Raw genomic sequence first — 99023 nt, forward strand, 5'->3', positions numbered from 1 at the left:
ATGCGGTATTAGCGTAACTTTCGCTACGTTATCCCCCACTCTTGGGTACGTTCCGATATATTACTCACCCGTTCGCCACTCGTCAGCGGAGCAAGCTCCCTGTTACCGTTCGACTTGCATGTGTAAAGCATGCCGCCAGCGTTCAATCTGAGCCAGGATCAAACTCTTCAGTTTAATCTCTGTTTAAAGTCCTTGCGGACTTGGTCGCTCATTCAAATAACTGACGAAACTTTCTTTCGAAAATTGCGTTTTATTACTGTATGAGCGTTTGATGCTATATTTTGAGTTATCGAGACCGAAGCCCCGGGCACTCCATCAAACGCCCACACTTATCGACTGTTGATTGTTAAAGAATTCTGCGCCTTTCAGCGGCTCTGCATTCCGGTCAACCCGGCGACGAAGCGTTGTGTTCGTCAGCAGCAGAGGAGCGAGATTATCTAGTGTTTCGTGATTCTCGTCAACCCCTCTTTTCTTCCACATCAACACGCTTGTTTCACTTTCGTGACAGCGCGTTGCTGCGAGGGACAGAACTATATCAAAGCCCCTCGAACTTTGGCAAGCGCTTTTCGAGGAAAGCGTGCATCCCCTCGCGCTGGGCCGGCGTACCGAACGCGGCATGGAACAAACGGCGCTCGTAACGCACCCCTTCCGTGAGCGGTACCTCGAAAGCATGGTTCACCGCCTCCTTGATCTGCATGGCCACGGACAGCGGCATCGATGCGATCGCCGTGGCTGCCGCCAGCGCTTCGTCGATCAGCTTGTCCGCCGGGACCACGCGCGCCACCAGCCCCGTGCGTTCCGCTTCGGCGGCATCGATCGTGCGCGCCGTCAGCAGCAGGTCCATCGCCTTGGCCTTGCCGATCGCACGTGGCAGGCGCTGCGTGGCGCCCGCGCCCGGCGTGACGCCGATCTTGATTTCAGGCTGGCCGAACTTGGCCGTGTCCGCCGCGATCACGAAATCGCACATCATCGCCAGCTCCGAGCCGCCGCCCAGCGCATAGCCGGCCACGGCGCCGATCACCGGCTTGCGTACCTTCAGGATGTGTTCCCAGTTGCGGGTGATGTAGTCGTCGCGGTAGGTGTCCTGGTAGGTGTAGTCGATCATCGCGGGAATGTCGGCACCGGCAGCAAAGGCTTTCTCGCTGCCCGTCAGGACGATGCAGCCGATCTGCGGATCCTTGTCGAAGATGGCGAACGCTTCGCCCAGCTCGTTCATCATGCGGTCGTTCAGCGCGTTCAGCGCCTTGGGACGGTTCAGGCGGATCAGCGCCACCCGGCCATGGACTTCGACGATCAGGTCTTCATATTGCATAGCGGCCTCCAGGGCAAACGGTCATAAGTAATCCGGAAAGCGATTGTAGCGTCATCGAAATGCCGCTGCTATCATCGTTGGCCCATGCCGTCCTCCCCGCGCGCCTCCTTCATTACCTCCATCGCCGAACGCTGGCGCAGCGATCCGCTGCTGGCCAGCCCCGACTTCCGCCGCTACTGGACCAGCATGGTACTCACCAGTTTCGGCTCGCAGATCGGCGCGCTCGCCCTGCCCCTGTGCGCGGTACTCATGCTGCATGCGACCGCGGCGCAGATGGGCATTCTCACTGCCGCAGCCGCCATTCCCTACGCATTCTTCGCCCTGCCGGCCGGCGTGTGGCTGGACCGCAGCCGCAAGCTGCCGATCCTATTGGGCAGCAAGATCGCGCAGGGCCTGTCGCTCGCCTCGATCCCCGTCGCGTGGTGGCTGGACCTGCTCGGCATGCCGTGGCTGTATACCGTGGCGGCGATCCAGGGCACCTGCTCCGTCATCGGCGGCGGCGCGGAGCAGATCTTCCTCACCCTGCTGGTGGGACGGGAACGCATGGTCGAGGCGCAATCGCGCTTTGCCACCACCGATTCCATCTCGCGGTTGCTGGCGCCCGGCCTGGCCGGCCTCCTGATCCAGTGGCTCACGGCGCCCGTCGCCATCGTCGTCAACGCGGCAACCTTCTTCATCTCGGTCTGGAACATGTGCCGCGTGAAGCTGCAGGAGGCGGTCCCGGCGCCCAGCGACAAGCACCCGCTGCACGACATCCGCGAAGGCTTCGTCTTCATCTGGCACCAGCCCCTGCTGCGCGCACTGGCCTGGACGGCGGGCGTGTGGCACCTGCTGTTCTATGGCTACTCGGCGCTGACGGTGCTGTTCGCCACGCGCGAACTGGGCATGACGGCCGGGATGATCGGCACGGCGCAGATGCTGGGCGGGATCGGCGTGTTCGTCAGCTCGCAGCTGATGCGGCCCCTGAACCGCCGCTACGGGCCGGGCGTGACGATCCTGATCGGCACCGCCGGCACGGCGCTCGGCTTCGTGCTGATGCCCACGATCCCGCGCGACCTGTTCGGCAGCGCCAACGCCACCGCGGCCGTCTATGCGCTGCTGGTGTTCTTCTTCGATTGCGGCGTGATGCTGTTCTTCGTGCCCTACCTGGCATTGCGCCAGAAGGTCACGCCGGACGCGATGCTGGGCCGGATGATCTCCACGATGCGCTTCCTCACCGTGGCCGTGGCGCCGCTCGGCGCACTGCTGGCCGGCTACGTGGGCGACCGCTTCGGCGTGCGCACCGCGCTGTACTGCATTGCCGCCGGCGGCATCCTGCTGACGGCGGCAATGATGGCCTCGCGTCCGATCCGAAGCGTGCGCCCCGGATAAAGGCCCGGTTCTACACTGGCCCGGTTGCCAACTTAGCAAGAGGGGCCATCATGTTCACCAACATCCTGTTTCCCACCGACGGCGCCGAGCTGTCGGAACGAGTCACGCCACAGGTCATCGAGTTCGCGCGGCTGCATGGCGCCCGCATCGTCGCCATCAGCGTGGCGCAGCCCTTCCCCTTCGTGCCGATGACGGAAGTGGCCGTGGTGCCGGACGCGCAAGTGTTCGATACGCAGATGGATGGCGTGGCGCGCGCCAGCCTGGAGAAGGTGTCGGCTGCGGCAGCCGCCGCTGGCGTGCCGTTCGAAGGCATCATCGCCAGTTCCCCCAGCCCGTCGGACGAGATCGTGGCAGCCGCGGCCCAGCACCACTGCGACATCATCGTGATGGCCTCGCACGGCCGCTCGGGCCTGGACAAGCTGCTGCTGGGCAGCCAGACGCAGAAGGTGCTGTCGCATACGCACCTGCCCGTCCTCGTGCTGCGCGACCCGCACGCCGGCTAGCGCGTCGGCCGCGGCAGCAGCACCCACACCTGGCCGGGCTGCTTCATGCGCCCGGCGTTCTCGGCCGCCTCGGTGCCGAAACCAAAGAAGAAGTCGACGCGGATGGCGCCCTTGATGGCGCCGCCCGTGTCCTGCGCCATCACGAGCCGCTGCAGCGGAATGTCGCTGGCCGCCTGCGTGGTGGACAGGAACAGCGGCGCACCGGCCGGGATCTGCGACGTGTCGACGGCCACCGAGCGCTGCGGCGTCAGCGGCACGCCCAGCGAACCTTTCGGGCCCACGTTCGGGTCCGGCAGCTTCTCCTCCCTGAAGAACACGTAGCTGGGGTTCACGTTGAACAGCTCCTGCCGGCGCGTGGGGTGGCCGGCGATCCAGGCCTTGATGCCCTGGGCCGAGGCCTGGTCCGCCGTCAACTCGCCCTGGGCGATCAGCCACTTGCCGATCGACTGGTAGGGCTGGCCGTTCTGGTCCGCATACGCCACGCGCACCGTCTCGCCGGTATCGAGCTGCACGCGGCCCGAGCCCTGCACCTCCAGGAAGAAGGCCTCCACGGGATCGTCGACCCACAGCAGCTCCTTGCCCTTGAAGTCGGCGCGCGCGATTTCGGCGCGGCTGGCGTACGGCACCACTTTCCTGCCCTGCAGCCGGCCGCGCAGCCGCTTGCCCTTCAGTTCCGGGTAGACGCTGGCCAGGTCGATGGTCAGCATATCGTCCGGTACTTTATAGAGGGGCGTCTGGTAGACGCCGCCCTGTTTGCGGGTGCCGCGCAGCAGCGGCTCGTAGTAGCCCGTGACGAGGCCCGTGTCCGAACCGTCCGGCGCGATCACGCGCTGCGGCTGCAGGAAGGTCTCGAAGAACAGCCGGATGGCGCGCTCGGCGCCGGCATTGACGGTGCGCGCGATCGAGCACGACTCCTTCCAGTCGGCGCGCTTGCCGAGCACGGAGCACGAAGACATGAAGGCCGGCCAGGCGGCCCGCACATCGTCGCGCGCCCAGCCCGGCAGGTCGGCGAACGTGGCGGGCACGAACGTGGTCTTGTTCGCCGGCGCTGGCGCAGCAGGCGGCAGCGGCTGTGGGGTGGCCTGCGGCTGGGCTGCCGGCAGCGGCTGCGGCGACTGCGTTACTGCCTGCGGCGGCGCCGTGGCGCAGCCGGCCAGCAGTACTGCCAGTGCGGTGGCGGCGCCCAGCGGGCGGATCATCGGATGAACATTACGGGGTAGACTACGGCGTGCAAAAGACATGGGGGCGGTATGTGGATTCTGATGGTCGAGGCATTGGTGGCGCTGTTCCTGCTGGTGTTCATCGTCTGGTGGACGATGCCGCGCAAGAAGAAGACCCCGCCGGCAGAGGGGCCGGGTAAGGCCGAATGATACAAGTTCCCCGGCAAGCCATCAGTGCAATGTGCGCGGCAGGGACAGCACGAACTCCGGGATCTTCGCTTCGAACTGGTGGCCATCCTCGGCCACGCAGAAGTACTCGCCCACCATCGAGCCCTGCGGGGTCGCCAGCTGCGTGCCGCTGGTGTATTCGAACTGCTCGCCCGGCTGCAGCAGCGGCTGGTGGCCCACCACGCCGAGACCGCGCACTTCCTGGATGTGGTTGTTCGCATCCGTGATGAGCCAGTGGCGCGAGATCAGCTGCGCCGCCACCTTGCCCGTGTTCCGGATCGTGATCGAGTAGGTGAACACGTAGTTGGTGCGTTCCGGGTCGGACTGCTCGGGCAGGTACTGGGTCCTGACCGAGACGGTGAATTCATATTGGGACATCGGGATTCCTCGTTGCTGGACTATGGTGCCAAAAAGACCAATTTGGCGGTTTGCTAACCGCGCACATTGCACCGCAAATCGCGTGGGCGCGCAAGACACGCCCCGCAGATATCGGGCGGGCGGCGTAGAATAGCGGATCTTTTTTATTCCATCTGCTACCGGCTCCGCCATGACCACCTTCCGCATCGCTCCCAGCATCCTGTCCGCCGACTTCGCCCGCCTGGGCGAGGAAGTGAAAAACGTCGTTGCCGCCGGTGCCGACATCATCCACTTCGATGTAATGGACAACCATTATGTGCCGAACCTGACGATCGGCCCGCTGGTATGCCAGGCGATCCGCCCGCACGTGGAAGTGCCGATCGACGTGCACCTGATGGTCAAGCCCGTCGACCGCATCATTCCCGACTTCGCCAAGGCCGGTGCGAACATCATCACCTTCCACCCGGAAGCCTCGGACCATATCGACCGCTCGCTGCAGCTGATCCGCGACCACGGCTGCAAGGCCGGCCTGGTGTTCAACCCGGCCACGCCCCTGTCCTACCTCGAGCATGTAATGGACAAGGTCGACATGATCCTGATTATGTCCGTCAATCCGGGCTTCGGCGGCCAGTCGTTCATCCCGCAGGCGCTAAAGAAGATCGCCGAGGCGCGCCGCCTGATCGACGAATCAGGCCGCGACATCCTGCTGGAAGTCGATGGCGGCATCAAGATCGACAATATCGCCGCGGCAGCGAAAGCCGGTGCGGACACCTTCGTGGCCGGCTCGGCGATCTTCGGCCAGCCCGACTACAAGGCCGTGATCGACGCGATGCGCACCCAGCTGGCGACGCTGTAATGACGGGCGCCCCGCATCCCCTGGCCGGCGTGCGCGCCGCCATCATCGACCTGGACGGCACGATGCTCGACACCGTGCCGGACTTCCACGTGGCGATCAACCGCATGCGCGCGGAGCTGGGCCTGGACGAGATCACGGCCGAGCAGATCAAGAACATGGTGGGCAAGGGTTCGGAAAACCTGATCCGCTCGGTGCTGTCGCTGGACCATGACGATGCCGCCGTCGAGCAGCACTTCGCCGCCGCGATGGATGCCTACCAGCGGCACTACCTGGCCATCAACGGCCACCACAGCACGCTGTATCCGGACGTGGCGGCCGGCCTGACGGAACTGAAGAACGCCGGCATCCGCCTGGCCTGCGTGACGAACAAGCCGCTGGCCTTCGCGCTGCCGCTGCTCAAGCTGAAGGAGCTGGACGGCTACTTCGAAGTGATCTACGGCGGCGACTCGTTCGAGAGGAAGAAGCCCGATCCGCTGCCGCTGCAGAAAGCCTGCGAATACTTCGGCCTGCCGGCGCACCAGGTGGTGGCGATCGGCGACTCGTCGAACGATGCGCAGGCCGCCCGCGCGGCCGGCTGCCCGGTGCTGACGGTACCGTACGGGTACAACCACGGCGAATCTATACACGACACGGATTCCGATGGTATAGTTGACACGCTGCTACATGCGGCTGAGCTGATCAGTGCACACAACCGTGCGCACAACGGCACGGCACCCACCTAAACACCATACAAGCACACGCTCGTCATCAACGATGTTTCTCAACAAAAGACACAACGTTACTCACCAGGGATCGATCGAGGCCTGGCTGTGGCGACGCTGGCAATCTTCGGCTGATTTCACCGCAAATTAAGCCATCCTGATTGCTGCCGTCGGAGACTTCGCGCGACCGTACTGAAAACGTGGGCCCATCGCTCTCCCGGCAGGTTTTTTGAACCTCACCGCCACCACCACACCTTCGCGTGGCGGACTGGAGAGAAGCATGACCGAACTCGAATTCAAATCGCTGGCCACGCAAGGCTACAACCGTATCCCCCTGATCGCGGAAGCGTTTGCCGACCTGGAAACGCCCCTGTCGCTGTACCTGAAGCTGGCGCAGAGCCAGAACGGCGGGAAGAACACCTTCCTGCTGGAGTCCGTCGTCGGCGGCGAACGCTTCGGCCGCTACTCCTTCATCGGCCTGCCCGCGAAGACGCTGCTGCGCACCGTTGGCAACCGCACCGAGATCGTCAAGGGCGGCGAAGTCATCGAAACGCATGACGGCAATCCCCTCGAATTCATCGAGCAGTACCAGGCCCGCTTCAAGGTCGCGCTGCGGCCCGGCATGCCCCGTTTCGTGGGCGGCCTGGCCGGCTACTTCGGCTACGACACCGTGCGCCATATCGAGAAGAAGCTGGCTGGCTCGGCGCAGAAGGATGACCTGGGCCTGCCCGACATCCAGCTGATGGTGACGGAAGAACTGGCCGTCATCGACAACCTCTCCGGCAAGCTGTACCTGATCGTGTATGCGGACACCACGCAGGCCGAGTCCTTCCCGAAAGCGCGCCAGCGCCTGAAGGACCTGAAGGCACTGCTGCGCCGCGGTGTCGATGCGCCCGTCACGTCGTCGTCCGTGCGCACCGAAGCGATCCGCGATTTCGACAAGGCCTCCTACCTCGCCGCCGTGGCCAAGGCGAAGGAATACGTGATGGCGGGCGACCTGATGCAGGTGCAGATCGGCCAGCGCATCCGCAAGCCGTATGTCGATTCGCCGCTCACACTGTACCGCGCGCTGCGCTCGCTGAACCCGTCGCCGTACATGTATTTCTATAACTTCGGCGACATGCAGATCGTGGGCGCGTCGCCGGAAATCCTGGTGCGCAACGAGACTCTGCCGGATGGCGAGAAGAAGGTCACCCTGCGCCCCATCGCCGGCACGCGCCCCCGTGGCAGCACGCCGGAACAGGATGCGCAGCTGGCCGAGGAACTGCTGGCCGATCCGAAGGAAGTGGCCGAGCACGTGATGCTGATCGACCTGGCCCGCAACGACCTGGGCCGCATCGCCGAGATCGGCTCCGTGAAGGTCACGGACAAGATGGTCATCGAAAAATATTCGCATGTGCAGCACATCGTCTCGAACGTGGAGGGCAAGCTGAAGTCCGGCATGTCGAACCTGGACGTGCTGCGTGCCACCTTCCCGGCCGGCACGCTGACCGGTGCGCCGAAAGTGCGCGCGATGGAAGTGATCGACGAGCTGGAGATCACCAAGCGCGGGATTTATGGCGGCGCCTGCGGCTACCTGTCGTTCGGCGGCGAGATGGACGTGGCGATCGCCATCCGCACCGGCGTGATCAAGGACGGCATGCTGTACGTACAGGCCGCCGCCGGCATCGTGGCCGATTCGGTGCCCGAGATGGAATGGCAGGAAACGGAAAACAAGGCGCGCGCCGTGCTGCGCGCGGCCGAGCAAGTGCAGGATGGCCTGGATGGGGAGTTCTAAATGCTGCTGATGATCGACAACTACGATTCGTTCACCTACAACATCGTGCAGTACTTCGGCGAGCTGGGTGAGGATGTGCGCGTGGTCCGCAACGACGAGATCACGATCGAGGAGATCGAGGCGTTGAATCCGGACCGCATCTGCATCTCGCCGGGACCGAAGGCGCCCGCGCAGGCCGGCATCTCTGTCGAAGTATTGAAGCACTTCGCGGGCAAGAAGCCAATCCTCGGTGTGTGCCTGGGCCACCAGGCGATCGGCGAAGCGTTCGGCGGGAAGGTCATCCGCGCCAGGGAAGTCATGCACGGCAAGACGTCGCCGATCGCCCATACCGGCGAGGGTGTGTTCAAGGAGCTGCCGAGCCCCTTCACCGTGATCCGCTACCACTCGCTGGCGATAGAGCGCGCCTCGCTGCCCGCCTGCCTGGAAGTGACGGCATGGACGGACGATGGCGAAATCATGGGCGTGCGGCACAAGGACTACGACATCGAGGGCGTGCAGTTCCACCCCGAGTCGATCCTGTCCGAACACGGCCACGCGATGCTGAAGAACTTCCTCGACCGCACCGCCCCCGTGGCAGCAGCGGCGGAGGAATGACCATGGCGATCACCTACCAGGAAGCGCTGGTCCGCTGCATCGAGCACCGCGAGATCTTCCACGACGAAATGCTGCACCTGTTCCGCCAGATCATGCGCGGCGAGATGTCGCCAACCATGGTGGCGGCGCTGACGATGGGCCTGCGCGTGAAGAAGGAAACGATCGGCGAGATCACCGCCGCCGCGCAGGTGATGCGCGAGTTTTCCACCAAGGTGCCGATGGCGGACACGACGAACCTGCTCGACATCGTGGGCACCGGCGGCGATGGCGCGCACACGTTCAACATCAGCACCTGCGCCATGTTCGTGGCCGCCGCGGCCGGCGCGCGCATCGCCAAGCATGGCGGACGCAGCGTGTCCTCCTCCTCCGGCAGCGCGGACCTGATCGAGGCGCTGGGCGCCAACATCAACCTGAAGCCGGAACAGATCGCGCAATCGATCGCGCAGACGGGCATCGGCTTCATGTTCGCGCCGAACCACCACGCCGCGATGAAGCACGTGGCGCCGGTGCGCCGCGAACTGGGCGTGCGCTCGATCTTCAATATCCTGGGACCGCTGACCAATCCGGCCGGTGCGCCGAACATCCTGATGGGCGTGTTCCATGCGGACCTGGTCGGCATCCAGGTGCGCGTGCTGCAGCGCCTCGGCGCGCAGCACGCCATCGTGGTGTATGGCCGCGACAACATGGATGAAGTGTCGCTGGGCGCGGGCACGCTGGTGGGCGAACTGGTGGACGGCGAGATCCGCGAATACGAGATCCATCCGGAAGACTTCGGCCTGCCGATGATCGCCAGCCGCAACCTGAAGGTAGCCGATGCGGCCGAATCGAAGGCCAAGGTGCTGGGCGTGCTGTCCGGCGAAACGGGCCCCGCGGCGGACATCGTGGCGCTCAATGCCGGCACCGCTCTGTACGCTGCCGGCGTGGCACCGTCGATCGAGGTGGGATTGATCAAGGCGCGCCAGGCACTGGAATCGGGTGCGGCACTGGCGAAGCTGAACCAGTTCGTCGACGTCACGCAGTCGCTCGGCGCCCATAACTGAGGCGGCGCATGTTCGGCATCCATGACCTGGCCTTGTTCATCGTCTCCGGGCTGCTGCTGAACATCATGCCCGGACCGGACACGCTCCTGATCATGGCGCGCAGCGCCACGCAGGGCTGGCGCGCCGGCGTGGCCGCCTCGCTCGGCATCGGCACCGGCACGCTGGTGCACGTGCTGGCGGCCGCGCTGGGCCTGTCGGCGCTGCTGGCGACATCGGCGGCCGCGTTCAACGTCGTCAAATGGGTCGGCGCGGCCTACATCGTCTGGTGCGGCATCGGCATGCTGCGCGCCCGCCTCAAGCAAAGCGACGACGTCCCGTTGCCGCCACCCGCCCCGCTGCCGCTGCGCCGCATCTATGCCCAGGGTTTTCTGACCAATATCCTGAACCCGAAGGTCGCGCTGTTCTTCCTTGCCTTCGTGCCGCAGTTCATCGATGCCGATGCGCCGAACAAGCCGCTGGCCTTCATCGTGCTGGGCCTGATCTTCGACTTCAACGGCATGTTGTGGTGTCACGGCCTGGCGCTGTTCACCGCGTTTGCCAGCGCGCGCCTGAAAGTCAAACCGCTCGTTGCGCTGTGGCTGAACCGCGTCACCGGCAGCCTGTTCCTCGTGCTGGGCGCGCGTCTCGCGCTGGCCGACCGTCACTAAAGAAATCCATGTCCGATATCCTCAATAAAATCCTGGCCGTGAAGGCCGATGAAGTGGCCGCGGCAAAGAAATACCGCAGCCTGGCCAGCCTGCGTGCCGACGTGGAAGGCGACAGCGCCTCGCGCGCCGCCCTCCGCGGCTTCCAAGCGAACCTGCGCCGGCACATCGCGGCGGGACAAGCCGGCGTCATCGCCGAAGTGAAGAAGGCGTCGCCATCGAAGGGCGTGCTGCGCGCCGACTTCCAGCCTGCGGCGATCGCGCAAAGCTACGAAGCGGGCGGTGCGTCCTGCCTGTCCGTGCTGACGGATGTGCAGTTCTTCCAGGGCGCCACCGAATACCTGCAGCAGGCCCGCGCGGCGTGCAGCCTGCCGGTGCTGCGCAAGGATTTTCTGGTCGATATGTACCAGGTCTACGAAGCCCGCGCGATGGGGGCGGACTGCATCCTGCTGATCGTCGCCGGCCTCGATCACGGCCTGATGGCAGAGATGGAAGCGTGCGCGCACGACCTGGGCATGGACGTGCTGGTGGAGTCGCATGATGGCGACGAGCTGACGGCGGCGCTGAAGCTGAAGACGAACCTCATCGGCATCAACAACCGCAACCTGCGCACCTTCGAGGTCTCGCTGGACAACACGCTGGCCCTGCTGCCGCGCATTCCGGCCGAACGCATGGTCATCACGGAATCGGGCATCCTGAATGGCGACGACGTGAAGCGCATGCGCGAGGCGGATGTGCATGCCTTCCTGGTTGGCGAGGCGTTCATGCGCGCGCCGGATCCGGGCACGGAGCTGAACCGGCTGTTCAACTGACGGCTAGAACACCTGCCAGGCCGCTTCCTGCCACGTCTCCACGCGGTCGCGGCCGTTCTTCTTCGCCTGGTACAGCGCCTCGTCGGCACGGCCCAGCAGCGGCTGCAGGCCTTCGGCCGGATCGGTCTGCACCGACACGCCGATGCTGGCCGTGCAGGACGGCATGTCGCCGGTGCAGGCTTCGCGCAGCAGCGTCTGCACCCGTCCGGCCACGGCCAGCGCGCGCTTCAGGTCCGTCTCCGGCAGCAGCACATTGAATTCCTCGCCGCCGAAGCGCGCCACCACATCCGATTCGCGCAGCACCGATTCGATCATCTTCGCCACATTCACGAGCACCCGGTCGCCTTCCGCATGGCCGTGGTGGTCGTTGATCTTCTTGAAGAAATCCAGGTCGACGGACAGTAGCGCCAGCGAGCGTGAGCGCTGCCGCTGGCGTGCCATGCGGGCCACCTCGCGCGTGTAGACCTCGCCGAAACCGCGCCGGTTCAGCACCCCGGTCAGCGGATCGCTGGCCGAGCGGCGCTCCAGCAGCAGCCGCAGGCGTTCGTTCGCCACCATCAGGAAGCCGAGGGCCAGCAGTGCCGGCTGCAGCGCCGTCGCGGCCAGGTACACGCTCTGGAAGGCGCCGGGCCGCGTCACGTCCACCACCGCCGCGCCGTGCGTCAGGGCCAGCACGCCGCGCACCGCCATCAGCACCGTATTCAATGCGATCAGGCCGCCGAAGAACCAGGTGGCCAGCTTGGGGCGGCCGTGCCGCCAGACGAGTCCCAGCAGCGTGCCGTTCAGCACCGTCATCGGCAGCGCCATCCATGCCACGCGGGCCGCATAGTCTGGGTACACCAGCAGGAAATACAGCATGCCCGCCAGCGCGAAGCCGGCCGCGCCGCCCAGCATCTTCCAGCCCGATGCGACACCATAGAAGCGCTGCAGGCCGATCATGCACAGGCCATTGCCGATCACGAACAGCACGTTCGCGACCGGCAGCAGCACGGCATCGGGCAATGTGCCGCGCAAGGCGAAACCGATCACGGACACCACCTGCACCAGCATCGCGGCGCTCCAGTGGCCGATGCCACGCAGCTCGGCGGGAAAACTGCGGCGCGCACCGAACAGCACCATGCTCATGACGGCGCACATCAGCGCCGCCATCAGCACGACGCTGAACGGATCGAGTAGTTTCATCATCGGCGCATCGTCAGCGCACCCTCAGCGCACCGTCAGCGGGTGGTCGGGCGCGCCACCGCGGGCTTGCGCGCCGGATCGAAGGACAGCGTGATGCCGGGCACCCGGTCGCCCTGCAGCTGGACCGCGAAGGTCATCAGCTCGTCGCGGCGGAACGCGTGCACCTGCACGGTGTCGCCGACGCGGTAGCGCGCCAGCAGCGTGTCCAGGTTGTTCGGATTGCCGGAGACGCGCAGGCCATCCAGCGCCACCAGCAGGTCGCCAGCGGAAAGGCCGGCGCGATGGGCCGCCCCGCCTTCATGGACGGCGGACAGCCTGGCATCGGCACCATCGCGGCCGATGTTGGCGTCCAGGCTGGCCTTCGTGCCCTTGCGTTCATCCACGTACTTCACGCCGAACGGCGCCAGCAGCTTCGCCAGCGGCACATCTTCCGTGCCGCGGATGTATTTTTCAAAATAGCTCTTCAGGCGCAGGCCGCTGATCTCGTCGAACAGCGCTTCCACGCCGGCCGGCGTGACACCCTGGCGGCCATCCGGATAGAAATCCCGGCCGTAGCGCTGCCACAGGGCCAGCATGATGTCGTCCAGCGAACGCTGGCCGCCCGTCTTCTGGCGGATGGTCAGGTCCAGGCCCAGCCCGATCAGCGAACCCTTGGCGTAGTAGCTGACGATCGCGTTCGGCGCGTTCTCGTCCTGCCGGTAGTACTTGCCCCAGGCGTCGAAGCTGGAATCGGCCACGCTCTGCTTCGTGCGGCCGGCGCCGCGCAGCACGCCACCCACCGTCTTGCCCAGCATCTTGTAGTACTGCTGCTCCGTGATCATGCCGGCACGGACCAGGAACAGGTCATCGTAGTAGCTCGTGAACCCTTCGAACAGCCACAGCAGCGGCGTGTAGTTCTCCCCCTGCAGGTCGTAGGGCGCGAACACGGCCGGCTTGATGCGCTTCACGTTCCAGGTGTGGAAATACTCGTGACTGCACAGGCCCAGGAACTTGATGTAGCCCTCGCTGCGCGCGGCGCCTTCCGCGGCGGTGCTCGGCAGGTCCGCGCGGGCGCAGATCAGCGCCGTCGAGGCGCGGTGTTCCAGGCCGCCGTAGCCGTCGCCGACGGCGAGCGTCATGAACACGTAGCGGTCCATCGGCGCTTTCTTCGTCTTCGGCTCGAAGAAGGAAATTTGCGTTTCGCAGATCGCTTTCAGGTCGGCGCACAGGCGCGGCATGTCCAGGTTCGGCACGCGGCCCGTGATGACCACGTCGTGCGGCACGCCATGCGCGGTGAAGGTGGCCAGCGCAAAGTCGCCCATCTCCACCGGGCTGTCGATCAGTTCATCGTAGTCGCGCGCGATGTAGGTGCCAAAGCCGTAGCGCTTCGCCTTCAGTTCCGGCAGTGCCGTGGCCACCCGCCAGGTGCGCGCGGCATCGTCCGCCGGCCGCTGGATATCCACCACATGCGGCGCATCTTCCTGGCCCGGCACGCGCAGGAACACGCTGGTGCCGTTGAAGAAGCCGTGCGTGCGGTCCAGGTGGGCGGCGCGCACCGACAGGTCCCAGGCATACACGTCGTACTGCACGACGAGAGGACCAGCAACAGGGGGCGCCTGCCAGGAATGCTTGTCCAGCTTCGTGAGCGGCACGGCCTGCCCGCCCGCCTCGGCGCGGATCTGCACGATATTGCGCGAGAACTCGCGGATCATGTAGCTGCCGGGGATCCAGGCCGGCAGCGCCAGCACCTGGCCATCGGCGGCAGGCTGCTGCACGGTCAGCGTGACCTGGAACAGGTGGGCGGCAAGGTCCTTCGCGGCGATCGTGTAGGCGATGCCGGGAACGGAGGAACGGGAGGTCTTGGTCTTCGGGAGTGTTTTCATTGCAGGTCGGTCGGGGTGTCGATATCGAGCAGGATGCCCGGGTCGTCGACAGCCACTTCGTTGACGATATTGTGCCTGACGATGCTGCGCGCGCCCGCGTCGCCGGTGAGCGCCAGCAGCTGCGGCAGGTGCCGGCGGCCGAATGCCACCGGATTGCCGCGCTGCTCCATGTACTTTGGCGCCGCGATGTCGGCACCCTCTTCCACCGCTCGCGCCAGCGCAAGGATGGTGGCGGGCTGCACGCGCGGCATGTCGCCCAGCGCCACCACCCAGCCGCATGCTTCCTGTGCGTGGCGCAGGCCATGCACCAGCGAGGCGGCCATGCCGGTCTCCGCATCGGCGCAGACGGTGACTACGCAACCGAGCGCCGTCAACTGGGCGGCCAGTGCAGCCTCGCCGGGACGGACCACAGCCACCACGCGCGGCAGTGCCGCCAGCAGGTGGCGCGCGCTGTGCACCACCACCGCTTCGCCATCGAGCGTTTGCAGCAGCTTGTTGCGCGCGCCGGCCGGATCGAAACGGCGCCCGCGGCCGGCGGCCAGCAGGACACCCGTGATGTCTTCCATCCCTTACGCCACCTGCGGCGCGGCCGACGAGGCCAGGTCGAACGGCAGCTTGCGCAGGCGCTTGCCCGTCAGCCGGAACACGGCGTTCGCGAACGCGGGGGCCAGCGGCGGCAGGCCCGGTTCGCCCATGCCGGTCGGCGGCTCGTTCGATGGCACCAGGTGCACCTCGACGCGCGGCATGTCCGGCAGGCGCGCCACCGTGTAGTCGCTCAGCTGGCCCTGTTCGACGATACCATCCTTCAGCGTGATGGCGGCGCCCGGCAGCGTGGTGCCCAGCGCCATCAGCACGGCGCCCTGCACCTGCGCCTCGATCGTCAACGGATTGACGGCCTGGTTGCAGTGCACGCCGGCCGTCACCTTCAGCAGCTTCGGCGCGCCATCGACGATGGACGCCGTGACGACATACGCCACCACGGTGCCGAACGATTCATGCAGCGCCACGCCATACGCCTGCCCGGCCGGCAGTTTGACGGTACCGTAGCCGGACTTGCCCACGGCCAGATCGAGCGCCAGGTGATGGCGCTTGTGCTCCGCCGGGATCAGCCGCTTGCGGTAGGCCACCGGATCGACACCGGCCGCAGTCGCCGCTTCGTCGACCAGCGTCTCCGTGACGAACGCCGTGTGCGTGGAACCGACCGAGCGCCACCACAGCACCGGCACATTCGCCTTTGCGTTATGGACGGACAGGTTCAGCGGCACCTGGTACGGCTCGCCCAGTCCCTCGACCATCGTGCCGTCGACACCGTTCTTCACCATCATCGGTTCCATCACCGTACCGGTGAGGATCGACTGGCCGACGATCACGTGGTCCCAGCCGACGATCGTGCCTTTCGCATCGAGCCCCAGGTGCGCCTGGTGCACGTGGGAAGGCCGGTAGTAGCCGCCCTTGATGTCGTCCTCGCGGCTCCAGATCACCTTCACGGGACCGGACTTGCCGGACTTCGCATACGCCTTCGCGACATTGACCGCTTCCACGATGTAGTCGGAGGACGGCACGGCGCGCCGGCCGAAGCCGCCGCCGGCCACCATCGTGTGCAGCGTGACCTGTTCTGGCTTCAGGCCGGCCGTCCTTGCGGCGGCCGCCTGGTCCATCGTCTGGAACTGGCTGCCGGCCCAGATCGTGCAGGCATCGCCGCGCAGGTCGACCACGCAGTTCAGCGGCTCCATCGGTGCGTGCGCCAGGTACGGGAATTCATACACGGCGGAGATCTGCTTCGGCGCCGTGGCCAGCTTCGACGTGTCGGCCGTCTTCGCGGACGTGCCTTTGGTCGCGGCGAGCGCGCGGAAATCGGCGAACTGCTGCGCGCTGCTCACCTTTTCGACGCCGCTGGTGTCCCAGTCGATCTTCAGTGCATCGCGGCCCTGCTTGGCCGGCCAGTAGCCTTCGGCGATGACGGCCACGCCGCTGCCGCCGCGGTCCGTATCGACCGGCAGCACGGCGATGACGCCCTTGATCTGCTTTGCCGCCGCGGCATCGAACTTGGCCACCTTCGCGCCGAACACGGGCGGGCGCGCGACGACGGCCACCTTGGCATTCTCCGGCTTGAAGTCCATGCCGAACTGCTGGCTGCCGTTCGACTTGGCGCGCGCATCGAGCCGTGGCATGGGCTTGCCGATGAAGCGGAAGCGGTTCGGATTCTTCAGCACCACGTGGGCCGGCACCGGCTGGCGCATTGCCGCGTCGGCCATGGCGCCGTACGTGGCCTTCTGGCCGTTCGGGCCCGTCAGCACGCCCTTGGCGGCCTTCACCTTATTGACCGGCACGTTCCACTGCTGCGCGGCGGCGGCCACCAGCATGTGGCGCGCCTTCGCGCCGATTTCGCGGTACTGCACCCACGAGTGGGCGATGGAGCCGGAGCCGCCCGTGATCTGCATGCCGAACAGCGGATCCTTGTACGCGTCGCCGGCCGGTGCCAGCGCGCCGCGGATCTGCGACCAGTCGGCATCGAGTTCTTCGGCGATCAGCATCGGCAGCGCGGTCTGCACGCCCTGGCCGAATTCCAGGCGGTTGACCTGCACGGTGATGGTGTTGTCCGGCGCGATGCGCAGGAAGGCATTGGGCTGCTGCGCCGCTGCCGGCAAGGCGGCACGCGCCATGCGGCCACCGGCCACGAAGGTGAAGCCCAGGACCAGGCCGGCACCGGCGGAAGCCTTCAGGAAGCCGCGGCGCGACACGCCTTCAGCGGGGGCGGCTTCCTGCATGAACCATTCTTTTTGCATGGTGGTCTCCTCAGGCGAGCGTCTTCGCCGCGTCCTTGATGGCCGCGCGGATCCGCTGGTAGGTGCCGCAGCGGCAGATATTGCCGGCCATGGCGCCATCGATGTCGGCATCCGTCGGCTTGCGGTTGGTCTTGAGCAGCGCGGCGGCGCTCATCACCTGGCCGCTCTGGCAGTAGCCGCATTGCGGCACGTCGTGCTTCACCCACGCATCCTGCACGGCCTTGCCGACCTTGTCGTTCTCCATCGCTTCGATGGTGGTGATCTTCTGGCCGACGGCGGCGGAGATGGGCGTCACGCACGAGCGGATCGGCGCGCCGCCCAGGTGCACGGTGCAGGCACCGCACAGCGCAGCGCCGCAGCCGAACTTCGTGCCCGTCATGTTCAGGTTGTCGCGCAGGGCCCACAGGATGGGCGTGGCGGGATCGGCATCGACCTGCGTGTCGCGCCCGTTGATGTTCAGGATGACCATGGACAGCTCCTAGGTTTGGATGGTTCTGCTGTTTTGATGGAATCGCGGCGCGCCTGGCGACGCGCCGCCGGCGGATCTGTGTCCGCTCATGGGTAGTGCAATGACTGCTTATTGCTTGATGGCGGCGAACTTGCGTTCCATCGTGGCGGCATCGACGACGCCGGGAATACGCGAGCCGTCCGCGAAGAACACGGCCGGCGTGCCTTCCAGGCCGAGTTTTTCGCCCAGCGCCAGCACCTTGTCGTTTGGCGTCTTGCAGTCATCCGGCGCGGCCGGCGCCTGTTTGCCTTCGATCATCCACTCGTCCCATGCCTTGCTGCGGTCGGCCGAGCACCAGATGTTCTTCGACTTCACCGTGGAATCGGGCGACAGGATATTGAACATGAAGGTGTAGACGGTGATGTTGTCGAGCTTGGCCAGCGTGTCCTTGCGGAAGCGCTTGCAGTAGCCGCAGTTCGGGTCCTCGAACACGGCGATCACGCGCTTGCCGTCGCCCTTGACGCTTTTCAGCGCCAGCTCCACCGGCAGTTCGGAGAACTTGATGCGGGTGACTTCGTCGATGCGCGCGGCCGTCAGGTCGCTGCCGCTTTTGAGGTCGAACACGTGGCCGACGATCAGGTAGGAACCCGTCTTGTCCGTGTAGCGGATTTCCGGGCCCACGCGGATTTCATACAGGCCCGCATACGGCGTCTCGCGCACGCTGTCGATCTTGATGCCTTCGCCCAGCTTCGGCTCGACGTTCTTGCGGATGGTGGCTTCGACGCTGTTTTCGGCACCGGCGCAGGACATCAGCAGCGCCGACATTGCCAGCACGAGGCCGCTCTTCATGGTGTTCATAGGTTCTCCGCGCAATGGCAGGCGCGGCGCGTTGCGCCGTCTCGCTGCCCTGCAAGTATCAGGTAAGTGGACTCAGGTAAGTGGAATCAGTGCCGGCCGAGGGCATGGGCCATCAGCTGGCGCTTGACCATCGGCAATTTATCCAGCAAGTTTAGCCCGAAATTGCGCACCGCGCGCACCGGCTCCAGGTTGGCGCCGAACAGGCGTTGCAGGCCGTCCGTGGTGGCCTGCATCAGCAGCACTTCTTCCTTGCGGGTACGGGCATAGCGGGCCAGCACGCGGTCATCGCCGATCGAGCGGTGCTCCTCGCGGCCGGCCACCGCGGCGACCAGGTCGCGCACGTCGCCGAAGCCCAGGTTCATGCCGTGTCCCGCCAGCGGATGCACCACGTGGGCGGCATCGCCCACCAGCGCCACCCGCTGCGCCACCAGCGCGTGCGGCCGCATCAGCGACAGGGGAAAGGCACGCACCAGTTCCGGCTGCACCGGGGTCAGCTTGCCCAGCTTTTCGGCGGCGAATTCGGCGAGGCGGTCGGCCAGCGCCTGAGCGCCTTCCGCGCACAGCTGGTCGGCCAGCATGTCCGGCGCGGACCACACCAGCGAGACGCGGTTGCCGGCCAGCGGCAGCAGCGCCACGATGCCGCGCGTGCAGGTGAACCATTGCAGTGCGGCGCCATGGTGCGGCAATTCGGTCTCGAAATTGGCGACGACGCCCTTCTGGCCATACGGCTTGTAGTCGAGGCCGATATCGCTCTGGCTCCGCACCCAGGAGTTGGCGCCGTCCGCACCGACGACGAGCGAGGCCTTGATGGCGCTGCCGTCCTCCAGGTGCACGGTGGCGCCGGCCTCATTCGCATCGAGCCGCACGGCGCGGCCGGTAACGAGGTGGACGTTCTGGGCGAAGCGCAGCGCCGCATCCAAAGCCCCGTTCAGGTTGCGGTCCTCGACGATCCAGGCCAGCGTGCTGGTGTGGGCGCCATAGGCATCGAAATTGAGGTGGCCGGGCTGTTCGCCGTCGCCCTTGATGACCATGGCGTCGACCGGGGCGATGCGTTCCTGGTCCATCGCGCCCCATACCTTCAGGCCGGACAGCAGTTCGTGGGCGGTGCTGTTCAGTGCATACACGCGCACGTCCCAGCTCGCCTCCGGCCCCTCGCCTTTCGGCGCCGGGGGCGGCCCCAGCAGGGTGACGCTTTGCCCGGCCTGGGCGAAGGCCAGCGCGGCAGCTTTCGCGATGGCGCCATTGCCGACGATGCAGACGGCCGTCTGCACGTGGTGCTTGGTGGAGGTTGGCTGGTTCATAAGAGCATTATAACTTTCGCTCCCGGCCGGTGGCGGGCGGGTGGCAGTCGCAAGGCCGAGTCCGTGTCACGGTGCCTGGCACCATGTGACACGGGCTCATCCTTACCGGGCCGGACTTTTTGCACCCTGCTCTTGCATATCTGAATCGGCCTGCTATAATGCTGCCTCTTGGCCTGGTAGCTCAGTTGGTAGAGCAGAGGATTGAAAATCCTTGTGTCGGTGGTTCGATTCCGCCCCGGGCCACCAAGAACAGTGTCAACGAAGCCCACTCATCGAAGTGGGCTTCGTCGTTTCTGGACCTCGCTTCAGGCGACCTGCATGCGTCGCTGCATGACCGCTGGCTAGCGTGCGCTTGCCAACCGGTTCCGTCGGCACAATGACCTGCTCCATTGCCGACGACTTCCCTTATGACGACTCGCTTACGCCTGCTGACTTCCCCGTCCGCTTTTCCGAATCCGCAACGCCTGCGGTTGTTCATGCATGAAAAAGGCATCGCCGACCAGTTCGAGGAAACCATTTATGACATGACGCCAGGCGGCGACCAGCGCAAATGGCCGCACCTGAAAATCAACCCGTGGGGCGAAACCCCGACCTTGCTGCTCGAGGATGGCAGTTACCTGTCCGAGACGGCGGCCATCGTGCGCTATCTCGACGAGTCCCGCCCGGGCCGCAAGATCATGGGCGGATCGCCGCTCGAACAGGGACAGGACACGATGTGGGAAAACCGCATCTGGATCCATCTCCTGTATCGCATCGTCACCATGTTCCACGTCATGCACCAGGGGCTCGGACCGAAACTGGAGTTGACGCACAACCCCGCCTGGGGCGAACACTGCCGCAAGGAAGCCATCGCGCATGCCGCCCTGGTGAACCAGCACCTCGCGGATGGCCGTCCCTGGCTGCTGGGCAAGGACGAGCCCACGTTCGCCGATATCACCTTGTGCGTGGCGATTGCCTTTTCCAAGTTCCCGGTCAATGCCACGCCGCTGGATGAACGCTTCGAGCACCTGGACAGTTTCTGGCAGCGATGGCAGGCGCGGCCGAGCTTCCGCCAGGCCTATGCCGACGGTAACAGTGGGCTGAAGGAACTGGATCAATTCAAGGCCGGGCAATAAGGCCGGGCCAGCCTGTCGCGTGGAATAGCCACGGTGCACTGTCGCCGCAGCTGGTGTCCGAGACTGGTACCCCGCTATTTCCCGCCCTCCCGGGCAAGCATTCCTAACGAACGCAGTCCTCGAGCCCCGCTACGGTACGCTGGCAGCCTGCGCACCCCCGTGCGATGGGAGGATCGATCATGCATCACATTCGTTGCGGCACCGGCAAGCCCCTGCTGCTGATCCATGGCCTCGGCGGCCATTGGCAGAGCTGGAAACCCATCCTGGCGGATCTCGCAGCGAAGCGCGAAGTCATCGCGGTGGACCTGCCCGGCTTCGGCCGGACGCCGAAGCTGGCCGGCGAAACCTCCATTCGCACCCTCGCGGATGAGACCGCTACCTTCCTCCATGCCCAGGGCCTGGACGGCATCGATGCAGTCGGCAGCTCGATGGGGGCGCGGCTGGTGCTGGAGCTGGCGCGCCGCGGCGGGACTGTCGGGGGCGTGGTCGCGCTCAATCCCGGCGGTTTCTGGCAGGGATGGGAGCGTCACGCGTTCTTCAGCTCGATTTACCTGTCGATCCGGCTGCTGCGGCTGCTACGACCGGTCCTGCCGGCGGTCTGCGCCAGTCCACTCGGCCGTGCCTTGTTGCTGGCCCAATTCTCTGCCCGGCCGACCAGGCTGGCGCCGGACATTGTGAGCGATGAATTGTGCAGCTACGTGGCCTCGCCGGCCTTCGATGAGCTGCTGGCCCAGCTCGCCTACGGTGAGGAACAGCAGGGAGCGCCGCGCCACAGCATTGCGCATCCGCTCGTCATTGGCTGGGGACGGCGTGACCGGGTCTGCTTTCCCCGTCAGGCCAGGCGCGCGCTGGCCCTGTTCCCGGATGCGCAACTGCACTGGTTCGAGCGCTGCGGCCATTTCCCGCACTGGGATGCGCCGGCGGAGACCACCCGGCTGATCCTGGACGCACTTGCCGGTGCGCGCGCCAGTGCCGCAGCCGGGTTCCCGCAGGACGACCGGGCGGGCCTTCCTGAACAATCCACCAGCCTGCAACGGCCGCAATCCACCGGGCTCGTGCCGGTGGTGTAATCCCGCGGCGGGCCACCAGGAGCATCGTCCACGCGACGCCCACTCTCGGAGTGGGCGTTGTCATTTCCGTGAGCTGATTTCCGGGCGCTGCATCCCGCCTCTGGTTCCACCCCGGGCACGTAATCCTACGTAGGTAATGCCCGCAATTGTCTGTATTTGCCTAGGCAAATACACTCTGTGTCTTAGCGTCGCGCAGATTTCATGTTTCAAGCCCATGCAAGCCTTTGAAGAATTGAAAAATGTTCAGTTCGGCTACCTGATCAGCCAGGCGCGCAATGCACTCTATGCATCGCTCGACAGGGAAATGCTGCCGCTGGACCTCACCGCGTCGCAGTTCATCGTGGTGATCGGCGCGATGCGCGAGCGGGCACGGACCGTCAATGAATTCTGCCGGCTGGCTGGCATCGCGCCCGGTCCGATGTCGCGCCTGCTGGACCGGATGGAAGCGAAGGGCATCGTGCGCAGAGAGCGCGACCGGCAGGATGCCCGCCAGGTCCATGTCACGTTGACCGAAAAAGGCGTCGCGCTGTATCCGCAGATTAATGCCGGGCTCCAGAAGGTCTACGGCCAGCTGCTGAACGGATTTAGCGAAGACGAAGCATCGACCCTGAAATATGCGCTGGAAAAAATTCTGCTCAATGCAAGAGGCTAGTCGCGCCAAAACGCGGCATGCTCACTGCAGCCCCCATCGATAAGTACACCCCGAACACATCAGCTCGCGCTGCGTACCGCCGATAGACGGTGCCTGCCGCTCCCATGATTCCTGCAAGGACCCATCCCATGACTCGAGAAAACAACAACACTCCCGCAGCGCCCGCCAAAGGCAAGCGCTTCTCCCGGCGCAAGTTCATCGGCGCGGCAGCCGGCACCGTTGCCGTCGTGGGCGGCGCCTCGGTCCTGATGGGCCGCCAGGTCCGTGCCGACAAGGCCGACCGCAAGGTGGACGTGCTGCTGATCGGCGGCGGCATCATGAGCGCCACGCTGGGCGTCTACCTGGCCGAACTGGAACCGAACTGGACGTTCGAAGTGTTCGAGCGCCTGGACAAGGTGGCGGAAGAAAGCTCCAACGGCTGGAACAACGCCGGCACCGGCCACTCGGCGCTGTGTGAACTGAACTACACGCCGATGGACGACAAGGGCCAGGTGCACATCAACAAGGCCATCGAGATCAACGAGAACTTCCAGATCTCGCGCCAGTTCTGGTCGCACCAGGTGCGCAAGGGCGTGCTGGGCAATCCGCGTGAATTCATCAACTCCACGCCGCACATGAACCTGGTGTTCGGCCAGGAGAACCGCGACTTCATCACGAAGCGCGTTGCGGCGCTGAAGGCCTCGCCCCTGTTCGCCGGCATGGAGATGACCACCGACACGGCCCAGATCGCCAAATGGATCCCCGTCATGATGGAAGGCCGCAAGGCGGACGAGATGGTCACGGCCACCCGGTCCCCGCTGGGCACCGACGTCAACCTGGGCTCCATCACGCGCCAGTTCTACAAGCACCTCGGCGAAACCGTGGGCAGCAGGATCTCGACGGGCTACGAAGTGCGCTCGATCACGCGCAACGACGACGGCTCCTGGCGCGTATCCGCATTCGACGTCAAGGACAGCTCCAAGGTCCAGACGGTCGATGCGAAGCACATCTTCATCGGTGCCGGGGGTGCCGCCCTGCCGCTGCTGCAGCTGTCCGGCATTCCCGAGGCGAAGCAGTATGCCGGCTTCCCGGTCGGCGGCGAATTCCTGGTCACGGAAAATCCGGCCGTCACCTCGCGCCACCTGGCCAAGGTGTACGGCCTGGCCGATACGGGTTCGCCACCGATGTCCGTGCCGCACCTGGACACCCGCGTGCTGGATGGTAAAACCGTGCTGCTGTTCGGGCCTTTCGCCACCTGGTCCACCAAGTTCCTGAAGAACGGCTCGTACTTCGATATCGGCAAGGCGACGACGGCCTCCAACGTGCTGCCGCAGCTGCAGGTGGGCTTCCATGAGTTCGCTCTGGTGAAATACCTTGCGCAGCAGCTGGAGCTGTCGATGGCGGACAAGATGGCCGCACTGCGCCACTACATGCCCGAAGCGAAGGACGGCGACTGGCGCCTGTGGCAGGCCGGCCAGCGCGTGCAGATCATCAAGAACGATCCGGAAAAAGGCGGCGTGCTGAAGCTCGGTACGGAAGTGGTGGTGTCCGCCGACCGCTCCGTGTCGGCCCTGCTGGGCGCCTCCCCGGGCGGCTCCACCTCGCCGGCAATCATGCTGTCGCTGCTGGAAAAAGTCTTCCCGGACCGCGTGAAGACGTCGGCCTGGCAGGAAAAGATCCGCGAGATCGTGCCGTCCTACGGCAAGAAGCTGAACGAGAACGCGCAGCTGCTGGCCACCACCTGGGCAGCCACGGCGGAAACGCTGCAGCTGGCGATCGCCTCGCCAACGCTGGAAGGCTTCGTTGCCGGCGCCGCTGCCACCGAGCAGCCGGGCAAGGTAAAGAAAGTGTCCGATATCGCGCTGTAACGCAGGCTAAGCGGGACGGATCGCGGGCCGCCGACGTCGGTCCGCGATCCGTTCCACTTGCTACAAAAGCAATAGTCAATTACCCTGCCCGGGCAGCATCGCCGCATGCCACCACCCGCGCAAGGAAACCATGAACGTCCCCGCCCAGCCGTCCCGCCCCCTTGTTACCTATCTCTTCATCGGCATCAACGTGCTGCTGTACGTCTACCAGGCGCTGCAGGGCGTGGGCTGGATCGACCGCACCCCGGCAGCCGTGCTCGCATGGGGCGGCAACCTGGCCGCATACACGCTGATCGACCAGCCGTGGCGCCTGTTCACCAGCATGTTCCTGCACGTGAGCCTGCTGCACCTGGCGGCAAACATGTACATGCTGCTGGCCTTCGGCAGCATGGTCGAGCAGCGCTTCGGCGCCGTGCGCTTCCTGCTGGCCTACCTGCTGTCCGGCCTGATCGGCAGCCTCGTCAGTGCGCAGTGGCATGCCGATGCATTCAACCAGATCGTCGCGGCCGGTGCTTCCGGTGCATTGATGGGTCTGTGCGGCGCGTACCTGGCCGACTGGCTGGTGGCCAGGTGGCACAACGATCCGCACGAGGCCATCACGTCCGGCGGGCCGCTGGTGCAGACGATCGCCATCAACCTCGCCATCGGCTGGATCGTGCCGGGCATCGACAATGCCTGCCATATCGGCGGCCTGCTGGGCGGCTTCGTCGTCGGCGGGGCGTTCGCGCTGGTGCCGCCCCGGCTGGGCCAGGCGACCCGCGCGCTGCTGGTCGCAGCCATTTCCTGCATCACGCTGGGCGGCATCTATGCCCGGCTCCATGCCGCGCCTTCCGAAGGCCTGGCCGCCATCGTTGAGCTGCGCGAAGCCGAGAAGGCCGAACAGGACGAGGTGAACCGCAAGCGGCAGGCCAAGGCGCGGCTGGCAAAACAGATCGCGGACGCGCGGCGCAGCGGTCCCCGCACGGTGAGCAAGGAGCAGGCTGCGGGCACATCGATCGCGCTGGCCTCCCCGGTCAGCAGCCTGTTCCTGATGCCGGACGGCACGCGGATTGCCGTCACCGGCGAAAAGGATCACACGCTGCGCTTCGTCGACCTGGGCACGGGCACGGAAGGGCCGGCGATCCAGGGCCAGCGTCCGCCGCCCGACAATGGCGAGTGCCCGCATGGCGAATGCGTTCCCAACAATGCCAATGCCGTGGCGCTGACGCCGGATGGCCGCACTGCCTATGTCGCCTCGCTGGTCGCCAACGGTGTCGGCATCGTCGACCTTCAGGCCGGCAAGATGGTGGGCTCGATCCGAACAGGCAGCCTCCCCCGTGCCATCGTGCTGAACAAGGCGGCCGACCGCGCCTATGTGCTCAACGACGGCGACAACACTGTGGTGGCCGTCGACCTGGCCACCCGCCGCATCGTCGGCAAGCCGAAACTGACCGGCAGGAATTTGCTGTCGCGCAATCACCCGGTCGGCCTGTGGCTGGCCGCCAACGACAGCGAGCTGTGGGTGATGGACGAGAGCGCATCGCGCCTGCTGGTGCTCGATGCCGCCACGCTGGCCGAGGTCAACGAGGTCATCGTCACGTCCGGCTTCATGAATGGCGTCCAGTTCGACCGGCAGCGCGGCGAGGCCTGGGTGGTGGGCGTGGATGCCATGGACCAGATCGACCTGGTCAAGAAGGAGATCGAGAAGACGGCGCACTTCTGCCAGGGCGTGATGACGGCGCCGGTGGCCCTCAACCGCGATGCCAGCCTGCTGGCGATCGCCGAGCCGCACGGCTGGGTACGCGTCGTCAACCTGCACACGGCGGCCACGATGGCGGCCTATCCGTTCCAGGGCCTGCCGATCGGCCTGCGCTTTTCGCCGGACGACAAGGGGCTGTATTTCATCGCCAACGAAGCGCCAAGGCTGACCGTGTTCGACACCGGCGTCACCGCTCCCCTGGGGGAACTGGTCAATGCCAAGCGGCCGGAGCGGCTCTGCACGCCGCTGGAATGAGCTGACGTTCGCGTGGGCTAGGCAGCCTGGCCCGCGCCACCGCGCTTCCTGAACTGGGCCGCCTTGTAGCGGTTGCCGCAGGCGGCCATGCTGCACCAGCGCCGCTTGTGCGCCTTGGTGCGGTCGTAGAACCACAGGATGCAGTCCGGGTGCTCGCATTGCCGCACGAGCGAAAAATCGCCCTCGGCCAGCAGCTGCGCCAGCGCTTCCGCCACGGGGCCCAGCAGGGCAGCGACCGGCTCGCCGCGCGCGATGCGCACCAGCGCCAGCTTGCCTTCCCCATCCTGCACCAGCTGCGGCGCGCTCGCATGCGCCAGCAGGTACTTGTTCAGCGCGCCGACATCGGCCGCGCGCCCTTCCCTGTGCCGGTCGATCATCCGGCGTGCCAGCGCACGCAAGGCCACGCCCTGCGCCAGCAATGCGGCAAGGTCGACTGGACCGGCACCCTTCGCCGGCACGATGCCCTGGCGCGCCAGCCAATGCAGCACATCGTCACCCGTCTGCCAGAAGTCGACCAGGACGCCATCGCTGCGCGCCTCCGTATTGAGCAGGTCCAGCGCCAGGTGATCGCCGACCAGCGGCGCTTCGCCATGCCCGTTGCCGTGCTGGGTCGTCGCATTCATCTTGATAACCTCTAAAAATTAGATTGACAGGTTACTAAACGACGCCTAGACTCCGGATCAAGTAACCCAATAAGCTTGATTATAAGGGTTACTTACCACTTTCACCAAGGAGCAGTCATGGACACCATCGCCGCCACCACCTTCCCCGCCAACGTTGCTGGCGATCCCGTTCATCACCGCACGCTGGAGGTCCAGGGTACCAGCGTGTTCTACCGCGAGGCGGGCGCGCCGCAGGCGCCGGCCGTGCTGCTGCTGCACGGCTTCGGTGCCTCGTCGCACATGTTCCGCAACCTGATCCCGCAGCTGGCCCGGCACTATCACGTGATCGCGCCCGACCTGCCGGGCTTCGGCCAGACCACGACCCCGCCGGACTTCCGCTACACCTTCGACAACCTGGCGGAGGTGATCGATGCCTTCACGACCGCCAAGGGCCTGGCGCGCTACGCGATCTATGTGTTCGACTACGGCGCGCCGGTCGGCTGGCGCCTGGCGGTGAAGCATCCGCAGAAGATCAGCGCCATCGTCAGCCAGAACGGTAATGCCTACGAAGAGGGCCTGAGCGCCGGCTGGGCGGACATGCGCAAGGCATGGGCCGAACCGACGGCCGCCAACCGCGAAGCCCTGCGCCGCTTCAACACGCCGGACATGCTGCGCTGGCAGTACACGGAAGGCGTGCGCGACACGTCGCTGATCGCGCCGGAAACGTACCAGCTGGCCGCCGCCGCCATCGACCGCATCGGCGTGGAGCCGCAGATGGACCTGCTGCTCGACTATGGTTCCAACGTCGCGCAGTATCCAGAGCTGCACGCGTTCTTCCGCCGCCACCAGCCGCCCACGCTGGCGATCTGGGGCCGGAACGATCCGTTCTTCACGCCGCCCGGTGCCGAAGCCTTCCGGCGCGACAACCCGCAGGCCGAGGTGCGCTTCCTCGACACGGGCCACTTCGCCATCGAAACGCATGGCGACGAGATCGCGGCCGCCATGTTGGCGTTCCTGGAGCGCAGCATCGGGTCCGGCACGCAATGACTGCTGTCGAGCTTCCTTGACGATGAGTAGCCCTGTGCTACCTTGACCTGCATGTCGCCGCGCCGGGCAGTGCGCGGCGTCCGTGTCTGTTCTGAAAGGAGCGCGTCATGGGGAATTCGGTTTGCATTGTGCGGAGGGCCCTGGCTGGCGGTCTGTTTCTGGCGGGGGTAACAGCGGCGGGGGTAGCAGCGGCAGCGCCACAGGTGGAGGTGATCGCGACCGGCCTCGTCAATCCCCGCGGCATCGCCTTCGCACCCGATGGCGCGCTGTACGTGGCCGAAGCGGGCCGCGGCGGCAACGGTACCTGCATCGTGCTGTCCGATGGCCAGAATTCCTGCTACGGCCAGACGGGGGCCATCGCCCGCATCGCACCGGACGGCAAGCGCAACGTCACGCGCGTGATCCGCAGCCTGCCCTCGCTGGCCGCGCCGGACGGCTTCGGCGCGATCGGCCCGCAAGGCGTTTCGTTCGGCCCATCCGGCACGGCGAAGATCGTGATCGGGCTGGCCGCCAATCCGGCGGAACGGGAAGGCCTGGGCGCACGCTCCGCGCTGTTCGGCCAGCTGATCCGGCCGCGCCAGTTCGGCATCCCGGCCCCGGCGCTGCTCCCGGCGGCCGCCACGGCTTCCTCGGCCAGCGCCGTCGACAAGCTCGCCTATGCGGATATCGCCGGCTTCGAGGCGGACAACGATCCCGTTCCCGGCGGCGTGGACAGCAATCCGTACGGCGTGCTGGCGCTGGGCTCGCGCGACGTGGTGGCCGATGCCGGCGCCAATGCCCTGCTGCAGGCCGATGCCGGCGGGGTGGTCACGGCGCTGGCCGTGTTCGAGGCGCGCCAGGTGCCGGCACCGCCCTTCCTCGGCCTGCCGCCCGGCGCCACCATTCCCATGCAGGCGGTGCCCACGTCGGTAGCGCAGGGGCCCGATGGCTGGCTGTATGTGGGGCAGCTGACGGGCTTCCCCTTCCCCGTCGGCCTGGCGAACGTATATCGTGTGCCGCCCGAAGGCGGCATGCCGGAAGTATTCGCCAGCGGCTTCACCAACATCATCGGGCTGGCATTCGATGCGCACGGGCGCCTGCATGTGCTCCAGATCGGCAACGGGCTGGGCGCGCCGGACGGCCCGCCGCTGCAGACACCCGGCAAGCTGATCCGCGTGAACGGCGATGGATCACAGACGCTCATTTATGACGGGCTGTACTTCCCGGGCGGGCTGGCGATCGGGCCGGACGGAGCGGCGTACGTGACCAATAACGGCATCGTGCCCGGGCCAGTGCCGGGGGCGTTTCCCGATGGCGGGCAGGTGGTGCGGATCGGGCTGGAGTGATCTGCACGACGCACGATGCCCCCCGCTTGTTGCACCTCGTTCATTGCACCACGCTTGTTGCAGCGGGCATACTCCATCGGGCTTACTACATCGGGCTTACTACATCGGGCTTACTACATCGGGCTTACTACATCGGGCTTTCCACATCGGCTGATTACGACGGGCTGATTAGATCGGCTAAACACATCGGGCTAACTGCATCGCGCTGAGTACATCAGGCTCACTACATCAGGCTCACTACATCAGGCACTACGTCGCGCTCACTGCCCCAGGCTTTGCAGGAAGGCTGCCAGGTCGCGATTGAAGCGTTCGGGCTCCTCGATGAACGGTGCGTGGCCCGAGTCCGCATACACGATGCTGCGCACGCGCGGGTTGATCGCCCTGGCGCGCGCGATGGCCGGCGCCGCCTGCACCAGGGCATCCTGCGCACCATACAGCAGCAGTACCGGCAAGCGGGCCTTGCCGAGGCCCGCGCTGGCCGCCACGCTCATCGTCTGCACGGCAGTCTGCATGTCCCAGGACGCCATGGCGGCATTGGCCAGCAGGCGCTGGAACGTGACGGCGTCGGGCTGGCGCCGGAAGCACAGGGCGAGGAAGGCCCGCTCGGCGTCCAGGTGCGTTTTCAGGTCGGGGCTGGTCACGTCGCGGTAGATCTGCGGGTGCGGCGTGATCTGGTCGGCTGCCAGCTCGATGACGCCGTCCACATAGACCGCGCCGGCAATGGCGGCATCGCCATGGGCCGCCAGGTAGTTCGAGATGACGGCCCCGCCCAGCGACCAGCCCACCAGCACGGGCCTGGCCGGGGCGCCCGGTCGCCCCATGGCGGCGATGACGGCCGCGAGGTCGTCGGCCCAGCGGCGTCCTTCGCGATAGGCTTCGGCACCGGCGGGCTTGCCGGAAAGCCCGTGACCGCGCAGGTCATACGTGACCAGCCGGTACCGCTGCAATGCCGGGCTGGCGACCTGCTGTTCCCAGTTCAGCCGGCTGCCCAGCAGGCCATGGATGAAGAGGATGGCCGGGCCGGCCGGATCACCCGACTCCTGGACGGCCAGCGAGACGCCGTCCGGCGCGATGACCGTGTAGTGCCGTTCGGCGCCGTATGCCAGGCAATTGAAGGCCAGCAGCAGCATCGCCAGCAGCAGCCGGGCGGCGCCCGCAGGCAGTGAGGTATGGATACGAGAGTTCATGCGCAGTGCTCCAGGCGTTGGAAGAACTGCTATCCTGAAGCCTCACATCCATGTGAGGGTCAAGCCCTTTCGCACCATGAACGATTCGCTGCTTCCCGCCACCCTGTCGATCGGCGAACTGGCACGCCAGACCGGTGTCAGCGTGCGCTCGATCCGTCATTACGACGAGAATGGCCTGCTGAGTTCGGCGCGCGCCGTCAATGGCTACCGGGTCTTTCCGCTCGCGGCCGTGACCCAGGTGCGGCAGATCCAGCGGCTGATCGCCAGCGGGTTCAATCTGGACGAGATCCGCAGCTTTCCCGCCTGCATGCGCCTGATCGAAGGCGCGGCGATGTGTCCGGAGACGACGCCCGTCCAGCGCAAGCGCCTGGCCGATATCGAGCGGCAGATCGCCGACCTGGAAGAACGCCGCGCCCGCCTGCGGGCCATGGTGAGCGACGAGCTGCCGCCGCCCCGCTAGCAGGCGGTGGGCAGGCCTCAGCTTTTCTTCAGCGCACTGGCCTTGTGCGCCGCTTCGGCGCCGGTCTTGTCGCTGACGACGAGATACTCGGGGTGATCCTTCGACGCGGCCACCTCGTGGCCCTTGATGCTGGTGTGCGCCGTGAGTTTCTTCTTGACGGTGCCGTGCACCACGCCCTGCGACGACTGCCACTGCACCTTGTCGCCGGCCTTGAATGAATCCGTCATGCTGTGCCTTCCCATGGGTGGAGGAAGCACCATTGGACCATGGATCGCGATCGCGGCAAGCCCGTTACGCCATGGCATCGCCGGGCGGGCAGATGCGGTTGCGGCCGGCCTGCTTGGCTTCGTACAGCATCGCGTCGGCGCGCAGGAACAGCTCGTTTTCGCTGCGCTGCTCGGGATAGGTCGCGATGCCGCCGCTGAACGAAAAGTGACGGACGTCGCCCGGCGCCACCTGGAAGGCGATCGCGCCGAAGGCCTGGCGGAGCGCATCGAGCTTCTGCCATCCCTGCGCGGGCGTGCAGTCCCAGAACACGACGACGAATTCCTCGCCGCCGAAGCGGCTCAGCAGGTCCAGTTCGCCGACCTGCTGCGCCAGCGTCAGCGACAGGCGCTTGATGACGATGTCGCCGAAGGAGTGGCCCCAGGTGTCGTTGATGGTCTTGAACTTGTCGATGTCCACCACGCCGTAGGCCAGCGGCACGTTGTCGCGGGCGGCCTGGCGGATCAGCGCCTGCGCCTTCTTCTGCAGGCCCACCTTGTTGAGCAGGCCGGTCGCGCGGTCCTTGCCGATCAGGTCCTTGCTGACGCGGATCTTGTTGGCGCGGTGCACCAGCTGCTCCGTCAGCAGGTCCGGCGCGCTCAGCGGCATGATCTCGTCGAAGCCGCTGGCCAGCGCGCGGCGCGCCTGGTCCTCGTCAGGCCGGCGCTGCAGCAGCGTGATCTCGCGCACCGGATCGGCCTCGATGTTCTTCTGCAGCACGCGGGCGATGGCCTCGGTGCGGTCGTACTCGGCGGCGCCGATGAGCACGATGTCCGGCTGCAGCTCCTTGACGCGCTGGTGCAGCGTGTGCGCATCGGCATGGCGGATGACTTCCACGCGCTGGCGCAGCAGCGCCGCCTCGTCCAGGTCGGTCGGGTCGCCCAGGTGGATCAGCCGCACCAGGTCGCCGCCCTTGCGCTGCACGAACAGCTTGAACAGCTTGTCGACCAGCACGTCGTTGGGAATCGGCTTTTCGGCGTACGCCAGGCAGTGGCTGTCGACCAGGCGCTGCTGCAGGAGGAAGCGGCCGCCCTGCCGGGCCGACTGCAGGTAGACGTAATCGTGGTTGCCCGGCAGGCGTTCCAGCAGCTCGCCCAGCATCAGCGTCTTGCGGCTGGACTGCATGTCGGACTGCAGGTTGTGCAGCGCATCGAGGTCGATCACGAACAGGTCGTGGTCGCGGCTGTTGCCGATGGCCGACACGAAGTGGCTGACCTCGTTGAAGAAGGCGATGTCGAAGTCGTACTTGTGGGCGTGCAGCAGCAGCTCGTCCCGGTTGTCCTTGATGAAGAAGCTCTGCGACAGGAGCAGGACATGATTCTTGTACAGCGGATTCCTGTACGGCGGGGTGGCATCGCTGGTCATGGCCGCAGCTTCCAGGAACAAGTGAAAAACGATCTTACCTCAGGCCGGACCAGCGGCTGACAACTTTTACTTGGTGGCATCATGCTCTTCAGTGCGGTGTTCGAGGGCTCCACCGCCTCCTCCACCACCTCCGCCACCTTCACCTCCGCCACCTCCACCTCCGCCCTTGCCGCCCGCTTCGCCCTTGGCCCGGTTGCCGGCGCCGCCCTGCGTGCGGGTCGGCCCCTGCAGCGGAATCGTCACGTCCGCCGGAATCGGGCCTAGGTCCAGCGCCTCGCGGATGAAGTCGCGCAATGCGATCACCAGTTCGGCGGTATGGATGGGGCGGCCCGCCGCCATGTCCGCCGCGGCCAGGCCGGCCAGGCGGCAGTGTTCCTCGGTGCCGAGCAGCAGGATGTCCGACAGGGCCGCTTCCACGGCATCGCGCACGCGCCGGGAGCGATCGGAACTGGTCACCGCCTCCGGCGGCTGGCCCTTCAGGTCGCGCAGGTGGGTCGGATGGACGGTCAGCTCGCCCGTGAACGAGCCGCCCAGCGTGCGGTACGCGGCGATCAGCGTCTTCAGGCGCTCGTTGATCTGGCGGTTCATGCGCTCGCGGCGCTGCTGCACCGTCTGCATCATCAGCACGCGGATGCCCACGCCCACCAGCGTGAAGATGGCCAGGCTGAGGAAGGTCGTCAGGATCGCCTGCCAGGAACTGAAATCCATGTAGCGCACGGCCGCTCCGGTCTCGTTTCGATGGAGCGAGTGTACTGAGCCCGGGCCGATCGGGGCCACACGGCAGGGTCCGCGCTATGGCTACCCCACGCCTGTGCCACTGCCCAGTTGCAGGCAGGATTCTTGCTTACAAAGAATGCATTTGCGCACCATTCGTGCTCACAGGCGCCTCCAGCGCACCAATTTGTGCCACGACTCCCCGAAACATGACGACTGCCGCACCGAAAAGCATCAATGTCCCGCCCGGCGACTACGAGCCGCCACAACGCATCGTCAAGATCCGCCGCGACTACAACACCTGGGTGGCCAGCGAGACCATCGAGGATTACGCGCTGCGCTACACGCCCCGCTCGTTTCGCAAATGGTCCGTGTTCCGCGTGTCGAACACCGCGTTCGGCGCCATCTCCTTCCTCGTCCTGGAGGCGATCGGCGGCACCATCGCCGTCAACTACGGCTTCATCAACGCGTTCTGGGCCATCCTCACCGTCGGCCTGATCATCTTCCTGACCGGGCTGCCGATCAGCTACTATGCGGCGCGCCATGGCGTGGACATGGACCTGCTCACGCGCGGCGCGGGCTTCGGCTACATCGGGTCGACGATCTCCTCGTTCGTGTATGCCTCGTTCACGTTCATCCTGTTCGCGCTGGAAGCGGCGATCATGGCGTATGCCCTGGAGCTTTATTTCCATCTTCCCCTGTATCTCGGCTACCTGGTCAGCGCGCTGATCGTCATCCCGCTGGTGACGCACGGCGTCACGCTGATCAGCCGCATCCAGATGATCAGCCAGCCCGTCTGGCTGGTGCTGCTGGCGCTGCCCTTCATCGCCATCCTGCACAAGCAGCCGGGACTCCTGGGCCAGCTGGTGCACTTCACGGGCCAGTCGCCGCAGAACGGCGGCTTCAACATGCTCATGTTCGGTGCCGCCACGGCCGTGGGCGTGGCGCTCATCACGCAGATCGGCGAACAGGTCGATTTCCTGCGCTTCATGCCGGAGCAGACGAAGGAAAACCGGCTGCGCTGGCACCTCGGGGTGCTGGCCGCGGGACCGGGCTGGATCGTGCTCGGCATCCTGAAGATGCTGGGTGGCGCCCTGCTCGCGCTGCTGGCGATCGAGGGCGGCGCGTCGCTCGCCGAGGCGGTGAATCCGAACACGATGTACCTGGCCGGCTTCGGGCAGGTGTTCGACAGTCCGACCATCGCCATCTTCGCCACGGCGCTGTTCGTCATCATCTCGCAGATCAAGATCAACATGACCAATGCCTATGCGGGCTCGCTGGCATGGTCGAACTTCTTCGCGCGGCTGACGCACAGCCATCCGGGCCGCGTGGTGTGGGCCGTGTTCAATGCGCTGATCGCCGTGCTGCTGATGGAGCTGGACGTGTTCCAGGCGCTGGACCAGGTGCTGGGCCTGTACTCGAATATCGCCATCGCGTGGATCACCGCCGTGGTGGCGGACCTCGTCATCAACAAGCCGCTGGGCCTGTCCCCGGCCGGCATCGAGTTCCGCCGCGCCTACCTGTACGACATCAACCCGGTCGGCGTGGGCGCCATGCTGCTGGCCTCCGTGCTGTCGATCGCCGCGTTCACGGGCCTGTTCGGCGCGCAGGTGCAGGCCTTCTCGGCGTTCATCGCGCTGGGCACCGCGCTGGTGACGTCGCCATTGATCGCCTGGGCCACACGCGGGAAGTACTACCTGGCGCGGCCCGCCCACACCTGGAGCGCCGCCACGCGCAGCGAGGTGTGCTGCATCTGCGAGAAGGAATACGAGACGGAGGACATGGCACACTGCCCGGCCTACCAGGGTCCCATCTGCTCGCTGTGCTGCTGCCTGGACGCGCGCTGCAACGACGGCTGCAAGCCGCACGCGCGTTTCTCCCACCAGTGGGAAAGCGCGATGAAGAAGCTGCTGCCCGCATCCATGTGGCCTTACATGACAAGCGGCCTGGCCCACTACCTGCTGCTGATGATGGTCACCGTGCTGTTCCTCGGCGCCCTGCTTGGCCTGCTGTATGTGCACGAACAGAACGTGCTCGGTGCCGCCGGCGTGGCGCTGCTGCCGGCACTGAAGGTGGCGTACCTGAAGCTGTTCGGCGCGCTGCTGCTGGCCAGCGGCATCGTGGCGTGGTGGCTGGTCCTCACCAGCAAGAGCCGCGAGGTGGCCCAGGAGGAATCGAACCGGCAAACCAGCCTGCTGATGCGCGAGATCGAGCTGCACGGGAAGACGGATGCGGCGCTGCAGACCGCGAAGAAGCAGGCGGACCAGGCCAACCAGGCCAAGAGCCGCTACATCGCCGGCATCAGCCACGAGATCCGCACGCCGCTCAACAGCATCCTCGGCTACGCCCAGCTGCTGGACAACGACCCCACGATTCCCAACCACCGCCAGCAGGCGATCCGCGTGATCCGCGGCAGCGGCGAGCACCTGCTGTCGCTGATCGAAGGCACGCTGGACATCGCCCGCATCGAAGGCGGCAAGTTCAGCTTCGACATGCGCGAGCTGGACTTCCACGAATTCATCGGCCAGCTGGTGCGCATGTTCGAGCAGCAGGCCACCGGCAAGGGCCTCGTGTTCCGCTACGAGCCGGCCATCGCCTTGCCCCATATCGTGCGCGCCGACCGCAAGCGCCTCGGCCAGATCCTCATCAACATCCTTGGCAATGCCGTGAAGTTCACGCAGCGCGGCACCATAACGCTGCGCGTGAAGCACACGCGCGACCTCGCCACGTTCGAGATCGAGGACACCGGCGCCGGCATCCTGCCCGAAGAGATCGAGCGCATCTTCGAGCCGTTCTCGCGGGGCAGCGCGGGCAACGAGGCGGGCGCCGCCTCCGGCACGGGCCTCGGCCTGCCGATCAGCAAGATGCTCACCGGCCTGATGGGCGGCCAGCTGGAGCTGGACAGTATCCCGGGCCAGGGCAGCAAGTTCACCATCCGCGTGCGGCTGCCGCGCGTGCACGGCGCCACGCTGGCGACCGCGCCGGGCCTGCTGCGCACCGGGTATGCGGGGCCGCGCCGGAAAGTGCTCGTCGTCGACAACGAACAGGTGGACCGCGAGCTGCTGGTGAACATCCTCGCGCCGCTGGGCTTCGAGACGGCGCAGGCGCAGTCGGGCCAGGAATGCCTGGCGATGTATCAGGGCTTCAAGCCGGACCTGATCCTGATGGACCTGGCCATGCCCGGCATCGACGGCTGGGAAGCAAGCCGCATCATCCGCACCGTGCACGAGTCGCCGGTGCCGATCCTGATCGTTTCGGCCAATGCCTACGACAAGGGACTGGAGAACCCGGCCGGCATTCCGGCGGAAGACTTCATCGTCAAGCCCGTCAACGTGGCGGAGCTGCTGGAGCGGATCGGCCGGCGGCTGCAGCTCGACTGGACCACCCAGGCGCCGCCCGCCGTGACCGTGCAGCCACCGGCGCCGGTCGCCGCGGCGTGGCCACCCGCCGAACAGATCGATGCGCTGCGCGGCCAGCTGGCGATGGGCTACGTGCGCGGCATCCAGCGCCAGCTCGACGAGATCGCCGCCCTCGGCCCCGCCTTCACCGCCTTCACCGAAACGATGCGCGGCCACGCGCTGCGCTTCGACCTGGAGGCCATGTCACGCTATCTGGAGAAACCGCATGTCGAAACCACTTGACCGCCAGGCCGGCCACATCGTGCTGATCGTCGACGACGTGCCGGAAAACCTCGCCGTGCTGCACGATGCGCTGGACGAAGCGGGCTTCACCGTCCTCGTCGCCAACAACGGCGCCGCCGCGCTGGAGCGCGCGCAGCAGCTGGTGCCGGACATCATCCTGCTCGATGCGATGATGCCCGGCATGGACGGCTTCGAAGTCTGCCGCCGGCTGCGCGCCAGCATGGTCACGCGCGCCATCCCCATCGTCTTCATGACGGGGCTGACGGAACCCGAGCACGTGGTGGCCGCTTTCGACGCGGGCGGGACCGACTACGTGACGAAGCCCGTGCGGCAAAGCGAGGTACTGGCACGCATCGGCGCCCACCTGCAGACTGCGCGCCTGATGAACCAGGCCCGCAGCGCGCTCGACGCGTTCGGCAACGCGATGCTGGCCGTGACGCCGCACGATGGCCGCGTCGTCTGGCAGACGCCGCTGGCGCGGCAGTGGATGGCGCAGTACTTCACGCTGCCCGACGGCGTGCCGGTGAGCGGCACGCCGGGTGCGCTGACGGACTGGCTGCTTGGCGGCGAATGTGCAGCGCCGCTCACCGTGACCAAGGGCTCGTCGCGCCTCGTCTTCACGGTCGCCGACATGAGCAACAGCGAGCAGTGGATGATCGTGCTGCGCGAGGAGTCGGATACCGCGCGCGTGCAGGCGCTGATGGCACTCCTCAAGCTCACGCAGCGCGAGTCCGAAGTGCTGCACTGGGTCATGATGGGCAAGACCAACCGGGACATCGGCGATATCCTCGGCACCTCGCCCCGCACCGTCAACAAGCACCTCGAGCACGTGTTCCACAAGCTGGGCGTCGAGACGCGCACGGCTGCCGCCGCGCTGGCGCTGAACCGCATGCGGGCCGCTTCGCCGGCGGTGGCGGAGGTTTAGGCGGCACTCGACGTCGCGGTTGGCGTGTGCGTCACAGGGGTCTGTCCCCGGCAAGCGTCAGCTCCCGCGCTCGCTGGCGGCCTCATTCAGGGGACTGACCCCAGCTTTTTGCGAGCGCTTTCGAGGGGTCGACGAAAGGCTGGGGTCAGTCCCCTGGAACACGCCGCTTGCCAGCACTGCAGCCCATACTTACCGGGGACAGACCCCGCTGCTCACGCGTTTCTGGCGACATCTGGCCTGGCCATGCGCTATGTGACACGACCCGGCTGTCAGACGGCCAGGTGCCTGCGCACATGCTCCCCGCCCATCTCCTCCTTGCCGCCGGCGGCCACGACTTCGCCGCGCGACAGGACGACGAACTTGTCGGCCAGCTCGTGGGCGAAGTCGAAGTACTGCTCGCACAGCAGGATGCCGATATCGCCCCGCTCGCGCAGCAGCGTGATGACGCGGCCGATGTCCTTGATGATCGACGGCTGGATGCCTTCGGTCGGCTCGTCGAGGATGATCAGCTGCGGCTTCTGCAGCAGGGCCCTGGCAATGGCCAGCTGCTGTTGCTGGCCGCCCGATAAATCGCCGCCGCGCCGGTGCAGCATCTCCTTCAGCACCGGGAACAGCTCATACACTTCACCGCTGATCGATGCGGCCTGTCGCGACGACAGCGTGGCCATCCCCATCAGCAGGTTCTCCTGCACCGTGAGCCGTGCAAAGATCTCGCGGCCTTGCGGCACGTAGGCGATGCCGGCGCGGGCGCGCTGGTGCGGCTTCAGCTTCGTGATGTCGCGGCCGTTCCACTGCACCCTGCCGCGCGCGACGGGCAGCACGCCCATCAGGCATTTCAGCAGCGTGGTCTTGCCGACGCCGTTACGGCCCAGCAGCGCCATGCATTCGCCCTTCTTCACATCCAGCGACACCCCGCGCAACGTGTGCGACGAGCCGTAGTACTGGTTCACTCCTTCGACTTGCAGCATATGCTTTCCTATCGTCCCAGGTACACATCGATCACGCGTTCGTCGGCCTGCACCTGGTCCATGCGGCCCTCGGCCAGCACCGAGCCCTCGTGCAGCACGGTCACCTTGCCCTGCTGCGCGATCTCGGTCACGAATCCCATGTCGTGTTCCACCACCATGATCGAATGCTTGCCGCGCAGTTCGTTGAGCAGCTCGGCGGTGCGCGCCGTTTCGGCATCGGACATGCCGGCCACCGGCTCGTCCAGCAGGATCAGCTGCGGCTCCTGCATCAGCAGCATGCCGATCTCCAGCCACTGCTTCTGGCCGTGCGACAGCAGGCCGGCCAGGCGGTGTTCCGAACCGTTCAGGCGGATCTGGCGCAGGATGGCGTCGATCTTGCCTTCCTGTTCGGACGTCAGCCGCGCGAACAAGGTCGGCCGCACGCGCTTGTCCATCTTCATGGCCAGCTCCAGGTTCTCGAACACCGTGTGCTGCTCGAACACGGTGGGCCGCTGGAACTTGCGGCCGATGCCGGCATGGGCGATCTCGTATTCCGTCATCGTGGCCAGATCGTAGTTCTGGCCGAAGAAGGCGGTGCCGGAGGTGGGCCGCGTCTTCCCGGTGATCACATCCATCATCGTCGTCTTGCCCGCACCGTTCGGGCCGATGATGCAGCGCAGCTCTCCCACCGAGATATCCAGATTGAGCTTGTTGATGGCCTTGAAACCGTCGAACGAGACCGTGATGTCGTTCAGGTACAGGATCGCGCCGTGCGTGGTATCGAGCCCTTCGCGCTTGACGGCGCTGGCGAGCGTGTTCATGCGACCTCCTTCGTGGATTCCTGCGCCGCTGCCACCGCTTCTTCCGGTGCAGGCGCTTCGCGTTTCAGTTTGCCGATCAGTCCCAGGATGCCCTTCTGCATGAACAGCGTGACGAGGATGAACAGCAGGCCCAGTGCGAACAGCCACAGGTCCGGGAACGCGGCGGTGAACCAGCTTTTCAGGCCATTGACGGTGAATGCGCCGATGATCGGGCCGACCAGCGTGCCGCGCCCGCCCACGGCGGCCCAGACCACCATCTCGATCGAGTTCGCCGGCGACATCTCGGACGGGTTGATGATGCCGACCTGCGGCACGTACAGCGCGCCGGCGATCCCGCACAGCACGGCCGACAGCGTCCAGACGAACAGCTTGAACCACAGGGGGTTGTAGCCGATGAACATCAGCCGCGATTCGGAATCGCGCACGGCCTGCAGCACGCGGCCGAGGCGCGACGTGACGATCCAGCGGCACAGCAGCAGCGCGCCCACCAGCAGCACCAGCGTGACGAGGTACAGCACGGCGCGCGTTTCCGGCGCGGTGATGCTGTAGCCGAGGATGCGCTTGAAGTCCGTGAAGCCGTTGTTGCCGCCGAAACCGGTATCGTTACGGAAGAACAGCAGCATGAACGCATACGTCATCGCCTGCGTGATGATCGAGAAGTACACCCCCTTGATGCGCGAGCGGAACGCGAAGTAGCCGAACACGAAGGCCAGCACGCCCGGCACCAGCACGACCAGCAGCATGCAGTACCAGAAGCTGTCCGTCATGGCCCAGTACCAGGGATAGGTCTTCCAGTCCAGGAAGACCATGAAGTCCGGCAGGTTCGACTGGTAGACGCCATCGCGGCCGATGGCGCGCATCAGGTACATGCCGTGCGCATAGCCGCCCAGCGCGAAGAACACGCCATGGCCCAGCGACAGGATGCCGGTATAGCCCCACACCAGGTCCAGCGCCAGCGCGGCCAGCGCGTAGCACATGAACTTGCCGACAAGGCTCAGCACATAGCCGGAGACGTGCAGCGCGTGGCCATCCGGGAAGACCAGGTTCAGGCATGGCAAAAGCGCGGCAACCACGGTGACGACGACCAGCGCCGTCCACGCGGATTTCGAGAACAATGACGCGTGTTTCATTCCACACTCCTGCCTTTCAGCGCGAACAGCCCCTGCGGACGGCGCTGGATGAAGATGATGATGAAGACGAGGATGGCGATCTTGGCCAGCACGGCCCCTGCCACCGGCTCGAGGAATTTGTTGACTTCGCCGAGGCCGAGCGCGCCGATGATCGTGCCGGCCAGCTGGCCCACGCCGCCCAGCACCACCACCATGAACGAGTCCACGATATAGGCCTGGCCCAGGTCCGGCCCCACGTTGCCGATCTGGGACAGCGCCACGCCGCCCAGGCCGGCGATGCCGGAGCCGAGGCCGAACGTCATCATGTCGATGCGGCTGGTCGGCACGCCCACGCAGTCGGCCATGCGGCGGTTCTGCATCACGGCGCGCACGAACAGGCCGAGCCGGGTCTTATTGAGGATCAGCCACACGGCACCGACCACGCAGGCGGCAAAGGCGATGATCACGATGCGGCTGTAGGGCAGCACGAGCGAGCCCATGACGGTCACGCCGCCGGCCATCCACGAAGGATTGGCCACTTCCACGTTCTGCGCGCCGAACACGGTGCGCACCAGCTGCATGAGGATCAGCGAGATGCCCCAGGTGGCCAGCAGGGTTTCCAGCGGCCGGCCGTACAGGAAGCGGATCACGGTGCGCTCCAGCAGCACGCCGACGCCGAACGCCACCAGGAAGGCGGCCGGCAGCGCAGCGACCAGGTACCAGTCCAATGCACCCGGCAGGTACTGGCGGAACAGCGACTGCACCACGTAGGTGGTGTAGGCGCCGATCATCAGCAGCTCGCCGTGCGCCATGTTGATGATGCCCATCAGGCCGAACGTGATGGCCAGGCCCAGCGCGGCCAGCAGCAGCACGCTGCCCAGCGACACACCATAGAACAGGTTGCCGACGATTTCGGCGCGGGTGGCGCGGCCGTCGATGGCGCGCAGGGTCAGTTCGGCGGCGGCGCGCAGCTCGCTGTCCGATTCCTTGAAGCTGCCATCCGGGTTCTTGTCCAGCATGGCCTGCAGCACGGGGCGCAGCGTGGCGCTGCCGTCGTCGGCCAGCGCGATCACGGCGGCCTTGCGGACGGCCGGATCGGCCGCGTGCAGGTTGGCGACGGCGATCAGCCCGCGCAGCACCTCCTTCGTTTGCGGATCGGTTTCCACGGCCAGCGCCTTGTTCAGCAGCGGCAAGGCCGCCGGTTCGGCGCCGGTTTCCTGCAGCGCGTGGGCGGCGGCGCGGCGCTGCGCCACATCGGACGAAAAAAGTGCCATGCCGGACAGTGCGCCTTCCAGTGCGCTGCGCAGGCGGTTGTTGACGACGACGCCATCGACGCCGTCCGGCACCGGGCCGGTGGCGCCGGTGGCCGGGTTCCAGGCCTGCTCGTCGGCGATGACGAAAATGTCGCCCGCCGCGTTGGCGTACAGCGTTTCGTCCTGCAGCGCCTGCAGCACCTTGCGCGCATCGGCGTTGGCCAGCGCGGCGATGCGGCCGACGGCTTCAATACGGGCATCGGGGTCGTCGCCGGCCAGGGGTTGCAGGAGGGCGGGGTCGATGGCGGCGTGGGCGAGCATGCAGCAGCAGGCCAGGCAGGCCAGCAGATATCGGAGGAAGTACGCCATGGTGAGCCTTGAAGAATTGGGGCGGTACGGATTGGGACTGCCGGATGAAAAAACCGGTGGCGCAGCAGGGGGTTCCGGGAGCACGGCTCCCTGCCTGCGAAGCGGTGCCGGCCTGCAGGCCAGCACTCCTTCCTGACACCCTAAGGTGTCAGACACCAGGACAAGCCGCGGGCCGCTACAGGCGCCGCGCGGCTCGAACGGCTACTGCGTTACAGCTTCTGCTTGCTCTCGTTACCCGAAATGAACGGGCTCCAGGGTTGCGCGCGCACCGGTTCCTTCGTTTTCCAGACCACGGAGAACTGGCCGTCGCCCTTGATCTCGCCGATCATCACGGGCTTGTGCAGGTGGTGGTTGGTGGCGTCCATCGTCAGCGTGTAGCCGGAGGGGGCCTTGAAGGTCTGGCCACCCATCGCGGCGATGACCTTGTCGGTGTCCGTCGACTTGGCCTTCTCGACCGCCTGCGCCCACATGTGGATGCCGACATAGGTCGCTTCCATCGGGTCGTTCGTCACGGCGCTTTCCGCATTCGGCAGTTTCTTCGCCTTGGCGTAGGCCTTCCACTTCTTCACGAACTCCGTGTTCACAGGGTTCTTCACGGATTCGAAGTAGTTCCAGGCTGCCAGGTGGCCCAGCAGCGGCTTGGTGTCCACGCCGCGCAGTTCTTCCTCGCCCACCGAGAAGGCGACGACCGGCACGTCGGTGGCTTTCAGGCCGGCGTTGCCCAGCTCTTTATAGAACGGCACGTTGGAGTCGCCGTTGATCGTGGAGACGACGGCCGTCTTGCCGCCGGCGGAGAACTTCTTGATGTTGGCGACGATGGTCTGGTAGTCGGCGTGGCCGAACGGCGTGTAGACCTCCTGGATGTCGCTGTCCTTCACGCCCTTCGACTTCAAAAAGGCGCGCAGGATCTTGTTCGTCGTGCGCGGGTACACGTAGTCCGTCCCCAGCAGCACGAAGCGCTTGGCGCCGCCGCCATCCTTGCTCATCAGGTATTCGACGGCGGGAATGGCCTGCTGGTTCGGCGCGGCGCCCGTGTAGAACACGTTCTTCTCCAGCTCCTCGCCTTCGTACTGCACCGGGTAGAACAGCAGGTTGTTGGTCTCCTTGAAGACCGGCAGCACGGACTTGCGCGACACCGACGTCCAGCAGCCGAACACCGCGGCGACCTTGTCCTTCACGACCAGCTGGCGGGCCTTCTCGGCGAACAGCGGCCAGTTCGAGGCGGGATCGACGACGACGGCCTCGAGCTTCTTGCCGTTCACGCCGCCCTTGGCGTTGATCTCGTCGATCGTCATCAGCGCCACGTCCTTCAGCGATGTTTCGGAGATCGCCATCGTGCCCGACAGCGAGTGCAGGATGCCGACCTTGATGGTGTCGGCGGCGTAGGCAGGCAGGCCGGAGGCGACGAAGGCGGCAGCGGCGGCGATGGCAGAGATGAAGATGCGGCGTGTTTGCATGGTGTTCCTCTTGCGATGGTGATTGGGAAGATTGATCAGTACTGCAGCTGCAGCGCGACGGCGAATTTCGACTGGCTGTCGTTGCGCGTGACTTTCGTGCGCGAGAACAGCGCGCCCAGCTGGGCGTTGTAGCCGTCGATGATCCAGTTCACGCCGGCGTCTTCCTGGCGCGTGTCGATGCCGGTATCGGCGGAGAACTTCTGGAAGCGCACGAACGGCTGCAGGCGGCCTTTCGGGACGGGGAAGATGTAGCCGGCACCGGCCGACCAGGCGTTGCCCTGCTCGGACAGGATCACGTCGCCCGTGTCGTAGTCGTAGTAGGCCGCTTCCAGCGACACGCCGCTGCCGGCGGCGAGCTTCTTCTCCAGCAGGAAGTCGACGTTCCAGGACTTGTAGCTGCCGATGCCGCCGGTGGTCAGCACGCCGTCGCTCTGCTGGCGGCCCGCCACGCCGATGGCGAGGATGTCCTTCTCGCCCAGGTAGTTGCCGGTGCCGTAGTAGCCCGGTTCCGCTTCCCAGAAGTCGTATTGCAGGCGGCCCGCGTACATCAGCTTGTCGGACGCCCTGATGCCGGCGGCCTTTGCTTCGCTTTGCGTCATGGAGCCGATGCCGAAGGTGTGGCCTTCGAAGGCGCCGAACGAGTAACCCAGCTTGCCGTCGAGCGCATTGCCCCAGACGACGACGCCGTCATCGCGGCCGCGGAAGATGCCGCCGTTGTAGCCGTAGCGCGAAGCCACGCCGGCCCAGTAGCCGCCGCCCAGCGAGTAGTACGGCCCCGCCATGTTGGCGCGGTCGCTCGGCGACAGCAGGCGGCCGGCCCAGATGTTCAGCTCCGGCGAGATGGCGAACTGGCCGGCGGCATCGAGCACGCGGATGCGGTCGCCGTCCCATTCGGTATTGAGCATGCCGCCGATGTTCTTGCTCAGCTTCCCGCCCAGGTACAGCCGGGCGCTGTCCAGGTTGAAGTCGTTCGAATGGGAGCCGTCCGGCGCGCCCGATTCGGCGCGGGTATAGCTCTCGCGCAGGCCGAAACCCACGCTGACGGACTTGTCTTCGCCGAAGTTGATCGTGGCGCCGGCCTGCGCCTGCTGCGCGGCAGCGCCCAGCGTCGCCAGCAGCAGCGCGACCTGCAACCCCCGTTTGCTCGTAGCCTTCATGCCCATCCCTTTCGTTTTGATGTTGTTGCACCATCATCGCGACTGGGGGGCGGGAGGAACATACGTCAGGTGACGTAGTGGTGTTGCGGATACGGTCGAGCGAGGGCGGCCGCGGAAAGCAAACTATCCGTCAGCCGTCATTTGCCGGAACTGGCTACACTTCCCTGCCCGTCCCAAGCAAGGAGCGCTGCCATGTCCGAACTGAACAAATCCGTTTTACAGCAGGCCAATGCGGCCGTCACCGCCGGCGACAACGAAGGTTTCCTGGCCTTCTGTGCGGAAGACATCGCATGGTCGACGGTGGGAGCGGAAACGCTGCACGGCAAGGGGGCGGTGCGCGCCTGGATGGCGAAGGAATACACGCAGCCGCCCAGCTTCACCGTGCACAACCTGATCGGCGACGGCGACTTCGTTGCGGCGCTGGGCGATATCGAGGGGAAGGATGCGGACGGAAAGCCGACCCGCAATGCCTACTGCGACGTGTGGCGCTTCCGGGACGGCAAAATGGTCGAGCTGAGGGCGTTTGTCATCGAAGTGGCGAAATGACCCTGGACCGCTGATTGCGCCGGCCGCGTTCCAGTGATCCGAACGCGGCCGGCGCTTGCCGTCACCAGCTTTTCACCAGTTCCGTCACCAGTTGAAGTCGTCCGGAATCTGGTAGTCCGCGTAAGGATCGTCTTCCACTGGCGTTTCGGCCGCCTTCGTCACGCGCACGACGATGCCGGCATTGCGCTCGGCGATCTTGTCGGCCACGATGCGGGGCACCAGCTCGAAGTGTTCGCCCTGCGCGACGATGACCAGGCGGCCAGCGACGAGGTGCTCGCGCACGACTTCGGACACGTAGATGCGCTCGACCTTCGTGCCGTACGTGAAGTTGTAGGCGGAGGTTTCATCCTTGCCCCGGCCGCCCTTGCCCCGGCCCTGGTCCTTGGCCTGCTTGTTCTGCGTGATCAGCTGCGTGATCTGCGCCGCGATCGCCTTCTGCTGCGCGGCCGCATCGCGCTGCGCGTTCAGCTCGCGCGCCCGTTCGGCATTCTTGCGCTGGATCTCGAGCGCCGCCTGGCGCGCCTCGTCGACCGTCACCGTGCCGGTACGCTTGGCTTCCTTCTTCTGCGCGGTTTGTTCCTGGTGGACCTTGGCGACCTTCTTCTTGTCCACCAGGCCCGCCTTGAGCATCTGTTCCTTCAACGAGACCATGTTCCCTACTCCATCCAAATCAGCATTCGATGCGCCATCCGGCGCGCAAGGCGCAGCATAACCGGTATCGGCCGGCGCCGGAATACCGCCGGGGCGAGCCTGCGGGTTGCCCGCCACCAGCCCGTGCAGGAAATCGTCTGAAATGTGCACCCGCCCTTTCGGTCCAGGGGCGAATTTCCCTGACCCGACCATTTTCAGACGATTTCCCCAGCGATTCCAGACGGTTTACTCCACGGTCACGGCCGGGCATCGCCCTGCAAGGCCGTCGATTTCCTTGCAGGAAAAGCTGCCGCCGCCTTCGCTATAATCGACCGGGCCGCCATGGCTGCGCTCCCGGCTTCACGCCGGGCCACACCGGACCACACCGGACTACTCCACTTCACCGCTGCCGCCCATGACCGAACTCCTGCTCACCCCGATCGTCTTCCTGCTGACCGCCGTGCTGCTGGTGCCGCTGGCGCAGCGCCTGGGCCTCGGCTCCGTGCTGGGCTACCTGATCGGCGGCGCCATCATCGGGCCCTGGGGCCTGGCGCTGATCCACCGCGTGGAGCTGATCAGCCACGTGGCCGAAATCGGCGTGGTGCTGATGCTGTTCCTGATCGGCCTGGAACTGCAGCCGGCCAAGCTGATGGCGATGCGCAAGCTGGTGATCGGCGGGGGCGCGCTGCAGATGGCCACGTGCGGCATTGTGCTGGCCGTGGTGGGCCGCCTGCTCGGCCTGCCGTGGACGGGCGCCCTCGTTGCCGGCATCGCGCTGGCCCTGTCCTCCACCGCCATCGCGGTGCAGAACATGAACGAGCGGCACCTCGAGAACACCCCGGCGGGCAAGGCCGCCTTCGCGATCCTGCTGTTCCAGGACATGGCCGCGATCCCGCTGCTGGTGGTGGTACCGCTGCTGGGCGGCGCCGGCGAAAGTGAATTCAACTGGTTCAAGGCGGTTGGCGCGGTGGTCTGCGTGCTGGTCGTCGGCCGCTACGCGATCCGCCCCCTGCTGCGGCTGGTGGCGCGCACCAGGCTGCGCGAGATCTTCACGGCGTTCGCGCTGCTGCTGGTGCTGGGCATCGCGCAGCTGATGGAACTGGCCGACCTGTCGATGGGCCTGGGCGCCTTTCTCGCCGGCGTGCTGCTGGCCAGCTCGGAATACCGCAAGGCGCTGGAGACGGACCTGGAGCCGTTCAAGGGCCTGCTGCTCGGGCTGTTCTTCACCTCCGTCGGCATGTCGGTCAACTTCGGCCTGCTGGGCGATGCGCCGGTGCGCATCGGCGCGCTGACGATCGGCTACGTGCTGCTGAAGATGGTGCTGCTGGGCCTTGCCGCGCGCGCCTTGCCTGTGCCCGCAGTGCAGCGCTGGCCGTTCGCCGGCCTGCTCGCGCAGGGCAGCGAATTCGCCTTCGTGGTGCTGGCGGTGGCGCAGGATGTCGATGTGCTGAGCGCACCGTGGCATGAAACGCTGGTGCTGGTGGTGGCCATCTCGATGGCGCTGACGCCCCTGTGCGTGGCGGCCGGCGAGCGCCTCAGCCGCCATCTGTACAAGGCCGCACCACCGCCTGCGGACGACATCGATCCGGATGGCGCGCGCGTGATCATCGCCGGCTTCGGCCGCGTGGGCCAGATCGCCGGCCGCCTGCTGTCGGCTTCCGGCATCCGCATGACGGTGCTGGACAACGACCCGGACCTGATCGACATGCTGCGCCGCTTCGGCATGCGCGTGTTCTACGGCGACGCCACGCGGCTGGACCTGCTGCGCGCCGCGGAGGCCGACAAGGCGGTCCTGCTGATCAACGCGATCGACGACATGGAGACGAGCCTGCGCCTGGCGGACCTGGTGCGCGAAAACTTCCCGCACCTGAAGGTGATCGGCCGCGCACGCAATCTCACGCACCTGTTCGAGCTGCGCGAACGGGGCGTCGACGTGATCGAGCGCGAAACGTTCGAATCGGCGCTGCTGATCGGCCAGCACGCGCTGGAGCAGCTCGGCGTGGACAAGGAGACGGCGGCACGCGCCCGCGCCGGCTTCCGCGAGCACAACCTGGCCACCGTGGATGCGATGTTCCCCCACTACCGCGACGAATCGCGGATGATCTCGATCGCCGACGAAGCGCGCCAGGAGCTGGCCCAGTCGTTCGAGCACGACCGCCTCCAGCTCAACAGCCGCGAGCGGACCAGGCCCTGACCCCAGCAAGCCTTGCGCAACCAGCCATGACGCCGGGCGCCCTTTACCTCGGCAACCATTCGGACGATACTGGCGTTTTACTGTTGCCCCGGAGAGTACGAGTGAAGAAAACCATCATCGCCACCTTGCTGGCCGCCTTTGGCGCGCTGTCCACGGCCCATGCCGACACCCCGCAGTTCGATCCGCAGCGCCTGTCGCAGCACGTGAAGGTGCTGGCCTCCGACGCATTCGAGGGCCGCGGCCCGAACACGGCCGGCGAAACGAAGACGGTGAACTACCTGGTCGAACAGTTCAAGGCCGCCGGCCTGCAGCCGGGCGGCGACGTGGTGAACGGCCAGCGCGGCTGGACCCAGGCCGTGCCGCTGGGCCGCTTCGAGATCAAGGGCCCGGTCACGGTCAGCGTCACGGCCGGCAAGGACAAGCAGGCCTGGACGCAGGGCCAGCAGATCGCCATCCGTGCAGCGATGAACGGCAAGAAGCTGGTGGACGTGAAGAACGTGCCGCTGGTGTTCGTCGGCTACGGCGTTACCGCGCCCGAGCGCAAGTGGGACGACTTCAAGGGCCAGGACCTGAAGGGCAAGCTGGCCGTGGTGCTGATCAACGATCCGGACTTCGAAACGGGCAGCGGCGATTTCGGCGGCAAGGCCATGACCTATTACGGCCGCTGGACCTACAAGTTCGAGGAACTGGCGCGCCGCGGCGCGGTGGGCACGCTGATCGTGCATGAAACGGCGCCGGCCTCGTATGGCTGGGCGACCGTGAAGAATTCGAACACCAACGTCATGTACGACATCGTGCGCAAGGAACCGGCGAAATCGCATGCGCCGGTGGAAGCATGGATCCAGCGCGATGCGGCGGCGGACCTGTTCAAGCGCGCCGGTCTCGATTTCGACGCGGCGAAGAAAGCGGCGCAGGGCCGCGACTTCCAGCCGGTGGCGCTGAAGGGCGTCACGCTGTCGGCCCGCTACGCGGTCGATGCGCAGGTGATCAAGTCGCAGAACGTGGCGGCGCTGGTCAAGGGCAGCGCCCGGCCGGACGAATTCGTGATGTACAGCGGCCACTGGGACCACCTGGGCATCGGCGAACCGGATGCCAAAGGCGACAGGATCTACAACGGCGCCGTCGACAACGGCACCGGCATCGCCGCGCTGCTGGAAATCGCCCGCGCCTACGCGAAAGGCCCGGCACCGCAGCGCAGCGTGGCGTTCCTGGCCGTCACGGCCGAAGAAAAAGGCCTGCTCGGCTCCGAGTACTACGCCGCCAATCCCCTGTACCCGCTGGCCAAGACGGTCGGCGTGATCAATATGGACGCGCTGAGCCCGGGCGGCCCGGCCCGCGACTACACGATCTCGGGCAGCGCGAAACTGGACCTGCTGGACCAGCTGGTCGCCAGGGCCAAGGCGCGCAACCAGACCTACACGCCGGACCCGACCCCGGAAGCGGGCCATTTCTTCCGCTCCGACCACTTCTCGTTCGCCAAGCGGGGCGTGCCGGCCATCTCGTTCGGCTCCGGTGAAGACTGGGTGACGGGCGGCGGCGCGGCCGGCAAGGCCTACGAGGAAGGCTACACGAAGGACCGCTACCACCAGCCGGCCGACGAATGGAGCGCGGACTGGACCTTCACGGGCCTGGCCAGCGACATGGAACTGCTGTACGGCCTGGGCCGCGACCTGGCCGATTCCGGCACCTGGCCGAACTGGGGCAGCGACTCCGAATTCCGCGCCATCCGCGACCAGAGCGCCGCCGAGCGCAAATAAGGGTTTCGGCACGACAGCAGAACGGCAGAGTTCAACCGAACTCTCCGTCCCGCCGTTAGTTCCCTACCTCACCTGCGTGGGCCTTGATCCCGCGCAGACTTCCCCACCAAACCCAGAACCCGCGCCGCCGATCCACCTCCAAGTCCGAGCAGCCGCCGATGCGGCAAGGAGGAATCGTGAAAGCGCACATCATCGTGGCGGCCGCTGCCGCCGTGGCCGCTGCGGCGGCCGTCCTGGCGCCCTCGCTGGCCGAGCGGCGCACGCAGTTCGACCCGCTGCTGTCCGGCGGCCCCACCTGCGCACCGGCCCGGCCCGGCCGCCCGCCCCTGCTCGAACACCTCGTGCTGGCGCAGGCCGAAACGGCGCCATTCCGCCCCGCCCCGGCCGCCGCCCCCGACAACCGGCAGGCCATGCCGCCGCTGTACACCAACCTCGGCACGCTGCACGTGGCGGTCACGACGAAAGTGCCACAAGCGCAGGCCTATTTCGACCAGGGCCTGCGGCTCACCTTCGCCTTCAACCATGCCGAAGCGGCGCGCGCCTTCCGCGCCGCCCGCACGCTCGATCCGTCCTGCGCCATGTGCTGGTGGGGCGAGGCGCTGGTGCTGGGCCCGAACATCAATGCGCCGATGTTCCCCGCCGCCATCGCACCGGCCGCCGAGGCCGCGCAGCAGGCGGCCCGCCTGGCGGCCACCGCCACGCCCGTGGAACAGGCCCTGATCAGGGCCGTGGCGCAGCGCTACGATGCCCGACCGGCTACCGACCCGGATGCACAGCGCAAGGCGCTCGACCAGGCCTACGCCGCCGGCATGACGGCCGCGGCGCGCCAGTTCCCCAACGATGACACGGTGCAGGTGCTGTTCGCCGAAGCGCTGATGGACCTGTCGCCGTGGGACTACTGGGAAGCGGGCGGCGCCCGGCCCAAGGCGCGCACCGCCGAGATGGTCGATGCGCTGGAGCGCGTGCTGGAGCGCCGGCCCGACCATCCGGGCGCCGTGCATTACTACATCCATGCGATGGAAGCCTCCACCCATCCGGAAAAGGCGCTGGCCCCGGCACGCCGCCTGGCCGCGCAGATCCCCGGCGCGGGCCACCTGGTGCACATGCCATCGCACATTTACTACCGGGTCGGCCTGTACAAGGAAGCGCTGCAATCGAACCTGGCCGCGATCGCCGCCGACGAAGCCTACTTCGCGCGCGCCGACAGCGATCCCGTCTACAAGGGCGCCTACTATCCGCACAACATCCACTTCGTGATGGTGTCCGCGCTGATGGGCGGCGACGGCCGCACGGCGCTCGAGGCCGCGGCCAAGCTGGACAAGGCGCTGCCGGTGCCGCTGGTGAAGGAATTTTCGATGATGCAGCCCGTGAAGGCGGCGCCGTACTTCTCGCACGTGCAGTTCTCCAGCCCGGACGTGCTGCTGCAGCTGCCCGATCCCGGCAACGACCTGGTGCTGGTGAAGGCGATGTGGCACTACGCGCGCGCCGTCGGCCATGCCCGCAAGGGCACGCTGGCGGCAGGCGAACGGGAACTGCAGGCGCTGGCGGCACTGGCACGCACGGCCGACTTCAAGCCCGTCACCGACTGGAACGTGCCGGGCCGCGAGATCGTGCGCACCGCGCAGGCCGTGGCGGCCGGCCGGCTGGCCGATGCCCGCGGCGACCTGCCGGCCGCCATCGGCTTCTACCAGCAGGCGGTGGACGTGCAGGACACGCTGCCGTACACGGAGCCGCCGTACTGGTACTACCCGGTGCGCCAGTCGCTCGGTGCGGCGCAGCTGCGCGCCGGCCGGCTCGATGCGGCGGAGCAGACCTTCCGCGCCTCGCTGGTGCGCACGCCGAGCAATGGCTGGGCCCTGCGCGGGCTGGTGGAAGTCTACCGGCTGCGCGGCGACGAGGCGGCACTGAGCGCCGCGCAGCAGCGTTTCGACACCACCTGGCTGGGCCGGGGCGGACCGCCGGCGCTGTCCCTGCTTTGAATAAACCACGCCTCGCCGATTAAATATCGCGAACGGCAGGCTTATATATTTATTTTCACCAACTTATTATATGATTGAATCAGTTTAATTCTCCGCCATTTACATGAGCCTCGACGGCCGGATATCGCTGACCACGCCGGAGGGCGTGCGATTATTATTGACGCCCGCCGGCCCCGCCATTCGCGCACTGGCCTGGGGACTCGATATGGCGATCTGGGTCACCGCGGCGGTGACATTCTCGGCCCTGCTGGGCAACGATAAACTGTCGCGCGGCGTCTTCCTGCTCGCCTTATTCCTTTTCTATTGGGCCTACCCGGTATTGTTCGAGGTTTATTCGCATGGCGCCACGCCCGGCAAGAAAATCGCCGGCATCGAAGTGGTGCGTGACAACGGCCTGCCGGTGGGCTGGCGCGAATCGGCACTGCGCAACCTGTTGTCGACGGCCGATTTCCTCCCCCTCCTGTATGCCACCGGCCTGCTGTGCATGCTGTTCGACACGCGCTTTCGCCGCGTGGGCGACCTGGCCGCCGGCACCGTGGTCATCTACCGCGACCGCAAGCTGAAGCGCATGGACGCCGCGCCGGACGTGGTGCCCCTGCCGCCGCCATGGCCCCTGACGCCGGTACAGCAAAGCGCCGTGGCGGACCTGTTCGCCCGCGAAAAGACCCTGGCCGCCGACCGCATGGAAGAACTGGCCACGCTGGCCGAACCCCTCACGGGCCGCACCGGCGCCGCGTCGCTGGAACGCCTGCGCGGCATCGCGGCGGGGCTGGCCCGATGAAGCAGGTGCGCTTCGAGGCCGAACACGGCGCCCTGTGGGACAGCATCGGCGCGATCGTCGACGGCACCGACGGCAGCCGGCGCACGGAACTGCCGGCCCTGTACCGCCGCCTGTGCCAGACGCTGGCGCTGGCCGAACAGCGCGGCTATTCGCCCACGCTGGTGGCCTGGCTGCGCCAGCTCGTGCACCGCTGCCATCGCCTGCTGTACGGCAGCGCGGCGGAACGGCCCGGCACCTTGCTGGGCTGGCTGCGCGTGGACCTGCCGCGCCGCGTGCGCGCCGAATGGCGCCTGCTGCTGCTGGTACTGCTGGCGTTCTGGGGCACCGGCCTGCTGGTCGGCCTGCTGGTGTGGGACGAGCCGGCGCGCGCCTTCCTGTTCCGCGCGCCCGCCCAGCTCGATCGCATGGAGCGCATGTACCAGCCAGGCCCGATGCGGCTGGGCCGCGGCGACGAGGGCGACGTGCTGATGTTCGGCCACTACGTGTGGAACAATATTTCGATCGGCTTCCGCACGTTCGCCGGCGGCTTCTTCGGCGGCGTGCCGGCGCTGGCCAGCCTGGTCTACAACGGCATCGAGCTGGGCGTGGTGGGTGCCTGGCTCACGATGAATGACGCCACCCGTATCCCGTTCTGGTCCTTCGTGATCACGCATGCCAGCGTGGAGATCACGGGCCTGCTCCTGTCCGCGCTGGCCGGCATCCGCCTGGGCCTGGCGCTGATCGCCCCGGGCCGCCTGAGCCGTCGCGATGCGCTGCAGGCCATGGCAAGCCACATGTTCCCCGTGGTGGCCGGTGCCGCGCTGTTCACGCTGCTGGCTGCCTTCATCGAGGCGTTCTTCTCGGCCCATGCCGCCATCCCCGCCGGGGTGAAATTCGGCGTGGGGGCCGCCTGCTGGCTGGCCGTGCTGCTGTACTTCGCATTCGCCGGACGCAAAGGCGGCTGATGCGCATCGAGCGGCTGCAAATCGACCTCCGGCCACGCCCGCACGCGCAGGCCCTCGACCTGGGTTTTGCGCTGCTGCGCGCCCATGCGGCCGACGCGTGGCTGGCCTGGCTGGCGCTGTGGCTGCCCGCCGTGGCGCTGTCACTGCTGCTGGCCTGGCTGGCCCCGGCCTACGCGCAACTGTGGGTGCTGGTGCCGTGGTGGCTGCGGCCCGCACTGGAACGCGCGCCGCTGCACGTGCTGGCGCGCGGCGTGTTCGGCGAGCGCACCACCTGGCGTGCCGCCTTGCGCGCCTGGCCGCGCGAACTGCGCGGCGGCATGGTCCGCATGCTCACCTGGTGGCGCCCGTTCATGACGGGCCGCGCACTGCACCACCCCGTCTGGCAGCTGGAAGGCGCGCGGGGCGCACCGGCCACGCGCCGGCGCCGCCTGCTGGCCCGCGGCGGCACGGGCCGCGCCGCATGGCTGTTCGGTACGGCCTGCTACCTGTTCGAGGCGGTGCTGCTGCTGGGCGTGATCGGCGTCGCCAGCCTGTTCATGCCGGACAATCCGAATGCCAACCCGCTGCACGCCATGACGCTGCTGACCACCGATTCGTTCGGCGCCAGCGTGCTGATCGCGGCCGGCGTCACGCTGGGCGGCGCCGTGATCGGCCCCATCTACGTGGCCTGCTGCTTCACGCTGTACCTGAACCGCCGCGCGGCGCTGGAAGCCTGGGACATCGAACTGGTGCTGCGGCGCCTGCAGCCACCGCCGGCCGGCAGGCCCCGTGGCCCGGCACGCGGCGCGGCCACCACCCTGGCATTGCTGCTGTCGCTCGGCCTTGGCCTGGCCGCCGCGCCACCGCCCGCACTGGCGGCGGACACGCTGCAGTGCCCGCCGCCCTTCCCCTGGATGAAACCGCAGCGCGGGCCCGATCATGACGCGGCCCAGGCCCGGCTGCGCCGCGAGATCGACGGCCTCTACGCCGAGCCGGACCTGCGCGGCTACCGCTGCACGGAAACATGGCAGAGGAAGCGGGGGTTCGACACGAAGCCACCGCCCTCGGCAGCAGACCTGCAACCCTATGCGCTGTGGCTGGCAGCGCTGGCCTGGGGCCTGAAATACGCGCTGATCGCCACCGCCGTGCTGGCCGCCGCCTGGCTGCTGTACCGCTATCGCGACCAGCTGCCCGGCCTGCCGAAACGCGCGGCCCGGCTCCAGGCCACGGAGGTCGGCGGCCTGGACATCCGCCCCGCCAGCCTGCCGGACGATGTGCCGGCGACCGTGCGCCAGCTGTGGCAGGCCGGCCAGCAGCGCGCCGCGCTGGCGCTGCTGTACCGGGCCACGCTGTCGCGCCTGGCGAGCGACGATGGCCTGCACCTGTACCCCGGCGCCACCGAGGGCGACTGCCTGCGGCTGGCCCGCCAGGCACGCGCCGCGGGGCGGCTGGGCGAAGCACGGCTGGCGGTCGCCGCCGACGTGACGACGCTGTGGCTGCAGGGTGCCTACGGCGGCCGCTGGCCCGACGATGTCCGGATCGGCACCGTCTGCGATGCCTGGCAGGCCCGCTTCGCTGCCCCCGTGCGGGAGAGCGCATGAGTACGCGCCTGAAATGGCTGCTGGCCTGCCTGGCCGCCGTGCTGCTGGCGGCCGGCGCCACGTGGCTGTGGCATGCGGCATTCGAAAAACGCGTGCGCGCCGTGCCGGAAGAGTCCGAAGCGGCGCGCGACAACCCGCGGCTGGCCGCCACCCGCCTGCTGCAGCGGCACGGCCATCCGGTCGCCGCGGCAGAAGTGCTCGGCTCGCGGCTGCTGGCACGCCTGCCGGCCGGCATGCTGGTGCTGCCGGCCCGCACCGCCATCGACCGCAAGCAGGCCGCCCCGCTGCTGGACTGGGTCCGGCGCGGCAATACGCTGGTGGTGCAGCCGGCCTGGATCGCGCGACCGCCGAAGGATGGCGTCCTGCCCGGCAAGGCGGCCGATCCGGACGCCGATCCGATCGGCGGCCGCTACGGCGTGGCACTGGCGGCACGCACCCGCCAGGACGACACCTGCCGCGCCGATGAAAGCGAGGTGCGCCGCGCCCTGCAGGACCAGGAAGACGAAGAGGAAGAGGCAGAAGAAGAAAAGGAAGAAGATGCGGAGGAGCGCCCGGTGCGGCCGCAGTCGCGCCTCGTCTGCGTCACCCCACCCGGCACCCGCTATCCGCTGGAACTGGACCGCCCGTTCGAAGTGCTGCAGCCGGAAGGCAGGACCCGGCCGCTGTGGGGCGATACCTACGGCCTGGGCGTGCAGGTGTACGCCGAAGGCCGCGGCCGCGTGGTGCTGGTGGCGCAGGACTACTTCAGCCACAACGTGCTGCGCCAGCACGACCACGGCGAACTGCTGCTGGTGCTGGCACGCCTGGCGGGCCCCGCCACGCAGGTGACCTTCGTGCAGAGCGGGCAACGGCAGACGTGGACCGGCGAACTGTGGGAGCGCTTCTGGCCCGCGCTGTGCGCCGCCGCCGCGCTGGTGCTGCTGTGGGCCTGGTCCGCCGCGCGCCGCTTCGGTCCCACGCTGCCCGCGCCGGCGGGCGGCAGCGGTCAACCACGCCGCGCGCTGCTGGAACACGTCGATGCCAGCGGCCGCTGGCTGTGGAGCGTGCCTGGCGGACGTGCCCTGCTGCTGGCCGCCGTGCGCACTGCCGTGGAAGCGCGCCTGCGCCGGCACGCACCGGAACTCCTGCACCTCGACCGCGCCGAGCGCCTGCGCCAGCTGGCCGACCGCACCGCCCTGCCCCGCGCCGACCTGGAACGCGCCCTGCACGGCGAGCCGGCGCGCCGCGCCGCCGACTTCACCCGCCAGATCTCCACCCTGCAACGATTGCGAGCCCACCATGAACGATAACCAGACGATACCCCAAGATGCATCCGCCGGCCTGCCGCCGGACAGCCTGGCGCAGGCGATCGCCATCGTCGGCCGGCTGCGCGAGGAGATCGGCCGCGCCGTGATCGGCCAGCGCGCCGTCGTCGATGGCGTCCTCGCCTGCTTCCTGGCCGGCGGCCACGTGCTGCTCGAAGGCGTGCCGGGCCTGGGCAAGACGCTGCTCGTGAAGGCGCTGGCGCGCACCTTCGCCGGCGACTTCGCGCGCATCCAGTTCACGCCGGACCTGATGCCGGCGGACGTGATGGGCCACGCCGTGTTCGACCTGAAGAACCAGGGCTTCACGATCCGCAAGGGTCCCGTGTTCACGCACCTGCTGCTGGCGGACGAGATCAACCGCGCGCCGGCCAAGACCCAGTCCGCCCTGCTGGAGGTGATGCAGGAGCGGCAGGTGACGATCGAGGGCGAGGCACACACGCTGGCGCAGCCGTTCATGGTGCTGGCGACGCAGAATCCGCTGGAGAGCGAAGGCACCTACCCGCTGCCGGAAGCGCAGCTGGACCGCTTCCTCGTCAAGATCCGCATCGGCTATCCGAGCCTGGACGAGGAAACGGCCATGCTGCGCGCCGTCACGCGCGAGCGCATCGGCGATGCCTTGGAAGTGGACGCCGTGGCGGCGCTGATCCGTCCCGCCACCGTGCTGACGCTGCAGCAGCTGGTGGCGCGCGTGCGTGTCGACGATGCCGTGGCCGACTATGCGGTGCGCATCGTGCGCGCCAGCCGCGACTGGCCCGGCATCGCCGTGGGGGCCGGCCCGCGCGGCAGCATCGCCCTGGTGCGGCTGGCGCGTGCGCTGGCGCTGATGGCGGGCCGCGATTACGCCCTGCCGGATGACGTGAAGGAAGCTGCGCTGCCGGTGCTGCGCCACCGCATCGCGCTGGCGCCGGAAGCCGAACTCGATGGCCTGGACAGCGACGATGTGCTGGCGGGCCTGATCGACGCCACGCAGGCGCCGCGCGGCTGATGGTGCCGGCACGCCGCCTGCTGGCTGCGCTGGGCGCCCTGGTGGCGCTCGGGATAGCGACTGGCCTGTGGCCCGTCCTGCTGGCCGGCTGGTGGGCGGCTGCCGGGATGCTGCTGCTGGCTGCCATGGCGGATGCCCTGCTGGCGCGCCGCCCGCTGGCACTGCGCATCGAACGGCAGGTCGCGGGCGTGCTGCCCGCCGGTGTCTGGCAGACCGTGCGCGTTACCCTCCACAACGAGGATGCCGGGCCGCTGACGCTGGCACTGTTCGACGATTATCCCGCCGACTGGGAACTGGAAGGCCTGCCGCACACGGTGCGCATCGCGCCCGGCGCGTGGGTGGCCGTGACGTATCGGGTACGGCCGGTCAGCCGCGGCGATGCCCGCTTCGGCCCCGCCTGGCTGCGCAGCGCCAGCCCGCTCGGATTGTGGCGGCGTTCGCTGCGCACCGGTCCGGAAACGGCGGTGCGCGTGTTTCCCGACTTCTCGGCGATCCTGGGCCAGGCGCTGCGCGCCACCGACCGCCGCGTGCAGACCAGCGGCGCGCTGCGCAAGCGCCAGCGCGGCGAAGGCCTGGACTTCCGCCAGCTGCGCGAATACCGCCAGGGCGACAGCCTGCGCTCGATCGACTGGAAGGCCACGGCGCGGCACCGCAAGCCCATCAGCCGCGAATACCAGGTCGAGCGCGACCAGCAGATCGTGTTCCTGCTCGACACCGGGCGGCGCATGCTGGCGCGCGAGGACGATGGCGGCGGCAGCCACTTCGACCACGCGCTGCATGCGCTGCTGACACTGGCCTACGTGGCCGCCAAGCAGGGCGATGGCGTGGGCGCGCTGACGTTCGGGTCGGCATCGGCCGCCGGGGTGCGCTGGCTGGCCCCGGCCAAGGGCCGCGCGGGCCTGGACCGGCTGCTGGCCGGCCTGTACGACGTGCAGCCGGACGAGGTGGCGCCGGACTACCTGCGCGCCGCCAGCGACCTGGTGCAGCGGCTGCCGCGGCGCGCCTTCGTGGTGCTGATCACCAACGTGCGCGACGAGGACGACCTGGCCCTGCGCGCGGCCTGCGACCTGCTGGCGGAAAAACACCTGGTGCTGTGCGCCAGCCTGCGCGAGAGCGCGGTGGACGACGCCGCGCGCCAGCCGGTAGCAGGCTTCCCGTCGGCACTGCGGCTGGCGGCTGCCGAACACTATCTGCAGCAGCGCGAGGCGGCGATCCGCCGCCTGGGACTGCGCCACGAACGCTTCGTGGACGTGACGCCGCAGCGGCTCGGCGTGGCGCTGCTGAACCGCTACCTGGCGATCAAGGAAAGCGGCGCGCTGTAGAACCGATGGATTCGCCGGGGATCAGAACGACTGGCCGGCGCCGGCGCGAGCGCCGTTCAGGAAGCCCTGGTAGGCAGGCACCGCAACGGCCGCCATGATGCCCACCACGAAGATGACCGGCAGGATCCAGGCCAGTACCATCACGCCGCGGCTGTTCGGGCCGGGCGGCAGGCCATAGCTGTTGGCGCCCTCGTCGCCGCGGGCGAACAGCAGCCACAGGCCGGCAAGCACGTTCACCAGCGGGATGAACAGCAGCAGGCCGAACCAGGCACCGCGGTCCAGGTCCTGCAGGCGGCGGCGTGCCAGCACGAACGTCACCACCAGCGACAGGATCGTATAGATCCAGAACATCAGGCCGGCACCGCCCTGCAGGGCACCGAGCAGCGCGCCCAGCGCCAGCAGCAGCAGGCCGCCGCCGAGCGAGTAGGCCAGGTAGCGCAGGCGTCCGATCCGGCCATCGATGGCGAACACGGTGGGTTCCTGGGTGGCGGACAGGGGGCTGTCGAACGCGGCATCTGGCGGGCTGTAAGGGTTGGTCACGGCGGCTTCTCCTGGGGTCGGTGGATGGTCATGATGAATAAGGCATCAACTGGCCATCATGGCATATCTTTCTTGCTAGAAATCTCTCGAATCGTCACAGGCAGGGCAATTTATGGGCCCGAAAGTGAGGCCTGCCGAACACAACAGTACAAAAATGGGTGACTTCATGTCCTGGACGGCATAGAATTTTGCCACGAGGAAACACGCACTCCGGTGCTCCCTAACCGAAAGGCGTCATCGTGTCCTTCAACGACATCGCGCACTGGCGCACCCAGATCTTCAATCCCCTGCTGACCATCGTGGTCGTCCTCGGCACCGCGGTCGCCCTGCCCAGCATCGCGCTGACGCTGGCGGCCGGCCGCTGGAACATCGCGCTGGTCGATGCGATCGCGTATGCCTGGCTGCTGGGCGTCTGGCGCGCCCGCGGCCTGGACTACCGCACCCGCGTGCTGCACTTCCTGGGCATCCTGTTCTTCGTCGGCGTGGCGATGATGCTCTCGCTCGGTCCGATCAGCCAGGTCTACCTGCTGGCACCGCCGATCCTGGCCGCCGTCCTGCTGGGCAAGCGCCCGGCGCTGGCGGCCCTGGCGCTGACCGGCGCCACCATCCTCGGGCTGGCCCTTTCCGGCCACGCGCGCCTGTACGTGGGCCAGCATGGCGAGCAGGAGCTGCTGCCGACGATCGTCATCGTGATGAACTACCTGTGCATCGGCCTGCTGCTGACGCTCACCTCCAGTGCCCTGCTGCAGAAGCTGGCCAGTTCCATGCAGGAGCTGCGCACCTTCGCCGATTCGCTGGAACAGGGCCGCAACGACCTGCAGGCCGCGAACGGCGAACTGCGCCTGGCCGCCGCCGCCGTGGCCTCGCTGAACGACATGGTGGTGATTGCCCGCGCCGTGCACGCGCCGGGCGCCGAACAGCCGATCTCGTTCGTCAACGATGCGCTGCTGCGCCGCACCGGCTACGCGCGCGAGGATCTGATCGGCCAGAGCATGCGCATGCTGCACGGCCCCGGTACCGATGCGGCCGAAGTGCAGCGCCTGATCGATGCGATGGCGCGCGGCCAGACGGCGAAAACGGAAATCCTCAACTACACGCGCAGCCGGGAAGCCTACTGGATCGAAGTGGAGATGGTGCCTTTCGCGGACGAGGCGGGCAACTACACGCACTGGGTGCTGGTGGGCCGGGACGTGACGGAACGCCGCAGGGCGGCCGATGCGATCCACCGCCTGGCATTCTACGACGTGCTGACCGGCCTGCCGAACCGCCGCCTGCTGATGGACCGCCTTGAGGGGCACCTGGCTAAAGCGGCCGCGGGTTACTCCGCCGTGATGTTCATCGACCTCGACAACTTCAAGTTCGTCAACGACGCGCGCGGCCATGCGGTGGGCGACGAGATGCTGCGCGGCGCGGCCGGCCGGCTGATCCAGCTGGTGCGCCCCGGCGACACGGTGGCCCGCGTGGGGGGCGACGAATTCGTGGTGCTGCTGGCGGACCTAGGCAATGTCGAGGAAGAAGCCACGCGCAAGGCGCTGGCGATGGCCGAACGCCTGCGCGCCGCGCTGACGCAGGACTTCGAGATCGGCGGCCAGGTCTACCTGTCGTCCGCCAGCATCGGCGTGGCGGTGCTGCCGCGTACCGGCCAGACCGTCGACGACCTGCTGCGCGAGGCGGACATCGCCATGTACCGCGCCAAGGCCAACGGCCGCAACGGCGTGGCGCTGTTCGAGGACACGATGCGCCGCGAGGTGGAGAACCGCCTGGCGCTGGAACGCGAGCTGGCGCACGCGCTGGAGAACGGCGAGCTGCAGATGCACGTGCAGCTGCAGGTCGACCACGAAGCGCGGCCGGCCGGCGCCGAACTGCTGATGCGCTGGAAGCGCGCGGACGGCACGCAGGTGCCGCCGGATGTATTCATCCCCATCGCCGAAGCCACGGGCCTCATCATTCCGCTGGGCCGCTTCGCGCTGCGCCAGGCGTGCCTGACCTGGCTGCGCCTGGCGGAACGGGGCCGCGCGCTGCCGCTGTCGGTCAATGTCAGCCCTTCGCAGTTCCGCCAGCCGGACTTCGTGGCGCAGGTACGGGCGATCCTGGAGGAGACGGGCGCCCCCGCCTCGCAGCTGATCTTCGAGGTCACGGAGGGCCTGCTGATCGAGAACCTGGACGACACGATCGCCCGCATGCACGAACTGGCGCAGCTGGGCATCCGCTTCTCGATCGACGATTTCGGCACCGGCTATTCCAGCCTCGCCTACCTGCGGCGCATGCCGCTGTACGAGCTGAAGATCGACCGCAGCTTCATCAACGACACGCCGGGCGACGCCAACGGCACCGCCATCGTGCAGTCGATCCTGGCGATGGCCGCGCACCTGGGCCTGCGCGTGGTGGCCGAAGGGGTCGAGACGCACGACCAGGCCGCGTTCCTGGCCTCGCACGGCGGTCCGGGCATGCAGGGCTACCTGTTCGCCCGGCCGATGCCGCTGGGCGACATGCTGGCACTGCTGGAGCGCAACACCGCGGTACCGGCGCTGCCGGCCTAGCGCAGGCCGCTGGCCAGCCGCGGCGACGACAGCAGCTGCCGGAACGCGGCCCAGCGCTGGGCCCGCGCTGCCTTCGGATCGGTGGCGGTGACGTGCCGCTCGACCCAGGCCTTCACCAGGTCCTTGCCCAGGTTGTAGTTGATGACATAGCCGCGCAGCGACTCGTAGAACTGCACGCGCTGGCTCGCCTTCTCCGGCGGGTACAGGGCCACGTTGACCAGCCATTCGATCGCCTGCTCGCGCGTGTACCTGCCCGATGCGCGGCCTTCCAGGAACTGCATGGCGTTGTCGTTGTCGGCATAGCTCAGCTGCGCCAGCAGCTTCTGCAGCGCGGCGTAGCGGCCGGCCAGCTGCGGATCGAGGCCGGCCAGCGGATACAGCACGTCGCGCTCGAACGCCACCCGCTCTTCGTCCGGAAATGCCATCTCGATGCCGTAGTTGGCGCTGCCCTCGGCCACCAGCGACATCGGCGAGTACAGCGGATACACGCTGAACTCCACCCATTTCTTCTCGTTGACCAGGTGCTGCTCGAGCAGTGCGTTGTACACGTGGTGGCCCGGGTAGCCCTCGTGGCAGCCCAGGTCCACGGCGCGCTCGATGTAGATCGGGAATTCGGTATTGATCTGGATGAGGCTGTGCGCATCCCCCTTGTACCAGTTGTAGCCGGACCAGGGCTTGCCGGTGACGAATTCGAGCTGGAAGCTTTCCTTCGCCGGCAGCGCCATCTCCTTTGCCGTGCGGGCGCGGCAGGCCGCGATGGCCGCATCGAACACGGGTTTCAGCCGGTCTTTCGGAATCACGAACTGGGCGCGGAAGGCCTGCACCCGCTGTGGCAGCGGGCCGTCGCCGGGGACCAGCTGGTCGATCTTGGCCAGCAGCGCCTCGTAGTAGGCGCGGTCGTGGTGCGGCGTGACGGCGTCGTACAGCAGCGCCGTCTCCTCGTCGAAGGCAAAGGTCTTCCCGCCCAGCATGTCGATCTTCGCCACCATCGCGGCCAGCTGCTTGCGCAGGAAGACGATGCGCAGTTCGTCGTCTTCGCTGGCGCCGCGCTTGCCCTGCAGGTCGGCGGTGGCCCGCACGGCATCCTGGCGGATCGCGGCCAGCGGGCGCCTGGCCTTCTCCGCCTGCTGCTGCAGCGCGGGCGGTCCGTAATAGGCGTCCACGTAGCTGGCGTCGTGCACGCCGACCGCCAGCACCAGCTGCCGGTAGCGCTCCGCCACGTCCTGCACCGAGGCGGCCAGCGCGGACGTCATCATCCCCGCCGCCAGCACGGTTGCCAATCCCTTCGCCAATCCTGCCACCCGCTTGCTCATCACCGCTCCCGTCCGTTGAAACGGGTCAGTGTAGTGGCGGAACGGGCTCCTTGCAATCGGCGGGGTCGCGGGTGATCATGCGCGCCGGGTAGGCCACGTCGATGCCGTGTTCGGCCAGGCCGCGCAGCACGCCCAGCAGCACCGCCTGGTTGGTGTCCATGAAGACAAAGTAGTCGGCCGTCTTGATCCAGTACACGACTTCGTATTCGACGGCCCATTCGCCCAGGTTGCGCAGGTGCGCGCGCTCGAACGAGGCCGTCTCTTCCAGCTTCTCGATGATGTCCTTCACCATGGCGGGCACCTGCGCCAGCTTGTCCGGCGGGGTGCCGTAGCGCACCCGGATGATGAAGGCGGCGCGGCGCGTGAACATGCGCGTCTGGTTGCCGATGCGCGCCTTGAGGATGTCGCCGTTCGAGAAGATGATCTGGTCGCCGCCCAGGCCGCGCAGGCGCGTGGTCTTCAGGCCGATGTATTCGACGGTGCCCAGCTGCTCGCCGACGATGATGAAGTCGCCCACCACGAAGGGCTTGTCCAGCACGATCGACAGCGAGGCCAGCAGGTCGCCCAGGATGTTCTGGACGGCCAGCGCCACGGCGATGCCGCCGATGCCCAGGCTGGCCACCAGCGTGGTGATGTTGAACCCCAGGTTATCCAGGATCATCAGCGTGAACATCACCCACACGATCAGCCGCAGGATGAAGTCGATGATGGCCGTCGATGCGGCGCTGGCCACGCTGTCGCTGCCGCCGATGGCGGCCTGCCGGTAGCGGGCCCGCCACACGCGCACCGCCGTGTCGCCCCAGATCGCGACCTGCAGCAGCATCGTCGTGACGGCAGCGCGCCACAAGGTCACTTCGTACTTGCGCGGGAATTCCAGCATCAGCGAACCGAGATACAGCGCCAGGATCACGATGAACAGGCTGTACGTGTTGCGCAGCATGCGCAGGAACCAGTCGTCGACGCGGGTCTCGGTGCGGTCGGCCACTGCCGCCAGCCGGTGCACGAGGAAGGTGCGCAGCACGATCAGCAGTACGGCGGCCGCAAACGCCACGGCCAGCGCGGTCGCCCATTCCTGGATCGGATTTCCCAACAAAACATAACGCATGTACAACCTCCTTGGCAGGCGCAGTGTACCGAAGGGCCGGGCGGTGCCGCGCACAGGTGTACCGCAGGGCCCGCCAAGCTGCCCCCATGCACCGTAAACTGCGCAAAAAGACGCCATAAAGTCGTCATCTTGCAGTGATCATGTAGCCGTGCGCACAGACCGGTCGGCAAGAAGGCGACAGAGTTTTGATTTTTTCGCCATACTTTCCGCTCGTTCGACTAGCTCTCCGACAATATGAAAAAAGATGACGCATCTCAGCCGGTAGATCAGTACGCAGCGCAGCACGTCGCTGGGCGCCCGGAGATCGAGCTATGGGGCGGACTGGAAGGCACGGTCAACCGCGTACGCGATCAGTATTTCAGTCAGATGGACCAGAACGGCCACGGCAAGCGGCTCAGCGACCTGGATCGCTTCGCGGCCCTCGGCATCAAGGCAATCCGCTACCCCGTCCTGTGGGAGCTCACGGCGCCCGACGGGCTGGCCACTGCGGACTGGTCCTGGGCGGACGAACGCCTGCCCGCGCTGCGCGACCTGGGCGTCAACCCGATCGTCGGCCTGGTGCACCACGGCAGCGGCCCGCGCGATACCAGCCTGGTGGACCCGGAATTCGGTCCGCGGCTGGCCGAATACGCCGGCGCCGTGGCGCAGCGCTTCCCCTGGGTGGAGTACTACACCCCCGTCAACGAACCCTGTACGACCGCCCGCTTTGCCGGCCTGTATGGCCTGTGGTACCCGCACGGCCGCAGCGACCTGGTGTTCCTGCAGGCGCTGATCAACCAGTGCAAGGGCGTGGTGCTGTCGATGCGCGCGATCCGGGAAGTGAACCCGAACGCGAAGCTGGTGCAGACGGACGACCTGGGCAAGACCTACAGCACGCCGGAGCTGGCCGAATGGGCGGACTTCTACAACGAGCGGCGCTGGCTGGCCTGGGATCTGCTGTGCGGCACGATCGACGAAGAGCACGCGCTGTGGAAGTACTTCATCAAGAGCGGCATCCCCGCCGAAGACGTGCTGTGGTTCCGCGACAATCCCTGCCCGCCGGACGTGGTGGGCGTGAACTACTACATCACCAGCGAGCGCTGGCTCGATCACCGGGGCGACCGTTACCCGGCCCAGTACGTGGGCCCGCACGGCTTCGCCGATATCGAGACGGCGCGCGCCCTGGCGACACCGACGCCCGGCATCGGCCCGCTGCTGGAGGAAACCTGGGAACGCTACAACCTGCCGATCGCCATCACCGAAGCGCACATCGATGCCAACCGCGAAGACCAGATGCGCTGGCTGCTGGAAGTGTGGAACGCGGCGCACGACGTGCGGAAGAAAGGCGCGGACATGCGCGCGGTGACCGTCTGGTCGCTGCTCGGCGCCTATGACTGGAACTGCCTGGTGACGGAATGCCGCGGCTACTACGAGAGCGGCGCGTACGACCTGCGTTCGCCCGAGCCGCGCCCGACGGCCCTGACGCGCCTGATGCGCGAGCTGTCCTGCGGCCGCGCGCCATCGTCGCCGGTCCTGCAGGGCATCGGCTGGTGGCGCCGGCCAGGCCGCTTCCTGTGCCCGCCGGTTGCCACCAGCACTGCCGTGGCGGCCCTGCCGGCCGAACGCGCCGGCGCGCATCCGGTGCAGCCGATCCTGATCATCGGCGCCACCGGCACGCTGGGCAGCGCCTTCGCGCGCATCTGCGAGGAACGCAACCTGGCCTACCGCGTGCTGACGCGCCAGGACATGGACATGTGCGATCCGCAGTCCGTGGAAGCGGCCGTGGAGCGCTACCAGCCATGGGCCATCGTCAACGCCGGCGGCTACGTGCGCGTGCATGACGCGGAACGCGAAAGCGACCGCTGCCTGCGCGAGAACGCCCACGGCCCGGTGGTGCTGGCGAACGCCTGCGCGCGCCACGAGATCCGCCTGCTGACCTTCTCCAGCGACCTGGTGTTCGACGGCAGCAAGGGCAGCGCCTACGTGGAGAGCGATCCTGTCGCGCCGCTGAACGTGTACGGCCAGAGCAAGGCCGAAGCGGAACGCCGCGTGCTGGCCGTGAACCCCGACGCGCTGATGATCCGCACCAGCGCGTTCTTCGGCCCGTGGGACCGCCACAACTTCGTGACGCTGGCACTCCAGTCGCTGCAGGAAGGCCGGCCGGTCACGGCGGCGAGCGACCTGATCGTCTCGCCGACGTACGTGCCGGACCTGGTGCAGACCTGCCTGGACATGCTGATCGACGAGGAGCGCGGCATCTGGCACCTGTCGAACGGCGAAGGCGTGTCGTGGGCCGAACTGGCGCGCCGCGCCTGTGTGCTGGCGGGGCTGGACGAGAGCCTCGTCGACGCGCAGCCGGCCGTGGCGCTGGCAGGCCAGGCACCGCAGCCGCGCTACTCGGCGCTGGGCACGGAACGGGGCAACCTGATGCCGTCGCTGGACGATGCGCTGGGCCGCTACCTGCAGGCCGTGAAGGAAGTGCAGCGCGAAGGCGATACGCACGTGGGGGCCGCGCAGGCGGCGCATTACGGCAGCAGCTGACGATCGGCGCGTGAAGAAACGAAAGGGGAACCGCCGCCGGTTCCCCTTTTTTGTGCCCTCTTCGTTATGGCTGCGGCGACACGGGTGCCATCGGGCACAGCATGTAGGGCATCGGCTCTGCACCGATCCAGGCATTGCGCGTGATGCAGGCTTCCTGCCGCATGCGCAGGCCATACCTGGCCAGCACGGTGTCGGCGCGGGCGCGGATGTCCGCGTTTTCGGCCGCCAGGTCGCGCCGGTATTTCGGCTGCAGTTCAAGCGTGCAGGCCTTGCCAGGCGGGGTCGCCGCAGCCGGTGCTAGCTGCACGCGCAGCCTGACCTTGCGCGTGATCTTGTGCAGCCGTGCGCACGACCGAGCGTCGTCCATCAGCCCGAGCATGTCGGCCCAGCGGATACGCTGTGCCAGCCGGCTTTCCTCGTAATTTTTCGCGCCCTGCATCAGGATGTAATGCGGCCCGCTGCGCTCGCCGAGCGCAGCGCGGATACGCGCGCGCCACGCGTCGGACGCCGGGAAGCCGTCGCCAACGGAGGCAAAGCGGATCGGGCGCGGGAAGAATTCCACCATCCAGCCCGATGGCGGGTGCACCAGCGCGGTGACGATCACGGTCTGCTCCGGCCGCGCGAACGCGGGCACGTCGGCATGGAAGCTGCGGCTCGCCCACGGCGTGTGGCCCCAGGTCCCGAACGGGAACACGGTCAGCGCACACACGGTGAGCAGCCAGCCGGCCGCGCGCCGTGCACGCGCCTGGGCGAACAGTGCATGCAGCAGGATCCACGCTACCAACGGTGCCAGCAGCTCGACCGGTACCAGGTAGCGGTGGATGCCGAACAGCTTCATCCAGGCCAGGAAGGCCACCACGAAGAACACCACGAGGAAGCGTTCGCGCCCGGCCGGCACGCCGCTGCGCCGCATCAGCAGCCGCACCAGCAGCACCACGCACAGCACGTAGACGACCGGCCAGATCAGCTGCCGGAACACCAGTTCGGAAACGCGCTCGAACTGCGCCGTGAACACCAGCGGCCAGGCCAGCGCCTCCCAGATGCTGCGCGGCAGATGATCGTTGTCGATGACGCCGATCTGCGCGGCCAGCGGGCTGCGGAACAGGTTGTTAAATTGCGGGAACAGGGGATTGCCGAACAGCTGCCACATCTTCAGGAACCACCAGCCCGCGGTGACGGCCATCCCGGCCAGCACGCCGACGCCGAAGCCGAACGCCAGACGCAGGCGTAGCCACCAGGCTCCGGGCACCACCAGCAGCGCGACGCACAGGCCGATGGCATGGGTGGCATTGGTCAGCTTCAGGCCTGTGCCGAGGCCCATCAGCAGGCCAGCAACAAGCGCGATCCCTACCCCGCGTGCGGCGGGCAGCGCTTCCCAGCGGTGCATCAGCAGCCATACGGCGCCCAGCACGAACAGGGACGTGAGATTGTCGCCCATCGAATTGCCCAGTTCGGACAGGAAGCCCACGCCGCAGATGCCGCACAGCGCCAGCAGCAGCGGCACGCGGCAGCGGTCCGCTGCCGGCAGGTGCGGCAGTGCGGCCCGCCCGATCGCCAGGAGCAGCACGAAGTTCAGGCCGTGCAGCGCCCCCATGATGAAGCCTGTCACCGGGCCCGGCAGCGCCTGCACCAGCAGGTAGTACAGCATGTCCAGCGTGGGGTTGAAGTAGCCCTGGAACTGCCCTGGCGCCAAGTCGAAGCCGAGCCGGCCATGCAGCGCCGCGAACGGCGCGTACAGATGGTAGTTCTTCATGTCCCACCCGTCGTCCTGCCCCAGCAGCACGGACAGCAGGCCGAACACGAAGGGGACGAGCCAGGCCGCCTTGCGCAGCGCGCCGGCCGAATTTAGGGACGCGCTGCGGCGCTCGTACCAGGCCTCCAGCCTGGCCAGCAGCGACGCGCCCATCATGCCGCCGCGCTGTGGCGCGGGGCCGCCGGTACCGCCGTGGCGGCCATCGGCACGGACAGGTAGGCAAACCTCTTCTGCTCGATGCGCGACTTCGTTACGGCATCGAGGATGATGCCGCAGGCAAGCAGGATCATCCCGAACAGCATCAGCGCCGTGCACAGCACCGCCGTCGGCAGGCGCGGCACCAGGCCGGTAGCGAGCCAGGTCATCACCAGCGGCACGGCCAGCCCGAACGAGGCGAGCGCGCAGACCAGGAAGCCCAGCGAATAGAACGCCAGCGGGCGCTCCGACTTGAACAGGCGCAGGATCGTCAGCAGGATGCGTGCGCCGTCGCGGTATGTGGACAGCTTGCTGAACGAGCCTTCCGGACGCGACTTGTATTCCGTCTGCACTTCAGCCACCGGCATGCGCAGCCCCAGCGCGTGCACCGTCAGTTCCGTTTCGATCTCGAAGCCGGTGGAATGCGCCGCGAACGACTTGACGTAGCGGCGCGAGAACACGCGGTAGCCGGACAGGATGTCGCTGAAGGTGCGGCCGAACAGCGCGGACACGCAGCCCGTCAGCAGCCGGTTGCCGAAGCGGTGGCCGAAGCGGTAGGCTGCTTCCTCCTGCGTGACGCGGCTGCCCACCAGCATGTCGATGCCCTCGGCCAGCAGCTTCTCCACCATGCGCGGCGCGGCGCTGGCGTCATAGGTATCGTCGCCATCGACCATGACATAGGCATCCGCTTCCACGTCGGCGAACATGCGGCGCACCACGCTGCCCTTGCCCTGTGCCGGCACGTGGTGGACGGTGGCGCCGGCGGCACGCGCCACCCGCGCCGTGTCGTCGGTCGAGTTGTTGTCGAAGACATGGATGCGGGCGGCAGGCAGGACGGCACGGAAGTCGCGCACGATCGCGGCAATCGTGGTGGCCTCGTTATAGCAGGGCACCAGCACGGCAATGCGCGCGTGGGAAAGGTCGGTCATGACAGGCGGGCTGATGGACAAACCGCCATTATAGTTTCGTCCACTGGCCAGGCATAGCTTCATACCGCCTTCAGCGGCATGCGGCCTGCTTGGCATGGTACTGGCACCGCAATATTGGCAGGGGGACCTGGCCGCCGGCGCCGCAGCCAATCAGCTGGCGGCGCGCAAGTGCCTGGCCAGGTCGGCGATGCGGTAGGGCTTGCCGACCAGGGGGAACTCGTGCGGATCGACGGGCTCGCCCTGCAGCACCCCCTGCGGGTAGCCGGAGGCGATGATGATCTTCACCGCCGGCCAGCGCTGGCGCACCGTGCGCGCCAGGTCCACGCCCGTCATCCCGTTCGGCATCATCAGGTCCGTGAACACCACGTCCACGTCCGCGTGCCGTTCCAGCATCTGCAGGGCCGCCACGGCATCGGGCGCCGTCAGTACCTGGTAGCCCATGGTCTCGAACAGGTCGCTGGCCACGGCCATCACCAGCTGGTCGTCTTCCACGATCAGCACGCGCTCCGGCCGCGCCGTGCTGACTTCTTCCGAGGGTGCCGCGTCGGTGGCCGGCAGGTACACGCTGATGGCCGTGCCCTGGCCCGGCACCGTGTCGATGCGCACGTCGCCGCCGGACTGCGTGATGAAGCCGTACACCTGCGACAGCCCCAGGCCCGTGCCCTTGCCCACCGGCTTGGTGGTGAAGAACGGCTCGAATGCGCGCGCCACCACGTCCGGCGGCATGCCGGTGCCGGTATCGCGCACCGTCACGCGCACGTAGTCGCCGGCCGGCAGCGTGCCCACTTCCCGTTCCGCCAGCCGCACATTGCGTGTCTCGAGGCGCAGCGACCCGCCATTCGGCATCGCGTCGCGCGCGTTGACGACGAGGTTCAGCACCGTGGCCTCGAAGCGTGCCTCGTCGACGACGATGTTGGCCAGCCGCGGCGCCAGGTCGAACTCGAACGACACCTGCGGCCCGCTGGCGCGGCGCAGCACGGGCTCGAAGCTGCCGATCAGCGCATTGGCCTGGTGGGTGGCCGCTTCCAGCGGCTGCTGCCGCGCGAACGACAGCAGCTGCTGCGTGAGCATCGCGCCCCGCTCCACGGCGCGGCGCATGCTGTCGAGCACGCGCATTGCCGGCCCTTGCGGCTGCTGCGCGTTCAGGATGTCCACGCCGGAGGACAGCACGGCCAGCAGATTGTTGAAGTCATGCGCGATGCCGCCCGTGAGCTGGCCGATTGCTTCCATCTTCTGCGCCTGGAACAGCGCGTTGCGGGCCTGCTCGAGCGACTCGGCGGCAGCGCGCTGCTCGGTGATGTCGCGGGTGATCTTGGCGAAGCCGATCAGCTCCCCTGCCTCGTCGCGGATGGCGTCGATCACGGCATGCGCGAAGAAGCGGCTGCCGTCGCGGCGCAACCGCCAGCCCTCGCTTTCGAAGCGGCCTTCGCGGGCAGCCGTCTCCAGCGCGCGTTCCGGCACGCCGGATTCGCGGTCCTCGTCCAGGAAGAAGCGGCGGTAATGGGTGCCCACCACCTCCTCCTGCGAGAAGCCCTTGATGCGCTGCGCGCCGATATTCCAGTTGGTGATCTCGCCCAGCGGCGACAGCATGTACAGCGCGTAGTCGGTCACGCCCTGCACCAGCAGGCGGAAATGCTGCTCGCTCTGGCGCAGCGCCTCCTGTGCGGCGCGGCGCTCGGTGATGTCGCGCGTGATCTTGGCAAAGCCCAGCAGCGTGCCGTCCGGCTGGCGGATCGGGTCGAGCACGACGCTGGCCCAGAAGCGGGTACCATCGTTGCGCACGCGCCAGCCTTCGCCTTCGAAGCGGCCTTCGTTGCGCGCGGTGGCCAGCGCCTTTTCGGGCAGGCCGGCGGCGCGGTCCTCCTCCGTGTAGAAGCGCGAGAAGTGCGCGCCCATGATCTCGTGCGCCTTGTAGCCCTTGAAGCGCTCGGCGCCCGTGTTCCAGCTGCTGACATGGCCGTCCGTGTCCAGCATGTAGATTGCATAGTCACTGATGCTGGCAACGAGCAGCTCGTAACGCTGCTGGAAGTCCGGCAGGGCCGGCTTCTCCGGAGGCGGCGCGACGGGAAGTGACATTGGAGTCATCGTGTTCCGCTTTGGACGAATGGACCCAGATTGTAACGCCATCCGTGCGTTGTCATCTAACACTCGCGCGTACCATCGGGTCTGTCTTGGACAGGAGTTTATTGATGTGGCGATTGATCTACAGGGCCTGCGTGCTGGGCGGCCTTGCCGCCGCCCCGGTGGTGCAGGCACAGGAAGCGGCTTCCGGGCCGATGCAAAGCGTGGCGGTGACGTCCACCCGCGACCCGGTCGACAAGTCGTACCGCCGCATGCTGCGCGGCATGGACCGCTTCGCGCGCCAGCAGCCCGCACTCGCACCGGGGGCCACCCTGCGCTTCCGGCTGCTGCCCCGCCTGGACACGACGCGCATGGACGGCATCGACCTGAAAGTGGTGGGCGACAGCGTGGCGTTGCCCGTGCCGGTGGCGCCGGACCACAGCTTCACGCTGGAACGTAACGACCAGGCGGGGCGCGAGGATGCGGCGCTGGTGGCAAACCGCCGCACCACCAGCATGACGTGGCGCGCGGACGTGCGCAGCCCCGGCGTACCGGACGGCATGCGGCGCCTGGGCGACCTGCGGCTGGAGTGCCTCGTTGGCGTGGAGGCGGGCCTGGTATCGAACAACGCGCATCTGTTCGCGTGGCTGGGCGACCTGCTGACGAACCCCGACAAGGTGTGCGCCGACCCGGACGGCCGCTACCTGTTCTTCACCGAGCGGCCCGTGTTCGCCATCACGCTGCACCGCCCGGGCGCGCCGGAAGGCACGCCGGCGCCGCTGCACGCGCTGTACGCGGGCGGCACCGTGAAGCCGGCCGACCTGCCCTTCTGCGACTGCCAGGTGCTGCTGGACCGGAGCTACTATGCGCCGGTCTGGGACGGCGCGTGGCCGGACGACACGCTGCTCTCCTTCGAGTACATGGACGATCCCGCGCCGCCCGATGCCCCGGCCGTTCCCGGCATCGCTGCCGGCCAGTCGCGCGAGGAAGTGCGCGTGGTGCTGGGTGCCGGCAGCGTCGTCGCCTTCCGCGATGGCCGCGAGGCGTGGCTGTATCCGCGCGCGGACGACCGCAAGGCGGCAGGCAAGCCGGAATACCTGGTGCTGTTCGATGCGGAAGGCCGCGTCCTGAAGAGCCGCCTGCGCCCGCGCTGACGCCTCAGGGCGCGCGCTGCGCACTGATCGGCAGGCGGCGCAGGTCGTCCAGCACGGGCACGATGGCCAGCAGCACGAGCAGCAGCGCCAGCGGCACCACGGCCGCATAACCCAGCCGCGCGAAGCCGATGGCGCCGGCCACTCCACCCGTGAAGAAGCCCAGCGCCAGCACCACGAGCAGCCGCAGCCGCGCGCGGTTGGCCGCCACCGGCGGCATGCCGGCGCCATTCGGGTACAGCGCGCGGCCCAGTTCGATGCCGATGTCCGTCATCACGCCCGTCATGTGGGTGGTGCGGATTTCCGCATTGGAGAGCTTGGTGATCACGGCGTTCTGCAGGCCCATCATGAAACACAGCAGCATGACGGTGACCGGCACGATCAGCACATGCAGGGCTGCCAGCCGAGCGCCCAGCACCCCGAACGACAGCATCAGCACCGCCTCGACCAGCAACGGCAGCGCATACACGCTGTGCAGCGCGCGCCGGCGGCCGAAATTTACCAGCAGCGCGCAGCACGCCGCGCCGCCGACGAAGGCCGCCAGCGCACCCAGCCCGGCGGCGGCCAGATCGATGGCGCCCAGCGCCACGTCGTCCGCCATGCCCGCCACGATGCCCGTCATGTGGGAGGTATAGCGCTGCACGGCCACGAAGCCGCCCGCATTGGCCGCCCCGGCGACAAAGGCCAGCACGGCCCCCAGGTGCCGGTTGCCGCCGGGTTCGCGCCGGCTGCCGGTCAGGCGGCGTGCGTAGTTGATGGGCATGGCAGCTCCAGGTCGCAAAATCCCAAAGTACACCGGCCACCGTGGGACGGTCAACGGCCGGGCTGTGCGGCAGCTGATGCGTTATCGGTCCGCGTCCAATGCAAACGACTAGGCAAACCCGCAACTTGGCTGCTATAATTGCGCGCCTTGGCCTGGTAGCTCAGTTGGTAGAGCAGAGGATTGAAAATCCTTGTGTCGGTGGTTCGATTCCGCCCCGGGCCACCAAGAACAGTGTCGAACAAAACGCCAACCCATGCAGGTTGGCGTTTTTGTTTGTGCCGCTGTTTTCTTGCTCCACGTGACGACTGCAGGCGGCCATGACTGCAACACCCTGGCCGATACCCGGGATGCATGTGACGCAGTGGTCGAATGATATATTATTGACAAGCTCAGCGCCTCCCATGTTTATCGGCCAGATTTGCAACGGGCCCTGATTCCGTCAACATTCAGACCAAGCGACCCGATCCCATGAAGACCTTCATCGCCTCCCTCCTCGCCCTCTGTTCCGCAACGGCGTTTTCGGCCGAACCAGCGCTGCTGGAAGACGCGCTGTCCTGCAAGCTCAAGGACAATCAGGTGGCTTCCCTCATGCGCGAGCTCGCCACGCGGCAGCCAGCCTTCGCGAAGCCGGCCACGCAATACGGCGCGCCTGCGGCCGACGTCTACCAGTTGAACAAACCAGCCTCCGCATTGGGTTACTCGTCGGCCGAAATTGTCGTCACGCCCGGGCGGATCCTACTGGCTGTTCCAGCCGAATCGGTTGCCAAGGCGATTGCCAAACTCAAGCTGGAAGAAGATTCATATGGCCCGGCCAGCCGGCTGGTACGTCCCACCGTCAGCATCGTCGCATTCCAGCTCACGCATAAATCCCTTCAAAACAAGTTGCTGGTGGGCTGCGAGTATGCCAGCGCTGATGCGGCGGCGTGGATCGGGCAATAAAGCTTTTTAAAGGGAAGCATTGAACCTTTTAAGCGAAGCAATGCCTTCGTAAAATTTTTATTGCCCAGTCGATATATTTCCAATAGAATTGCTTTGTTACAAAAATCTTAACTCCATTAGAGAGTGCGGGCTCGTTCCTTCAGCCGCTAACAATCCACCACTAGGGCAACAAAAATGAAAGTATTTCCGCTCGTCGCAATTGCGGCCGCGTTTCTCGTTACCGGATGCGCCTCGGTCAACATGGCATCGAAAGAAGAATCCGCCAAGGCAAAGCAGTTCGCCGCGCCCGCCACGAATAATGCTGGCCTGTACGTCTACCGTAACAGCTCGTTCGGCGGTGCCCTGAAAAAGGATATCTGGATCGACGGCAAATGCCTTGGCGAAAGCGCGCCGCATGTATTCTTCTTCACCGAGGTCGAAGGCGGCAAAACTGTCAAACTCTCGACCGAGTCGGAGTTCTCTCCGAATGACCTGAGTCTGACTGTCGATGGGGGTAAAAATTATTTTGTCCGCCAATATATCAAGATGGGCGTATTCGTCGGTGGCGCGGGCGTGGAACAGGTTTCCGAGCAACAGGGCATGACCGATATCGCCAAGCTTGAATTGGCCACCGCTGGCACTTGCAGCGGCGCTCGGTAATTACCACCCCTCGGTAGATGCACGCCGAAATAAAACGCCGACCTCCATGGGTCGGCGTTTTTGTTTCGAAAGGCTATCGCGCTGGCTGGTCTATCGGGATCATCCCGATCGTCCCCAGCCACGTCTCCACCAGCGCCGGCCATTTCGTGATCGGAAACTTCGTCGGTCGCAGCCCGAATGCATGTCCGCCCTGGGCATACAGGTGCATCTCGACCGGCACGCCCGCTTTCTTCAGCGCGGCGTGATACAGCAGTGAAAATTCGACCGGGTCCACCGGATCGTCCTGCGCATGGACCAGGAACGTTGGTGGCGTCTTGCCGGTCACGCGGAGGGTGGGATTCAGCCGTGACAGGTCTTCCTTGTAGTTGACCGACATGTGCCCCGGATAGAGCGCCACGGCGAAATCGGGGCGGCAGCTTTGCCTGTCCGCCGCGTCGACCGGCGCATAGATGCGCTTCTGGTGCGTGCTGACGGCCGCAACCAGATGGCCGCCCGCCGAGAAGCCCAGCACGCCGACCTTCTTCGGATCGATGCCCCACTCGGCGGCGCGATGGCGCAGCAGGCCCATGGCGCGCTGGGCATCCTGCAGCGCGGTATGCACCCTGGGGATGACGCGCCGGTCGAGCACCGGATCCCAGTGCGGCCCCGATCCCGGCACGCGGTACTTCAGCAGCACGCACGTCACACCGATCGAGGTGAGCCAATCGCACACCTCCGTGCCCTCCAGGTCCATTGCCAGACCCCGATAGCCACCGCCCGGAAAAACGATCACGGCAGCACCCGTGTTGCCGCTCGCAGGCGGGTAGACCGTCATCGTTGGGCGCGTGACATGCTGCACTTCCAGCCACGGCCTGCCGGCGACCGGGCGGTCATCGCGCAGCGTGACGTCGTCTTCCGGGCCCGTGACGCTCTTCGCATCCGGTATGGCGCCGGGCCAGAGAGGCAGTTGGCGGTGGCCGTCGGCGGGCTGCCACGGAGCCGCAGGCACGCTGCTGCAGGAAATGGCAAGGACGAGTGCGAGAAGAGATTTCAAGGCGTCTTCCAAGAGTCGGGGTTGAACGAATTCACAGCGGACGGCGATCGACTCTATCCCACGTAGCAGGAAAAATCGGTGTCACGGTGACGAACCTGCCCAGCCGAGGGACGGGCCAGGGTGGCCTAACGAACAATCTTCATTAGTGAAATAGTTTATACTGAATATATTACTGCTGAGAAATGTCCTCGCTTCTTCCAGCCACGCCAGCCCGTCGTCGTCCTGCGACGACCCTCATGGGTGCCGCGTCCCTGCCCTCTAGCGCAAACCATTTTTCGGAAAGGTACTCAACATGGTTTCGACCACCCTCCCCGCGGCTTCCACGGCGCCGCCCGATACGAAGGAAAGCCGCTTTGTCTTCAAGGTTGCCATTGCCGCCACCATGGGCGCCCTGGCGTTCGGCTACGACACAGGTGTCATCTCGGGCGCCCTGCCCTTCATGTCCGCGCCGCCGGAAACCGGCGGTCTCGGCCTGAATCCGCTGACCGAAGGCCTCGTCACTTCCGCCCTCGTCTTCGGTGCCGCCTTCGGTTCGCTCATGGCCGGCACGCTGTCGGACAAGTACGGCCGCCGTACCACGCTGCTGGGCCTGTCGCTCGTGTTCCTGATCGGCGTGCTGGGCACCACGTTCGCCCCGTCGGTGGCGATGATGGTCGTGATGCGCTTCGTGCTGGGCCTGGCCGTGGGCGGCGCCTCGGCCACGGTGCCCGTCTTCATCGCCGAGATGGCCGGGCCCAGCCGGCGCGCCCGGCTCGTCAGCCAGAACGAGCTGATGATCGTCAGCGGCCAGCTCATCGCCTACATCCTCAATGCGGCGCTGGCGCACTTCTCCGGGTCACCCCACGTGTGGCGCTACATGCTGGCGATTGCCGCGGTGCCGGCCGTCCTGCTGGGACTGGGCATGCTGCTGGTACCCGCCTCGCCGCGCTGGCTGGCCAGCAAGAACCGCATGCGCGAGGCCCGCGCGGTGCTGGAGAAAATCCGCTCGAGCGACCGGCAGGTCGAGAAGGAACTGGCCGAGATGGTCCAGCTGAACAAGATCGAGCACGAGCAGGCCGGCTGGTCCGCCGTGCTCGGCACGCCATGGATCAGGAAGCTGCTGTGGATCGGCGTGGGCCTGGGCTTCGTGGCCCAGTTCACCGGCGTGAACGCCTTCATGTACTTCACGCCGATCATCCTGACCTCGACCGGTCTCGGCACGAATGCCGCGCTCACCGCCACCATCGGCAACGGCGTGGTGGCCGTCATCGCCACCTTCATCGGCATCTGGCTGATCGGAAAGCTGGGACGGCGCCAGATGCTGCTGTCCGGTCTCGGCTTCGTGATCGCCTCGCAGGCCGCGCTGGGCGCCGTGCTGCTGTTCATGTCGGACGGGCTGCTGAAAAGCTATGCCGCGCTGGCCTGCATCCTGTGCTTCCTGCTGTTCATGCAGATGCTGATCTCGCCGGTGTACTGGCTGCTGATGTCGGAACTGTTCCCGATGCACCTGCGCGGCGTGCTGACCGGCACCGCGGTGGCCTGCCAGTGGGTCTTCAACGGCCTGGTTGCGCTGCTGTTCCCCCTGGCGATGGCGCAGTTCGGCAGCGCCACGTTCTTCATCTTCGCCGGCATCAATGTGCTGTCGCTGATCTTCGTCGCCACGTGCCTGCCGGAGACCAAGGGCCGTTCGCTGGAGGGGCTGGAAAAGTATCTGGAGAAGGAACTGCGGGCCTGAGGTAAAGTCGGGCGCATGACAAAAATGCGCAAGAAGTCCGAGCTGCCGTCGAAGCCCTGTGCCCACTGCCTGCTGCCTTTCACGTGGCGCAAGAAGTGGGAGCGGGATTGGGAACAGGTCAAATACTGCTCGGAACGCTGCCGCCGCGCTGCCAGGCCGGCGGCAGCGGATTGAGCGAATTGCCGGCACCTGCCATGCATTACTGCGCCGCGACCTTCAGGTGCTCCACCTCGAACGTCGACTCGCCGAACGTCTCCTTCTCGAACTCGCCCGTCAGCTCGACGACCGTGGTGTGATCGACCTTCACGCCGGCCGGGAAGTTCTCGTTGTCGATCTCCACCGTGATCCTGCCGCTCTGGTCGGCGAACTCGTATTTGTCGCCACCCTTGTGGCTCAGGATGCGGCCTTTCAGGCGTGCGTGCTGGTCGTCCTTGCCATTGGCCAGCAGGTCCTTCGCCGTCATCAGCGGCACGCCGGACGGGCCTGCGTAACCGCCGGCGGCCGGTGCCGCTGCGGGTGCCGGCGCAGGCTTGGCGGAAGGGCCGGTATAACCCGACTGGGCAAACGCGACGGCGCTGGTGGCGATGACGGCGGTGAGGCAGGAAAGTTGCAGGAAGCGTTTCATGGTCGGTCCTTTGTGAAGTAGGCAGCCCGCAGTGTGGCGGGGACAGGTGCATTACACCTCCGGGACATGAACTCAATCTTAAGGAACTCGGGAAGATGCGGCAGGCGGCCAGTCGAGCGTGATGCCGAGCCCGCGGCCATTGATGCCGGGGCCGAACGACAGCCCGATGCCGTGCAGCTCGGCGATGCGCCGCACGATGGACAACCCCAGTCCGCTGCCGCCCTGGCCCTGTCCCAGCACGCGGAAGAAGCGCTCCGTCAGCCGGCGGCGGCTGCCCTCGTCCACACCAGGGCCGTCGTCGCGCACGACGATGCGGGGCTGGCCACTTTCGCTCGTGGCAACGACCTCGATGCGGCTGCCGTCCGGACAGTAGCGCAGCGCGTTGTCGACCAGGTTGCGCAGCACGATCTCCAGCAGTGGCGGGTTCGCGGTCACGCTGGTCACGCCGCACTGCACGGCCAGCGTGATGCCGCGCCGCGAAGCTTCCACCGCGTGCGCAGCGGCCAATTGCTCCAGCAGCGGCGGCAGTGGCACCGTCTGCGTCGACAACTGCTCGCGGCCCAGCGGGTCGAGGCGGGCCAGCGTCAGCAGGCTGTCGACGAGCGCCGTGCTGCGGCCGATGTCCTGCCGCAGCTTCTGGAAGGGCGCGACCAGATCGGGATGCTGCCGCTGCAGCAGCTGAACGTGCATGTGCAGTCCCGCCAGCGGCGTGCGCAGTTCGTGGGCGGCATCGGCCGTGAAGCGGCGTTCGGCCTGCAGCGCGCCATCGAGCCTGCCCAGCACATCGTTCAACGCGCCGACGATCGGCAGGAGCTCCCTGGGCTGGCCTTCGATGACGACAGGCGCCAGGTCGTTCGGTGTCTTGGCTGCAATGGCGGTGGCGGTGCGGCGCAGGGGCTGCAAGACCCGCCCGGCGAGGAACCAGCACACCAGCGCCAGCAGCATGAGGAAGCCCAGCACCGGCAGCCACAGGTGCTCGGCCAGTTCCGCCAGGATGTCGTAGCGCTTCGCATACTTCTGGCCGACCTGCACCTCGACATGACGGGCTTCGTCGCGCACCACGAACACGCGCCAGCGGCGGCCATCGATCCGGGCATCCGCAAAGCCATCGTCGTCGTCGAAGCCCGTCACAAACGGCCGGTCCGGGGCCCCGCTGGTGCGCCGCAGGACACGGCCTTCGGCCACGATCTGGTACTGCATGTCCACCTTGCGGCCATGGCCGTTGTCCGCACGGGCCTGTGCCAGCAGGCCGCGCTCTTCCCAGTCGGTGGTGGCGGCCATGATCATCTGGCCGGATTCTTCCAGCGCATCGTCGAACACGTCATTGGTTTCCTGCCAGGCGATGACGGTGACGATGCCCAGGCTCGCCAGCCACAGCACGACGCTCGCCACGAGGATCGCGACGAGCAGGCGACGCCGCAGCGACCACGGTGCCTCAGGCTTCATCGTTCTTCAGCCGGTAGCCCAGCCCGCGCACGGTGACGATGCTGTCGCTGCCCAGCTTCTTGCGCAGGTTGTAGATGTAGACCTCGATGGCATTGCTCTCCACCTCGTCGCCCCAGCCGTACAGCGTTTCCTCGATCTGCGCGCGCGTGACGATGCCGTTCCGGCGCAGCAGCAGCGCGTACAGCACGTTGTACTCGCGCGCCGTGAGCGGCACCGGCTGGCCGTGTTGCGTGGCCTGCTTCGTTTCGAGGTTGAGGGCGATATCGCCGTGTACCAGTTCGTTGCTGACCTGGTCCGCGCCGCGCCGCACGGCCGCCCGGATACGCGCCGACATCTCTTCCAGTTCGAACGGCTTGACCAGGTAATCGTCCGCCCCCAGGTCCAGGCCTTCCACGCGGTCCGCCAGCGCATTGAACGCCGTGATCAGGATGATGGGAACGCGGTTGCCTGCCGCGCGCAACGACGCCAGCAGCGCATCGCCGGACAGGCCGGGCAGGCCGCGGTCGAGCAGCACGCAGTCGTAGCGGTGCGTCTTCAGGGCCGTGTCGGCAGAGTCGCCGCGCTGGACCCAGTCCACCGCATGATGGTCCAGCCGCAGCCAGGCCTGGATGGTTTCGCCAAGGGAGGTATCGTCTTCGGCCAGCAGGATGCGCATCGGGGAAAATCCGGACAGGTAAAACGGCAGTATGGTGGAATTCTCGGCAGCCAGTCTGCAATGCCGACATGAAGCGGATCTGAAGTGCCGATACCGGCACCTGCAATGAACAACGCCACCTTCTGGTGGCGTTGTGGTCAGCGCGGTCGGCTACCGCCTTGTCTCAATGCGCGGCGTAGCCGGTAATTATCGGCAATCACCGAGACCAGTGCCAGCAGCAGGAGAACAGGCCACGCATCCTGGCCCAGATAGTGCCAGAAACTCCAGGCAACCGCCGCCATGACCAGCGCAGCCAGAATCAGGAGCAGGCGATCCTTCATCGGCGCACCGCTGCGAGCCGGTAGGATCGACGTCCAGCCATTTTGCCATCGTGGATTCCGGGCCAGCGCCGTAGATGGGCGCGCAGCCATGTCCGCTCCAGACGGTTTCAGCGTGCTGCCAGCAGGGCATCGGTCAGCGATGTACCGCCAGCCAGGCTTCGCCCTGTGGCGACGGCGATACTGCCAACGACCGCACCAACATAAAACGCTGCCGAAAGGGTAGCAACAGTGCCAAGCTTTTCGAGCCTTGTCCCAACGACGATCAGCTCTTTCACCGTAATACTGCGGCCGGATTTGTCCAGATGCGCAACGAAGATCGCAGCATGCCCAATGCGGCCTGCAGGCTACCAAACAGCGATTCGGGGGCTGGCAAACCCAGGTCTTCCATGTTCTCTTTGAGATAGCGATAAAAGTCCGACATGCTTAGCTCTCCAGGAAAGAATATCGGGCAACCTTATCCCCTATCGGGCAGTGCTGTTTGCGGTCTGTCACCGGATTGCAGAAGCTCGGGCCATGGCCCGGCCATCAAGGCGCCGGCTGCGCAAAGATCGCCTGCAGATCGTCCGCATTGAAGACCGATGCCATGTCCCCCTCGGCGGTCAGGAGGGCGTTGGGTGAAGTCGCCATCGAAGGCAATCCCGCGACGGCTGCCGTCGAGATAGATCCCCACACCATAAACATGGGTGCCGCTGCCGGCGACAGTACCTTCGACATAGCCATCCTCCCATCGGATGGAAAGGACATTGCCGCGGCGCGCATAATCCTCGCCCCGCGCAAAGGTGCCGGGGTCGAACTGCCTGCGCAGGTCGTCGGGAGTGAATTGCATGGTGAAGTGGCGCTGATCGGGACCGATGCGCCATTATCACCGACGAGCAGGTGGTTACTCGTCTTCCGGCTCTTTCGGTGTCTTCGGGGCGCGCGCGTCGACCTTCGCTGGCGGGCGGCCTTTCGCCGCGCGGCGCTCGAACAGCGCCTTGGCATCCTTGTGCGCCTGCTCAACGGTGCGCAGCGACTCGTCTTCGTCGTGGGCCACGAAGAATTCGTGGTCCTGGGCGACGACCACCATCTTCACGGCGTCCTTCTCGGCCACATTGTATTTTTCGAAGATCAGCGTGGTGACTTCGTCCAGGTATTCTTCGTAGGTCATGATGGCGGCTCCAGGGTGTGCGCGGTTCGAGGCGGCATTGTAGCGCCGATGGCAGAACGCCGGCTCGCGCCGGCGTTCCTTACTGCGATGTGCCGGCTTGCGCCGGCGTTTTCTGCTGCGGTAATGCGGCCTTTAGTTCAGCGGCACCGTGATGGCCTTGCGGACAGCCACGCAACGCGCGTCTTCCTGCTGACGCTCCAGCAGCGCACGCCGTGTGCCGGCAGACAGGTCCTTCGCCTGCGCGGCCAGGTCGGCCAGGCGCTGCGCGCTTTGCGGCGTGCAGGTGGCCGGGATCATCGATACGCCGTAGGAGCGCATGTAGACGGGGCCGCTGGCCTTGTCCAGCTGCGGCAGCTGTGCCAGGCGCTGCGCGGCGGACTGCTCGCCCAGCGTCGAGGTCTGCGCGGCCGGGTACAGGTTTTCCATCGCCGTGCGGATGCGCGAAAACGGCAGCTTCGATCCCTGGTCGGCGATCTTCGCCAGCCATTCCGTCTTTACCGCCGCATCGGGACGCGCCACCTGCGCCGCCAGTGCAGAGGCCTGGCCTGCATCGGACTTGTCGCGCGCTTCCTCGGCCGCCAGCAGCTTTGCCGCATCCGGATAGGCACGGGCCGACAGCTGGCGCACGATATTCCAGCGCACGTCCTGGTTGATGGTCACGCCCTTCGGCACGCCGCGTCCGTCGAACAGGCCGGCCAGGCGGTCCAGCGCCGCCTTGCTGCTGGCGACGTGGATGTGCGCATCGAGCCAGCGGCGGCGGAAGTTCTCGTCCTTGCCCGTCTGGACGCCCTGCCACGTCATGGCTTCCAGCGCCTGCAGCGTCTTGCCGGTGTAGGCAGACGTCGGTGCCATCACCTGCAGATAGTCGGCGCTCTGCGCCATCATCGTCAGCACGGCGCCAAGCTGCGCGTAATCCGGCTCATGCGGCGCGTTGGCCAGCACGGCCTGCACGAACTCGTTCAGCGGCAGTTCCGCATCGCGCACGCCGTCCCACAGGCTTTGCCACAGCATGGAGCGCAGCAGCGGTTCGCCGACCTGGCCGATATCCTTGCGCGCGGTGGCGAACGAGCGACCGTCCAGCTTCACTTTCGCATAGCCCCAGTCTTCATAGTTCGGATAGACGAACTCCGGGCATTGCGCGCCGCGCAGTTCGGGCACGTCCGTGCTGGCGCCCTTGTAGGTGATGGCCACCTTGCGGTCCAGCTTCAGCGTTTTGCCGGCGTGGCGCAGCAGTGCCACCTGCACGCGCTGTTCGCGCAGCACCGGATACGCGGCCGGCGCGGTCTGGACGATGCTGAACGCATCCACCTTGCCGGCCTTGCATGTGTAGCTGGCGGTGATCGTGTTCACGCCGGGCTGGTACAGCCAGTCCTGCGTCCATTGCGTCAGGTCGCGGCCGGCCGCGGCACCGAGGCTGCCGATGAAGTCGTCCAGTTTGGCGTTCTGGAACTGGTACTTCACCAGGTAGTTGTGCACGCCGCGGCGGAACGGTTCTTCGCCCAGCAGGTGGCGCAGCTGCTTGAGCGTCGAGGCGCCCTTCGAATACGTGATCGCATCGATATTGTCGAAGGCGTTGCCGGTGGTGGCGACGGGCACTTCGATCGGGTGCGTGCCGGGCGACTGGTCCAGTTTATAGGCCGCCGTCTTGCCCTGCGTGTAGAAGGACTCCCAGGCGTTCTTGAACTCCGTCGACTCGGCCACGCCCAGCGTGCCCATGAAGGACGCGAAGCTCTCGTTCAGCCACAGGCCGTTCCACCACTTCATCGTCACCAGGTCGCCGAACCACTGGTGCGCCATTTCGTGCAGCAGCGTGGAGGCCAGGCCGCGGCGCTGGTCGGTCGTCATCTTGTCGCGGTGCAGGAAGCGCTTTTCGGCGAACGTGACGGCGCCGGCGTTTTCCATCGCGCCGTACAGGAAGTCCGGCACCAGCAGCTGGTCGTACTTCTCGTACTGGTAAGGGATGCCGAAGTATTCGTCGAAGAAGGTGAAGCCCTGCTTGGTGTACTTGAACCACTCTTCCGGCTCCACCTGCGCGGCGACCGACTGGCGCGCCATCAGGCGCAGCGGGTACTTGCCCGTGTTGTCTTCCCAGACTTTATAAGGACCGGCGTGCATGGAGAAGTTATACGGCGACAGCTTCTTCGACACGGGGAACGTCCAGCGCTTGCCGCCGGCGGCATCTTCCACCTTCGTTTCGCGCGTGGTGGAGACGACGATCCAGTCCGCCGGTGCCGATACGTTCACCTGGTAGGTCGCCTTCAGGTCCGGCTGGTCGAACAGCGCGAACATTTGGTGCGCGGCGGCCGGCTCGAAGTGCGAGTAGGTATAGACGCGGCCATCAACGGGGTCGACCATCCGGTGCAGGCCTTCGCCGTTGGTGCTGTGGGGGCGCTCGAAGCTGACGACGACCGTGTTGCGGCCCGACTTCAGGTTCGCCGCGGCCAGCGTGATGAACGAGTTGTCGTACTGCGGCGCGACGGTCTTGCCGTTCACGATGAGCGACTTGATGGTGGCCTTGTCCAGGTCCACGGTCAGCGGCTTCGATGCGTCGTTCAGGTCGAACTGCAGCGTGGTGGTGGCCGCGAAAGTCTCCTTGCCGGTCAGCGTGAAGTCCAGCTGGTAGGCCACGTTCGAGACGCGCGCGGAACGGGCTTCGGCATCGGCCTGCGACAGCCATTGTTTTTCCGTGGCGGGCGCACCGGCCGCCAGAACGGCGGGCGCGCCCACCAGCAGCGAGGAACCGAGAGTCAGGGCTACGGCTTGCGATAAAAGCGATTTCATCCTTATCCTTGTGAGATGTCCGCGCCCAGTCGACCCCCGAGTGGGCGGCGCGGGGATGATACCATCTGCGATTCACGCAACTGTCATCATTCGCCCATGTCCATTGCCCTGGAATCGCCGGACCAGCCCGACGTCCACGCGCTGATCGCCGAGCTGGATGCCTACCTGTATTCGCTCTACCCGGCCGAGAACGTGTACGCGCTGGACCTCACGTCCCTTCTCGAGCCGAACGTGCTGTTCGCGGTGGCGCGCGATGCCGATGGCGCGGCGCTCGGCTGCGCGGCCGTGGTGGTGACGCCGGCTTACGGCGAGATCAAGCGCATGTATGTGCGGCCCGCCGCGCGCGGCCAGGGCGTCGCCCGCCGGCTGATCGACGCGCTGGAATCGGCGGCCGCGGCACAGGGCTGCAGCACATTCGTGCTGGAGACGGGCCCCACGCAGCCGGAGGCACTGGCGCTGTACGAGCGACTCGGCTACCGCTACTGCGGCGCGTTCGGCGACTATCCGGAGCATCCGCTGTCGGTCTTCATGCAGAAGGAGGCGCGGTGAGCTCACGCCCCGATACCGACACGCTGGACGAGCTGCGCACGTTGACGCGCGCGTTCGCGGCGGAGCGCGACTGGCAGCAGTTCCACACGCCGAAGAACCTGGCGATGGCCTTGTCCGTGGAAGTCGCGGAACTGGTGGAGAACTTCCAGTGGCTGCCAACTGGCGCAGCGGAGGAACTGGATGAGCGCAAGCGCGAAGGCATCCGGCACGAGCTGGCCGATGTGCTCCTGTATCTCGTGCAGCTGGCCGACCGGACGGGCGTCGACCTGCGCGCCGCTGCGCTGGAGAAGCTGCGGCTCAACGCCCAGAAGTATCCGGTCGAGCGGGTGAAGGGCGATGCGCGCAGGTATGACGAGTATTGAGCGTTACTTGATCGATGAGATCAGCTTGGCGCCGCAGGCTGTCGAAGCACCGTCATAAACATACTCCTTCCCACGATGCTTATTGCCCGAGCCGTCCGCCTGGATTGGATAGGTGCCCTTGCATTGCGGGCAGAACGTCATGTCGCCCGCCAGTGCGGCAGGCTGGCCCAATACGACGGTGCCGGAGGCTGCAGATAGGACCGTCCCGCCGTGGCTCGTCTTATCGTTCAGCCGGATCACGCCTTTTCCTTTGTGCTTCATCCCGCGCCTCCTGCCGATTGCGCGTCGATATCGCGATTGATGTCCACACCGTCGGCGTCCATGAGGTGCCACGTGACGAGGTTCGCTGGCAGATCCAGTAGCCATGCCTGTTTTGGATCCGGGAAGCGCTGACCTTCGGTGATCCAGCTCTGGCGCCAGTGCTGGTTGATGATGGCGTGCAGAGGATGTTCGGGATCGATCCAGGGTTGCCATATACCGGTTGCCGGACATTTTGTCTCTGCCGCGCACTGCATCAGAGGTTCGGCGTGCGGAACCATGCGAGTCAGGCCGTCCGCTGCATGGATGCGGACGGCCGGATAGTCGTGATCGATCGTCAGCCAGTGTTTCCACACAAGAGATTCGAGCGGAAGGGGCCGGACTCCCTCATCTGAATAAATGATCTGGAATGGCTCGCCTTTCTCATACAAGCCCGGCGCGATCGCTGCGACTTTTCGCTGGAGCTGCTCCGAATCGACGGTCGTTGTGGGCTGCCAGTAGCCAGCAAACGGTGCACGCTTGGCTGCAGTCTGCTCACCGCTGCCCCGGAGGCGGTAGGCACTGTCGAGTGCTTGGCGTCCGGTTTTCTCCGGAACCGCCTCGGGACGGACAGGACGGGGTTTGAGCTTCGCTCCCATGGCAGCCTCGAGCAGAGTGTCCCTATCGCCATTCCAGGTCGGGATGATTGCAGGCGGGAGCGGGAGTATCTTGTCCAGGTTTGGGAAGCGGAAGCGGGGGTTGAACTCGAGTGCGTCGGCAAGCATACGATAACGCTCGCCTCTGGCTTTGTCGGCAAATGGAACAACCATCTCCGACAGGTTACGAGGATGATCAAACTCGATAAAAAGCTTGCCAGCGCAAGTGCTGCAGCCATATTTCACACCTTCATGAAGAATATGAAGAGCTTTTTTTCGGGTCTCTGGCGTGACAGGCCCAAACGTCTTTCCATCAGGGAGTGGCGGCTCAAGATACATATAATGCAACGCATGCGCCGCAGGACCGTAGCCTTGCGAGACTGAGCACTCCAGCATCTTCACCGCAACAGGAATATTTGCCCAATAGCCGGGCAAATTATCGTCAGAAACGGCCCCGAGCCGATCGCCCAAATACGCTTGAGCAGAGGGATCCCCCATCAATGCCGCTTTTTGCAGGAATGCATAAGCTTTTGTCGCATCAGCTCTCACCCCTGTGCCATTCATGTAATAGGTTCCCATACGTTCAAATGCCGCGGGAATACCGGATAGCATCGCCGCCTCCACAATTTTAACTGCATCCTCGGCGCCGTGGGGAGGATCGTATCCTTCTATATAGAATGAAGCAAGATTCAACATGGCTTTCCAATATTTCCTGTCCGCTGCCCTCTTGGTCAATTCGACGATTCGCTTGTAGTCTCTGTCATCAAAATAAATCTCAGGATCTTCGAGAGAAATTGCCTCGGCAAGCCACCGATCCGCTTGCGCATCTACCGGAGGAAGATGATCCACCTCTTTGTTGCACACAAATGATTTCATGTGCGGATTAAAAAAATCAATACTCTGGTTTCTCGGTAACTCTGGATTTGAAATTTTTGCCATTTTTCCATTGCCTCCGAAAGTAAAAATTGAGAACATGAGTGACATCACCATAACTAACGCTAAATATATAAATCGTTTCATGATCACCCATACCTTTTGACAGAGCTACGGCCATCCTGCAAAGGCATTAAAAATCCCTTCATGGCCTTGCTCCGCTTTTGATATTCCTGGTTATTTATCATAAGCTCTGTCCAATCATGGAAAGTGCTTTTCAAATCGGTTTTCGCACACTCTGCGCCGTCCCACGCGCCGCCACTCAGCATCGACCATACCCTTTTTCGCAAGCCTTTGGTTAACACTGGATCGATCGTGGCCATGTTCAGTTCGCTGTCGCCAACCATGCTCCTTTGGTTGAGATTGGCGCTACCAAGCGTGCAAAATACGTCGTCAACCAGCAATAACTTGGAGTGAATATAAATTTCGCGGTAGCGCCATCTCCCTCCGATCATCCCGCACGCATTCAGCATTGCGGTGCAAATCTTTACCCCGAATACATTGCGCAAAGTGTCGACGTTTGGTTTACTAATTTCTTTGGCATGGGCGATAGCCAGTGGTAGTGGCTTTTTACGCCGATACGATGGCGCGAAATTCTGCGCCAATACCTGATCGTTTTCCGATTTAATCAATTTCTCCTGGCCGTTCAACCCTTCATGTTGACCTAGGGTGGCAAGCGCATCATAAGTTCGAGGTATCATTTCCTCTAACTCGGGCATTGGGATGACAATGAAAATGTGCAGCAGCGGCATATCCGACAATGAAGAACCTTTTTTTTGCGCAGCGTCGTTCCAGAGCCTCATGACTTGTTGACGCTTTTTCAATAACCTCTGGCACCATTCTTCATATTGAAAGTACTGATTTTCCACATAAACGTACTTGAACGCCAAGCTGGCGTTATCGGCAGCCTTGAAGTAGATCTCTTGTATCGAGCAGTCTTTTTCAGTGGGTTGGGTACGTATGATTTGTACCGTGCTATCGCTCCCCTCCGGCTTGCGAAGCAGCATCTCAGGAATTGGAAATTTCGACTCTCCGCCATTAAAATCTATTATCGGCTCGCCCACCCCATTCGACCCTGCGCGGCTCTATGCGGACGCAAAGTTGTTGTACAACGAAATGAGCGCGCCGCCACGATCGATTCGACATGCATAGTCCTGGAACGGTTTTATCGAGTCAAAAGTCTTCTGTGGATCTTTATTATCAGGTGCCGGTGAAGGATAAGTTCTTTCCCGTCGCCCCTCTTCGAGATTGTGGTGCGTGGTATCCCAGTAGTCTGTGACTGAATTCAGTCCCATGACATACCCTACAGCTTTCACGCCATTTTTAAAGTCGAAATCGATGAGGATCGGCTTTTGATGATGCGAGCCAAATATCTCCATAAGACCCCGTTAGGGCAAGGATGGCTTGGTGGATTCCGCGCTTATAGCACGATGAATCGATCGAATATCCGCAGAATGAATACGGATTTCCACATTTTCCAGATATTTGGCAAAAGCGGCTTGGTACCAGCTTGCGCAGTACTCTTCCCTTGCCAGCATTGGAATTTCTCTATCCTGATTTTGTGCATGTTTTCGCAGCCATTTCAGGATACCCAGATCATCTGGCGCCTCTTTATCGCCGATCGCTGCTCTGAGATCGGCCAGACTATTTTGCGCACTGAGGCGTTCTGCATCCTTCTTGCGCCCCCCGAAGAATCGCCAGGCATATTCGTCGTGCGTGTACCCTGGCATGTTCGTGACTTTGTGAGCCTGCTTTGCAACCCAGTCGAACCAGACCAGCAGACGCACCTGCACCCCTCGTCGTCCCGCCGCTATCAAAAGGTCGCCGTACGTCTCGCCGCGAGGCCAGGGGCCAGTCGCGCCTCGTTCCAGCTCCATTGCCGGATCAAACCCCCAACAGCAGAGATCAATGCTTTTCTGCGCATTGCGAATCTCCTTAGCGATGTCGGCAAAACCCTCCTCGCCGCATACAAACATCGTCAGCTTGTTGTTGTGCGTGATCGGGTGCGTGACCTTGCCTTTGATGTTCCGGTTCTCCAGCAGCCACTGGGCCGTGCACTTCGCTTCACCGCTCTTCACATCCACATGCGTCGTCTCGCAACGATTGATCTCATCGGTCATACAGCCTCCGTCAGTTCTTGTGGTCGCGGCCGTCGGTCGCGTCGTTCATTGCGCGATAGCCTTGGTTTGACTGGGACTTTTCGCTGCCTGGTTTCGCGGCATCGACGTCGTCGCTGATGTTCAGCGCGAAGTCGTCGCCATTGCCCAGGCGGACCTTGTATTCGGCTCCCGGTTCGTAATCGAATTCCGCGCGGCCTTCCTCATCGGTCAGGTCGACCTTCATTTCGGTTCCGTTCTTGTAAAGAATGTAGGGCGTGTTCGCGTAGGCTTGGCCGACCGCCGAATGCGGCTGCAACAGTGGCCTGAGCTTGGTGGGCTGGTCCGACGTGGTGGACGCTTCCTTCTTCGGCTGTCTCTGCGAAGGCTGGCTACGGTTCTGGGGCCCCAACGTTTCGAAGTTGCAGTGGAACAGTGTGGGCGACTGTGAAAAGACCTGCACCTTGTCGGCGATCTCGATCATCGATCCGGCACCATGCAAGCGGATCCCTTTCCTGCCCCGCAGCTCGATCCAGTCGGCGTCACTGATCAGACGCAGCACCTTCTGTGCGACGATCTCCACCTCATCGGTTTCGGCGCGGATCTCCACCTTGCCGGAAGCCACGATCAGCTTCATGCCGATCTTGTGGACGAAGAGCCGTAGTCCCTGCCGTACGCTTGCGAACAAGCCGCCCTGCGCGCCGATCGAGACGTTCGCACCGGCGGTCAAAGCGATCTGCTCGCCGCCAGTGACGTGGATCGATTGCCCAGCCGTGGCGGCAATCCCTGCGGAACTGGACAACACCACATGCGGTGCCGTCAGTTCGGGAAGCTTGTCACCACTGCCTTGGATGCCATCGTTCTGCGCCTTCAGCGCTGTCGTTGCATCGGATTGGTCGGTGCCGCGGTTGTCGTCATACTGCTGTGCGAGCTGGGCTAATGCGTTGTGCCGTTCGTGAGCCTGCGCGAGGCGCCTGCTTGTCTCTGTCATGGCCTTGACGGCACCAGCACCACCTGTGCGGGATTCCGTGGTCAGCAGCAGCCCCCGCGCCGCCCGCGCAACTCCGTGGCCATCGGTGCGCAACTCGAAACCTTCGCCACGCGCCTCCTTGTGACCGGCAGTTGACTCGAGCCGATGAATGGTCCCCAGCGAGAGCTGGCTATGCAGATGATCGCTGCGCAGTTGCGCCTGGATCTGTCCATTCGTATCATCCAGCACCAGCTGGTTGCGGCGGGTGCCACCGAGTTCTCGGGAGCGCAGGCCGGACAAGGCGCGCTGGCCGGGCAGCTCCCATGGCGCGCGATGCCGTTCGTTGTAGACCACGCCCGTGATGATGGGTCGGTCCGGATTCCCGCCCAGGAACTGGACCACCACTTCCTGCTTCACGCGCGGCAGCCCGATCTGGCCAAGCTCCCCGCCGGCCATCGGCATCGCAACGCGCACCCACGCCGAGCTGTTCTCGTCGTTGCCGCCCTGGCGATCCCAATGGAACTGGATCTTCACCCGTCCGTAGCCATCGGTGTAGATCTCCTCGCCCGGCGGTCCGGTGACGATCGCCGTCTGCACGCCAGGCGCCGGTGGCGGCGTGCTGTTGAAGTACCGGCCGGGGCGCCACTTCACTGTCTTGCGCAGGCAAGTGAATTCGTTCCGGTAGAAAGACGGCTCGTGATCCGCAGTCCGGATATTGTTGGCGGCCGAATGCTGCACGGCGGTGATCAGATAGTCCCTGTCCCGAATGGGTTCGCTGACCAGATAGTCGCCGGCTGGCCATTGCATCGTGCTGCTGTGATGGCCGGCCAGACGGAAGCTGCGGCCCGGCTGGACACAGCGGTCATTGCCGGCTACGTCGAAATACTGCGTCATCCGGTTTGCTTCTTCCATGCGGCGCCGTGCCAGGGACTCGCCTTCCTGCTCGTTCGGAAAGCCGTATTCGCCGGCATCTTCGTAGAGCTCCAGGGCGGGGACGGCTTCGCCTTGCCGGTTCTCCGAAAATCCCTTCGCCACATGCGGCATGGGCACCTTGTAATCGAAGCTTGCCAGGGCCGAGCCGCTCGACCCCACGCGGCGCACGGCCTGCCATTGATGGATGCCATCGCGTTCGAATGCCCCCGCATATGCGCGATAGGGAATGGTGCCGGCATCCACATCGTAGGAACCGCAGGCATCGACCGGATCGGCGATCGCGCTGTCATCCGACAGGCACAGCGTGTGACCGTCCGCGCGGTGCTCGTACCAGTAATGCAAGCCGACCGCCTCCCAGCGGCGGTGCAGGTGGTTGTAGTCGGTCTCGTTGTACTGGTTGATGCAGGAATACTGGGGATCCGCGCCGCGCAGCTGCGTCTTCCAGTCGCGTTGGGGATAGTTCGCGAAGGTCGTCTCCGTCAGCTGGACCAGGCTGGTGCCCTTGAACGATGCGCAGTCCTTGCGCAGACGCGCAAACGCAAGCCAGGGCTCCAGCACCGCATGGTAGCGGGCAAAGCCGCCATCCGTCTTCACGTAGCGGAATTCCGTGACGTAGCCGTTGAAGTGGCGCTCGGTACCGTCATCGCGCACCAGCGAAACCGTCATCTTCTTGCCCAGCAGGTCTTTCAGCGGGATCGACGAGTCGTCGGATAGCAGGCCGACATCGAAGCGGAAGCTGCGCGAGAGCTCCTCGCGCGCCGTCAGCGTGTCGACGGCCAGCACGGAGTCCGGGCCATCGGCGTTGGGAAAATGCAGGCTCAGCAGGCGGGACACCTGCAGCAGGCGGTCGAAGTCATTCACGTCCAGTGGCATTCGCGTCTCCCAGTCGTCTCAGTTGCAGCAGGTAGCGGATTGCGCGGGGCGTGTCGGGCGCGCCCGTGAGGAAAGTGTCGTAACCGAGCCGCGACCTGGCATCAGGTGCAGCGGCCAGCGTCAATGGCCGGATGCAGTCCTCGCCCGGCAACAGGCAGATTTCGGCATCCATCGTGGTGGCCGGTGTGGCCAGCTTGAGCAGTCCATGCAGCACGCGCGAGCCTGGCCCGTCCGGCAGCAGGTAATCGAAATCGGCATGGTTCAGCGGGCCGATCTCGATACGTACCCGCCCATCCACGCGCCAGACACGGGGACCGAGGACGGCGGTGTGTCCGAGTTCGCAATTGCCGGCGCCGATGACGCCACGCTCGACCGGCGGCGTCGCTTCCCAGAAGCCGACCAGCGACGTGATCGTGACCGGCAGACCCAGCTCGCCTGCCAGGATGCATTCGATCGTCAGTGCGGATACGGGCCGCATGCGCAGCAGGCCGGCGTACCAGGCAGCGGGCTCGCCATCCGACTCTTGTTTGCCCGCGAACGCCATCAGCATCTCGCGCAACAGCTCACGCCCTTCCGCATCGGGCGCCAGCTCCAGCCGCGTCTTGGCCCAGGCACGCCAGAACAGGCCCACCAGCCGGGTCGACCAGCCATCGAACCATGCACGGGCGCCCTGCTCGCCACGCGCGGCGGCCTGCGCGCAGCGGTCCGTGTCGTGCAACGGCAGCGTGCCGGCCGCGCCCAGCAGGCCGATACACGATGGCGTCATGACGACTCTCGGCGTGCTTCCGGATTCATCGGCATGCAGCGCCTCGACTTCGGCGGCCGGAAACGCCAGCGACACGCTGTTCTCGAATCGGATCGCCTGCGCTAGTGCCGCCTCGGTCGTCGCGCCGCGTGTGGACAGCCAGCGCATCAGCAGCGTGACGGACGGCAGGAAGCCGAAGCGCCACGGCTCGGCGAACAGCCGGCCGATCAGGCGGGGCTGGCGTTGCCGCTGCGGCGTTTGCATCGCATCAGCTCCTTTCCGTCACGCGCCGACAGCAGCGCCAGTTCGGTGAAATTGTTCACCTGGACGTACATGGCCAGGAACTGGTCCATCACCTGGCCGAACAGGTGGATGCCGCTGCCCGTAAAGGCTTCTTCGTCGATGGTGATGCGCACCTCGATGCCGTAGACCTGGGACGAGCCGTGCTCGTGGCGCAGCCAGCCCGTCTTCCCGATGTGATCGAGGCCGACGATGCCGGCGATCAGGCGCTGCGTCACCGGCGACTGCGACAGGTCGTGCAGGGTCAGGAGTTCGTGCAGCGCCGGCAGGCCTTCGGGCACGAGTGCGTGATGGTTCAGCGACAGGTGGGAAATCAATCGCCATAGCGCCTGGCCTGTCGCAAACCGCTGCGGCCGGCCGGGTTGCGTGAGCAGGCGTACCGGCATCGCATCGGTAGCGCCGGCCAGCGACAGGTCACCGTCCGGCGCCCCGAACGACAGCTGATGGGGCAGGTCGCGATGGGTCCAGGTGGCCTCGATCGCCAGCGTGCTGCGCTCGACCTCCAGCGCGTGCATGTCGCGGTCGACCAGGGTCAGGCGCTTTTCATGGCCCGGACTGATCCGGGCCAGCACCTCGTCATGCCGCAGCACCCAGTGCCTGCCACCCAGCCCGCGTGCGTGCAGCGGTGTGATGTCGCAAGCGCCATCGCAGCTCTCCTTCTGGCTGAGCACCCTGACGGCATCGATCGCATACAGCTCGCACATCGCAGGCTTCGCGACATCCGCGACGACCGAATATTCGGGTGCCCGGTGCGTGATGTTGACCGGCTTGGCCGCTTGGGGGAACAGATTGACGGCGGTCGTGCAGAACAGCTTCAGGTGCGACGCATCGAGCATGCGCAGCAGCCGCGATGCCGCACCGTCGGGCCGCGTCCGCGACAAGGCAAAGTGCAGTGTCACGCCGCGCGTGCCGGCCGCCAGGCGCGGACGCAACGCGGCCAGGTCCAGGTCGATGAAGCGGAACTTGTCGGGAAAGCAGAAGTACTCGGTCAGCACGCGCCAGGCCGGGTGCGATCGGGGGCCGAACGGGATCAATGCGTCTTCCTTCGCGAAGCCGCTTGCCGCCAGCGGCACGGCCGGCAGCGGCAGCCAGCGGCCGTCCGGCGCCTCGACGAACGCGCCGCTCACGTGCAGGAACAGGGCATCGCGCAGCGCGGCGCAAAAGGATGGGTCGCCATCGAGGTAGATGCGCAGCCGGTCGAGCGGCATGCGTGACAGCGGCGGTGATTCGGCATGCGATTCGATCGAGATCGATAGCGCTGCCGTTGCATCGTTCGCCAATGGCGTGCCGGCCGGTGCGCGGATCAGTGGGTCGAAGGCCGCGACCTTGATGGCGATCGGTGCCAGCGTTACATCCGCGGCGGTGCGAAACCGGCAGTGCACCTCCTTTACCGCCTGCTTCGCCGTCAGGCTGGTACCCCGTGGCAGCAGGCGTACCGCACTGTCGGCAGCCGCGGGCGCAAACTGGACGATCGCGCAGGAGGGAAACGGCCGCAGGTAGTGGGGATACAGCGATTCGAGCAGGGATTCCGTCACCTGCGGGAAGCCATCGTCGAGCCGCTTGTGGATGCGGGCCGCGATGAACGCCACACCCTGCAGCACACGCTCGGCATGCGGATCGCTGCCCGTCGTGCGCAGCAGCGCGGCGATGCGGGGGAACCGGGCTGCGAACTCGGCGGCATAGCGCCGCAGCACCACCAGTTCGCGTTCGAAGTAAGGGAGGAGCTCTTCCATGGCGCATCCTGGCATTCGGGATGTCCATTATCTTTACGGTCCAGCCTGCCGGTTTGAGCGAGCGCAAGGAATTCCGGAGCGAAACAATCATGCTGTCCCGTTCTGACGAAAGGAGAATCATGAGCCTCCCCCTGAAAGTCCTCTGGTCCGCCGGCCTCACCCTCGGCCCGCAGCAGCTGCAGCAGACCGACCGCTATCACGAAGCACGCCTGCAGCAGCTGGCGATGACGATCAACCCTTACCTGTGGGGCGTGCGCGCGGCGGACTGGAACCTCGATGCGCTGTCCAACAATGTGCTGCAGGCGAACGCGCTGTCGCTGCTGTTCCAGGACGGCGAAATCTACGACGCACCGTTCTCCGAACCGCCGCCGGAGCCGGTCGACCTGTCCGACCTGTCTCCCGAAGATACGCACTTCACCTATTACGCGGCCCTGCCGATCGTGAATCCGCACGGCGGCAACATGGATGCTGGTAGCCGTTACGTCCCCGCGCATGCCGAAACGACGGACCTGTTCTCGAACACGATCCCGGTGGACGTGGCGTACCTGAAGAAGAACGTCACGCTGCTGCCGCCGACGGCCGCGCGCACTGCCTACCTGTCGTTCCCCGTGGTGCGCATCCGCCGCGCCGCCGCAGGCGGCTTCGAACTGGATGGCGCCTTCATGCCGCCCACCGTTGCGCTGGGCGTCAGCAACGGCCTGGCTGCGCTGCTCGATGCGCTGCTCGGCAAGCTCAATGCCAAGATCACGGCGCTGCAGGAGCGCCACCGGCAGAACGCCCGCCAGGCCTTCGAGGTGCACAACGGTGACCTGTCGTCATTCTGGATGCTGAACGTGATCTGCAGCGCCGCCGCCCCGCTCACCCATTGCGCGCGCTATCGCCAGCATCATCCTGAACACGTGTTCGACAAGCTCACCGCCCTGGCCGGCGGCCTGATGACGTTCTCGCCCAGGTATGCGCTGGCAGACCTGCCGACGTACCGGCACGACGATCCATGGCCCGCCTTCATGGCACTGAACGCGATCATCCGCGACCTGATCGATACCGTGATCTCGTCACGCTACCTGCAGCTGCCGCTCAGGAACGACGAGGAAAAGACCACGCACTACCATGCCGTGCTGGACCCGGCCCGCATCGACCGCCGCACCGTCCTGTGCCTGGCAGTGAACGCGGACATGCCGGCGATCGAGCTGGTGGCGGCGGTGCCGCTGCGCTTCAAGATGGCGTCGCCGGATGCCGTGGAGCGCCTGGTCGGCATCGCCCTGCCCGGCGTGGAGCTGGTGCACATGGCGCAGGTGCCGACCGAGGTGCCGGTGCGGCCGAATACGTACTACTTCTCGGTCGAACCGAAGGGCCAGCTGTACGAGGACATGCTGAAGGCACAGGCGATGACGGTCTATGCGCCGGGCGGCATGAAGGGGTTGCGGCTGGAGCTGTTTGCGATTCTTCCGTGACTATTTGAGTCCGAGCGCCTGCCGGATTGCCCGGTTGACGATGGGCCAGGACGGCGAGCTGGCCGCCACTTCGTCATAATGGCTGCCGCCGGGGAGCACGATCACTTCGGCGGCATCGCCGGCGGCGCGGGCGCGGCGCGCATAGTCTTCGCCCGTCGCGGCAGGCGACACATTGTCATGCTCGCCGTGGATCAGCACCGTGCGGATCCCGGCCGGCAACATCTCGGCCGGCGACGTGTCCGCAAACACGTCCGGCCGTGCCGCCGTCGGGGTGCCCGCCAGCTGCGCCGTGGTGCGGTCGCAGCTCGATTCGATCAGGCCCGCCTGGTTCTTCAGGTCCGCCAGGCCGCCCAGGCTGACCACCACGGGAATGCGAACCGGCTGCGCTGCATACGCCGGGCTCCACGTCGGCAACCGGTGCCGCGACGCGGCCCATTGCGCAAGGTGACCGCCGGCGGAATGACCAACCGCGACGATGCGCGCCAGATCCAGGCCGCTGACAGGGGCCTCCGCTTTCAGTTTATCCACGGCTGCCGCCACGTCGCGGTACATGCCGGGATAGCCGCCACCCGGCTCGTCGTAGCGCCGGTACTCCACGTTCCACACGGCGATGCCCTGCGCCGTCAGCGCTGCCGCCACATTGCGCATCTGCGTGATGCCGCCGAACTGCACGGTCCAGCAGCCGCCATGGATCAGCACCACGACGGGGAACGGCCCCTTGCCCGCGGGCCGGAACAGCTCGACGAACTGGGACGGCGCGCTGCCGTAGGCGATGTGCTTCGTCGGCGCAGGACCGGTCAGCGCGAGGTACTGCTGCAACGTCATCGGCGCCGATGGGGCAGCAGAAGCAGCACCACCGATCATCGTCGCGGCCAGAAGCGAAAATTTGAGCATGCGGAGCATATTTCCAAAAACCGGGGACTGTCCCCCTTTTACAGCAATATTTCCAAAAAACGGGGACTGTCCCCTGTTGTAACGATGGTACCAAAATTGGCTGCCAGACACCAACCGCGACCGGCGCGCGGGATTCGACTCACATTCCGTCGTTTAAAAGAGACTGCTGCCCAAAAACGGAAACGGGGACTGTCCCCCTTTTTAGGAAATATTTCCTGAAAAAGGGGACAGTCCCCGTGGGAAAAAGGGGACAGTCCCCGTGGGGGGAAAGGAACAGTCCTTGCAGGGAGAAGGAACAGTCCGGTGGTAATAACGCTACAGATCAGTAACGGAAGCTCGCCCGTGCGTAGTAGTAGCCGCCGTTGATGCCGAATGGCGAGAACGATGGGTACAGCGTCACCGCGGCGTTGTCCAGATTGTTGCGGTAGGTCGCCAGCAGATCGGCATTCACCTGGTCCGGGTACTTGTTGAACAGGTTGTTGGCACCGGCCGTCAGCGTCCAGTTGTTGTTCAGCTTGTAGCTCACTTCCAGGTCCGTCAGGGCCGTGTTGCCGATCTCGTTCTTGTAGTACGTGCCGCCGTTCGGCGATTCCCAGTTGGTCGACTTGCCGTACAGGGCTTCGCGCAGGTTCACCGTCCACGCGCCATTGCGCCACAGCGCGCCCAGGTTGATGCGCGTCTTCGGCGTGGCCGTCTCGATGTTCGAGATGGCCGTGCGGTCCAGCAGCGTTTGCGGTTGCAGCTGCGCAGGCGCCTGGTTGATCTTCAGCACGCGCACCTGGTTGTAGTTGGCCGCCAGCGACCAGTCCACCCGGCCGTACTGGCCGTAGTTGCTGTTCAGCGTGGTCACCAGCTCCAGGCCGCGCGAACGGGTGTTTACCGCGTTCGTGAAGATGTTGATGCCGGTTTCGCTGACGGTCGGATCGAGCACGTTGCCGTTGGCCAGGATCGCCGCCACCACGGCCGGCGAGTTGGTCGCGCCGCC

88 protein-coding genes, 2 tRNA genes and 1 rRNA gene are annotated in these 99023 nt (G+C 66.1%); 41 read left to right on the plus strand and 50 right to left on the minus strand.

Annotated features, from left to right (window positions below):
• Both IP91_RS24195 and IP91_RS24200 read right to left on the minus strand, forming a co-directional pair.
• Positions 1-174, minus strand: a 16S ribosomal RNA gene (locus tag IP91_RS24195); the annotation flags it as partial.
• A 361-nt stretch (positions 175-535) separates the two neighbouring features.
• Complete coding sequence (locus IP91_RS24200) at positions 536-1312, minus strand: enoyl-CoA hydratase (protein WP_145652869.1); 777 nt, start codon at positions 1310-1312, stop codon at positions 536-538.
• A gap of 84 nt (positions 1313-1396) precedes the next feature.
• On the opposite strand from IP91_RS24200, the gene IP91_RS24205 reads away from it, so the two are divergent.
• Positions 1397-2683 (plus strand): MFS transporter, encoded by a 1287-nt coding sequence (locus IP91_RS24205; RefSeq protein WP_145652871.1) that lies wholly within the window; start codon positions 1397-1399, stop codon positions 2681-2683.
• 50 nt (positions 2684-2733) lie between these two features.
• Entirely contained in the window at positions 2734-3186 is a 453-nt protein-coding gene (locus tag IP91_RS24210; protein ID WP_145652873.1) for a universal stress protein, read from the plus strand.
• Here IP91_RS24210 and mltA read toward each other — a convergent pair.
• Positions 3183-4385, minus strand: coding sequence for a murein transglycosylase A (gene mltA / locus IP91_RS24215; RefSeq protein ID WP_145652875.1), 1203 nt, complete (start codon positions 4383-4385; stop codon positions 3183-3185). The two genes, IP91_RS24210 and mltA, sit on opposite strands and share 4 nt — an antisense overlap.
• 192 nt (positions 4386-4577) lie before the next feature.
• A complete protein-coding gene (gene apaG / locus IP91_RS24220; RefSeq protein ID WP_145652877.1) occupies positions 4578-4952 on the minus strand; it encodes a Co2+/Mg2+ efflux facilitator ApaG/CorD in 375 nt (124 codons plus the stop codon).
• A 169-nt stretch (positions 4953-5121) separates the two neighbouring features.
• Here apaG and rpe point away from each other — a divergent pair, with 169 nt between their 5' ends.
• The 7 genes from rpe to trpC all read left to right on the plus strand — a co-directional run bounded on the left by rpe (position 5122) and on the right by trpC (position 11355).
• Positions 5122-5787, plus strand: coding sequence for a ribulose-phosphate 3-epimerase (rpe, locus tag IP91_RS24225; protein ID WP_145652879.1), 666 nt, complete (start codon positions 5122-5124; stop codon positions 5785-5787).
• Positions 5787-6509, plus strand: coding sequence for a phosphoglycolate phosphatase (locus tag IP91_RS24230; RefSeq protein WP_145652881.1), 723 nt, complete (start codon positions 5787-5789; stop codon positions 6507-6509). The genes rpe and IP91_RS24230 overlap by 1 nt, the downstream gene beginning before the upstream one ends.
• Positions 6510-6768: 259 nt before the next feature.
• Positions 6769-8265 carry an anthranilate synthase component I gene (gene trpE, locus IP91_RS24235; protein WP_145652883.1) on the plus strand — a complete coding sequence of 499 codons (1497 nt, stop codon included), beginning with the start codon at positions 6769-6771 and terminating at the stop codon, positions 8263-8265.
• Complete coding sequence (locus IP91_RS24240; protein ID WP_145652885.1) at positions 8266-8859, plus strand: anthranilate synthase component II; 594 nt, start codon at positions 8266-8268, stop codon at positions 8857-8859.
• Positions 8860-8861: 2 nt separating this feature from the next.
• Positions 8862-9899: an anthranilate phosphoribosyltransferase gene (gene trpD / locus IP91_RS24245; protein WP_145652887.1), complete on the plus strand. Its 1038-nt coding sequence runs from the start codon at positions 8862-8864 to the stop codon at positions 9897-9899.
• Between the two features lie 8 nt (positions 9900-9907).
• On the plus strand, positions 9908-10546 hold the full coding sequence (locus IP91_RS24250; protein ID WP_145652889.1) for a LysE family translocator: 639 nt from the start codon (positions 9908-9910) through the stop codon (positions 10544-10546).
• 8 nt (positions 10547-10554) lie between these two features.
• Positions 10555-11355, plus strand: a complete 801-nt coding sequence (gene trpC, locus IP91_RS24255) for an indole-3-glycerol phosphate synthase TrpC (protein WP_145652891.1) — start codon at positions 10555-10557, stop codon at positions 11353-11355.
• Between the two features lie 3 nt (positions 11356-11358).
• Here trpC and IP91_RS24260 read toward each other — a convergent pair whose 3' ends face one another.
• The 7 genes from IP91_RS24260 to IP91_RS24290 form a co-directional block, all read right to left on the minus strand.
• Positions 11359-12540 carry a GGDEF domain-containing protein gene (locus tag IP91_RS24260; RefSeq protein ID WP_145652893.1) on the minus strand — a complete coding sequence of 394 codons (1182 nt, stop codon included), beginning with the start codon at positions 12538-12540 and terminating at the stop codon, positions 11359-11361.
• 32 nt (positions 12541-12572) lie between these two features.
• Positions 12573-14399 (minus strand): M61 family metallopeptidase, encoded by a 1827-nt coding sequence (locus IP91_RS24265; protein ID WP_145652895.1) that lies wholly within the window; start codon positions 14397-14399, stop codon positions 12573-12575.
• Positions 14396-14965, minus strand: a complete 570-nt coding sequence (locus IP91_RS24270) for a nucleotidyltransferase family protein (protein WP_145652897.1) — start codon at positions 14963-14965, stop codon at positions 14396-14398. Before IP91_RS24270 ends, IP91_RS24265 begins: the two co-directional genes overlap by 4 nt.
• A 3-nt stretch (positions 14966-14968) precedes the next feature.
• Positions 14969-17185 carry a xanthine dehydrogenase family protein molybdopterin-binding subunit gene (locus IP91_RS24275; RefSeq protein WP_145652899.1) on the minus strand — a complete coding sequence of 739 codons (2217 nt, stop codon included), beginning with the start codon at positions 17183-17185 and terminating at the stop codon, positions 14969-14971.
• A gap of 10 nt (positions 17186-17195) precedes the next feature.
• Positions 17196-17654, minus strand: coding sequence for a (2Fe-2S)-binding protein (locus IP91_RS24280; protein ID WP_145652901.1), 459 nt, complete (start codon positions 17652-17654; stop codon positions 17196-17198).
• 108 nt (positions 17655-17762) lie between these two features.
• Positions 17763-18491 carry a DsbC family protein gene (locus IP91_RS24285; protein WP_145652903.1) on the minus strand — a complete coding sequence of 243 codons (729 nt, stop codon included), beginning with the start codon at positions 18489-18491 and terminating at the stop codon, positions 17763-17765.
• Between the two features lie 86 nt (positions 18492-18577).
• On the minus strand, positions 18578-19792 hold the full coding sequence (locus IP91_RS24290; protein WP_145652905.1) for an FAD-dependent monooxygenase: 1215 nt from the start codon (positions 19790-19792) through the stop codon (positions 18578-18580).
• A gap of 170 nt (positions 19793-19962) precedes the next feature.
• Between IP91_RS24290 and IP91_RS24295 the strand changes: the two genes are divergently transcribed.
• From IP91_RS24295 to IP91_RS24320, 6 genes are all read left to right on the plus strand, one after another.
• A tRNA-Phe gene (locus IP91_RS24295) sits at positions 19963-20038 on the plus strand.
• Between the two features lie 161 nt (positions 20039-20199).
• A complete protein-coding gene (locus IP91_RS24300) occupies positions 20200-20907 on the plus strand; it encodes a glutathione S-transferase family protein (protein WP_145653029.1) in 708 nt (235 codons plus the stop codon).
• Between the two features lie 179 nt (positions 20908-21086).
• Positions 21087-21977, plus strand: coding sequence for an alpha/beta fold hydrolase (locus IP91_RS24305; protein ID WP_145652907.1), 891 nt, complete (start codon positions 21087-21089; stop codon positions 21975-21977).
• A 214-nt stretch (positions 21978-22191) separates the two neighbouring features.
• Positions 22192-22629 (plus strand): MarR family winged helix-turn-helix transcriptional regulator, encoded by a 438-nt coding sequence (locus IP91_RS24310; RefSeq protein WP_158643197.1) that lies wholly within the window; start codon positions 22192-22194, stop codon positions 22627-22629.
• A 128-nt stretch (positions 22630-22757) separates the two neighbouring features.
• Positions 22758-24476: a malate dehydrogenase (quinone) gene (gene mqo, locus IP91_RS24315; RefSeq protein ID WP_145652911.1), complete on the plus strand. Its 1719-nt coding sequence runs from the start codon at positions 22758-22760 to the stop codon at positions 24474-24476.
• A 130-nt stretch (positions 24477-24606) separates the two neighbouring features.
• Positions 24607-26469 carry a rhomboid family intramembrane serine protease gene (locus IP91_RS24320; RefSeq protein ID WP_145652914.1) on the plus strand — a complete coding sequence of 621 codons (1863 nt, stop codon included), beginning with the start codon at positions 24607-24609 and terminating at the stop codon, positions 26467-26469.
• 17 nt (positions 26470-26486) lie between these two features.
• On the opposite strand, the gene IP91_RS24325 is transcribed toward IP91_RS24320, so the two are convergent.
• Complete coding sequence (locus IP91_RS24325) at positions 26487-27092, minus strand: CGNR zinc finger domain-containing protein (protein ID WP_145652916.1); 606 nt, start codon at positions 27090-27092, stop codon at positions 26487-26489.
• A 117-nt stretch (positions 27093-27209) separates the two neighbouring features.
• Between IP91_RS24325 and IP91_RS24330 the strand changes: the two genes are divergently transcribed.
• Positions 27210-28118, plus strand: coding sequence for an alpha/beta fold hydrolase (locus IP91_RS24330; RefSeq protein WP_145652918.1), 909 nt, complete (start codon positions 27210-27212; stop codon positions 28116-28118).
• A gap of 209 nt (positions 28119-28327) precedes the next feature.
• Complete coding sequence (locus IP91_RS24335; RefSeq protein ID WP_158643198.1) at positions 28328-29443, plus strand: ScyD/ScyE family protein; 1116 nt, start codon at positions 28328-28330, stop codon at positions 29441-29443.
• Between the two features lie 260 nt (positions 29444-29703).
• On the opposite strand, the gene IP91_RS24340 is transcribed toward IP91_RS24335, so the two are convergent.
• Positions 29704-30630, minus strand: a complete 927-nt coding sequence (locus IP91_RS24340) for an alpha/beta fold hydrolase (RefSeq protein WP_145652922.1) — start codon at positions 30628-30630, stop codon at positions 29704-29706.
• A 76-nt stretch (positions 30631-30706) separates the two neighbouring features.
• Here IP91_RS24340 and IP91_RS24345 point away from each other — a divergent pair, with 76 nt between their 5' ends.
• Positions 30707-31090 (plus strand): MerR family transcriptional regulator, encoded by a 384-nt coding sequence (locus IP91_RS24345; RefSeq protein ID WP_145652924.1) that lies wholly within the window; start codon positions 30707-30709, stop codon positions 31088-31090.
• Between the two features lie 17 nt (positions 31091-31107).
• On the opposite strand, the gene IP91_RS24350 is transcribed toward IP91_RS24345, so the two are convergent.
• The 3 genes from IP91_RS24350 to IP91_RS26300 form a co-directional block, all read right to left on the minus strand.
• Entirely contained in the window at positions 31108-31317 is a 210-nt protein-coding gene (locus IP91_RS24350; RefSeq protein ID WP_145652926.1) for a hypervirulence associated TUDOR domain-containing protein, read from the minus strand.
• Positions 31318-31381: 64 nt separating this feature from the next.
• Positions 31382-32719 (minus strand): GGDEF domain-containing protein, encoded by a 1338-nt coding sequence (locus tag IP91_RS24355; RefSeq protein WP_145652928.1) that lies wholly within the window; start codon positions 32717-32719, stop codon positions 31382-31384.
• A gap of 66 nt (positions 32720-32785) precedes the next feature.
• Positions 32786-33427 carry a hypothetical protein gene (locus IP91_RS26300; RefSeq protein ID WP_199754743.1) on the minus strand — a complete coding sequence of 214 codons (642 nt, stop codon included), beginning with the start codon at positions 33425-33427 and terminating at the stop codon, positions 32786-32788.
• 215 nt (positions 33428-33642) lie between these two features.
• On the opposite strand from IP91_RS26300, the gene IP91_RS24365 reads away from it, so the two are divergent.
• Complete coding sequence (locus IP91_RS24365) at positions 33643-37074, plus strand: hybrid sensor histidine kinase/response regulator (protein WP_145652930.1); 3432 nt, start codon at positions 33643-33645, stop codon at positions 37072-37074.
• Positions 37058-37999, plus strand: coding sequence for a response regulator transcription factor (locus IP91_RS24370; RefSeq protein ID WP_145652932.1), 942 nt, complete (start codon positions 37058-37060; stop codon positions 37997-37999). The genes IP91_RS24365 and IP91_RS24370 overlap by 17 nt, the downstream gene beginning before the upstream one ends.
• A gap of 269 nt (positions 38000-38268) precedes the next feature.
• Here the strand turns inward: IP91_RS24370 and urtE are convergent, their stop codons facing one another.
• The 6 genes from urtE to IP91_RS24400 form a co-directional block, all read right to left on the minus strand.
• Positions 38269-38967, minus strand: a complete 699-nt coding sequence (urtE, locus tag IP91_RS24375; protein WP_145652934.1) for an urea ABC transporter ATP-binding subunit UrtE — start codon at positions 38965-38967, stop codon at positions 38269-38271.
• Between the two features lie 8 nt (positions 38968-38975).
• Positions 38976-39767, minus strand: a complete 792-nt coding sequence (gene urtD, locus IP91_RS24380; RefSeq protein ID WP_145652936.1) for an urea ABC transporter ATP-binding protein UrtD — start codon at positions 39765-39767, stop codon at positions 38976-38978.
• The gene (gene urtC, locus IP91_RS24385) at positions 39764-40897 is read right to left on the minus strand and encodes an urea ABC transporter permease subunit UrtC (protein WP_145652938.1); all 1134 of its coding nucleotides are present in this window, start codon (positions 40895-40897) and stop codon (positions 39764-39766) included. The genes urtD and urtC overlap by 4 nt, the downstream gene beginning before the upstream one ends.
• Positions 40894-42498 (minus strand): urea ABC transporter permease subunit UrtB, encoded by a 1605-nt coding sequence (gene urtB / locus IP91_RS24390; RefSeq protein ID WP_145652940.1) that lies wholly within the window; start codon positions 42496-42498, stop codon positions 40894-40896. Before urtB ends, urtC begins: the two co-directional genes overlap by 4 nt.
• Positions 42499-42707: 209 nt before the next feature.
• The gene (gene urtA, locus IP91_RS24395; RefSeq protein ID WP_145652942.1) at positions 42708-43955 is read right to left on the minus strand and encodes an urea ABC transporter substrate-binding protein; all 1248 of its coding nucleotides are present in this window, start codon (positions 43953-43955) and stop codon (positions 42708-42710) included.
• Positions 43956-43990: 35 nt separating this feature from the next.
• Positions 43991-45112, minus strand: coding sequence for a porin (locus IP91_RS24400; RefSeq protein WP_229474932.1), 1122 nt, complete (start codon positions 45110-45112; stop codon positions 43991-43993).
• A 192-nt stretch (positions 45113-45304) separates the two neighbouring features.
• Between IP91_RS24400 and IP91_RS24405 the strand changes: the two genes are divergently transcribed.
• Positions 45305-45658, plus strand: coding sequence for a nuclear transport factor 2 family protein (locus tag IP91_RS24405; RefSeq protein ID WP_145652944.1), 354 nt, complete (start codon positions 45305-45307; stop codon positions 45656-45658).
• Positions 45659-45742: 84 nt separating this feature from the next.
• On the opposite strand, the gene IP91_RS24410 is transcribed toward IP91_RS24405, so the two are convergent.
• Positions 45743-46309, minus strand: a complete 567-nt coding sequence (locus tag IP91_RS24410; protein ID WP_145652947.1) for a DUF2058 domain-containing protein — start codon at positions 46307-46309, stop codon at positions 45743-45745.
• A gap of 394 nt (positions 46310-46703) precedes the next feature.
• On the opposite strand from IP91_RS24410, the gene kefC reads away from it, so the two are divergent.
• From kefC to IP91_RS24455, 9 genes are all read left to right on the plus strand, one after another.
• Positions 46704-48482, plus strand: a complete 1779-nt coding sequence (gene kefC / locus IP91_RS24415; RefSeq protein WP_145652949.1) for a glutathione-regulated potassium-efflux system protein KefC — start codon at positions 46704-46706, stop codon at positions 48480-48482.
• Positions 48483-48583: 101 nt separating this feature from the next.
• Positions 48584-50239, plus strand: a complete 1656-nt coding sequence (locus IP91_RS24420; RefSeq protein WP_145652951.1) for a M28 family metallopeptidase — start codon at positions 48584-48586, stop codon at positions 50237-50239.
• A gap of 176 nt (positions 50240-50415) precedes the next feature.
• A complete protein-coding gene (locus IP91_RS24425) occupies positions 50416-52218 on the plus strand; it encodes a hypothetical protein (RefSeq protein ID WP_229474934.1) in 1803 nt (600 codons plus the stop codon).
• Positions 52219-52321: 103 nt separating this feature from the next.
• Complete coding sequence (locus IP91_RS24430) at positions 52322-52999, plus strand: RDD family protein (protein ID WP_145652953.1); 678 nt, start codon at positions 52322-52324, stop codon at positions 52997-52999.
• Positions 52996-53943 (plus strand): stage II sporulation protein M, encoded by a 948-nt coding sequence (locus tag IP91_RS24435; protein WP_158643199.1) that lies wholly within the window; start codon positions 52996-52998, stop codon positions 53941-53943. The genes IP91_RS24430 and IP91_RS24435 overlap by 4 nt, the downstream gene beginning before the upstream one ends.
• Positions 53943-55523 carry a DUF4175 domain-containing protein gene (locus tag IP91_RS24440; protein ID WP_145652957.1) on the plus strand — a complete coding sequence of 527 codons (1581 nt, stop codon included), beginning with the start codon at positions 53943-53945 and terminating at the stop codon, positions 55521-55523. Before IP91_RS24435 ends, IP91_RS24440 begins: the two co-directional genes overlap by 1 nt.
• Positions 55520-56812 (plus strand): DUF4350 domain-containing protein, encoded by a 1293-nt coding sequence (locus IP91_RS24445; RefSeq protein ID WP_145652959.1) that lies wholly within the window; start codon positions 55520-55522, stop codon positions 56810-56812. The genes IP91_RS24440 and IP91_RS24445 overlap by 4 nt, the downstream gene beginning before the upstream one ends.
• Positions 56802-57812 (plus strand): AAA family ATPase, encoded by a 1011-nt coding sequence (locus IP91_RS24450; protein ID WP_145652961.1) that lies wholly within the window; start codon positions 56802-56804, stop codon positions 57810-57812. The genes IP91_RS24445 and IP91_RS24450 overlap by 11 nt, the downstream gene beginning before the upstream one ends.
• Positions 57812-59134 carry a DUF58 domain-containing protein gene (locus tag IP91_RS24455; RefSeq protein ID WP_145652963.1) on the plus strand — a complete coding sequence of 441 codons (1323 nt, stop codon included), beginning with the start codon at positions 57812-57814 and terminating at the stop codon, positions 59132-59134. Before IP91_RS24450 ends, IP91_RS24455 begins: the two co-directional genes overlap by 1 nt.
• A gap of 21 nt (positions 59135-59155) precedes the next feature.
• Here IP91_RS24455 and IP91_RS24460 read toward each other — a convergent pair whose 3' ends face one another.
• On the minus strand, positions 59156-59674 hold the full coding sequence (locus IP91_RS24460) for a DUF805 domain-containing protein (protein ID WP_158643200.1): 519 nt from the start codon (positions 59672-59674) through the stop codon (positions 59156-59158).
• A 239-nt stretch (positions 59675-59913) separates the two neighbouring features.
• On the opposite strand from IP91_RS24460, the gene IP91_RS24465 reads away from it, so the two are divergent.
• Positions 59914-62214 carry a putative bifunctional diguanylate cyclase/phosphodiesterase gene (locus IP91_RS24465; RefSeq protein WP_229474936.1) on the plus strand — a complete coding sequence of 767 codons (2301 nt, stop codon included), beginning with the start codon at positions 59914-59916 and terminating at the stop codon, positions 62212-62214.
• On the opposite strand, the gene IP91_RS24470 is transcribed toward IP91_RS24465, so the two are convergent.
• Both IP91_RS24470 and IP91_RS24475 read right to left on the minus strand, forming a co-directional pair.
• Positions 62211-63527 (minus strand): hypothetical protein, encoded by a 1317-nt coding sequence (locus IP91_RS24470; RefSeq protein ID WP_145652969.1) that lies wholly within the window; start codon positions 63525-63527, stop codon positions 62211-62213. The genes IP91_RS24465 and IP91_RS24470 overlap by 4 nt on opposite strands.
• A gap of 25 nt (positions 63528-63552) precedes the next feature.
• Positions 63553-64632: a mechanosensitive ion channel family protein gene (locus IP91_RS24475; protein WP_158643201.1), complete on the minus strand. Its 1080-nt coding sequence runs from the start codon at positions 64630-64632 to the stop codon at positions 63553-63555.
• A 366-nt stretch (positions 64633-64998) separates the two neighbouring features.
• Between IP91_RS24475 and IP91_RS24480 the strand changes: the two genes are divergently transcribed.
• Complete coding sequence (locus tag IP91_RS24480) at positions 64999-67152, plus strand: sugar nucleotide-binding protein (RefSeq protein ID WP_145652973.1); 2154 nt, start codon at positions 64999-65001, stop codon at positions 67150-67152.
• 64 nt (positions 67153-67216) lie between these two features.
• Here the strand turns inward: IP91_RS24480 and IP91_RS24485 are convergent, their stop codons facing one another.
• From IP91_RS24485 to IP91_RS24495, 3 genes are all read right to left on the minus strand, one after another.
• Complete coding sequence (locus IP91_RS24485; protein ID WP_145652975.1) at positions 67217-69061, minus strand: glycosyltransferase 87 family protein; 1845 nt, start codon at positions 69059-69061, stop codon at positions 67217-67219.
• A complete protein-coding gene (locus tag IP91_RS24490) occupies positions 69058-70029 on the minus strand; it encodes a glycosyltransferase family 2 protein (protein WP_145652977.1) in 972 nt (323 codons plus the stop codon). The genes IP91_RS24485 and IP91_RS24490 overlap by 4 nt, the downstream gene beginning before the upstream one ends.
• A gap of 150 nt (positions 70030-70179) precedes the next feature.
• On the minus strand, positions 70180-72105 hold the full coding sequence (locus IP91_RS24495; protein WP_145652979.1) for a hybrid sensor histidine kinase/response regulator: 1926 nt from the start codon (positions 72103-72105) through the stop codon (positions 70180-70182).
• A gap of 113 nt (positions 72106-72218) precedes the next feature.
• Here IP91_RS24495 and IP91_RS24500 point away from each other — a divergent pair, with 113 nt between their 5' ends.
• Positions 72219-73244, plus strand: coding sequence for a hypothetical protein (locus IP91_RS24500; protein WP_229474938.1), 1026 nt, complete (start codon positions 72219-72221; stop codon positions 73242-73244).
• 4 nt (positions 73245-73248) lie between these two features.
• Here the strand turns inward: IP91_RS24500 and IP91_RS24505 are convergent, their stop codons facing one another.
• Positions 73249-74004, minus strand: coding sequence for a YoaK family protein (locus tag IP91_RS24505; RefSeq protein ID WP_145652981.1), 756 nt, complete (start codon positions 74002-74004; stop codon positions 73249-73251).
• Between the two features lie 149 nt (positions 74005-74153).
• Here IP91_RS24505 and IP91_RS24510 point away from each other — a divergent pair.
• From IP91_RS24510 to IP91_RS24520, 3 genes are all read left to right on the plus strand, one after another.
• Positions 74154-74229 (plus strand) — tRNA-Phe (locus IP91_RS24510).
• A gap of 243 nt (positions 74230-74472) precedes the next feature.
• Positions 74473-74943, plus strand: a complete 471-nt coding sequence (locus tag IP91_RS24515) for a hypothetical protein (protein WP_145652983.1) — start codon at positions 74473-74475, stop codon at positions 74941-74943.
• A 174-nt stretch (positions 74944-75117) separates the two neighbouring features.
• Positions 75118-75582: a DUF2846 domain-containing protein gene (locus IP91_RS24520; RefSeq protein WP_145652985.1), complete on the plus strand. Its 465-nt coding sequence runs from the start codon at positions 75118-75120 to the stop codon at positions 75580-75582.
• 73 nt (positions 75583-75655) lie between these two features.
• Here the strand turns inward: IP91_RS24520 and IP91_RS24525 are convergent, their stop codons facing one another.
• Positions 75656-76615 (minus strand): alpha/beta hydrolase, encoded by a 960-nt coding sequence (locus IP91_RS24525; protein WP_145652987.1) that lies wholly within the window; start codon positions 76613-76615, stop codon positions 75656-75658.
• A 292-nt stretch (positions 76616-76907) separates the two neighbouring features.
• On the opposite strand from IP91_RS24525, the gene IP91_RS24530 reads away from it, so the two are divergent.
• Together IP91_RS24530 and IP91_RS24535 are read left to right on the plus strand one after the other, a co-directional pair.
• Positions 76908-78329: a sugar porter family MFS transporter gene (locus tag IP91_RS24530; protein WP_145652989.1), complete on the plus strand. Its 1422-nt coding sequence runs from the start codon at positions 76908-76910 to the stop codon at positions 78327-78329.
• A gap of 24 nt (positions 78330-78353) precedes the next feature.
• A complete protein-coding gene (locus tag IP91_RS24535; protein WP_199754752.1) occupies positions 78354-78503 on the plus strand; it encodes a DUF2256 domain-containing protein in 150 nt (49 codons plus the stop codon).
• A gap of 25 nt (positions 78504-78528) precedes the next feature.
• Here the strand turns inward: IP91_RS24535 and IP91_RS24540 are convergent, their stop codons facing one another.
• The 9 genes from IP91_RS24540 to pepN all read right to left on the minus strand — a co-directional run bounded on the left by IP91_RS24540 (position 78529) and on the right by pepN (position 85303).
• Entirely contained in the window at positions 78529-78954 is a 426-nt protein-coding gene (locus IP91_RS24540) for a YgiW/YdeI family stress tolerance OB fold protein (protein WP_145652993.1), read from the minus strand.
• A gap of 78 nt (positions 78955-79032) precedes the next feature.
• Positions 79033-80400, minus strand: a complete 1368-nt coding sequence (locus IP91_RS24545; protein WP_145652996.1) for an ATP-binding protein — start codon at positions 80398-80400, stop codon at positions 79033-79035.
• Complete coding sequence (locus IP91_RS24550) at positions 80390-81055, minus strand: response regulator transcription factor (RefSeq protein ID WP_145652998.1); 666 nt, start codon at positions 81053-81055, stop codon at positions 80390-80392. Before IP91_RS24550 ends, IP91_RS24545 begins: the two co-directional genes overlap by 11 nt.
• A 137-nt stretch (positions 81056-81192) precedes the next feature.
• Positions 81193-81375, minus strand: a complete 183-nt coding sequence (locus IP91_RS24555; RefSeq protein ID WP_145653000.1) for a hypothetical protein — start codon at positions 81373-81375, stop codon at positions 81193-81195.
• A 107-nt stretch (positions 81376-81482) separates the two neighbouring features.
• Positions 81483-81650, minus strand: coding sequence for a hypothetical protein (locus tag IP91_RS26305; RefSeq protein WP_199754747.1), 168 nt, complete (start codon positions 81648-81650; stop codon positions 81483-81485).
• Positions 81647-81796, minus strand: coding sequence for a hypothetical protein (locus IP91_RS26310; RefSeq protein ID WP_199754749.1), 150 nt, complete (start codon positions 81794-81796; stop codon positions 81647-81649). The genes IP91_RS26305 and IP91_RS26310 overlap by 4 nt, the downstream gene beginning before the upstream one ends.
• 33 nt (positions 81797-81829) lie before the next feature.
• Positions 81830-82201 carry an SWIM zinc finger family protein gene (locus IP91_RS24565; RefSeq protein WP_145653002.1) on the minus strand — a complete coding sequence of 124 codons (372 nt, stop codon included), beginning with the start codon at positions 82199-82201 and terminating at the stop codon, positions 81830-81832.
• 54 nt (positions 82202-82255) lie between these two features.
• A complete protein-coding gene (locus IP91_RS24570) occupies positions 82256-82522 on the minus strand; it encodes a hypothetical protein (protein ID WP_145653004.1) in 267 nt (88 codons plus the stop codon).
• Between the two features lie 132 nt (positions 82523-82654).
• Positions 82655-85303: an aminopeptidase N gene (pepN, locus tag IP91_RS24575; protein ID WP_145653006.1), complete on the minus strand. Its 2649-nt coding sequence runs from the start codon at positions 85301-85303 to the stop codon at positions 82655-82657.
• A gap of 96 nt (positions 85304-85399) precedes the next feature.
• On the opposite strand from pepN, the gene IP91_RS24580 reads away from it, so the two are divergent.
• Positions 85400-85852: a GNAT family N-acetyltransferase gene (locus tag IP91_RS24580; protein WP_145653008.1), complete on the plus strand. Its 453-nt coding sequence runs from the start codon at positions 85400-85402 to the stop codon at positions 85850-85852.
• Positions 85849-86214, plus strand: coding sequence for a nucleotide pyrophosphohydrolase (locus IP91_RS24585; protein WP_229474940.1), 366 nt, complete (start codon positions 85849-85851; stop codon positions 86212-86214). The genes IP91_RS24580 and IP91_RS24585 overlap by 4 nt, the downstream gene beginning before the upstream one ends.
• Positions 86215-86217: 3 nt before the next feature.
• Here IP91_RS24585 and IP91_RS24590 read toward each other — a convergent pair whose 3' ends face one another.
• The 8 genes from IP91_RS24590 to tssF are packed head-to-tail and all read right to left on the minus strand — an operon-like array spanning position 86218 to position 95690.
• A complete protein-coding gene (locus IP91_RS24590; protein WP_145653012.1) occupies positions 86218-86475 on the minus strand; it encodes a PAAR domain-containing protein in 258 nt (85 codons plus the stop codon).
• A complete protein-coding gene (locus IP91_RS24595) occupies positions 86472-88091 on the minus strand; it encodes an SEL1-like repeat protein (protein ID WP_158643202.1) in 1620 nt (539 codons plus the stop codon). Before IP91_RS24595 ends, IP91_RS24590 begins: the two co-directional genes overlap by 4 nt.
• Positions 88092-88129: 38 nt before the next feature.
• Positions 88130-89104 carry a phospholipase D-like domain-containing protein gene (locus IP91_RS24600; protein WP_229474942.1) on the minus strand — a complete coding sequence of 325 codons (975 nt, stop codon included), beginning with the start codon at positions 89102-89104 and terminating at the stop codon, positions 88130-88132.
• Positions 89105-89125: 21 nt separating this feature from the next.
• Positions 89126-89419, minus strand: a complete 294-nt coding sequence (locus tag IP91_RS26135) for a phospholipase D-like domain-containing protein (protein ID WP_158643203.1) — start codon at positions 89417-89419, stop codon at positions 89126-89128.
• Positions 89420-89428: 9 nt separating this feature from the next.
• The gene (locus IP91_RS24605) at positions 89429-90160 is read right to left on the minus strand and encodes a phospholipase D-like domain-containing protein (RefSeq protein WP_145653016.1); all 732 of its coding nucleotides are present in this window, start codon (positions 90158-90160) and stop codon (positions 89429-89431) included.
• Between the two features lie 10 nt (positions 90161-90170).
• On the minus strand, positions 90171-92912 hold the full coding sequence (locus IP91_RS24610) for a type VI secretion system Vgr family protein (protein ID WP_145653018.1): 2742 nt from the start codon (positions 92910-92912) through the stop codon (positions 90171-90173).
• On the minus strand, positions 92893-93921 hold the full coding sequence (gene tssG, locus IP91_RS24615; RefSeq protein ID WP_145653020.1) for a type VI secretion system baseplate subunit TssG: 1029 nt from the start codon (positions 93919-93921) through the stop codon (positions 92893-92895). Before tssG ends, IP91_RS24610 begins: the two co-directional genes overlap by 20 nt.
• Complete coding sequence (tssF, locus tag IP91_RS24620; protein WP_145653023.1) at positions 93885-95690, minus strand: type VI secretion system baseplate subunit TssF; 1806 nt, start codon at positions 95688-95690, stop codon at positions 93885-93887. Before tssF ends, tssG begins: the two co-directional genes overlap by 37 nt.
• A gap of 119 nt (positions 95691-95809) precedes the next feature.
• On the opposite strand from tssF, the gene tssK reads away from it, so the two are divergent.
• Positions 95810-97144, plus strand: a complete 1335-nt coding sequence (tssK, locus tag IP91_RS24625; protein WP_145653025.1) for a type VI secretion system baseplate subunit TssK — start codon at positions 95810-95812, stop codon at positions 97142-97144.
• Here tssK and IP91_RS24630 read toward each other — a convergent pair whose 3' ends face one another.
• Complete coding sequence (locus IP91_RS24630; protein ID WP_307724435.1) at positions 97145-98038, minus strand: alpha/beta hydrolase family protein; 894 nt, start codon at positions 98036-98038, stop codon at positions 97145-97147.
• A gap of 322 nt (positions 98039-98360) precedes the next feature.
• Positions 98361-99023: TonB-dependent receptor domain-containing protein (locus IP91_RS24635; RefSeq protein WP_158643204.1), on the minus strand; the 663-nt coding region annotated here is incomplete at its 5' end.

It is taken from the genome of Pseudoduganella lurida, from assembly GCF_007830455.1.
Lineage (GTDB): Bacteria > Pseudomonadota > Gammaproteobacteria > Burkholderiales > Burkholderiaceae_D > Rugamonas > Rugamonas lurida.

What these genes read in the sequence shown, in the direction of transcription:
- IP91_RS24200 (WP_145652869.1), bottom strand. Translation starts at nt 1,312, where the DNA reads ATGCAATATGAAGACCTGATCGTCGAAGTCCATGGCCGGGTGGCGCTG.
- IP91_RS24205 (WP_145652871.1), top strand. Translation starts at nt 1,397, where the DNA reads ATGCCGTCCTCCCCGCGCGCCTCCTTCATTACCTCCATCGCCGAACGC.
- IP91_RS24210 (WP_145652873.1), top strand. Translation starts at nt 2,734, where the DNA reads ATGTTCACCAACATCCTGTTTCCCACCGACGGCGCCGAGCTGTCGGAA.
- mltA (WP_145652875.1), bottom strand. Translation starts at nt 4,385, where the DNA reads ATGATCCGCCCGCTGGGCGCCGCCACCGCACTGGCAGTACTGCTGGCC.
- apaG (WP_145652877.1), bottom strand. Translation starts at nt 4,952, where the DNA reads ATGTCCCAATATGAATTCACCGTCTCGGTCAGGACCCAGTACCTGCCC.
- rpe (WP_145652879.1), top strand. Translation starts at nt 5,122, where the DNA reads ATGACCACCTTCCGCATCGCTCCCAGCATCCTGTCCGCCGACTTCGCC.
- IP91_RS24230 (WP_145652881.1), top strand. Translation starts at nt 5,787, where the DNA reads ATGACGGGCGCCCCGCATCCCCTGGCCGGCGTGCGCGCCGCCATCATC.
- trpE (WP_145652883.1), top strand. Translation starts at nt 6,769, where the DNA reads ATGACCGAACTCGAATTCAAATCGCTGGCCACGCAAGGCTACAACCGT.
- IP91_RS24240 (WP_145652885.1), top strand. Translation starts at nt 8,266, where the DNA reads ATGCTGCTGATGATCGACAACTACGATTCGTTCACCTACAACATCGTG.
- trpD (WP_145652887.1), top strand. Translation starts at nt 8,862, where the DNA reads ATGGCGATCACCTACCAGGAAGCGCTGGTCCGCTGCATCGAGCACCGC.
- IP91_RS24250 (WP_145652889.1), top strand. Translation starts at nt 9,908, where the DNA reads ATGTTCGGCATCCATGACCTGGCCTTGTTCATCGTCTCCGGGCTGCTG.
- trpC (WP_145652891.1), top strand. Translation starts at nt 10,555, where the DNA reads ATGTCCGATATCCTCAATAAAATCCTGGCCGTGAAGGCCGATGAAGTG.
- IP91_RS24260 (WP_145652893.1), bottom strand. Translation starts at nt 12,540, where the DNA reads ATGATGAAACTACTCGATCCGTTCAGCGTCGTGCTGATGGCGGCGCTG.
- IP91_RS24265 (WP_145652895.1), bottom strand. Translation starts at nt 14,399, where the DNA reads ATGAAAACACTCCCGAAGACCAAGACCTCCCGTTCCTCCGTTCCCGGC.
- IP91_RS24270 (WP_145652897.1), bottom strand. Translation starts at nt 14,965, where the DNA reads ATGGAAGACATCACGGGTGTCCTGCTGGCCGCCGGCCGCGGGCGCCGT.
- IP91_RS24275 (WP_145652899.1), bottom strand. Translation starts at nt 17,185, where the DNA reads ATGCAAAAAGAATGGTTCATGCAGGAAGCCGCCCCCGCTGAAGGCGTG.
- IP91_RS24280 (WP_145652901.1), bottom strand. Translation starts at nt 17,654, where the DNA reads ATGGTCATCCTGAACATCAACGGGCGCGACACGCAGGTCGATGCCGAT.
- IP91_RS24285 (WP_145652903.1), bottom strand. Translation starts at nt 18,491, where the DNA reads ATGAACACCATGAAGAGCGGCCTCGTGCTGGCAATGTCGGCGCTGCTG.
- IP91_RS24290 (WP_145652905.1), bottom strand. Translation starts at nt 19,792, where the DNA reads ATGAACCAGCCAACCTCCACCAAGCACCACGTGCAGACGGCCGTCTGC.
- IP91_RS24300 (WP_145653029.1), top strand. Translation starts at nt 20,200, where the DNA reads ATGACGACTCGCTTACGCCTGCTGACTTCCCCGTCCGCTTTTCCGAAT.
- IP91_RS24305 (WP_145652907.1), top strand. Translation starts at nt 21,087, where the DNA reads ATGCATCACATTCGTTGCGGCACCGGCAAGCCCCTGCTGCTGATCCAT.
- IP91_RS24310 (WP_158643197.1), top strand. Translation starts at nt 22,192, where the DNA reads ATGCAAGCCTTTGAAGAATTGAAAAATGTTCAGTTCGGCTACCTGATC.
- mqo (WP_145652911.1), top strand. Translation starts at nt 22,758, where the DNA reads ATGACTCGAGAAAACAACAACACTCCCGCAGCGCCCGCCAAAGGCAAG.
- IP91_RS24320 (WP_145652914.1), top strand. Translation starts at nt 24,607, where the DNA reads ATGAACGTCCCCGCCCAGCCGTCCCGCCCCCTTGTTACCTATCTCTTC.
- IP91_RS24325 (WP_145652916.1), bottom strand. Translation starts at nt 27,092, where the DNA reads ATGAATGCGACGACCCAGCACGGCAACGGGCATGGCGAAGCGCCGCTG.
- IP91_RS24330 (WP_145652918.1), top strand. Translation starts at nt 27,210, where the DNA reads ATGGACACCATCGCCGCCACCACCTTCCCCGCCAACGTTGCTGGCGAT.
- IP91_RS24340 (WP_145652922.1), bottom strand. Translation starts at nt 30,630, where the DNA reads ATGAACTCTCGTATCCATACCTCACTGCCTGCGGGCGCCGCCCGGCTG.
- IP91_RS24345 (WP_145652924.1), top strand. Translation starts at nt 30,707, where the DNA reads ATGAACGATTCGCTGCTTCCCGCCACCCTGTCGATCGGCGAACTGGCA.
- IP91_RS24350 (WP_145652926.1), bottom strand. Translation starts at nt 31,317, where the DNA reads ATGACGGATTCATTCAAGGCCGGCGACAAGGTGCAGTGGCAGTCGTCG.
- IP91_RS24355 (WP_145652928.1), bottom strand. Translation starts at nt 32,719, where the DNA reads ATGACCAGCGATGCCACCCCGCCGTACAGGAATCCGCTGTACAAGAAT.
- IP91_RS26300 (WP_199754743.1), bottom strand. Translation starts at nt 33,427, where the DNA reads ATGGATTTCAGTTCCTGGCAGGCGATCCTGACGACCTTCCTCAGCCTG.
- IP91_RS24365 (WP_145652930.1), top strand. Translation starts at nt 33,643, where the DNA reads ATGACGACTGCCGCACCGAAAAGCATCAATGTCCCGCCCGGCGACTAC.
- IP91_RS24370 (WP_145652932.1), top strand. Translation starts at nt 37,058, where the DNA reads ATGTCGAAACCACTTGACCGCCAGGCCGGCCACATCGTGCTGATCGTC.
- urtE (WP_145652934.1), bottom strand. Translation starts at nt 38,967, where the DNA reads ATGCTGCAAGTCGAAGGAGTGAACCAGTACTACGGCTCGTCGCACACG.
- urtD (WP_145652936.1), bottom strand. Translation starts at nt 39,767, where the DNA reads ATGAACACGCTCGCCAGCGCCGTCAAGCGCGAAGGGCTCGATACCACG.
- urtC (WP_145652938.1), bottom strand. Translation starts at nt 40,897, where the DNA reads ATGAAACACGCGTCATTGTTCTCGAAATCCGCGTGGACGGCGCTGGTC.
- urtB (WP_145652940.1), bottom strand. Translation starts at nt 42,498, where the DNA reads ATGGCGTACTTCCTCCGATATCTGCTGGCCTGCCTGGCCTGCTGCTGC.
- urtA (WP_145652942.1), bottom strand. Translation starts at nt 43,955, where the DNA reads ATGCAAACACGCCGCATCTTCATCTCTGCCATCGCCGCCGCTGCCGCC.
- IP91_RS24400 (WP_229474932.1), bottom strand. Translation starts at nt 45,112, where the DNA reads ATGAAGGCTACGAGCAAACGGGGGTTGCAGGTCGCGCTGCTGCTGGCG.
- IP91_RS24405 (WP_145652944.1), top strand. Translation starts at nt 45,305, where the DNA reads ATGTCCGAACTGAACAAATCCGTTTTACAGCAGGCCAATGCGGCCGTC.
- IP91_RS24410 (WP_145652947.1), bottom strand. Translation starts at nt 46,309, where the DNA reads ATGGTCTCGTTGAAGGAACAGATGCTCAAGGCGGGCCTGGTGGACAAG.
- kefC (WP_145652949.1), top strand. Translation starts at nt 46,704, where the DNA reads ATGACCGAACTCCTGCTCACCCCGATCGTCTTCCTGCTGACCGCCGTG.
- IP91_RS24430 (WP_145652953.1), top strand. Translation starts at nt 52,322, where the DNA reads ATGAGCCTCGACGGCCGGATATCGCTGACCACGCCGGAGGGCGTGCGA.
- IP91_RS24435 (WP_158643199.1), top strand. Translation starts at nt 52,996, where the DNA reads ATGAAGCAGGTGCGCTTCGAGGCCGAACACGGCGCCCTGTGGGACAGC.
- IP91_RS24440 (WP_145652957.1), top strand. Translation starts at nt 53,943, where the DNA reads ATGCGCATCGAGCGGCTGCAAATCGACCTCCGGCCACGCCCGCACGCG.
- IP91_RS24445 (WP_145652959.1), top strand. Translation starts at nt 55,520, where the DNA reads ATGAGTACGCGCCTGAAATGGCTGCTGGCCTGCCTGGCCGCCGTGCTG.
- IP91_RS24450 (WP_145652961.1), top strand. Translation starts at nt 56,802, where the DNA reads ATGAACGATAACCAGACGATACCCCAAGATGCATCCGCCGGCCTGCCG.
- IP91_RS24455 (WP_145652963.1), top strand. Translation starts at nt 57,812, where the DNA reads ATGGTGCCGGCACGCCGCCTGCTGGCTGCGCTGGGCGCCCTGGTGGCG.
- IP91_RS24470 (WP_145652969.1), bottom strand. Translation starts at nt 63,527, where the DNA reads ATGAGCAAGCGGGTGGCAGGATTGGCGAAGGGATTGGCAACCGTGCTG.
- IP91_RS24475 (WP_158643201.1), bottom strand. Translation starts at nt 64,632, where the DNA reads ATGCGTTATGTTTTGTTGGGAAATCCGATCCAGGAATGGGCGACCGCG.
- IP91_RS24480 (WP_145652973.1), top strand. Translation starts at nt 64,999, where the DNA reads ATGGACCAGAACGGCCACGGCAAGCGGCTCAGCGACCTGGATCGCTTC.
- IP91_RS24485 (WP_145652975.1), bottom strand. Translation starts at nt 69,061, where the DNA reads ATGATGGGCGCGTCGCTGCTGGCCAGGCTGGAGGCCTGGTACGAGCGC.
- IP91_RS24490 (WP_145652977.1), bottom strand. Translation starts at nt 70,029, where the DNA reads ATGACCGACCTTTCCCACGCGCGCATTGCCGTGCTGGTGCCCTGCTAT.
- IP91_RS24495 (WP_145652979.1), bottom strand. Translation starts at nt 72,105, where the DNA reads ATGTCACTTCCCGTCGCGCCGCCTCCGGAGAAGCCGGCCCTGCCGGAC.
- IP91_RS24500 (WP_229474938.1), top strand. Translation starts at nt 72,219, where the DNA reads ATGTGGCGATTGATCTACAGGGCCTGCGTGCTGGGCGGCCTTGCCGCC.
- IP91_RS24505 (WP_145652981.1), bottom strand. Translation starts at nt 74,004, where the DNA reads ATGCCCATCAACTACGCACGCCGCCTGACCGGCAGCCGGCGCGAACCC.
- IP91_RS24515 (WP_145652983.1), top strand. Translation starts at nt 74,473, where the DNA reads ATGAAGACCTTCATCGCCTCCCTCCTCGCCCTCTGTTCCGCAACGGCG.
- IP91_RS24520 (WP_145652985.1), top strand. Translation starts at nt 75,118, where the DNA reads ATGAAAGTATTTCCGCTCGTCGCAATTGCGGCCGCGTTTCTCGTTACC.
- IP91_RS24530 (WP_145652989.1), top strand. Translation starts at nt 76,908, where the DNA reads ATGGTTTCGACCACCCTCCCCGCGGCTTCCACGGCGCCGCCCGATACG.
- IP91_RS24535 (WP_199754752.1), top strand. Translation starts at nt 78,354, where the DNA reads ATGCGCAAGAAGTCCGAGCTGCCGTCGAAGCCCTGTGCCCACTGCCTG.
- IP91_RS24540 (WP_145652993.1), bottom strand. Translation starts at nt 78,954, where the DNA reads ATGAAACGCTTCCTGCAACTTTCCTGCCTCACCGCCGTCATCGCCACC.
- IP91_RS24545 (WP_145652996.1), bottom strand. Translation starts at nt 80,400, where the DNA reads ATGAAGCCTGAGGCACCGTGGTCGCTGCGGCGTCGCCTGCTCGTCGCG.
- IP91_RS24550 (WP_145652998.1), bottom strand. Translation starts at nt 81,055, where the DNA reads ATGCGCATCCTGCTGGCCGAAGACGATACCTCCCTTGGCGAAACCATC.
- IP91_RS24555 (WP_145653000.1), bottom strand. Translation starts at nt 81,375, where the DNA reads ATGAAGGATCGCCTGCTCCTGATTCTGGCTGCGCTGGTCATGGCGGCG.
- IP91_RS26310 (WP_199754749.1), bottom strand. Translation starts at nt 81,796, where the DNA reads ATGTCGGACTTTTATCGCTATCTCAAAGAGAACATGGAAGACCTGGGT.
- IP91_RS24565 (WP_145653002.1), bottom strand. Translation starts at nt 82,201, where the DNA reads ATGCAATTCACTCCCGACGACCTGCGCAGGCAGTTCGACCCCGGCACC.
- IP91_RS24570 (WP_145653004.1), bottom strand. Translation starts at nt 82,522, where the DNA reads ATGACCTACGAAGAATACCTGGACGAAGTCACCACGCTGATCTTCGAA.
- pepN (WP_145653006.1), bottom strand. Translation starts at nt 85,303, where the DNA reads ATGAAATCGCTTTTATCGCAAGCCGTAGCCCTGACTCTCGGTTCCTCG.
- IP91_RS24580 (WP_145653008.1), top strand. Translation starts at nt 85,400, where the DNA reads ATGTCCATTGCCCTGGAATCGCCGGACCAGCCCGACGTCCACGCGCTG.
- IP91_RS24590 (WP_145653012.1), bottom strand. Translation starts at nt 86,475, where the DNA reads ATGAAGCACAAAGGAAAAGGCGTGATCCGGCTGAACGATAAGACGAGC.
- IP91_RS24595 (WP_158643202.1), bottom strand. Translation starts at nt 88,091, where the DNA reads ATGTCACTCATGTTCTCAATTTTTACTTTCGGAGGCAATGGAAAAATG.
- IP91_RS26135 (WP_158643203.1), bottom strand. Translation starts at nt 89,419, where the DNA reads ATGGAGATATTTGGCTCGCATCATCAAAAGCCGATCCTCATCGATTTC.
- IP91_RS24605 (WP_145653016.1), bottom strand. Translation starts at nt 90,160, where the DNA reads ATGACCGATGAGATCAATCGTTGCGAGACGACGCATGTGGATGTGAAG.
- IP91_RS24610 (WP_145653018.1), bottom strand. Translation starts at nt 92,912, where the DNA reads ATGCCACTGGACGTGAATGACTTCGACCGCCTGCTGCAGGTGTCCCGC.
- tssG (WP_145653020.1), bottom strand. Translation starts at nt 93,921, where the DNA reads ATGCAAACGCCGCAGCGGCAACGCCAGCCCCGCCTGATCGGCCGGCTG.
- tssF (WP_145653023.1), bottom strand. Translation starts at nt 95,690, where the DNA reads ATGGAAGAGCTCCTCCCTTACTTCGAACGCGAACTGGTGGTGCTGCGG.
- tssK (WP_145653025.1), top strand. Translation starts at nt 95,810, where the DNA reads ATGAGCCTCCCCCTGAAAGTCCTCTGGTCCGCCGGCCTCACCCTCGGC.
- IP91_RS24630 (WP_307724435.1), bottom strand. Translation starts at nt 98,038, where the DNA reads ATGCTCAAATTTTCGCTTCTGGCCGCGACGATGATCGGTGGTGCTGCT.